At 69.4% G+C, this 114,941-nt stretch carries 104 protein-coding genes, 3 tRNA genes and 3 pseudogenes (2 of these 110 only partly in view); 53 read left to right on the top strand and 57 right to left on the bottom strand.

Going from position 1 to position 114,941, the window contains the following annotated elements; translation table 11 throughout:
- A protein-coding gene (locus ASG05_RS10360) for a LacI family DNA-binding transcriptional regulator (RefSeq protein WP_056260332.1) crosses the window boundary here: on the bottom strand, positions 1-547 show its 5' portion. Its footprint begins 503 nt before the window's first position; the window shows 547 of its 1,050 coding nt (coding positions 1-547); its start codon is at positions 545-547; the stop codon falls past the left edge of the window.
- 330 nt (positions 548-877) lie between these two features.
- Between ASG05_RS10360 and ASG05_RS10355 the strand changes: the two genes are divergently transcribed.
- The 6 genes from ASG05_RS10355 to ASG05_RS10330 all read left to right on the top strand — a co-directional run bounded on the left by ASG05_RS10355 (position 878) and on the right by ASG05_RS10330 (position 7,188).
- A complete protein-coding gene (locus ASG05_RS10355; RefSeq protein ID WP_056260330.1) occupies positions 878-2,110 on the top strand; it encodes an ABC transporter substrate-binding protein in 1,233 nt (410 codons plus the stop codon).
- Positions 2,111-2,219: 109 nt separating this feature from the next.
- On the top strand, positions 2,220-3,095 hold the full coding sequence (locus ASG05_RS10350) for a carbohydrate ABC transporter permease (RefSeq protein ID WP_235491495.1): 876 nt from the start codon (positions 2,220-2,222) through the stop codon (positions 3,093-3,095).
- Positions 3,088-3,969 carry a carbohydrate ABC transporter permease gene (locus ASG05_RS10345; protein WP_082486626.1) on the top strand — a complete coding sequence of 294 codons (882 nt, stop codon included), beginning with the start codon at positions 3,088-3,090 and terminating at the stop codon, positions 3,967-3,969. The genes ASG05_RS10350 and ASG05_RS10345 overlap by 8 nt, the downstream gene beginning before the upstream one ends.
- Positions 3,970-3,986: 17 nt before the next feature.
- Positions 3,987-4,766, top strand: a complete 780-nt coding sequence (locus ASG05_RS10340) for a ThuA domain-containing protein (RefSeq protein ID WP_056260329.1) — start codon at positions 3,987-3,989, stop codon at positions 4,764-4,766.
- A gap of 86 nt (positions 4,767-4,852) precedes the next feature.
- Entirely contained in the window at positions 4,853-6,016 is a 1,164-nt protein-coding gene (locus tag ASG05_RS10335; RefSeq protein WP_082486714.1) for a Gfo/Idh/MocA family protein, read from the top strand.
- A complete protein-coding gene (locus tag ASG05_RS10330; RefSeq protein WP_255354552.1) occupies positions 6,013-7,188 on the top strand; it encodes a Gfo/Idh/MocA family protein in 1,176 nt (391 codons plus the stop codon). The genes ASG05_RS10335 and ASG05_RS10330 overlap by 4 nt, the downstream gene beginning before the upstream one ends.
- A 157-nt stretch (positions 7,189-7,345) precedes the next feature.
- On the opposite strand, the gene ASG05_RS10325 is transcribed toward ASG05_RS10330, so the two are convergent.
- Entirely contained in the window at positions 7,346-7,726 is a 381-nt protein-coding gene (locus ASG05_RS10325) for a hypothetical protein (RefSeq protein ID WP_056260327.1), read from the bottom strand.
- A gap of 177 nt (positions 7,727-7,903) precedes the next feature.
- Between ASG05_RS10325 and ASG05_RS10320 the strand changes: the two genes are divergently transcribed.
- Positions 7,904-8,113 carry a hypothetical protein gene (locus tag ASG05_RS10320; protein WP_056260324.1) on the top strand — a complete coding sequence of 70 codons (210 nt, stop codon included), beginning with the start codon at positions 7,904-7,906 and terminating at the stop codon, positions 8,111-8,113.
- Here ASG05_RS10320 and ASG05_RS10315 read toward each other — a convergent pair.
- Positions 8,110-8,298, bottom strand: coding sequence for a hypothetical protein (locus ASG05_RS10315; RefSeq protein WP_056260323.1), 189 nt, complete (start codon positions 8,296-8,298; stop codon positions 8,110-8,112). The two genes, ASG05_RS10320 and ASG05_RS10315, sit on opposite strands and share 4 nt — an antisense overlap.
- A gap of 276 nt (positions 8,299-8,574) precedes the next feature.
- On the opposite strand from ASG05_RS10315, the gene ASG05_RS10310 reads away from it, so the two are divergent.
- Positions 8,575-9,513: an NmrA family NAD(P)-binding protein gene (locus tag ASG05_RS10310; protein WP_056260320.1), complete on the top strand. Its 939-nt coding sequence runs from the start codon at positions 8,575-8,577 to the stop codon at positions 9,511-9,513.
- A 145-nt stretch (positions 9,514-9,658) separates the two neighbouring features.
- On the opposite strand, the gene ASG05_RS10305 is transcribed toward ASG05_RS10310, so the two are convergent.
- The 5 genes from ASG05_RS10305 to ASG05_RS10285 form a co-directional block, all read right to left on the bottom strand.
- Positions 9,659-10,369 (bottom strand): GntR family transcriptional regulator, encoded by a 711-nt coding sequence (locus ASG05_RS10305; protein WP_082486713.1) that lies wholly within the window; start codon positions 10,367-10,369, stop codon positions 9,659-9,661.
- A gap of 28 nt (positions 10,370-10,397) precedes the next feature.
- On the bottom strand, positions 10,398-11,210 hold the full coding sequence (locus ASG05_RS10300; protein ID WP_235491460.1) for an aspartate/glutamate racemase family protein: 813 nt from the start codon (positions 11,208-11,210) through the stop codon (positions 10,398-10,400).
- Complete coding sequence (locus ASG05_RS10295; RefSeq protein WP_056260317.1) at positions 11,207-12,220, bottom strand: ornithine cyclodeaminase family protein; 1,014 nt, start codon at positions 12,218-12,220, stop codon at positions 11,207-11,209. The genes ASG05_RS10300 and ASG05_RS10295 overlap by 4 nt, the downstream gene beginning before the upstream one ends.
- Complete coding sequence (locus ASG05_RS10290; protein WP_056260315.1) at positions 12,217-13,128, bottom strand: ABC transporter substrate-binding protein; 912 nt, start codon at positions 13,126-13,128, stop codon at positions 12,217-12,219. Before ASG05_RS10290 ends, ASG05_RS10295 begins: the two co-directional genes overlap by 4 nt.
- Positions 13,129-13,194: 66 nt before the next feature.
- Positions 13,195-14,658, bottom strand: a complete 1,464-nt coding sequence (locus ASG05_RS10285; protein ID WP_235491459.1) for an MFS transporter — start codon at positions 14,656-14,658, stop codon at positions 13,195-13,197.
- A gap of 370 nt (positions 14,659-15,028) precedes the next feature.
- Here ASG05_RS10285 and ASG05_RS10280 point away from each other — a divergent pair, with 370 nt between their 5' ends.
- Positions 15,029-16,021 carry a helix-turn-helix domain-containing protein gene (locus ASG05_RS10280; protein WP_056260312.1) on the top strand — a complete coding sequence of 331 codons (993 nt, stop codon included), beginning with the start codon at positions 15,029-15,031 and terminating at the stop codon, positions 16,019-16,021.
- Positions 16,022-16,069: 48 nt separating this feature from the next.
- Here the strand turns inward: ASG05_RS10280 and ASG05_RS10275 are convergent, their stop codons facing one another.
- Positions 16,070-17,071, bottom strand: coding sequence for a chlorophyllase (locus ASG05_RS10275; RefSeq protein ID WP_056260311.1), 1,002 nt, complete (start codon positions 17,069-17,071; stop codon positions 16,070-16,072).
- Positions 17,072-17,204: 133 nt separating this feature from the next.
- On the opposite strand from ASG05_RS10275, the gene ASG05_RS10270 reads away from it, so the two are divergent.
- From ASG05_RS10270 to aqpZ, 6 genes are all read left to right on the top strand, one after another.
- Positions 17,205-17,831 carry a TetR/AcrR family transcriptional regulator gene (locus ASG05_RS10270; protein ID WP_056260310.1) on the top strand — a complete coding sequence of 209 codons (627 nt, stop codon included), beginning with the start codon at positions 17,205-17,207 and terminating at the stop codon, positions 17,829-17,831.
- Between the two features lie 27 nt (positions 17,832-17,858).
- Positions 17,859-18,344 carry a tetratricopeptide repeat protein gene (locus ASG05_RS10265; protein WP_056260307.1) on the top strand — a complete coding sequence of 162 codons (486 nt, stop codon included), beginning with the start codon at positions 17,859-17,861 and terminating at the stop codon, positions 18,342-18,344.
- 33 nt (positions 18,345-18,377) lie between these two features.
- The gene (locus tag ASG05_RS10260) at positions 18,378-19,082 is read left to right on the top strand and encodes a hypothetical protein (protein ID WP_056260306.1); all 705 of its coding nucleotides are present in this window, start codon (positions 18,378-18,380) and stop codon (positions 19,080-19,082) included.
- Positions 19,082-20,938 carry a sodium:proton antiporter gene (locus ASG05_RS10255; protein ID WP_056260304.1) on the top strand — a complete coding sequence of 619 codons (1,857 nt, stop codon included), beginning with the start codon at positions 19,082-19,084 and terminating at the stop codon, positions 20,936-20,938. The genes ASG05_RS10260 and ASG05_RS10255 overlap by 1 nt, the downstream gene beginning before the upstream one ends.
- Before the next feature lie 190 nt (positions 20,939-21,128).
- Positions 21,129-21,527, top strand: a complete 399-nt coding sequence (locus ASG05_RS10250; protein WP_056260301.1) for a phage holin family protein — start codon at positions 21,129-21,131, stop codon at positions 21,525-21,527.
- Between the two features lie 48 nt (positions 21,528-21,575).
- Complete coding sequence (gene aqpZ, locus ASG05_RS10245) at positions 21,576-22,358, top strand: aquaporin Z (RefSeq protein WP_082486624.1); 783 nt, start codon at positions 21,576-21,578, stop codon at positions 22,356-22,358.
- Positions 22,359-22,445: 87 nt separating this feature from the next.
- On the opposite strand, the gene ASG05_RS10240 is transcribed toward aqpZ, so the two are convergent.
- Positions 22,446-23,363, bottom strand: coding sequence for an NAD(P)-dependent oxidoreductase (locus tag ASG05_RS10240; protein WP_056260299.1), 918 nt, complete (start codon positions 23,361-23,363; stop codon positions 22,446-22,448).
- A gap of 61 nt (positions 23,364-23,424) precedes the next feature.
- Here ASG05_RS10240 and ASG05_RS10235 point away from each other — a divergent pair, with 61 nt between their 5' ends.
- Positions 23,425-24,069: a ScbR family autoregulator-binding transcription factor gene (locus ASG05_RS10235; RefSeq protein ID WP_162240649.1), complete on the top strand. Its 645-nt coding sequence runs from the start codon at positions 23,425-23,427 to the stop codon at positions 24,067-24,069.
- Positions 24,070-24,080: 11 nt separating this feature from the next.
- Here ASG05_RS10235 and ASG05_RS10230 read toward each other — a convergent pair whose 3' ends face one another.
- The 7 genes from ASG05_RS10230 to ASG05_RS10200 form a co-directional block, all read right to left on the bottom strand.
- Positions 24,081-24,992 carry a ScbA/BarX family gamma-butyrolactone biosynthesis protein gene (locus ASG05_RS10230; RefSeq protein WP_200936796.1) on the bottom strand — a complete coding sequence of 304 codons (912 nt, stop codon included), beginning with the start codon at positions 24,990-24,992 and terminating at the stop codon, positions 24,081-24,083.
- Positions 24,993-25,236: 244 nt separating this feature from the next.
- Positions 25,237-27,369, bottom strand: a complete 2,133-nt coding sequence (locus ASG05_RS15920; protein ID WP_157490170.1) for an ABC transporter ATP-binding protein/permease — start codon at positions 27,367-27,369, stop codon at positions 25,237-25,239.
- Between the two features lie 32 nt (positions 27,370-27,401).
- Complete coding sequence (locus tag ASG05_RS10220) at positions 27,402-28,724, bottom strand: peptidoglycan-binding protein (protein ID WP_056260293.1); 1,323 nt, start codon at positions 28,722-28,724, stop codon at positions 27,402-27,404.
- Entirely contained in the window at positions 28,721-29,587 is an 867-nt protein-coding gene (locus ASG05_RS10215) for a hypothetical protein (RefSeq protein WP_056260292.1), read from the bottom strand. Before ASG05_RS10215 ends, ASG05_RS10220 begins: the two co-directional genes overlap by 4 nt.
- 77 nt (positions 29,588-29,664) lie before the next feature.
- Positions 29,665-30,006, bottom strand: a complete 342-nt coding sequence (locus ASG05_RS10210) for a hypothetical protein (protein WP_056260290.1) — start codon at positions 30,004-30,006, stop codon at positions 29,665-29,667.
- Positions 30,007-30,364: 358 nt separating this feature from the next.
- Positions 30,365-31,474, bottom strand: a complete 1,110-nt coding sequence (locus ASG05_RS16360; protein ID WP_157490169.1) for an HPP family protein — start codon at positions 31,472-31,474, stop codon at positions 30,365-30,367.
- A 147-nt stretch (positions 31,475-31,621) separates the two neighbouring features.
- Complete coding sequence (locus tag ASG05_RS10200; RefSeq protein WP_056260286.1) at positions 31,622-32,359, bottom strand: FadR/GntR family transcriptional regulator; 738 nt, start codon at positions 32,357-32,359, stop codon at positions 31,622-31,624.
- A gap of 185 nt (positions 32,360-32,544) precedes the next feature.
- Here ASG05_RS10200 and ASG05_RS10195 point away from each other — a divergent pair, with 185 nt between their 5' ends.
- The 7 genes from ASG05_RS10195 (at position 32,545) to ASG05_RS10165 (ending at position 39,393) form a co-directional block, all read left to right on the top strand.
- Positions 32,545-33,939 carry an MFS transporter gene (locus tag ASG05_RS10195; RefSeq protein ID WP_056260284.1) on the top strand — a complete coding sequence of 465 codons (1,395 nt, stop codon included), beginning with the start codon at positions 32,545-32,547 and terminating at the stop codon, positions 33,937-33,939.
- A 121-nt stretch (positions 33,940-34,060) separates the two neighbouring features.
- The gene (locus tag ASG05_RS10190; protein ID WP_056260282.1) at positions 34,061-35,797 is read left to right on the top strand and encodes a dihydroxyacetone kinase family protein; all 1,737 of its coding nucleotides are present in this window, start codon (positions 34,061-34,063) and stop codon (positions 35,795-35,797) included.
- A 35-nt stretch (positions 35,798-35,832) separates the two neighbouring features.
- The gene (locus ASG05_RS10185) at positions 35,833-36,321 is read left to right on the top strand and encodes a ribose-5-phosphate isomerase (RefSeq protein ID WP_056260280.1); all 489 of its coding nucleotides are present in this window, start codon (positions 35,833-35,835) and stop codon (positions 36,319-36,321) included.
- Positions 36,318-37,205, top strand: a complete 888-nt coding sequence (locus tag ASG05_RS10180) for a triose-phosphate isomerase family protein (protein WP_235491458.1) — start codon at positions 36,318-36,320, stop codon at positions 37,203-37,205. Before ASG05_RS10185 ends, ASG05_RS10180 begins: the two co-directional genes overlap by 4 nt.
- Positions 37,202-38,011 carry a sugar phosphate isomerase/epimerase gene (locus ASG05_RS10175; protein ID WP_056260279.1) on the top strand — a complete coding sequence of 270 codons (810 nt, stop codon included), beginning with the start codon at positions 37,202-37,204 and terminating at the stop codon, positions 38,009-38,011. Before ASG05_RS10180 ends, ASG05_RS10175 begins: the two co-directional genes overlap by 4 nt.
- Positions 38,004-38,924, top strand: a complete 921-nt coding sequence (locus ASG05_RS10170) for a phosphogluconate dehydrogenase C-terminal domain-containing protein (protein WP_082486620.1) — start codon at positions 38,004-38,006, stop codon at positions 38,922-38,924. The genes ASG05_RS10175 and ASG05_RS10170 overlap by 8 nt, the downstream gene beginning before the upstream one ends.
- Positions 38,925-39,081: 157 nt before the next feature.
- Complete coding sequence (locus tag ASG05_RS10165) at positions 39,082-39,393, top strand: Dabb family protein (RefSeq protein WP_056260276.1); 312 nt, start codon at positions 39,082-39,084, stop codon at positions 39,391-39,393.
- 63 nt (positions 39,394-39,456) lie between these two features.
- Here the strand turns inward: ASG05_RS10165 and ASG05_RS16735 are convergent, their stop codons facing one another.
- Together ASG05_RS16735 and ASG05_RS17050 are read right to left on the bottom strand one after the other, a co-directional pair.
- Positions 39,457-40,212 carry a hypothetical protein gene (locus tag ASG05_RS16735; RefSeq protein WP_056260274.1) on the bottom strand — a complete coding sequence of 252 codons (756 nt, stop codon included), beginning with the start codon at positions 40,210-40,212 and terminating at the stop codon, positions 39,457-39,459.
- Between the two features lie 171 nt (positions 40,213-40,383).
- Positions 40,384-40,467, bottom strand: a pseudogene (locus ASG05_RS17050) (DUF2510 domain-containing protein); the annotation flags it as partial.
- A 259-nt stretch (positions 40,468-40,726) separates the two neighbouring features.
- On the opposite strand from ASG05_RS17050, the gene ASG05_RS10155 reads away from it, so the two are divergent.
- Together ASG05_RS10155 and ASG05_RS16350 are read left to right on the top strand one after the other, a co-directional pair.
- Entirely contained in the window at positions 40,727-41,158 is a 432-nt protein-coding gene (locus tag ASG05_RS10155) for a hypothetical protein (RefSeq protein ID WP_056260272.1), read from the top strand.
- 305 nt (positions 41,159-41,463) lie between these two features.
- Positions 41,464-42,486, top strand: coding sequence for a hypothetical protein (locus ASG05_RS16350; RefSeq protein WP_157490167.1), 1,023 nt, complete (start codon positions 41,464-41,466; stop codon positions 42,484-42,486).
- A 332-nt stretch (positions 42,487-42,818) separates the two neighbouring features.
- Here ASG05_RS16350 and ASG05_RS10150 read toward each other — a convergent pair whose 3' ends face one another.
- The 3 genes from ASG05_RS10150 to ASG05_RS10140 all read right to left on the bottom strand — a co-directional run bounded on the left by ASG05_RS10150 (position 42,819) and on the right by ASG05_RS10140 (position 45,492).
- Complete coding sequence (locus ASG05_RS10150; protein WP_056260270.1) at positions 42,819-43,874, bottom strand: zinc-binding dehydrogenase; 1,056 nt, start codon at positions 43,872-43,874, stop codon at positions 42,819-42,821.
- Positions 43,875-43,941: 67 nt separating this feature from the next.
- Positions 43,942-45,183, bottom strand: coding sequence for an MFS transporter (locus ASG05_RS10145; RefSeq protein ID WP_157490166.1), 1,242 nt, complete (start codon positions 45,181-45,183; stop codon positions 43,942-43,944).
- 93 nt (positions 45,184-45,276) lie between these two features.
- Positions 45,277-45,492, bottom strand: coding sequence for a hypothetical protein (locus ASG05_RS10140; protein WP_157490165.1), 216 nt, complete (start codon positions 45,490-45,492; stop codon positions 45,277-45,279).
- Between the two features lie 306 nt (positions 45,493-45,798).
- Here ASG05_RS10140 and ASG05_RS10135 point away from each other — a divergent pair, with 306 nt between their 5' ends.
- The 3 genes from ASG05_RS10135 to ASG05_RS10125 all read left to right on the top strand — a co-directional run bounded on the left by ASG05_RS10135 (position 45,799) and on the right by ASG05_RS10125 (position 50,637).
- Positions 45,799-47,883 (top strand): hypothetical protein, encoded by a 2,085-nt coding sequence (locus tag ASG05_RS10135; RefSeq protein WP_162240648.1) that lies wholly within the window; start codon positions 45,799-45,801, stop codon positions 47,881-47,883.
- Between the two features lie 400 nt (positions 47,884-48,283).
- Positions 48,284-49,297 carry a hypothetical protein gene (locus ASG05_RS10130; protein WP_157490164.1) on the top strand — a complete coding sequence of 338 codons (1,014 nt, stop codon included), beginning with the start codon at positions 48,284-48,286 and terminating at the stop codon, positions 49,295-49,297.
- A gap of 395 nt (positions 49,298-49,692) precedes the next feature.
- Positions 49,693-50,637 (top strand): hypothetical protein, encoded by a 945-nt coding sequence (locus tag ASG05_RS10125; protein ID WP_157490163.1) that lies wholly within the window; start codon positions 49,693-49,695, stop codon positions 50,635-50,637.
- A 44-nt stretch (positions 50,638-50,681) separates the two neighbouring features.
- On the opposite strand, the pseudogene ASG05_RS15910 reads toward ASG05_RS10125, so the two are convergent.
- The 5 genes and pseudogenes from ASG05_RS15910 to ASG05_RS10105 form a co-directional block, all read right to left on the bottom strand.
- Positions 50,682-51,151 (bottom strand): annotated as a pseudogene (locus ASG05_RS15910) (DDE-type integrase/transposase/recombinase); the annotation flags it as partial.
- Between the two features lie 70 nt (positions 51,152-51,221).
- Positions 51,222-53,678: a class I SAM-dependent DNA methyltransferase gene (locus ASG05_RS15905; protein WP_162240647.1), complete on the bottom strand. Its 2,457-nt coding sequence runs from the start codon at positions 53,676-53,678 to the stop codon at positions 51,222-51,224.
- A 73-nt stretch (positions 53,679-53,751) separates the two neighbouring features.
- A complete protein-coding gene (locus ASG05_RS10115; protein ID WP_235491493.1) occupies positions 53,752-56,829 on the bottom strand; it encodes a type I restriction endonuclease subunit R in 3,078 nt (1,025 codons plus the stop codon).
- 29 nt (positions 56,830-56,858) lie between these two features.
- Entirely contained in the window at positions 56,859-58,097 is a 1,239-nt protein-coding gene (locus ASG05_RS10110; RefSeq protein WP_157490162.1) for a restriction endonuclease subunit S, read from the bottom strand.
- The gene (locus ASG05_RS10105; RefSeq protein ID WP_235491457.1) at positions 58,094-60,040 is read right to left on the bottom strand and encodes a class I SAM-dependent DNA methyltransferase; all 1,947 of its coding nucleotides are present in this window, start codon (positions 60,038-60,040) and stop codon (positions 58,094-58,096) included. Before ASG05_RS10105 ends, ASG05_RS10110 begins: the two co-directional genes overlap by 4 nt.
- 414 nt (positions 60,041-60,454) lie before the next feature.
- On the opposite strand from ASG05_RS10105, the gene ASG05_RS16345 reads away from it, so the two are divergent.
- Positions 60,455-61,405: a hypothetical protein gene (locus tag ASG05_RS16345; protein ID WP_157490161.1), complete on the top strand. Its 951-nt coding sequence runs from the start codon at positions 60,455-60,457 to the stop codon at positions 61,403-61,405.
- A gap of 71 nt (positions 61,406-61,476) precedes the next feature.
- On the opposite strand, the gene dnaB is transcribed toward ASG05_RS16345, so the two are convergent.
- The 12 genes from dnaB to ASG05_RS10045 form a co-directional block, all read right to left on the bottom strand.
- Complete coding sequence (dnaB, locus tag ASG05_RS10100) at positions 61,477-62,865, bottom strand: replicative DNA helicase (protein WP_043595340.1); 1,389 nt, start codon at positions 62,863-62,865, stop codon at positions 61,477-61,479.
- A gap of 716 nt (positions 62,866-63,581) precedes the next feature.
- Positions 63,582-63,965: a D-ribose pyranase gene (gene rbsD / locus ASG05_RS10095; protein WP_056260253.1), complete on the bottom strand. Its 384-nt coding sequence runs from the start codon at positions 63,963-63,965 to the stop codon at positions 63,582-63,584.
- Positions 63,962-65,077, bottom strand: coding sequence for a ribokinase (locus tag ASG05_RS10090; protein ID WP_082486618.1), 1,116 nt, complete (start codon positions 65,075-65,077; stop codon positions 63,962-63,964). The genes rbsD and ASG05_RS10090 overlap by 4 nt, the downstream gene beginning before the upstream one ends.
- Complete coding sequence (locus tag ASG05_RS10085; protein ID WP_056260252.1) at positions 65,074-66,024, bottom strand: substrate-binding domain-containing protein; 951 nt, start codon at positions 66,022-66,024, stop codon at positions 65,074-65,076. Before ASG05_RS10085 ends, ASG05_RS10090 begins: the two co-directional genes overlap by 4 nt.
- A 231-nt stretch (positions 66,025-66,255) precedes the next feature.
- Positions 66,256-67,227 (bottom strand): ABC transporter permease, encoded by a 972-nt coding sequence (locus ASG05_RS10080; protein WP_043595333.1) that lies wholly within the window; start codon positions 67,225-67,227, stop codon positions 66,256-66,258.
- Positions 67,228-67,258: 31 nt separating this feature from the next.
- Positions 67,259-68,776, bottom strand: coding sequence for a sugar ABC transporter ATP-binding protein (locus ASG05_RS10075; RefSeq protein ID WP_082486617.1), 1,518 nt, complete (start codon positions 68,774-68,776; stop codon positions 67,259-67,261).
- Positions 68,777-68,778: 2 nt separating this feature from the next.
- Positions 68,779-69,852 (bottom strand): LacI family DNA-binding transcriptional regulator, encoded by a 1,074-nt coding sequence (locus ASG05_RS10070; protein WP_056260250.1) that lies wholly within the window; start codon positions 69,850-69,852, stop codon positions 68,779-68,781.
- A gap of 571 nt (positions 69,853-70,423) precedes the next feature.
- Complete coding sequence (rplI, locus tag ASG05_RS10065) at positions 70,424-70,876, bottom strand: 50S ribosomal protein L9 (protein WP_056260249.1); 453 nt, start codon at positions 70,874-70,876, stop codon at positions 70,424-70,426.
- A gap of 14 nt (positions 70,877-70,890) precedes the next feature.
- Complete coding sequence (gene rpsR, locus ASG05_RS10060) at positions 70,891-71,151, bottom strand: 30S ribosomal protein S18 (protein WP_043595327.1); 261 nt, start codon at positions 71,149-71,151, stop codon at positions 70,891-70,893.
- Between the two features lie 51 nt (positions 71,152-71,202).
- The gene (locus tag ASG05_RS10055; protein WP_056260247.1) at positions 71,203-71,781 is read right to left on the bottom strand and encodes a single-stranded DNA-binding protein; all 579 of its coding nucleotides are present in this window, start codon (positions 71,779-71,781) and stop codon (positions 71,203-71,205) included.
- A gap of 4 nt (positions 71,782-71,785) precedes the next feature.
- On the bottom strand, positions 71,786-72,184 hold the full coding sequence (gene rpsF / locus ASG05_RS10050) for a 30S ribosomal protein S6 (RefSeq protein WP_056260245.1): 399 nt from the start codon (positions 72,182-72,184) through the stop codon (positions 71,786-71,788).
- 193 nt (positions 72,185-72,377) lie between these two features.
- Positions 72,378-73,817: a CCA tRNA nucleotidyltransferase gene (locus ASG05_RS10045; protein ID WP_056260243.1), complete on the bottom strand. Its 1,440-nt coding sequence runs from the start codon at positions 73,815-73,817 to the stop codon at positions 72,378-72,380.
- A gap of 164 nt (positions 73,818-73,981) precedes the next feature.
- Here ASG05_RS10045 and ASG05_RS10040 point away from each other — a divergent pair, with 164 nt between their 5' ends.
- The 6 genes from ASG05_RS10040 to ASG05_RS10015 all read left to right on the top strand — a co-directional run bounded on the left by ASG05_RS10040 (position 73,982) and on the right by ASG05_RS10015 (position 81,854).
- The gene (locus tag ASG05_RS10040) at positions 73,982-76,231 is read left to right on the top strand and encodes a DUF6049 family protein (RefSeq protein ID WP_056260241.1); all 2,250 of its coding nucleotides are present in this window, start codon (positions 73,982-73,984) and stop codon (positions 76,229-76,231) included.
- Positions 76,228-77,892 (top strand): murein biosynthesis integral membrane protein MurJ, encoded by a 1,665-nt coding sequence (gene murJ, locus ASG05_RS10035; RefSeq protein WP_235491456.1) that lies wholly within the window; start codon positions 76,228-76,230, stop codon positions 77,890-77,892. Before ASG05_RS10040 ends, murJ begins: the two co-directional genes overlap by 4 nt.
- Positions 77,893-78,026: 134 nt before the next feature.
- A complete protein-coding gene (trxB, locus tag ASG05_RS10030; protein WP_056260239.1) occupies positions 78,027-79,019 on the top strand; it encodes a thioredoxin-disulfide reductase in 993 nt (330 codons plus the stop codon).
- Positions 79,020-79,067: 48 nt separating this feature from the next.
- A complete protein-coding gene (gene trxA / locus ASG05_RS10025; RefSeq protein WP_043595317.1) occupies positions 79,068-79,394 on the top strand; it encodes a thioredoxin in 327 nt (108 codons plus the stop codon).
- Between the two features lie 115 nt (positions 79,395-79,509).
- On the top strand, positions 79,510-80,814 hold the full coding sequence (locus ASG05_RS10020; RefSeq protein WP_056260237.1) for a PLP-dependent aminotransferase family protein: 1,305 nt from the start codon (positions 79,510-79,512) through the stop codon (positions 80,812-80,814).
- Positions 80,815-80,891: 77 nt separating this feature from the next.
- On the top strand, positions 80,892-81,854 hold the full coding sequence (locus tag ASG05_RS10015; RefSeq protein ID WP_056260235.1) for a D-alanine--D-alanine ligase: 963 nt from the start codon (positions 80,892-80,894) through the stop codon (positions 81,852-81,854).
- Between the two features lie 778 nt (positions 81,855-82,632).
- Here the strand turns inward: ASG05_RS10015 and ASG05_RS10010 are convergent.
- From ASG05_RS10010 to rpmH, 8 genes are all read right to left on the bottom strand, one after another.
- Entirely contained in the window at positions 82,633-83,580 is a 948-nt protein-coding gene (locus tag ASG05_RS10010) for a ParB/RepB/Spo0J family partition protein (RefSeq protein ID WP_056260233.1), read from the bottom strand.
- Positions 83,580-84,608: a ParA family protein gene (locus tag ASG05_RS10005; RefSeq protein ID WP_082486616.1), complete on the bottom strand. Its 1,029-nt coding sequence runs from the start codon at positions 84,606-84,608 to the stop codon at positions 83,580-83,582. The genes ASG05_RS10010 and ASG05_RS10005 overlap by 1 nt, the downstream gene beginning before the upstream one ends.
- Before the next feature lie 115 nt (positions 84,609-84,723).
- Entirely contained in the window at positions 84,724-85,359 is a 636-nt protein-coding gene (rsmG, locus tag ASG05_RS10000; protein WP_056260231.1) for a 16S rRNA (guanine(527)-N(7))-methyltransferase RsmG, read from the bottom strand.
- Between the two features lie 8 nt (positions 85,360-85,367).
- Complete coding sequence (locus ASG05_RS09995) at positions 85,368-85,931, bottom strand: R3H domain-containing nucleic acid-binding protein (RefSeq protein WP_056260229.1); 564 nt, start codon at positions 85,929-85,931, stop codon at positions 85,368-85,370.
- Positions 85,928-86,884 (bottom strand): membrane protein insertase YidC, encoded by a 957-nt coding sequence (yidC, locus tag ASG05_RS09990; RefSeq protein ID WP_056260227.1) that lies wholly within the window; start codon positions 86,882-86,884, stop codon positions 85,928-85,930. Before yidC ends, ASG05_RS09995 begins: the two co-directional genes overlap by 4 nt.
- Positions 86,885-86,894: 10 nt before the next feature.
- Positions 86,895-87,257, bottom strand: a complete 363-nt coding sequence (yidD, locus tag ASG05_RS09985; RefSeq protein ID WP_056260225.1) for a membrane protein insertion efficiency factor YidD — start codon at positions 87,255-87,257, stop codon at positions 86,895-86,897.
- On the bottom strand, positions 87,254-87,589 hold the full coding sequence (rnpA, locus tag ASG05_RS09980; RefSeq protein ID WP_056260224.1) for a ribonuclease P protein component: 336 nt from the start codon (positions 87,587-87,589) through the stop codon (positions 87,254-87,256). Before rnpA ends, yidD begins: the two co-directional genes overlap by 4 nt.
- 8 nt (positions 87,590-87,597) lie before the next feature.
- The gene (rpmH, locus tag ASG05_RS09975; protein ID WP_043595303.1) at positions 87,598-87,735 is read right to left on the bottom strand and encodes a 50S ribosomal protein L34; all 138 of its coding nucleotides are present in this window, start codon (positions 87,733-87,735) and stop codon (positions 87,598-87,600) included.
- A 390-nt stretch (positions 87,736-88,125) separates the two neighbouring features.
- On the opposite strand from rpmH, the gene dnaA reads away from it, so the two are divergent.
- The 10 genes and pseudogenes from dnaA to ASG05_RS09925 all read left to right on the top strand — a co-directional run bounded on the left by dnaA (position 88,126) and on the right by ASG05_RS09925 (position 99,572).
- Complete coding sequence (gene dnaA / locus ASG05_RS09970) at positions 88,126-89,541, top strand: chromosomal replication initiator protein DnaA (RefSeq protein WP_056260221.1); 1,416 nt, start codon at positions 88,126-88,128, stop codon at positions 89,539-89,541.
- Between the two features lie 497 nt (positions 89,542-90,038).
- Positions 90,039-91,139 (top strand): annotated as a pseudogene (gene dnaN, locus ASG05_RS09965) (DNA polymerase III subunit beta); the annotation flags it as partial.
- A gap of 109 nt (positions 91,140-91,248) precedes the next feature.
- Entirely contained in the window at positions 91,249-92,136 is an 888-nt protein-coding gene (gene gnd, locus ASG05_RS09960) for a phosphogluconate dehydrogenase (NAD(+)-dependent, decarboxylating) (RefSeq protein ID WP_056260219.1), read from the top strand.
- 17 nt (positions 92,137-92,153) lie between these two features.
- Complete coding sequence (gene recF / locus ASG05_RS09955; RefSeq protein ID WP_082486615.1) at positions 92,154-93,413, top strand: DNA replication/repair protein RecF; 1,260 nt, start codon at positions 92,154-92,156, stop codon at positions 93,411-93,413.
- Positions 93,410-93,964 carry a DUF721 domain-containing protein gene (locus tag ASG05_RS09950; RefSeq protein WP_082486614.1) on the top strand — a complete coding sequence of 185 codons (555 nt, stop codon included), beginning with the start codon at positions 93,410-93,412 and terminating at the stop codon, positions 93,962-93,964. The genes recF and ASG05_RS09950 overlap by 4 nt, the downstream gene beginning before the upstream one ends.
- 166 nt (positions 93,965-94,130) lie before the next feature.
- Entirely contained in the window at positions 94,131-96,104 is a 1,974-nt protein-coding gene (gene gyrB / locus ASG05_RS09945; RefSeq protein WP_056260218.1) for a DNA topoisomerase (ATP-hydrolyzing) subunit B, read from the top strand.
- A gap of 77 nt (positions 96,105-96,181) precedes the next feature.
- Positions 96,182-98,869 carry a DNA gyrase subunit A gene (gene gyrA, locus ASG05_RS09940; RefSeq protein WP_056260216.1) on the top strand — a complete coding sequence of 896 codons (2,688 nt, stop codon included), beginning with the start codon at positions 96,182-96,184 and terminating at the stop codon, positions 98,867-98,869.
- Positions 98,862-99,269 carry a DUF3566 domain-containing protein gene (locus ASG05_RS09935; protein WP_043595295.1) on the top strand — a complete coding sequence of 136 codons (408 nt, stop codon included), beginning with the start codon at positions 98,862-98,864 and terminating at the stop codon, positions 99,267-99,269. The genes gyrA and ASG05_RS09935 overlap by 8 nt, the downstream gene beginning before the upstream one ends.
- Positions 99,270-99,342: 73 nt before the next feature.
- A tRNA-Ile gene (locus tag ASG05_RS09930) sits at positions 99,343-99,416 on the top strand.
- Between the two features lie 83 nt (positions 99,417-99,499).
- Positions 99,500-99,572: transfer RNA gene (locus ASG05_RS09925), tRNA-Ala, on the top strand.
- Between the two features lie 241 nt (positions 99,573-99,813).
- Here the strand turns inward: ASG05_RS09925 and ASG05_RS09920 are convergent.
- Entirely contained in the window at positions 99,814-100,350 is a 537-nt protein-coding gene (locus ASG05_RS09920) for a hypothetical protein (RefSeq protein ID WP_056260214.1), read from the bottom strand.
- 137 nt (positions 100,351-100,487) lie between these two features.
- Here ASG05_RS09920 and ASG05_RS09915 point away from each other — a divergent pair, with 137 nt between their 5' ends.
- Positions 100,488-101,027: a peptidylprolyl isomerase gene (locus ASG05_RS09915; protein WP_056260212.1), complete on the top strand. Its 540-nt coding sequence runs from the start codon at positions 100,488-100,490 to the stop codon at positions 101,025-101,027.
- Entirely contained in the window at positions 101,028-101,879 is an 852-nt protein-coding gene (locus ASG05_RS09910; protein ID WP_056260210.1) for a rhomboid family intramembrane serine protease, read from the top strand.
- Positions 101,880-102,041: 162 nt separating this feature from the next.
- Here ASG05_RS09910 and ASG05_RS09905 read toward each other — a convergent pair whose 3' ends face one another.
- Positions 102,042-102,275: a cell division protein CrgA gene (locus ASG05_RS09905; protein WP_056260209.1), complete on the bottom strand. Its 234-nt coding sequence runs from the start codon at positions 102,273-102,275 to the stop codon at positions 102,042-102,044.
- 152 nt (positions 102,276-102,427) lie between these two features.
- Between ASG05_RS09905 and ASG05_RS09900 the strand changes: the two genes are divergently transcribed.
- Genes ASG05_RS09900 through ASG05_RS09895 form a run of 3 tightly spaced genes read left to right on the top strand, consistent with a single transcriptional unit; the run spans position 102,428 to position 104,003 of the window.
- A complete protein-coding gene (locus ASG05_RS09900; protein WP_082486613.1) occupies positions 102,428-103,204 on the top strand; it encodes a class E sortase in 777 nt (258 codons plus the stop codon).
- 2 nt (positions 103,205-103,206) lie between these two features.
- Positions 103,207-103,368, top strand: a complete 162-nt coding sequence (locus ASG05_RS16730) for a hypothetical protein (protein WP_200936794.1) — start codon at positions 103,207-103,209, stop codon at positions 103,366-103,368.
- Complete coding sequence (locus tag ASG05_RS09895; protein WP_056260207.1) at positions 103,365-104,003, top strand: aminodeoxychorismate/anthranilate synthase component II; 639 nt, start codon at positions 103,365-103,367, stop codon at positions 104,001-104,003. Before ASG05_RS16730 ends, ASG05_RS09895 begins: the two co-directional genes overlap by 4 nt.
- A gap of 96 nt (positions 104,004-104,099) precedes the next feature.
- Here the strand turns inward: ASG05_RS09895 and pknB are convergent, their stop codons facing one another.
- From pknB to ASG05_RS09860, 7 genes are all read right to left on the bottom strand, one after another.
- On the bottom strand, positions 104,100-105,806 hold the full coding sequence (pknB, locus tag ASG05_RS09890) for a Stk1 family PASTA domain-containing Ser/Thr kinase (protein WP_157490160.1): 1,707 nt from the start codon (positions 105,804-105,806) through the stop codon (positions 104,100-104,102).
- 153 nt (positions 105,807-105,959) lie between these two features.
- A complete protein-coding gene (locus tag ASG05_RS09885) occupies positions 105,960-107,741 on the bottom strand; it encodes a protein kinase (protein WP_056260205.1) in 1,782 nt (593 codons plus the stop codon).
- On the bottom strand, positions 107,738-109,213 hold the full coding sequence (locus tag ASG05_RS09880) for a penicillin-binding protein 2 (RefSeq protein WP_056260203.1): 1,476 nt from the start codon (positions 109,211-109,213) through the stop codon (positions 107,738-107,740). Before ASG05_RS09880 ends, ASG05_RS09885 begins: the two co-directional genes overlap by 4 nt.
- Complete coding sequence (locus ASG05_RS09875) at positions 109,213-110,568, bottom strand: FtsW/RodA/SpoVE family cell cycle protein (protein WP_082486612.1); 1,356 nt, start codon at positions 110,566-110,568, stop codon at positions 109,213-109,215. The genes ASG05_RS09880 and ASG05_RS09875 overlap by 1 nt, the downstream gene beginning before the upstream one ends.
- Before the next feature lie 85 nt (positions 110,569-110,653).
- Entirely contained in the window at positions 110,654-111,901 is a 1,248-nt protein-coding gene (locus ASG05_RS09870; RefSeq protein ID WP_056260200.1) for a PP2C family serine/threonine-protein phosphatase, read from the bottom strand.
- A gap of 6 nt (positions 111,902-111,907) precedes the next feature.
- Positions 111,908-112,429: an FHA domain-containing protein gene (locus ASG05_RS09865; RefSeq protein ID WP_056260199.1), complete on the bottom strand. Its 522-nt coding sequence runs from the start codon at positions 112,427-112,429 to the stop codon at positions 111,908-111,910.
- On the bottom strand, positions 112,426-113,139 hold the full coding sequence (locus ASG05_RS09860; protein WP_056260196.1) for a DUF3662 and FHA domain-containing protein: 714 nt from the start codon (positions 113,137-113,139) through the stop codon (positions 112,426-112,428). Before ASG05_RS09860 ends, ASG05_RS09865 begins: the two co-directional genes overlap by 4 nt.
- A 108-nt stretch (positions 113,140-113,247) precedes the next feature.
- Here ASG05_RS09860 and ASG05_RS09855 point away from each other — a divergent pair.
- Positions 113,248-113,331, top strand: a tRNA-Leu gene (locus tag ASG05_RS09855).
- A 139-nt stretch (positions 113,332-113,470) separates the two neighbouring features.
- Here ASG05_RS09855 and ASG05_RS09850 read toward each other — a convergent pair.
- A complete protein-coding gene (locus tag ASG05_RS09850; RefSeq protein ID WP_056260195.1) occupies positions 113,471-114,154 on the bottom strand; it encodes an SOS response-associated peptidase in 684 nt (227 codons plus the stop codon).
- Positions 114,155-114,248: 94 nt separating this feature from the next.
- Here ASG05_RS09850 and ASG05_RS09845 point away from each other — a divergent pair, with 94 nt between their 5' ends.
- The gene (locus ASG05_RS09845; protein WP_162240645.1) at positions 114,249-114,767 is read left to right on the top strand and encodes a universal stress protein; all 519 of its coding nucleotides are present in this window, start codon (positions 114,249-114,251) and stop codon (positions 114,765-114,767) included.
- A 58-nt stretch (positions 114,768-114,825) separates the two neighbouring features.
- On the top strand, positions 114,826-114,941 hold the 5' portion of the coding sequence (locus ASG05_RS09840; protein ID WP_235491455.1) for a CrcB family protein. The gene runs 277 nt beyond the window's last position; only the first 116 of its 393 coding nucleotides appear in the window; it begins with the start codon at positions 114,826-114,828; its stop codon lies beyond the right edge, outside the window.

Genomic DNA, 114,941 nt, shown 5'->3' with positions numbered 1-114,941 from the left:
AGTCCTCGAGCACGAGGCCGACGCTCTCGTGCCCCAGGGACTCGAGGTGGTCGAGCGCCTGCTCCACCCCCTCCTCGAAGTCCATGTCGACGAACGGCACGCGGTCGTTCTGCGAGGTGCGCCCCATCGACACGAAGGGCAGGCCGAGTTCGAGCAGGGCCTCGACCCGGCTGTCGTGCAGTTGCACCTCCATCACGAGCACGCCGTCGACGAGGCGCCCCGACACGAGGTCCCGGACGTCCTGGTCGGTCTCGCCGCTCGGCCAGAGCACCAGGTGGTAGCCGAGTTCGGAGGCGCGGCTGGCGGCGCTCATGAACATCCGCAGGGCGATGCCGCCGAGGCGCTCCTCGAGGGCGGGGAAGAGCAGCGCGACGATGCGGGTGCGCTTGCTGGCGAGGGCCCGGGCGACGACGTTGTTCGTGTAGCCCAGATCGGCCATCGCGTCGGTGACCCGCCGGTGGGTGGCCGGCGAGACGCTCCTCGAGCCGTTGACGACGAACGACACCGTCGCGATCGACACCCCGGCCCGCGCGGCCACCTCTCGCATGGTCGCCACGGCGCCCTCCCTTCCCTGCCGCTCAGGCTAGTGCGGCACGGCCGCCGCCCCCGACCGCCCCGGCGAGGCGGCACGACCGACGCCCCGGCCCGCCCCCGCGCAGCGGCACGGCGGCCACCCCGACCGTCCGGACGAGGAGGCGCGGCCCGGCCCCCGCGATCGCCACCGCTCCCGGCGACTTCGGTTAACCGCTTTACAAGCTAAGCGGTTAACTGCTACTTTCTCGGCAACGGAGCCGCGACGTCGCACTCCGCCTCTCGGGCCCGGCCCGGGTGGCCGACGTCGCGGGCCGCCCACCAGTCGCCAAGAGAGAGCTGAGCAATGAAGCCTGCATCGATCCGCAGAAGGTCCCTGACCGCGACCGCCCTGGTCGCCGTCGTCCCCCTCGTCCTCGCCGGGTGCACCGGTGGCGGCGGGGGCACCAGCGCCGGCGGCGAGGTCACCAAGCTGACCGTCGTCGACTACTACGGCGAGAACGACGAGAAGGTCATCACGTCGTTCCTCGAGAAGTGCGGCACCGAGAACGGCGTCGAGATCGAGCGCACGATGGTGCCCGGTGGCTCGCTGATCCAGCGCGTGCTGCAGCAGGCGTCGTCGCGCACCCTGCCCGACGTGCTGATGCTCGACAACCCCGACCTGGCCCAGATCGCCGAGACCGGCGCCCTCGCGCCCCTGTCCGACTTCGGCCTCGACGCCGACGGCTACGCCGAGGGCGTCGTCCAGTCGGGCACCTACGACGGCGAGCTGTACGGGCTCGCCCCGACCGTCAACACGATCGCGCTGTTCTACGACAAGAGCGTGCTGGCCGACGCCGGCATCGAGCCGCCCACGACGTGGGACGAGCTCGAGAGCGCCGCGAAGGCGCTGACCTCGGGCGACCGCTACGGCATGGCCGTCGACGCCAACGCCACCTACGAGGCGTCGTGGCAGTTCTTGCCCTTCATGTGGTCGAACGGCGGCGACGAGAAGGACATCGCGACCCCCGAGACCGCCGAGGCCCTGCAGCTCTGGACCGACCTGGTCGCCGACGGCTCGATGTCGAAGAGCGTCCTCAACTGGACCCAGGCCGACGTCAACGACCAGTTCATCGCCGGCAAGACCGCGATGATGGTCAACGGCCCGTGGCAGCTGCCCGCCCTCGACGCGGCCGGCGCCGACTACGGCGTCGTGACCATCCCCGTGAAGGACGCCTCCGACACGGCCGTCGCCCCGCTCGGCGGTGAGGTGTGGACCGTGCCGCAGACCGGTGACGCGGCCCGCCAGGCCGTCGCCGCGAAGGTCGTCGCCTGCCTGAACTCCGACGAGAACCAGCTCGCGATGGCCGAGCAGCGCAACACCATCCCCTCGAAGACCTCGGTCGCCGACACGTACGCCGAGCAGCAGCCCGACCAGCAGGCCTTCGTGACGCTCGTCGCGAGCGCCCGCTCGCGCACGGCCGAGCTCGGGGCCGAGTGGCCGACCGCCGCGACCGCCATCTACACCGCGATCCAGGCGGCCCTCACCGGCCAGGCCTCGCCCGAAGAAGCGCTCGACGACGCCCAGGCGAGTGAGTGACGTGACCACCGCCACCCCGCTCGCCCCCCGGCGGGCCGCCGACGACGACGCCACGGTGTCGCGTCGGCGGCCCGGCCGGGCCGGGCCCCGCTCGCCCAGGCGCCGCGCCCTGACCTGGGAGCGCGTCTCGCAGCTGCTCTTCGTCGTGCCGGCCGCCGTCTTCCTGGTGCTGTTCTTCGGCTATCCGGTCGTCAAGAACCTCGTCATGAGCTTCCAGGCGTACACGACCACCACGTTCTACACGGGCGAGGCCCCCTGGGTCGGGTTCGCGAACTACGCGAAGGTGCTCGGCTCGCAGCTCTTCGGCACCGCCCTGCTCAACACGGCGCTGTTCACGATCGGCTCGATCGTCGGACAGTTCGTCATCGGCCTGCTGTTCGCCCTGTTCTTCCGCCGGGCGTTCCCGCTGAACGGCGTGCTGCGCTCGTTGCTGCTGCTGCCCTGGCTGCTGCCGCTGATCGTCTCGAGCGCGGTCTGGAAGTGGATCCTCGACCAGGACTCCGGCGTGCTCAACCAGTTCCTCGGGTCGTTCGGCGTCCCCGCGGTGCCGTGGCTGACCAGCCCGAGCGTCGCGCTGCTGACCGTCGTGCTCGTCAACGTCTGGATCGGCATCCCGTTCAACACGACGATCCTCTACGGCGGACTGCAGGACATCCCGACCGAGCTCTACGAGGCGGCGTCGCTCGACGGCGCCACCGGGTTCAAGGGGTTCCGTCACGTGACCTGGCCGTTGCTGCGGCCGGTGGTCAGCGTCGTGCTGGTGCTCGGCGTCGTCTACACGATCAAGGTGCTCGACATCATCCTCGGGTTGACCAACGGCGGGCCCGCGAACGCGACGCAGACCATCGCGACGCAGTCGTACTCCCTGTCGTTCCAGCAGTTCGACTTCGGCTCGGGTGCCGCGCTCAGCAACGTGCTGATCGTCATCTCGGCCGTGTTCGCCGTCGTGTACCTGCGACTCAACCGGAAGGCCGTCGATGAGTGAGACCGCCCTGCGCGTGCCGAGCACCCGGGCCGTGGCCCGCGGCGCCCGGTCACGTCGACCCCGGGCCGAGGGCCCGAAGAAGTACCTGCTCACCGCCGTCGGCGTGCTGTTGCTCGCCGTCATGCTGTTCCCCGTCTACTGGATGGTGAACATCTCGCTGCAGCCGGCGGGCTCGGCCATCGAGGCCGACTGGTTCCCGTTCCAGGCGCAGTTCGGCGGCTACGCGCAGGCGTTCGCCGACCAGGGCCGCAACCTGGTCACGAGCCTCGTGATCGCACTCGGCAGCGTCGTCCTCAGCCTCGTGATCGCGACCCCCGCCTCCTACGCCCTGGCGCAGTTCAAGGTGAGGGGCGTCGGGGCGGTGCTCTTCGCGATCTTGATCTCGCAGATGATCCCGGGCATCGTCGTCGCGAACGCGCTGTACGCGGCGTACAACGACCTCGGCCTGCTGAACTCGATCCCCGGGCTGATCCTCGCCGACTCGACCGCCGGGGTGCCGTTCGCCATCTTGATCATGCGGGCGTTCATGCTGAACATCCCCACCTCGATCGTCGAGGCGGCGAAGGTCGACGGGGCCGGCAACTTCCGGGCCTTCCGCAGCATCGTGCTGCCGATCAGCCGCAACGCCATGATCACGGCCGGGCTCTTCACGTTCCTGTTCACCTGGAGCGATTTCCTGATGGCGCTGACCCTGACCACCACGACCGACATCCGGCCGATCACGCTGGGCATCTACCAGTACATCGGCACCTACACCGCCGACTGGTCGACCGTCATGGCCGCCGCGGTGCTCGCCTCGCTGCCGGCCATCGTGCTGCTGCTCGCGGCACAGAAGTTCATCGCCGCCGGTGCCACCGGCGGAGCGGTCAAATGACACACGAGAGGACCACCATGACCACCACACCGTTGCGCGTCACCGTCTGGGGCGAGAACGTCCACGAGAAGGTCGAGCAGCACGTCGCCGACCGGTACCCCGACGGCATGCACGGCGCGATCGCGGCCGGCATCGCCGAGAACCTGCCCGACGCCGTCGTCCGCACCGCCACCATGGACGAGCCCGAGCACGGCCTCACCGAGAGCGTGCTCGAGCAGACCGACGTGCTGACCTGGTGGGGCCACGCCGCCCACGCCGACGTCGACGACGAGGTCGTCGAGCGGGTGCACCGCCACGTGCTCGCCGGCATGGGCCTCGTCGTGCTGCACTCGGGCCACTGGTCGAAGATCTTCACCAAGCTGATGGGCACGACCTGCACCCTGCGCTGGCGCAGCGAGCACGACCGAGAGCTGGTGTGGACGGTCAACCCGCAGCACCCGATCACCCGCGGCGTGCCGAACCCGATCGTCATCCCCGAGCAAGAGATGTACGGCGAGTACTTCGACGTGCCGACGCCCGACGAGCTCATCTTCATCTCGGGCTTCACCGGCGGCGAGGTGTTCCGCAGCGGCATGACCTACCGCCGCGGCTTCGGCAAGATCTTCTTCTTCTCACCCGGCGACCAGGACTTCCCGGTGTACTTCCACCCCGACGTCCGCCGCGTGATCTCGAACGGCGCCGAGTGGGCCCGCCCCGAGCGCGAGCGCGCCACGCCCACCCTGCTGCGCTACGACCTCGGCGAGTACTTCGACGGCAAGGACTACTCGGGCCCGATCGACGAACCGGTCGAGGCGTGACCGCCCCCGAGCCGGCGAGCGCCGGCGCGTCGGCGAGCGCCGGCACCCCCGGCGGCTTCCGCCGAGTCGAGGGCCGAGGAGGCGCGCTGCGGGTCGTGCAGGTCGGCGCCGGTGAGATGGGCCGAGCCTGGTTGCGCACCGTGGCCGAGTCGGCCGACGTCGAGCTGGTCGGCATCGTCGACCTCGACCTCGACGCCGCCCGGGCCGGAGCCGTCGCGGCGGGCCTGCCCGACCTGCCCGTCGACCGCGACCTGGCGCAGCTGGTCGAGCGCACCTCCCCGGATGCCGTGCTCGACGTGACCGTCCCGGTCGCGCACCACCCCGTCACGATGCAGGCGCTGCGCCTCGGCCTGCCCGTGCTCGGCGAGAAGCCGGCCGCCCAGACCGTCGCCGAGGCCCTGTCGCTGACGGCGGCGGCCGAGGTGACGGGCGAGCTGTTCATGGTGTCGCAGTCGCGGCGCTACAACGACCAGCTCGTCGCGCTGCGGGCGCACGCCGGGCTGCTCGGCGACGTCGGCATGGTGTCGACGTCGTTCGCCCGGGCACCGCACTTTGGCGGGTTCCGCGAGCAGATGGACGACGTGTTGCTGCTCGACATGGCGATCCACGCCTTCGACTCGGCGCGGTACCTGATCGGTCGCGACCCCGTCTCGGTCTGGTGCGACTCGTGGAACCCGTCGTGGTCCTGGTACCGCGGCGACGCGGCCGCGAGCGTCGTGGTCGAGTTCGAGGGCGGCATCCGGTACCGCTACGACGGGTCGTGGTGCAGCCCCGGGGCCGAGACCTCGTGGAACGGCGCCTGGCGCGTCTCGGGCTCGGGCGGCACGGCCCTCTGGTCGGGCGACGACGAGCCCACCAGCGACCTCGACGGCACGCCGGGGGTCGCCGAACCGCAACCGACCGTCGGCGTCGAGATCGCCGGGTCGTTGGCGGCGTTCACGCGGGCGCTGCGGTCGGGCGAGCGGCCCGACGGCGAGGTCCACGGCAACGTGATGAGCCTGGTGATGGTCGAGGCGGCGATCGCCTCGACGCGCAGCGGCCAGCGCGTGATGGTCGACGAGGTGCTCGAGAACGCGCACCGCGAGGCCGTCGCGGCCGAGCGCGACCCCGAGGTGCGGGCACGCCTCGAGTCGTGGCGGTCCGTGCGGGGTGCCCTGCAGGGCGACCCGGCGGCGGACGGTGGTGGCGTCGGCGGGCCGGCGCGCGCCTCCTCGGCGGCGGACGGCGTCGACCTGCAGGAGGCGCGGTGACCGGAGCGGGCGAGCTGCGGTTCGCCCTCGTCGGACACGGTTTCATGGGTGCGGCGCACTCGCAGGCCCTGCGGGTCGCCCCGGCCTTCGTCGACCTGCCGCTCGCTCCGGTGATGGCGACCCTGGTCGGCCGCGACGTGGCCGCCACCCGGGCCGCCGCCACCCGGTGGGGCTGGCGGTCGACCGCCGCGGACTGGCACGACGTGCTCGACGACCCCGACATCGACGTGGTCGACATCTGCTCTCCCGGGTCGACCCACGTCGAGATCGCGGTGGCGGCGCTCGAGGCCGGCAAGCACGTGCTCTGCGAGAAGCCGTTGGCCAACACGGTGGCCGAGGCCGAGCGCATGGCCGACGCCGCGGCGAGCGCCGCCGAGCGTGGCGTCTTCGCGATGGTCGGCTTCTCGTACCGTCGCGTGCCCGCGGTGACGCTCGCGCGCGACGTGGTGCGGTCGGGGCGCCTCGGCGAGGTGCGCCAGGTGAGGGCGCAGTACCTGCAGGACTGGCTGGTCGACGCCGACGACCCGATGACCTGGCGGCTCGACAAGTCGGTCGCGGGGTCGGGTGCGCTCGGCGACATCGGGGCCCACGCGGTCGACGCGGCGCAGTTCGTGACGGGCCTCGGCGTGACCGAGGTGTCGGGCACGCTGCACACGTTCGTGACCGAGCGGCCGCTGGTCGACGAGTCGGTGGCGACCTCGGGCCTCGGCGGCGTCGCGGGCTCGGAGCGCGGCGCGGTGACCGTCGACGACGCCGCCTGGTTCACGGCCCGCATGGACGGAGGCGCGATCGCGTCGGTCGAGGCGTCCCGGTTCGCGACCGGCCGGAAGAACGCCTTCCGGCTCGAGGTCTCGGGCTCGCTCGGAGCCGTGGCGTTCGACCTCGAACGCCCGAACGAACTCGAGCTGCTCGAGGTCGACGGCCCCGACTCGGGCTTCCGCCGCGTGCTGGTGACCGAGCCCGAGCACCCCTACGTCGGAGCGTGGTGGCCCGCGGGTCACGGCCTCGGCTGGGAGCACGCGTTCACCCACCAGCTGAGCGACCTCGTGGCGGACCTGGCCGCGGGCCGGCAGCCGAGGCCGTCGTTCGCCGACGGACTGCAGGTGCAACGGGTGCTGGACGCGGTCGAGCGGTCGTCCGGGGCCGGGTCGGTCTGGACGCCGGTCGGCTGAGCCGCCGGTCGGCCGGACGCGCACGCCGCACGCTGCAGGCCGCACGCCGCACGCTGCAGGCCGCAGGCCGCCACGATGTAAACACGCCGCCACACTTAAACGTGGCGGCGTGTTTAGTTCGTGGCGGGGTGACGCGAGCAGGCGCTCCCGCCGCCGGCTAGTCGCGCCGGCGGCTCGCCACGAGCGCGACGACGAGCCCCGAGATGACGGCGGCCCCCACGGCGTTCGTGACGCGGGTGCGGTGACGGTAGCGGCGGTGCGCGTCGTCGGTGGCCTCGCGGGCGGCGGTGGCGACGGTCTCGGCGGCGTCGCGGACGGTCCGTTCGGCGCGGTCGGCGAGGTCCTCGGCCCGGTCCACGAAGTCGTGCGCGGACGAGCCGGCGCGGTCGGTCACGTCGCGGACCGCCGTCTCGGCCCGGTCGGCGAGGTCGCGCAGAGCGCCCCGGGCGTCGGGCGGCAGGACGTCGGCGGTCTCGATCAGCTCGCGGGCCCGGCGTGCGGCACGGGTGACGAAGTCGTCGGGGTCGGTGGTGCTCATGGGGTCGTCTCCGATCGCCCGCGCGCGCCGCGGGTCCCCGCCATCGTGCTCCTTCGCGGCGTGCCCCGGTGCCGACGCCGGGACGCGAGGAGGCGCGGGTCGCCTCCCCCGCGCCTCCTCGCCCTCGGCGCGTCGTCTGCTGGGCCGCGCCGCCCCGCCGTCCGGCACACTGGGCGGGTGCTCAGCAGCGTCGGTGCCCTCTCGGTGGCGTTCCTCGTGTGGTCGATCGTCGTGCTCGCCCGCTCCCGGCACCGGAGCGGGCACGCGGGTGCCACTGCCCCCGACGTCGCGAAGAAGCGGCGCGGCGCCTGGATCGTCGTCGTGTTGTCCACCCTGACGCTCGCGGCGACCTTCGTCGTCGGGACGGTCGTCGTGCCGACGCTCTAGGACCAGCTCGAGGTGGCGGTCACCACCATGACGACCGCACCGATGCTGGTCAGGGCGACGACGCCGAGCCAGCGGCCACTCATGACGGGTGCTCCACCCTGCCGGCGCAGGCGGAGGGCGAGCGCGAACCCGGCCACGAAGAGCACGGCTCCGACGACGAGCAGGACGACACCGGCGGTTCCCATCCCCCGACCCTAGCGACGCCCGACCCTGCCCCGCCCCGCGGGACGAGCACAGCACCACGAAGTGGACACCGCACCATCCCTTGTCGTGGTGCGGTGTCCACTTCGTGGCGTCGTGCGACCCGCACCCCCGCACCTGCACCCGCACCCGCACCCGCCGCACCCGCCACCCGCGCACACACACCCACCCGCGCACACACACCCGCACCCGCACCCGCACCCGCACCGCCGCCGAGCGCGCAGACTGGCCTCCGACCCCCGACGGAACGAGCCCCTCCCATGACCACCACCGTCCTCCTCGCCGGCGCGACCGGCGACCTCGGGCAGCGCATCGCCCGCGAACTGCTGTCCCGCCGCGACGCCCCCGACGACGTGCGCCTGCGCGTCCTGACCCGCCCCGGAAGCACCGGCGCGACCACGCTGTTCGGTGACGACGACCGGGTCGAGGTGACCCGCGCCTCCTACGCGGACGTGCCGGCCCTGACCGAGGCCGCGCGCGGGGCCGACATGGTGGTGTCGGCCGTCAGCGGCGTCCGTCCGGTGATCGTCGACGCGCAGCGGGCGCTGCTGACGGCGGCCGTGGCGGCGGGCGTGCCGCGGTTCGTGCCGTCGGACTACTCGGCCGACTACCGCAGCATCCCGCCGGGCAGCAACCGCAACTTCGAGCTGCGGCGCGAGTTCGCGGGAGTGCTCGACGCGGCGCCGATCCGGGCGACGTCGGTGCTCAACGGCATGTTCACCGACCTGCTGACCGGGGACGCGCCCATGGTGCTCTTCGACCGGAAGCGCGTGCTGTTCTGGTCGTCGGCCGACCAGGTGCTCGACTTCACGACCAAAGACGACGTCGCCCACGTCGTCGCCAGGGTCGCACTCGACCCCGAGGCGCCGCGCGTGGTCGAGGTCGCCGGCGACCGGGTGACCGCCCGCCAGGTCGCCCGCACGATGAGCGAGCTCACGGGCACGCCGTTCAAGCCGCAGTGGGCCGGCACGACCGGCACGCTCTCGGCGATGGCGGCGGTCATGCGTCGCACCTCGAAGGACGACGACGACACCTTCCCCGCGTGGCAGGGCATGCAGTACTTCGTCAACATGTTCAGCGGTGACGCGCAGTTGCGTCACGTCGACGGCGCCCGCTACGCGCCCGCCCGCTGGACGACCGTGCGCGACGTGCTCGCGACGCGCGTCGGCGCCGCGGCGGCGACCGCCACGGCCGTCTGACCGGGGGACGAGGAGGCGCGGTGTCCGTTCGTCGGTCGACGCGCCTCCTCGCCTCGTCCTGCTCTCGGTGACGAGGCCGAGGGTCGACCTGACGACCGCAGGAGGCGCGGGTCGGTGACGGACGCCGGCCCGCCTCGAGCGCGCGTCAGGGCCGACCGAGCCGGCGGCTCCCGGTGTCGCCGCCGATGTCGCCCTCGGCGGTCGTCGCCTGCGTCAGCAGGCTCAGGGACGGTGCCCGCCCCTTCTCGATGTGGGTGAAGGCGATGGACTCGGCAAGCCGCTCGTTGCCGGCGCCGATGGCCTCGAGCATCTCGTGGTGCTCGTCGGACTGCTGGCGCTGGTCACGGGCCGAGGTCAGGTAGAAGAGCCACGTCATCCGACCGGTGACCGCCCTCATCAGAGAGTTCAACAGGGCACTGCCGCCGATCCGGACGATGACCTCGTGCACGACCGTGGACGTCTCGGCGACCTCGAGCCAGTCGTTGCCGTCGAGCGCCCGGTGCTCGTCGGCGATCGCCTTCCGCAGGGGTTCGAGCGAGGCACCCCCCGCCGCCGCGCGGGCCGCCAGCCGGGCGGCAAGGGTCTCGAGGCTCAGGCGGGCGTCGAACAGTTCGGTGATGTCCGCCTCGGTCCACTCGACGACGCGGGACGACCGACGGGGCAGGGTGCGGACGAAGCCCTCGTTCTCGAGCTGTGGCAACGCCTCGCGGATGGGCAGGCGCGACACGTTCAGCTCGGCCGCGAGGGTCGCCTCGACCAGCCGGGCACCCTGGGTGTAGTCGCCGAGGATGATCCGCCGTCGGAGCGTCCGGTAGGTCTGCTCGGCGAGCGAGGACTCGGGGGTGACGGCGGTCATGACGTGGTCCGTTCGGAGGGGGATCACCTCATTCAACACGAGCCGCCGCCCGGGGCGGACCGGGCCAGCTGCGCGCCTTGGCCAGCGGTGTGGCGTAGCTGTCGATCTTGCTCGTCGTCAGGCCCTGCCGCGCGAGCGTCTCGACGAGCGAGGCGGCGGCCGCGACACCGTCGACCACCGGGACGGGGAGGCGCGCCCCGACGTGCTCCTCGAGTCCGGCCATGCCCGCGCAGCCGAGGCAGACCACCTCTGCACCCCGGGCGACGGCACGGAGGCCCGCCGCGACGAAGGCCTCGGCGGTGGCCGCGGGATCCGCCTCGAGCTCGAGGACGCCGAGGCCGGTGTCCTCGACGGCGACGCAGTGCTGCATCAGCCCTGCCGTGGTGAGGCTGTCGGTGATCTGGCCGACCGCGCGACGCACCGTCGTCACCACGCCGAACCGCCGTCCGAGCAGCATGGCGACGTGCGCCGCGGCCTCGGTGATGTCGACCACGGGGATGTCGAGCAGCTCACGCGCGCCCTCGCGACCGTGTTCGCCGAACCCGGCGAGGACGACCCCGTCGACGTCGCTCGGCAGGCTGCCCAGGGTGTCGAGCACGGCCGCCGCGCTGACGAAGCTGTCGTACCACCCCTCGGCCGAGGCCACGCCCCAGCTCGGCGTGATGCCGACGACCGTCGTGCCGGGCGCGACGGCGAGACGTGCCCGGGCGACGGCCGATTCGGTCATCGACTCGGTCGTGTTGCAGTTGACGACGGCGATGCGGAGCCCGCCGGCACCGCCCGTCACGCCGGTACCGCCCGTCATGCCGGCACTGCCCGTCACGCCGGCACCGCCCGTCACGCCGGCACCGCCACGGGCGCGAGGTGACGTTCGTCGCCCACCCCGCGGGCCCGGGCGAGGTCGATGACGGCAGCAGCCACCGCCAGGTCCTGCGCCGCGAGGCCGACCGAGTCGAACACGGTCACCTCGTGCGCGGACACCCGCCCGGGTGCTATGCCCGCGACGACCTCGCCGAGCTCACGGAGGCGCGTGTCGGTCGGCAGGGCCCCCTCACGGAGGGCTTCGAGCAGGTCGCCGGACTTGGCCCGGGCCGTCGCGGCGCCGTCGACCACGAGGGTGCCCAGGGCCATGGCCTCGCCGTCCAGCTCGCGATGGGTCGGCCTCGGGCGGGCCCCGACGGCGTTGACGTGCTGCCCCTCGTGCAGCCAGGCACCTCGGACGACGGGGTCCACCGAGGGCGTCAGGGTGCAGAGCACGTCGGAGGACTCGACGACGGTGCGGACGTCGTCCACCACCGTCACCGCGAGCCCCGGGGCGAGGTCGCCCACGGCGTCGACGAAGCGGTCGACGGTCGACGACGAGCGGGACCACACCACGACGTGGTCCAGCTGCGGGGCGACGCGGGCCGCCCGCAGCGCGCGGACGTGCGCGACGGCCAGGTTCCCGGCCCCCACCAGTCCGAGCACCCGCGAGTCGGGGCGTGCGAGGTGCCGGGTGGCGACGGCCGACGCGGCGGCCGTCCTGACCCGCGTGATCATGGCCCCGTCGAGCACGGCCACGCACTCACCGGTCTCGACGGACGAGACGACGATCGTGGAGCGCTGGGAGGGCAGACCCCGGGCGGTGTTGCCGGGGACGTCGGCCATCAGCTTGACGGCGGCCAGCCCGAGACGATCCGAGCGCACGGCCATGGGCAGGAACACCGTGTCGTCCGACCCGGCCAACGTCACCGGGGCCGGCTGAGTCATGGCCCCCGTGCCGAGGTCGGCGTGCACCGCCTCGACGGCGGCGAACACGTCGACCCCGGACAGCAGGTCGGTGATCTCGGTCGAGGCGAGGACGAGCGTCACGACACGGCGCCCGCCGTGCGGACTGCGTGGCCGCCGGTGAGCTCGTCCAGGGTGGGGGCGCGTCCGACCAGGCCGCCGTCGACGAGGATGCGCATCCAGCGGTCCGAGGCGTCGGCGTCGATCTCGGTCGTGTCCCACACGCCTCCCTCGGCCATCTGCTCGACGGCCGAGCGGAGCAGCGCGGCGTCCTTCTCGGGCCAGCGGGCGGCGAGGACGGTGGCGATCTCGGCGTCGGCGTCGCCCGCCGTGATCTTCCGCATGCCCTGCTCGACGGCGCCGACGAAGCGCTCGACCTTGTCGGCGAGCTCGTCGACCCGGTCGGTGCGCACGTAGTAGACGCTGTTCGGCATGACGCCACCCTCGGCGAGGTGGCTGAAGACGATCGTGCCGTGGCCGGCCGCGACCAGCTCGGACGCCGACAGCAGGTCGAGCACGATGGCGTCGCCGAGACCGCCCCGGTAGAGCTCGATCATCATGGCGGTCGACAGGTCACGCACCCAGCGGGTGGCCGCCGGGTCGAGACCGGCCTCGCGGATGAGGCCCGCCGTGAACTCGTACGGTGCGCTGCCGCCGGCCCCCGGGGCGAGGGCGACCTTCCCGGCGAGCCAGTCGAGACCGACCGGCCCCGTGGCGTCCCGGGCGACGATCGTCATGGGGAACCGGTGGTTCAGCTGCCCCACGACCGTGACGCGACGGTCCATGCCGGCGTACATGCCGGGCACCCACAGACCACCCAACGCCACGTCGGCCGCGCCCGACTCGAGGTCGTCGAGCACTCCGGTCCACGGGTCGCGCGCAGTGGCGGTGACCTCGAGGCCGGCGGCGGCGAAGAGTCCGCCCACGTCGGCGACGTATTCGGGCAGGTAGTTCAGGCCGTTCGCCGTGGCGGTGACGTTGAGCTGGTCCATGGGGTTCCTCCTGGGGTGGTGGTGTTCGGTGCTGGTGGTGTCGGCGACCCGCGACACCGTCGGGGGTCAGTCGGTCGCGCGGGTCGCGGCCGGGGTCGGTGCGGGGGTCGAGGCCATCAGGGCGTTCTCGTTGACGTCCTCGAGCGAGCGCCCCCGGGTCTCGGGAGCGAAGCGGGCGGCGACCACCAGGACGGCGTACATGGCGGCGGCGAGACCGAAGACCCCGGCGAAGGCGTACGAGCCGTAGAGGGCCACGGCGAGGAACGGCATGATCGCTCCGGCGATGTTGCCGATTCCGTTGACGATCGAGGCCCCGGAGGCGCGGATCGCGGTCGGGAAGACCTCTGCGGTCCACGTCGCGAGGGTCGTGTTCGTGACCATGGTGAAGTACTGGAACAGGGCACCGAGCACCAGGATGGCCCCGGTGCCGTTGCCGAGCGCCGCGAAGGCGAGGGCGGTGACGCAGCCGAGCACACCGGCGGTGGTGACCGCGGTCCGGCGGCCGACCCGGCCCGCGATGAGGGCGGCTGTGGTGGCGCCGAGGAGCGAACCGATGTTCATGATCATCGTGTACAGCAGGCTCTGGGTGACGGAGTAACCGCGCTCGACCAGCAGCGTGGGCATCAGGAAGTTCAGGGTCACCTGCGATCCGAAGGCCATCCACGACGCGACCCCGAGGGCGACGGTGCGGCGCAGGACGAACCGGTGGAACACGGCGGCGGGGTTGGCGTGGACGGGCATGGGCGGCAGGTCGTCCGGCGACAGCTGCACGGGCGGCTTCGCGTCCGTCGGGCGCAGCGAGTTCGACGCGAGGATCGCGAGCGAGCGGTTGGCCTCGTCGACGCGGCCCTTCGAGAGCAGGAACCGCGGGGTCTCGGGCAGCCGCCGCCGGTAGAGGACGACCAACAGGGCGGGCACGGCCAGGATGACGAAGGTCCAGCGCCAGACGACGTCGGGGCCGCCGAGGCTGATCTCGAGCGGGCCGAGCAGCAGCAGGAACAGTCCGTACGAGATGAAGTTGCCCAGGCCGCCCGCACCGACGTTGATCATGCCGATGGCCGTGCCCCGGAACTTCGTGGCCACCATCTCGGACAACATGACGATGCCGATCATGAACTCGCCACCGATGCCGATCCCCACGATCAGCCGGCTGACGAGCAGCCACTCGTAGTTCATGGCGACCGCGCTGAGCAGCCCACCCAGCGTGTAGATGAGCAGGTTCAGGCTGAGCGAGAAGCGTCGACCGTACTTGTCGGCCAGGTACCCGGCGAGCAGTCGACCGATGAGGCCGCCGATGACGGTCGCCGTGTTGATGCCGGTGAGCTGGACGTCACCGATCTGCAGGGAGTCCTTCAGGTGGCTGCCCATGGCGCCGACCGAGTTCTGTTCCAGGGTGTTGAAGAACTCCCCGGCGAGGATCAGCAGGAAGATCCAGAACTGGGCCCGGGTGAACCCGATCGAGTCGAGGACGGAGGCGACGGACGCGCCGGACGAAGACGGGGGTGCGGTGGTGCGGGATACAGCAGTCATGAGCGACTCCACGGCAGGTGAGGGTTGAGTGGCGACTGGCGACGAGGTCAGTTGCACGAAGTCCTCACTTTGTATCCCGGAATCGATTTCGGACAGGTTACGTCGACAATACGCTTTGTTTCAGGCCCGGCATGACAGGGGATTCACCTCGGCGCTGCTGCTGGATCGCAATCATCGGTATCCCAGATTCGCGACCTCGTCCGTTTCGCCGTCTCCTTCGACTCGATGCGGGCGACGTCGTGGTCGACGTCGTGGTCGACCGGGGCCGGCGCGGACGCCCACGAGAAAACGGTGGCCCCTCCCCCCGACGGGTGGGGCCACCGTTCGTCGCCGAGATGGCGACGGCCCCGGCGCTCGGTGGTGTCGGCCCATGAGCGTGGACGACCCGGAGGTGTTCGCGGCACATCGCGTGGCGACGTGCCGTGGCGTCGACGACGCGCGACGGGTGCTCGGCGAGGCCTTCCTGCCCGTGGAGTTCCCGACCGCGGGCACCTCGGGCCGACTCGGCCTCGAGCTGAACGCGCTGAGCACGGGCCGGTTGACCCTGGGCTACATGCGGTTCGACCGGGCCGTCCGCATCCGGACGTCCGAGCCGGACAACTACCACGTCGACATCCCGACGGCCGGTCGGGCCGCCCTGTGCGCCGCCGGCGGGCGCCCGGTCGAGGCCACGCGGCGGTCGGCCGCCGTCTTCATGCCGGGCCGACCGGTCGACCTCGACTGCGGCGACGGCTTCGCGCAGGTCGCCCTGATGATCCCCTGCGCCGAGGTGCAGCGAGAGATCGAGAGCCTGCTCGAGTCGACCTCACTGGCTCCCGTCGAGTTCGACCCCGAGCTCGACCTGACGGCGGGCGGGCAGCTCGTGCTGCAGGCGGTGCGTGTCGTGGACGAGGCGTCCCGGCACGTGGACGCGGTGCTGCAGCACCCGCTGGCCGTGCGGCACCTCGAGCGGTCGCTCGTGCAGGCCCTGCTCTTCTCGCAGGGGCACAACCACTCCGAGGCGCTGCGGGCGCCCGTGCCGGCGGCGGGTGCCGGGGCCGTCTCGCAGGCGGTCGACCTGCTGCGCGACGACCCCGCCCGCGACTGGAGCGTCGCCGACCTCGCAGCGGCGACCGCCACGAGCGTCCGCAGCCTGCAAGAGGGGTTCCGGGCGTCGCTCGACACGACCCCGACGGCCTACCTGCGCCGGCTGCGGCTCGAGCGGGTGCGTGACGACCTCGTGGCGGCGGCACCGGGCGGGGCGAACGTCACCGCCGTCTCGGCCCGGTGGGGCTTCACCCACCACGGCCGTTTCGCCGCGGCCTACGCGGCACGCTTCGGCGAGCGCCCGTCCGACACGCTGCGCGCCTCGACCGGCCGCTGACGCGGACGGCCCCGGGAGGCGCGGGTCACCCCCTCGAGGCGCCCGTCGTCAGCGCCGCGACCGGTCCGGACGAGAGCCGTCGACGCGATGGAGCGTCGCCGCCTCCTTCGACTCGACGCGGGCGACGTCGGGGTCGACCGAGGCCGCCGCGGACGCCCAGGCTCCCGGGCGGGTGCCCAGCGCCTCCTGCAGGAAGGCCGTCGTCGTGCGCCGGACGGCGTCGACGCGCGCGGGGCTCTCGTCGGTGGTGCTCGCCGAGCCGTAGGCGTGGATGCCGCCGAGGCTGTGCTCGCCGCCGACCAGCGTGACGAGGTGGCGCGAGCCCGGGCTCAGGTGGTGGACGTCGGTGAACCAGTCCGGGCCGCGGGTCGACAGGGCCGACTGATCGTGGTCGCCGGCGACGACGATCGACGGCACGGTCAGCTCGGCGAAGTCGGGGCTCATGAAGGAGAAGTGCTCGGCGGCGAACGGGGTCAGGTCGTCTCCGCCGAGACCCGTCGTGGCGAGCAGGACGCCGGCCGTCACCCGGTCGTCGCGACGACTCGCCCCCGGCCGGCCGTCTGGGCCCACGACGCGGGCACCGAGCAGCATTCCGACCGTCTGCCCTCCCCACGAGTGGCCCGCGGCCGCGATGCGCCCGAAGTCGACCCGCCCGGCGAGACCCGGCAGGGCCGCGACGAGGGCGTCGAGTTCGTCGAGCACGCGCTCGAGGTCGTCGACCCGGGTCTGCCAGATCGTCGGGGTGCGCGAGTCGTCGGGTGCCAGGCCGAGCGTGGCCGAGTCGAGGAAGGTCGGCTGGACGACGACGAAGCCGTTCGCGGTCCAGTGGTCGACGAGCGGGTCGTAGTCGGTCATGGACTGCGCGTAGCCGTGGGCGAAGACGATGACCGGCAGGTCGGTGCCCGTGGCGGGGGCGGAGACGCGCACCTGCAGGTCGTCGCCGCGGGCGGGCGCGGGCAGCACGACGGGGCGGACGCTGTGGGTCGGGACGGGTGCGGTGTCGGGCGCGGTCGCAGTGCTCGTGGCGGTGGCGGATGGGACGGTCGGCATGTCGGCCTCTCGGATCGGTGGAACGACGCCCGAAACGGAGCGTCGTTCCGTCACGATACGGAACGACGATCCGTTCCGCAAGGCCATGTGGAACGATGTTTCGTTTCGAGTGCCGCCGTGGGATGATCGCGGGGTGACCGCCTCCGACCCCGCGCCTCCCCCGGCTCTTTCGGCTCTTCCGGCTCCGTCGACCGCGCGACCCCGCCGTCGCGACGTCGAGCGCAACCAGCAGGCCTTGCTCGACGCGGCCGGTGCCGTGTTCGCGACCTCAGGGGTGGACGCCCCGGTGCGCGAGGTGGCCGCGGCCGCCGGCGTGGGGGTCGCGACGCTGTACCGGCACTTCGCGACGCGGTCCGACCTCGTCGTGGCCGTCTACCGGCACCAGATCGACGCCTGTGCCGAAGCCGGGCCCGAGCTGCTGGCCTCGGCGCCGTCGCCGTTCGACGCGGTGCTCGACTGGGTGCACCTCTTCGTGGACTTCCTCGACACGAAGCACGGGCTCGGTCGGGTGTGGGACGGCGACGCGGCCGAGTTCTCGTCGCTGCACGGCCTGTTCGTCGACCGCCTGGTGCCCGTGTTGTCCGACCTGATGGAGGCGGCACGCGCGTCGGGCGAGATCGTCGCGCCCGCGACGGCGTACCAGTTGCTGCGCGCGATCGGCGACCTCGTGGCGTTCAGCCCGCGCGACCCCGACTACGACGCGCGCCGGATGATCACGCTGCTCGTGACCGGGCTGCGCCAGGAGCAACCGCAGGCCTAGGCACGGCCTCCCCGCTACCGTGGCCGGATGGACACCGACGAGTGGGAAGACCGCGTCGCCGCCCTCTGGGCCGACGAGACCGTCGACGACGAGCAGCGCATCGAGCGGATGACGGCGCTGGCCGCCGCCGCCCCGCACCCCGCGCTGGGCGAGTTCGAGCTCGGCGGCGCCCACGACTCGGGCGGCCGCGAGGCCGAGGCCCACGTGCACTACGCCGCCGCGGCCGAGGCGGGCCTCGACGCCGCCGACCCCGACCGGGCCGCCCGCTTGGTGGTGCAGCACGCCTCGACCCTGCGCAACCTCGGCCGCGTCGACGAGGCGATCACGATGTTGCGCGACGCCCCCGCGCACCCCGCCACCGGAGCCGCCCCGAGGGTCTTCCTCGCGCTCGCCCTGCACAGCGCCGGCCGCCCCGCCGAGGCCCTGCGGGTGGCGCTCGAGGCCGTCGAGCCGACCCTGCCGCGCTACCACCGGTCGGTCCGCGCCTACGCGGCGGCCCTCACCGAGGGCTGAAACGGAGGGGGCGTGCGTCCCTAGAATCGCAGCATGCCTTTCGACGAGTGGTACGACGACGCGACGCGGGAGGCCGCGACGGCCCGCGTGCTGCAGCGGCGGATGACCAACCCCACCGACCGCAACGTCCTGACGGTCGTCGCGGAAGAGTTCAGCGTCCCGCGCCAGACCCTCAGCGACTGGGTCGACGAGGCGTCGCCCGAGTCCCCGAAGGCGCCGCGGAAGCCCCGCCCCAAGTTCTCCCAGGTCGTCAAGACCAGCAAGGAGGCGCGGGTCGAGTCCCCGACGGACGACGAACCCGCCGAGGCACCGCAGTCCGCCGCACCTCCGGAGCCGGCGAACGAACCCGAGCCCGCGAGCGAACCGGAACCCGCGAGCGAACCCGAGCACGACCCCTGGGCGGAGTCCGACCCTGCCCCGGAGCCCGAGCCGGCACCCGAACCCGCTTACGAGTCGGCACCCGAGAGCGAACCCGAGCCGCAGCCCGAGCCCGCACCCGCTCCCGCCCCCGCTCCCGTGCCGATCGACGCACCCGAGCCGGCACCCGCACCCGCACCCGCAGCACCAGAACCTGCCGCTCCCGCTCCCGTGCCGATCGACGCGCCCGAGCCCGCGCCCGCACCCGCCGCACCGGCACCCCCCACCACCCGCGTCGCAGCCCTCGAGGCCGAGGTCGCCGCCCTCCGTGCCGACAACCGGGCCCTGATCCAAGCGATGCGCGTCCTGCTCGACGTCTGATGGAGATCGCCGAGCTGCTCGTCCTGCTCGTCACGGGCTTCGTGGTGATCGCGGCGGCGACGGTCGTCGGCCCGCGGCTCGGCGTGGCCGCTCCCCTGCTGCTCGTGGCCGTCGGGGTCGCGGCGAGCTTCTTGCCGGTGTTCGCGTCGGTCGAGATCGACCCCGAGCTGATCCTCGCGGGCGTGCTGCCGCCGCTGCTCTACTCGTCGGCGGTCTCGATGCCGGCGATGAACTTCCGGCGCGAGTTCGGGGCGATCAGCGGCCTGTCGGTGGTGCTGGTCGTGGCGACGGCGCTGGTGCTCGGCGTGTTCTTCCAGCTCGTCCTGCCCGACCTGGGGTTCGCCTGGGGCGTCGCGCTCGGTGCCGTGATCAGCCCGACCGACGCGGTCGCGACGTCGATCGTCAAGCAGACGTCGGTGTCGAAGCGGGTCGTCGCCATGCTCGACGGCGAGAGCCTGCTCAACGACGCGACCGCGCTGGTGCTGTTGCGCACCGCGATCGTGGCGACCGCCGCCTCCTTCTCGTTCTGGGGCGCGCTCGGCACGTTCGCCTACTCGGTCGTCGTCGCGCTGGTGATCGGGCTGGTCGTCGGCGCGGCCAACCTGGCCGTCCGGCGGAGGGTGACCGACTCGACGGTCAACACGGTGATCTCGTTCGCGGTGCCGTTCGTCGCGTCGCTGCCGGCGAGCGCCGTGGGTGCGTCGGGCCTGGTCGCGGCGGTGGTCGCCGGCCTGGTGACGGGGTTCCGGGCACCGCGCGAGCTGTCGCCGCAGAACCGGCTGTCCGACTCGCAGAACTGGCGGACGGTCGAGCTGGTGCTCGAGGGCGCGGTCTTCCTCACCATGGGGTTGCAGATCAGGTCGATCATCATCGACGTGCAAAAGGACCACGCCGGGGTGCTGCCGGCCCTGCTGATCGCGGTCGGCGCGCTGGTGCTGACGATCGTCGTGCGGGCGGCGTACGTCGCGCCGCTGCTGCGGGTGCTGTCGGCGCGCGCCCGCCACGCCGAGGCGATGCAGCCGCGGGTGCAGAGCATGAAGGAGCAGATCCAGGCCGAGGGCGCCGGCGGTTCGTTCGCCGAGCTCAACCGGCGGGGTCGAGGAGCCCCCCAGCAGCTCGAGGCCGGCGTCGCCGACGACACGACCCGAGGAGGCGCGGCTGACGACGACGAGCAGGTCGCGCCGGTCGACGGGTCGCCTCGCACCCCGCGCCGCGGGTCCCGCCGCGGTTCGCAAGGTGACCACACCCCGCGCACCCGGGCCCCGCGCACCCGCACCGCGCGCACCCCCTCGCAGCGCACGCTCGACCAGTTCACGAGGCGCGTGACGCAGGGCCTGGCCGACATCGAGTACTTCCTGCGGCAGCCGCTCGGCTGGCGCGACGGCACGGCGGTCGTCTGGGCGGGCATGCGCGGGGCGGTGACGGTCGCGGCGGCGCAGACCCTGCCAGAGGACACCCCGCAGCGCCCGGTGCTGGTGTTGATCGCGTTCGCGGTGGCGGCGCTGTCGCTGCTGCTGCAGGGCGGCACGATCGGCCCGCTGCTGCGGCGCCTCTCGCCGCCCGTCGACGAGGCCGCGGAGCACGCGCAGAACGAGTCCGAGCGCACCAAGATCTTCGAGCTGATGCGGAAGAGCGCCGACGCGGTGCCCGGCCCCGACCCCCGCACGGCGGACCGCTCGAAAGAGGGCTTCGACGCCTCGATGGCCCACACCCTGGCGATGCTCGCGGCTCAACGCGAGGCCCTGCTCGACGCCCGCGACAACGGCCTGTTCGACGCCGACGTCCTCGCGGACGCCCTCGCCAACCTCGACGCCTCCGAGATCGCCATCGAGCTCCGCGGCCGCCTCGCCGACTGACCCGCGGCGCCTGACGCCTCGCGCTGTCCCCCGACTGGCCGATTCGCGAGTGCCCGGCGCGCGATGGCTGGACGCCGGCTGGGGGTCGGTGACGACGGGGGTGCCCGCCGCGTCCGAATGGTGTGTCCGCATCGCGGCACAGCGATCCCCGGCCACCGCCCCGAGTGGCCTCAGCGAGAGAAGGACCACCATGAGCACAGCCGACGAGAAGCAGGGCGAGGCCGGATTCGCCGGTCGGTTCCGCGACCAGCTGGGCACCCGGGCCATCGAGCCCTTCGTCAAGGCCGTCCGTGCCGAGCTGAGTTCCGCACGCGACGAGATCGCCGGCCGCGCCCGCGACGCGCGATCGGGCGTCGTGATGCTCGCCGTCGGGGCAGTCCTCGCGATCGTGACCGTGATCCTCCTGGCCGGCACCGCCGTCGCCCTGCTCGCCCTGGCCGTGCCCCTCTGGGCCGCCGCCCTGATCGTCTTCGCCGTCTTCGCCGTCGTCACCGCGGTGCTCGTCGCCGCGGGCCTCCGCGGCGTCAAGCGAGGCGTGCCGCCGGTCCCCGTCGACACGGTGAAGAACCTCACCTCGTCCGACGACTAGCCCGTCTCCCCGACACTCACGACACCCACCACACACGAGAGAACCGCCATGCCCCGCACCCCCTCCGCCAGCCGGACCACCAAAGAACAGCGCACCCACCACGCCGAGACGTACACGCCGCTCGCGCGCTACGCCTCCGAGGCGTTCGGTGCGTTCCTCCTCGTGCTCGGCGGCGTCGGCACGGCCGTCTTCGCCTCGTCCTTCCCCGACGAGGGCAACGTGCTCGGCGTGGGCTTCCTCGGCGTGGCCTTCGCGTTCGGGCTGAGCGTCATGGCGGGCATCTACGCCGTCGGCCACATCTCGGGCGGCCACTTCAACCCGGCCGTGACGGTCGGCTTCGCCCTGGCCGGTCGCACCCCGTGGTCGAGCGTGCCCGGTTACGTCGTCGCGCAGCTCGTCGGTGCCGCCGCCGGGTCGAGCGTCGTCGCACTCGTCGCCGCCGACGGCCCCGCCGGCTACCTCGCGGCGGCCCGTGACTCGGGCTTCGCGTCGAACGGCTTCGGCGCCTCGTCGCCCGGTGGGTTCGGCCTCGGAGCCGTGCTCGTCACCGAGATCGTGCTGACCGCCGTCTTCGTCGGAGTCATCCTCTCGGTGACCGCGAAGAACGAGTACAAGGCGCTGGCGCCGCTCGCGATCGGACTCACGCTGACGCTGATCCACCTGATCAGCATCCCGGTGAGCAACACGTCGGTGAACCCGGCCCGCTCGTTCGCGGCAGCCCTCTACGGCGGCCCCGACGCCCTCGCGCAGCTCTGGGTCTTCTTCGTGGCACCCCTGGTCGGCGCCGCCGTCGCCGGCCTCGCGCACCGCGCCCTCCGCCGCCGCGGCTGACCCGTCGGGTCGCACCGCCACCGCGACGACCGCAGGAGGCGCGGGTCACGTGACCCGCGCCTCCTGCGGTCCCTTGGTCCCCCGGCCTCAGGCCCGGGCGAGGCGGCGGTAGTGCTCGACGTCCCGCGGGGTGAACGCGAGGGCCTCGGGCGGCGTGAGGCCGGCCGCGTCCCAGGCGTCGGCGGGCGCGAGATGGTAGTCGCGGGACACGCTGCGCACGAGCTCTCGGCCCTCGGGTGCCAGGGCGGCCTCCGCCTCGGCCAGCGTCAGGCTCGCGGTGGGCATCGCGTCGACGAGCCCGTGACGGACGAGCAGGGCGAGCAGGTCCGACACGCTCGTCGGCCGGGGCAGGGCGGCGATCACGCTCGGCGGCGAGCCCGGGGGGCTGGCGTCCGCCCGCCGCGACAGCGCGGCGACGAGGGCCCCCAGGTCGTCGACATGGACGACGGACTTGAGCGCCCGCCCCTGGTCGATCGTCGCGCCGAGCTCGAGGGTCGCTCGCCGGATCGTCGGCACCACCCACCGGTCGCCGGCGCCCACGACCAGGGCGGGACGCACCGAGAGGCCGCCGGCCGCCTCGACCACCTGCTCGGCGAGCCGCCTGCTGGCGCTCAGCACGGACACGGGCCCCTGGGGCGTCCCTGCGCCCCGGTGCGGGCCGGCACCCAGGACGGCCGCGGTGCTGAGGTAGACCAGGCGGGACACCCCTCTCGAGGTCGCGCCGTCGACCACGTCGCGCGTGCCACGGACGTTCACCTCGGTGCAGAGGTCGGTGTCGTAGCCGACGTACGAGGCGGCGTGGACGACGGTCGCGACGCCGTCGAGGGCCCGTCCGAGCGCCCGAGGGTCGCGCAGGTCGCCGACCACCGTCCTGCCGACGGGCGGGACGCCGACCGCGCTGCGGACCAGCACGGTCGTCCGGGCACGCTCGTCCGGGGTGAGCGACCGCAGCACGCCGCTGCCGACGAACCCGGTCGCCCCGGTCAGTAGAATGCCGTTGTCCACGTCGTCCTCCTGGCTACGAGATCGAGCCGGTGCGGGTAGACCGTGGCCACGAAGGAGCGCAATGGCCAGGCAGGCTCGGGCAATAGCCACTCGCGAGGCGATCGTCCAGGGCGCCGGCATCGTGTTCGGCGAGGTCAGCTACGCGACCGCCACCCTGCAGGACGTCATCGCCCACGCGGGCGTGACGCAGGGCGCGCTCTACTTCCACTTCGACTCCAAGCTCGACCTGGCCCACGAGGTCATCCGCCAGCAGCACGAGTTGTCGATGCGTGCCGCCGGGCGCTTCGCCGGCGACGACCTGCCGAGCCTCGACGCCCTGATCCTGCTGTCGGGTGAACTCGCCCGACAGATCCGCAGCGAGCCGGTCGTGCAGGGCGGGTTGCGGCTCACGACCGAGTCGGGGCAGCTGTTCCCCGACCACTCGCGCGGGCCGTACCTCGACTGGATCGAGAGCACCGAGCACTTCCTGCGGGGGGCCGCCGCCCAGGGGCAGCTCAAGGCCGACCTCGACCTCCACGCCATGGCCCGGTACGTCATCTCGGCCTTCACGGGGGTGCAGGTCGTGTCGAGGTCGCTGACCGGCTGGGCCGACTTCGTCGACCGCCTCGAAGAGATGTGGCTGCTGCAGCTGCCCCTCGTCCTCGACGCACCGCCCGAGGGCGAGATCGAGCGCCTCGCCGCGCTCGCCCGCTCGGCCGGCGAGTAGGGCCCCGGCCGTCACCGCAGGCGCAGCTCGGCCGCGAGCCGGTCGTCCTGGTGCACGGCCAGCAGCACGTCGTCGGGCGGGCCCGCCCCGTCGCCCGGGACGTGGCTGACGAGGACGGGCCGGTCCAGCTCGAGGTACGACAGGAAGGTCCCCTCGAAGGACGACGACGAGAGGCCCGACTCCCCACGGACGGCGTCCACCGCCTGCCGGGCGGCCTCGATCACGAGCATCCCCGGCACGTGGTCCAGGGGGTGGTCGAAGAAGACCGGGTGCTCGAGGTCCATGTCCACGAGCCAGGTCGGTCGGGTGCCGGACGCGACGGGCACGAGACGCACCCCGCGACGCATCGGCGAGCTCGGGGCCAGGGCGTCCGAGCGCACCGCCGTGGGGCGCATCCGGGCGTAGAGGCGACTGTCGAGAACCTGCAGGTCGCCCGTGCCGCGAGCGACGACGACTCCCTCGTGCACGAAGGTCAGGTGCGCCCGGAACGACGTCACCCCGCGTGAACCGGATCGGACGCCGTCGATGCCGACGCGGATGTCGATCTCGGTGGGCACCAGCGCGTGACCGCCTCCGGCCCCCGTCAGCTCGACCGACAGGCCGCGCATCGAGAACGCGTGGTCGAGGGGCACGTCGTAGTAGCGGTGCGCCGTCAGGATCACGGCCTGGCGCAGCGTCTCGGCCGCGAGGACGAGGTCGCCGCCGCGGCGTTCCGGGCTGAAGAAGTGGTGACGGCGGGGCCACTGGGCGTGGACGGTGTAGTCGTCCGGCCCCAGGACGCCCGAACCCGTCAGGTACACCTCGGACATCGCGACCCGATGCACCAGTCGTCGGTCGATCGGCTCCACGTCCATGGTCGCGGCCCGGCCCAGGGCCCCGCCCACCGCCTGGCCCACGGCCCCGCCCACCGTCACGTCCGCCACGTCCGCGGCCACCCCCGCGTGCACTGGACTTCCCGGCATCTCTATCCCCCACGTCTCCGCATCGAGCGACACAGCCCCCACGGCTCGAAACAAACATTGTCGTGGGTATCATATGGTTCGAGGAAGAAGGAGCCTGCGGTGCCAGCCGTGCCGCGGGCCTCCAGTTCGGGGGCCGACGCCCGGGCGGACGGGGACGGTCGATCGCGATGCGCGGTCGCCGGTCCGCCCGGGCGATCGGGGACGCTCAGCCGCGGATCGCGGTGGCCGGGTTCGCCCGGGCGGCGACGAGCGCGGGGTAGGTGGCCGACAGCACCCCGGTGACGCATCCGGCCACCAGCCCCACCCCCACGATGCGGATGTCGAGCGTGGGCGTCCACCGCTGCACCGCGCAGACGACGAGCACGCCGCAGAGACCCACGACGCCGCCGGCGACGCCGCCGGCCGCCCCGACGATCAGGCCCTCGAGCGTGAAGATCCGCCAGATCGACGACCGGCTCGCCCCGATGGCCCGTCGCAGGGCGATCTCGGAGGCGCGGGTCTGCACCGAGAGGTACATCGCGGTCGCGGCGCTGAGCGAGGCCAGGGCGAGCAGCACCCACGAGATGAGGGCGATGAGCGTGCCGAGGTCGGTCGCCACCCCGGTCTGCAGCGACCTGAGGTCGGCGACCGTCTCGATCCGCACCGACGACGGGTCGCCCGGTGCGACGGCGAGCGGGATGGCGTCGGCGAGCGGGGCGGGGTAGCCCGAGACGGTCCGCACGACGAGGTGCGGGTCCTCGAGCCGCATCTCGCCCGCGGCGGCCCGCGAGAGGACGACGGAGTCCGAGAGCAGCGGGTCCCGTCCCGTCGTGTCGAGCACCCCGACGACGTCGATCGGCGTCCCGTGCAGCCAGACGACGCTGCCGGGCCCCGCTCCGGCGAGGCCCAGCTCGGCCGCGGCGTCCTCTCCGACCACGGCGACGGCACCACCCCACGTGTTGTCGAGCAGCGTCGCGGCGGTGCGCGGGGCGGTGGTGGCCCCCTGCGTCCTCAGGTAGTCGGCGTCCGCCACGCGCAGCTCGCCGGTGAACGCGTCGCGCGACCCCGAGGCGTCGGGCAGCAGCGTCAGGCCCGCCTCGCCCGCGGGAATGCTCGCGACCGACCCGACGAACTCGACCCCGTCGAGGGCCTCGACGTCGGCGATCGCCCCGCCCGGGCTCGTCCGGTCGTAGAAGCCGTCGGCGGCGGCCTCGGCGCTCGAGGTGCGGACGACGACCTCGTCGAGGCTCGCCGCGGTCAGCCGGGCCGCCACCTGCGTCGCCGCGCTCTGGCTGATGCCGAGCGAGCAGACCAGCCCGCCCGTGCCCAGCAAGAACGCCACGAGCAGCAGGGCTGTCCGCCCGGGGCGGCCGCTGTGGCTCGACACCGCGTCGAACACCTCGTCGACGAGGCGCCGCCAGTGGGCGCCGCGTGACGTCCCGGGACGAGGAGGCGCGGTGCCGGCGCCCGAGGCACCCGACGTCCCGGCGCGGTCGCCTCCGCCGTCGTGGTCGCCGTCACCGTCACCGTCGCCGTCGCCGTCGACACCGAGACCGGCGAGGCCGAGACCGCCGAGGTGACCCGCGCCTCCGAGGTGGCCCGCGCCTCCGGGGCCGACCTCGTCGACGCCGACCTCGTCCGGGCCGCTGCCGTCGTCGAGGACGCCGTCGACGAGCTGCAGCCGCCGGCCCGCCGCCGCCGCGACCGTGGTGTCGTGGGTGATGACCACGACCGTGACCCCGGTCGCGTTCAGGGCCGTGAGGTGGTCGATGATGTTCTGCGAGTTGACGGTGTCGAGGGCGCCGGTGGGCTCGTCCGCCAGCAGCAGCGAGGGGCGGGTGGCCATGGCCCGGGCGATGGCCACGCGCTGTCGTTCTCCGCCCGAGAGGTTGAGGGCGTCCTCACCGGCGCGGTGCCGCAGGCCCAGCTCGTCGAGTGCCGAGGTGACGGCGGTCCGGCGTTCGGCGAGCGACGCGCCCCGGATCTTCAGCCCGAGGGCGGCGTTGCTGGCGGCCGACTCGTCGAGCAGGACGTGCGAGTCCTGGAAGACGAACCCGATGACGTCGGACCGCAGCGCGTTCCGCTCGCGTTCGCGCAGGGTGCGCACGTCGACGCCGTTCAAGCGGTGGGTGCCGCTGGTGGCGACGTCGAGCAGCCCGAGGATGTTCAGCAGGGTCGACTTGCCGGCACCCGACGGCCCGACGATGGCGACGAACTCGCCGGGCCGCACCGTCAGCGTCACCGACGACAGCGCGGTCGTGCTGCCCGTCCCGGAGCCGAACGACCTGCCGACCCCGGCGAGCTCGAGGACGGGGACGTCGTCCGGGCCGGGGGTGGTCGCGACACGACCGGTGGTCACGACTCGACCGGTGGTCACGACTCGACCGGTGGTCACGACTCGACCGCCAGGCGCTGGCCGATCGGCAGCCGCTCGGTCTCGGCGATCGAGGCCCAGCCGTCCGCCTGGGCGAGCACGGTCACGTCGACCTCGACCGGTGGTGCGGGGCTGCCCCTCTGGTCGGCGTCGTCCGGGGCGGCGTCGCCCGAGGTGGCGTCGCCCGAGGCGGCGAGGACGACGAAGGTGCGGGTGCCCTCTTGGCGCAGGGCGACGAGTGGGATCGCCGGGCCGGCCTCGGCCTGGGTGGCGGGCGTCACCTGCAGCGCGGTGCCGGCGTCCGCCCCGAGGCCCTCCGGCACGGCGAGGGTGATCGGGTACCCCGACGAGGTCGTCCCGTCGCCGGCGACGAAGTCGCCCACGCTCAGCACGGTGGTCGGGATCGGCCCCGACGTGGGGCTCGACACCGTGACCGTCGTCCCGGTGGTCACGACGTCCCTCTCGACGGCCGTGATCTGGGCCGTCAGCACGGGGGCCGAGGTCTGCAGGCGGACGACGGCGACGTCGCTCGACAGGGTCGTGCCGACGCCGGCGGCGGCCAGCACGGTGGCGGACGCCGTGGGGACGCCCGCGAACTCGTGGACGGCGAGACCCTGCACGCCGGGGGCGACGTAGGGCAGGCGGTAGCCCGCGTCGGCGTAGAGCCGACCGAGTGCCCGGACCGATCCGCCGTCGAACGCCCCCGAGGCGGTCACCCCGCGGTAGCCGAGGTCGATCAGCGTCTGTTGCACGGCCTTCACGTCGTTGCCCGACATGCCGGGCAGCAGGTCACGGTAGAGCGGCACCGAGGTCGGCAGGGCGAAGAGGGGCCTGCCCGACACCTCGGCGAGGAGTCGCCCCGTGCCCACGACGTCGCCGACGGCGACGGAGGCGCTGGTCACGACGACGCGTTCGGTCGAGCCCTCGGCGCCCGAGGAGGCGGCGCCCGGGTCGGCGGCGGACGAGCCGGCAGCCGCCGCACCGGTCGTGGGGGCCTTGTCCCCACTCGTCGGGGCCGCCGTGGACGACTCCTGGACCGAGGCCTCGGTCACCGTGACGTCGAAGGTCGTCCCGCCGGTGAGTGCGGCGGGGAGCGCGTAGCCGGGCGAGACGACGCGTCGGTCGACGGTGGCCGTCACGGGCACGGTCGCGCGGGCGCCCCGCAGGGCCTCGTCGGTGGGCGAGGTCACGAAGCGTCCGGCGACGAAGGCGCCGGCGAGCAGGGCCGCGAGGACGACCAGGAAGACGACGATCCGGACGGGGTACCGCAGGCGTGGGATGCGGACGCCCCCGTCGGCCGCCGCCCCGCCGTCCCCGTCGGGGTCACCGGCGCGGGTCATCGGCCGGCGATCACGTCGTCGAAGAAGGTCTCGACTTCTTTCCGCTCCTCGGCGAACGCCTGGATCTGGGCTGCTTGTTCGTCCATGTAGGCCGCTTCGTACCGGGCCTGGGTGTCGTAGAGCGTCTGGACGGCACCCGTCGAGGAGGCGCACTCGGCCTCGGTGACGGCGGCGTCGATCTCGGACTCCTTGCCTTGGGCGGCGTACTGCGCCGAGGGCCGGCCGTCGTCGGGGTCGAGCACCAGTCCGGCCTGTTCCATGCAGGCCTCCCAGTCCGCTCGTGCTTTCTGACCGGCGTCGCTCGCGCGGGCGCGACCCTGCGCCTCCGTGCGGATGCGCCAGTCGACGTTGGGGCCCTGAGAGAAGGTGAGCTGGTCGGTCATCGAGGTCTTGGCCTTCTCCATGCAGACTGGGTACGCCTTGTTGAACTCGACGCCGAGGGGCAGGGTGTCCAGGGTCCGCGGGCCGGTGCCGGTCGCGAGGCCGACGCCGAACCGGCTGGCGTAGGGGACGCTCCAGAGGCCGTAGGTGCGGTCCTCCTCCATGACGTAGGGCGACCAGTCGAGGCGTTCGGCGACGGCGTCGTAGCCCTGCTCGGTCATGCAGTCGTCGGCGCGGACGGCGAGGGCGTGCAGGACCTTCGACACGTAGGCCGGGGACGACAGGCTGAGCTCGTCGAGCGGCAGCGACGGGATCGCGTGCTCGAAGTCGAGTCGGGCCGCGGCGCCCTGGTACCCGTCGATGTCGACCGCGGGCAGGTCGTCGGAGGTCGTCGCCGGCGGCGACGGCTCGGACGAGCAGGCGGCCAGCCCGACGGCCGCGACGATCGAGAGAAGGGCTGCGACGGTACGCGGCTTGTGCAAGGGAGTGCTCCTACGAGGATTCGGACCGGGCGGAGGGAAGGGGCTGCCAGGTGGCCCTGGCAGCCCCCGTCCGAGGACTAGCCGATGCTGCTGGTCATGTTGTCGAAGTTCCACTGCGCCAGGTTCGGGGCGCCGGTGTAGAACTTGCCGGTCTTCGCTCCGCCGTAGTCGCGGTTCTGGTACAGGACCGCGTAGTTGGCCGGCGAGGTGACCTTGATGGACGACGTCAGGTTGTCGTAGCTGTCGCCGACGTAGGACGTCCCCGTGCCGAAGTCGGTCAGGTACGTCTTGTAGTCGGCGTAGCGCCAGGTCTGGATGCCCGCCTGCGCCGGAGTGGCGGCGAGCAGAGCACCGCCGGCGAGCAGGGCCGTCGTCGCGGCGGTCGCCGCGACCTTCTTGAGAAGTGACTTCTTGAACATTGTTTCCCCTTGTTCTGTGGCGCACGGGCGGTCGCCCGTGCGTGATCACCCGTCTTCGGCGTGGAACCCCCCGCCGCCCGAATTGATCAAAAAGTAGCGCCTACTTTGTTACGGGGCAAGTCGCCCGTCGCACGTGTCCGAATCGTGATCACGCGGGCGATGTCGTCCATCCATCGGCCACTGCTCTGGGCGGGGACGATCTCCGGCACACTGTCCCGATGAGGAGAAGCCGCCCGGCCCTCGTTCCCGTCGAAGAACTCGACCCGCGCGTCCCCGCACTCTCGACCTGGCCGCATGACGGCGACCCGCGCCTCCTGCAGTCCCCCATGGCCGGGCAGAAAAGGCTCCCGGCTGGCCGCTACGAGCCACTCAGCTCGGCATCCACGGGGACTTCTGGGGTCTTGATGGCCGAAAGCCAGGTCGTGAGCCGATGGACGGCTTCGATTCCCGACAAGAGGTTCTCATCCGGGTCGTCGAAGTGAGCAATCAAATTGCGCAGCAGCCGCGTGGAATCGAGCCAGGAGATGAATTCGTCTCGCGAGAGCGACCAACCCAACTGGGACCAGTTGTCCGCATAGAGGTGTTGAAGGTTGCCGAAGGTGTACTCGTCGAGAGCCTTGCCGGACGACGCGATGGCGTCGACCAGGAGCGACCTTGCAACCCTCTTGAGTTCTCGTTCGCATCGACCGACAGCCAGGAATGGCAAAGCCAGCTCCTCGAATTCCAAGGCGAGGTCCGACGAGGTGACGATCCCGGACAGCAGTCCGCGGTAGGTGACCACCACATACCCTCGGTCGGTCACGGGGCCGACACTCGCGAAAAGATCCGAATGGAGATCCACGGGTGGTGTCGGCATCGTCACTTCGCCGACAGTGGTGGGACTCTCACCCCGCAACGTCGACTGCCCGAACGACTCCCAGGTGAAAATTCCGACCACCGCGGGGCGATCGAGTGATTCCACGACAGGCAGCTGCGAGAAGTCGTGACGCATCATCAGGGTGAGCGCGTCCGAGACGAGGGTTTCCCTGGTGACGAATCCGCGCACGGCTCCCTGATCGCGGAGACGCAGGGCGTACATAGCGGAGTCGATTCGAGACAGGGTGAGGAGATGGTCCGCTGGCTGTTCTGAAACGGCCAGCACCACCTGTTCCGGGCTGTCGCGCTCGATGAGAACTTCGAGATCAAGATGCCCACCGTCGAATGGCGGATTGGTTCGCAACCCCATCTTGGCTAGGTCGCGATAGATCGTCTGGACCCTGTTCTTGCCGCGACTCTCGTAGCCCCAGTAACCGATGAGCCGTCGAATTGTGATGGGCTCCCAGCGAACTACGACGTGTTGTTCGTCCTCTTCGCCGGACTGGTCATCGTTGCAGCGGCAGCGGCGATCTGGTGGATCGCCGGTTACGTCAATCGGCGCCGAGCTACCGCGAGAAGACAGCCAAGGAACTAACCAGATGGGCCCCCGCATCCGCCGGGGCCCATCTGCGCGATTGGTGGGAGATCGTGGCCGGAGGTAGGCCCGCGTTCATACCCGGCGCACCGCACCCTCCGTGGGCCGCGACGGACGAGCCAGGCACAGGGACGACGACGACGGTGGGGACATCGGGGGCCCGACCTAGACGACCGTCGCGCTCCGGACCCGGTCGGCGGCGGTGGCCATGTGGTCGCGCATCGCCGCGAGCGCGGCGTCGGGGTCGCGCGCCTCGATCGCCCGGAAGACGGCCCGGTGCTCTCGGTAGGCGGCCTCGGCCTGGTCCTTCTCGGTCAGCCCTCGCTCGACCCACAGCCGCAGCAGCGACCGGGTGCTCTGCAGCAGGTCCTTGAGCACGACGTTGTCGGCGCTGAGGGCGATCTGCAGGTGGAACCGGATGTCGGCCTGGAGGAACGCGTCGATGTCCTCGAGCGAGTCCGCCATCACCTCGACGAAGCCCCGCAGCTTCTCGACGTCGGCGTCGGTGGCGCGCTCGGCCGCGTAGGCCGCGGCCTGGATCTCGAGGCCGCCGCGCACCTCGATGAGTTCTCGCGTGCGTGCCGCGTTCAGCATGAGTCCCCAGCTGAGCGTGGTCGGCAGCAGTTCAGAGGTCTGGTCGCGCAGGTAGGTGCCCGAGCCCGGCCGCACCGTGACGATGCCGAGGATCTCGAGCGCAGCCAGGGCCTCGCGCACGGCCGACCGGCCGACGCCCAAGCGCTCGGCGAGCTGCCGCTCGGGCGGGAGGCGCGACCCCGGGGTCAGTTCGCCGGCGGTCAAGAGGGCCACGAGCTGCTTGACGACCTCGCTGACCGCGGTGCCGCGCGGGACCATCTCGAGCTCGAGATCGAGGCTCGTGGGGTCGCTCTCTGGGTAGGCCGGCACGGTCCGAGCTTAGTCAGCGGGGGCTCGTGGTCCTGCCGTCGCCGACGAGCTCGCCGGCCTTCCGCATCGCCCAATTGGTCAACCGGTTGACAGATTTGGACGGAAAAGGCACGATGGTCCCTGCGCGCCACCGGCATCGGTCGAAGGCGTCATCCAACAACGTCGTTAGATCCGAAGGAGTCGATGTGGACACCACAACCCGAACGTCCGCGCCACAGAGCGCGGTCGAGAAGTCCGCGATCAAGAAGGTCGCCGTCCGGCTCGTCCCGTTCGTGGCGTTGATGTTCTTCATCAACTACCTCGACCGCACCGCCATCGGCTTCGCCGCTCCGAACGGCATGGAGTCCGACCTCGCCCTGTCGGCCGCCCAGTTCGGCTTCGCCTCGGGCGTGTTCTTCATCGGCTACATCCTGCTCGAGGTGCCCTCGAACCTCGCCCTGCACAAGTTCGGCGCCCGCAAGTGGCTCGCCCGCATCATGGTGACCTGGGGCATCGTGGCGTTGCTCTTCACCTGGGTGCAGAACTTCGAGCAGCTCGTCGCGCTGCGCTTCCTGCTCGGCGTCATGGAGGCCGGGTTCTTCCCCGGCGCGATCCTCTTCCTGAGCCTCTGGGTGCCGGCCGCCCACCGCAGCAAGATCCTCGCCCTCTTCTACCTGGCGCAGCCCCTCACCACCGTCATCGGCGCCCCGCTCGCCGGCTGGCTGATCAGCCACGACGGCGTCTTCTTCGGCCTCGAGGGCTGGCGCTTCATGTTCATGGGCGTCGCCATCCCCGCGATCGTCGTCGGCATCGTGGCCTGGTTCTACCTCAAGGACAAGCCCGCCGACGCCAAGTGGCTCACGAAAGAGGAGCAGGTCTGGCTCACCCAGGCCCTGGTGAAGGAGGCCTCGACCAAGACGGGTGCCGTCTCGACCACCGGCAAGCACCCCGGCCTCGGCGTCGTCTTCAAGAACGGCCGCGTCTGGATGCTCTCCTTCATCTACTTCGGCTTCATCTACGGCCTCTACGCGCTCGCGTTCTTCCTGCCCACCATCATCGGCGGCTTCCAAGAGCAGTTCGGCACCGAGTTCACCGTCACCCAGCGCGGCTTCATCACGGCCATCCCCTACGTTCCCGCCGCCCTCGCGCTGTACTTCTGGTCGCGTGACGCCTCGCGTCGCGGCCTCAAGACCTGGCACATCGTCATCCCCGCCGTCGTCGGCGGCCTGAGCATCCCGCTCGCGCTCTACGCCCAGTCCCCCGCCCTCACCATCGCGGTGATCGCGGTCACCGCCATGGCGATCTTCGCGGCCCTGCCCAACTTCTGGACCCTGCCCACGCAGTTCCTGACCGGGGTCGCGGCGGCCGCGGGCATCGCGCTCATCAACACCGTCGGCAACCTCGCCGGCTTCAGCGCGCCCTACATCACGGGCCTCGTGACCGACGTCACCGGCGACTACAAGGCGCCGATGTTCATCGTCGGGTTCTTCATGCTGCTGTCGGCCGTGTTGATGGTCGCCCTCAGCCGGATGAAGAAGCCCGAGGGCACCCTCAGCCCCCGCGAGCAGGCCGACCTGGCCGCCACCGCCGGGCTCGACTGACCGACGGTCACACCCCACCCCCGCGGGGCCCGGACGATCACCGACCCGGGCCCCGCCCCCCTCTTCGCCCCGTCGCCGTGCCGTCGCGCCGTCGACCGGACCACCGCCTCCTGGAGTTCTCATGACACGCCTCTTCAACGATCCGGGCGACTTCGCCGACGAGATGATCGACGGCTTCGTGGCCGCCAACCAGCGCTGGGTGCGACGGGTCCACGGCGGCGTGGTCCGGGCGACCCGCTCGACCCCCGGCAGCGTCGCCCTCGTCGTCGGCGGCGGCTCCGGTCACTACCCGGCCTTCGGCGGGCTCGTCGGCCAGGGCCTCGCCCACGGCGCCGCCCTCGGCAACCTCTTCGCGTCGCCCTCGTGGCAGCAGGTGCGGTCCGTTGCCAAGTCCGCCCAGAACGGCGGGGGCGTCCTGCTCAGCTACGGCAACTACGCCGGTGACGTCCTCAACTTCGACAAGGCCCAGCAGAAGCTGATCGACGAGGGCGTCGAGACGCGCACGGTCGTCGTCACCGACGACATCTCGAGCGCGTCGATCGCCGAGAAGCACAAGCGTCGTGGCATCGCCGGCGACCTCACCGTCTTCAAGTCGGCCGCGGCCGCCGCCGAAGATGGTGCCGACCTCGACGACGTCGTCCGCGTCGCCGTCAAGGCGAACGAGCGCACTCGCAGCGTCGGCGTGGCGTTCTCGGGCTGCTCGCTGCCCGGGGCCGACGAGCCGCTCTTCACCGTGCCCGAGGGCCGCATGGCCGTCGGCATGGGCATCCACGGCGAACCGGGCATCGGCGAGACCGACGTCCCCACGGCCGACGGCCTGGCCGAGCTGCTCGTCGAGTCGCTGCTCGCGAGCGACGAACTGCCCGACGGCGTCGACGAGGCGCGCGGCGGGCGCGTCGCCGTGCTGCTCAACGGCCTCGGCTCGGTCAAGTACGAAGAGCTCTTCGTCGTCTACGCCCGGGTCGACGCCCTGCTGCGCGAGGCGGGCGTCGAGGTCGTCGAGCCCGAGGTCGGCGAGCTCGTCACGAGCTTCGACATGGCCGGCGTCTCGCTGACCCTGTTCTGGCTCGACGACGAACTCGAGCGCCTCTGGGCGGCCCCCGTCGACGCACCCGCCTACAAGAAGGGCTCCGTCGACGCCGCGCTGCGGGCGGACGACGCCGAGCAGGAGGCGCGGGTCGCGATCACGATCCCGCCCGCGACCCCCGCGTCGCAGCAGACCGCCCACCTGGTGCTGGCCGCCCTCGAGGCGGTTCGGGCCACCGTCGAGGAGAACGTCGACGAGCTCGGACGCATCGACGCCGTCGCCGGGGACGGCGACCACGGCATCGGCATGCAGCGCGGGGTCCACGCCGCCGTCGCCGCGGCTCGTGAGGCCGTGCTCGCCGGTGCGGGGGCGGGCACCGTCCTCGACCTCGCCGGCGACGCCTGGTCCGACCGTGCCGGTGGCACCTCCGGTGCCCTCTGGGGTGCGGCCCTCGCGAGCCTCGGCGCGGCCGTGGGCGACGAGGCGGCCCCCGACCGCGCCTCCGTGGCCCGAGGCGTCTCGGCCGCGACCGAGGCGATCCTCGAGTTCGGCGCCACGGTCGGCGACAAGACCATGGTCGACGTGCTCGTCCCCTTCGACGCGGCGCTCACCGCCGCGGTCGACAGCGGGGCCGACCTCGCTACGGCCTGGGCCACGGCGGCCGAGGTCGCCGTGACGGCGGCCGCGGCGACGGCCGACCTGCTGCCCAAGATGGGCCGCGCCCGGCCCCACGCCGAGAAGAGCCTCGGCACGCCCGACGCCGGCGCCACCTCGCTCGGGCTCATCACGCGAGCCGTCGGACGCGTCCTCGCGCCGCAGCCCGCCGCGTGATCCCCTCCTCAACACCCTCCACGAAAGGCACCACCATGGCTGACCAGCTGCGCATCGTCGTCGGATCGGACGACGCCGGGTACGACTACAAAGAGGTCCTCAAGAAGGACCTCGAGGCGAACGACGGGGTCGCGAGCGTCGCCGACGTCGGGGTCGCCGCCGACGGCCACACCGCCTACCCGCACGTCGCCGTCGAGGCGGCCCGCATGGTCGCCGACGGCCGCGCCGACCGGGCGATCCTGATCTGCGGCACCGGGCTCGGCGTCGCCATCGCGGCCAACAAGGTGCCCGGCATCCGGGCGGTGACCGCGCACGACACGTTCTCGGTCGAGCGCGCCGTGCTGTCGAACGACGCGCAGGTGCTCTGCATGGGCCAGCGCGTGATCGGCGTCGAGCTCATGCGCCGCCTGGCGAAGGAGTTCCTCACCTACCGCTTCGACACCTCGAGCGCCTCGGCCGAGAAGGTCGCGGCGATCTGCGGCTACGACGGCTCGGGCGAGCCCGTCGGCATCGACGCGGCGTGACCGACGTGGCGACCGCACCCGTCCGGCCCCCCTCGGCCCGCTTCACGATCGGGGTGAGCCTCAAGATGTACTTCTCGCACGCGAAGACCCTCGCGTGGAGCACCGAGGTGGCCGAGATCGCGCGGCGCCACCCCGCCCTGCGGCAGGGCGTGGTCGAGCTGTTCGTCGTGCCGACGTTCCCGTCGCTCGTCCCCGTGCAGGAGGCGCTGGCCGGCACCCCGGTCCGCCTCGGTGCCCAAGACCTCGCGACCGACGACGCCGGGGCCTTCACGGGTGAGGTCAGCGGCGCCGAGCTGGCCGAGATCGGCTGCACCCTCGCCGAGATCGGCCACGCCGAACGGCGCGCGCTCTTCCACGAGGACGATGCGGTCGTCGCGGCCAAGACGGCCGCGGCGCTGCGCCACGGCATCACCCCGCTGCTCTGCGTGGGCGAGGCCGACGAGACGTCGCCCGCCCTCGCGGCCCTCGAGGTGACGCAGCAGCTCGACCTGGCCCTGGCCGCGGCCGACGAGGCCGGGCTGGCCGGTGCACTGCTCGTCGCCTACGAGCCCCTGTGGGCGATCGGCGCCCCGGTCCCGGCGTCCGCCGGCCACATCACCGCGGTGGTCGCGGCCGTCGAGGAGCACCTCGCCGGCCTGCCCGATCGCGCGGGCAGCCGGGTGATCTACGGCGGCAGCGCCGGTCCTGGGTTGCTGACCGGTCTGGGCGGCCAGGTCCGAGGGCTGTTCCTCGGCCGCTTCGCCCACGACCCCTCCGCCGTGGAGCGCATCCTCGACGAGGCGCTGGCGCTCGCGCTCGACGAGACGCTGGCCGACGACGACGACTCGGCCGACGCGACGGCCACCGCCGACACTGCCGCGCCCCGAGACCGGGTGACCTCGTGATCGGCCTCAGCACCTACGCCTACTTCTGGCGCGGCAGCGACCTCGTCCCGGGGCCGATGACCCTCGACGACATGCTGCGCGACACGGCTGCGCAGGGCGTCCGGTTGTTCCAGATCTGCGACCACGAGGCCCTGACCGGCTACTCCGACGAGCAGCTCGCCGCGCTGCGGGGCCTGGCCGACGAGCTCGGGCTGACGCTCGAACTCGGCACCCGGGGCACCGGGCCGACCGTCTTGCGGACGTGGCTGCGACTCGCGGTGGCGCTGCGCGCCTCCCTGGTCCGCAGCATGTGGACGGCGGGCGACGACCGCCCCGACGCGGCCGAGACCGAGCGCCGGCTGCGCGAGGTGCTGCCCGAGTACGAGGAGGCGGGGGTCACCCTCGCCCTCGAGACCTACGAGCAGGTCGGGTCGACCGAGCTCGTGGCCGTCGTGCGTGCGGTCGGCAGCCCGCGGCTCGGCATCGTGCTCGACCCGGCGAACACCGTGGCGAACCTCGAGCACCCGGCCGACGTGACGGCCCGTTGCCTGCCGTTCGTCGCGAACTGGCACGTGAAGGACTTCGCGTTCTCGCGGAAGGACGGCTGGGTCGGGTTCGCCCTGACCAGCACCCCGCTCGGCGAGGGACGACTCGACTACGACGGCATCCGGGCGGCGCTCGACGAGCGCGACGGAGGCGCGACGAGCGTCAACCAGGTCGTCGAGCACTGGCTGCCCTGGCAGGGCGACCCCGAGACCACCACGCGGCTCGAAGCCGAGTGGACGACACGAACCATCTCTGAACTAAGGAGCAAGAACAATGACTGACACCCTCGACACGACCGCCCCCGAGAGCACCGTCACGTACGCCGACGGTCAGGGCTCGTCCGACGTCACCGTCGCCGTCATCGGCGCCGGCGGCAAGATGGGCCAGCGGGTCTCGAACAACCTCGCCAAGAGCGCCTACACGACCCTCTACAGCGAGGCGTCGCCCGCCGGCGTCGAGCTGATCGAGTCGCTCGGCCGCACGGTGACCGCGACCGACGTGGCCGTGGAGGACGCCGACGTGGTCATCCTGGCCGTGCCCGACGTGGTGCTCGGCAAGGTCTCCGAGCAGGTCGTCCCGGCGATGAAGAGCGGCGCCGTCATCTTGACCCTCGACCCGGCGGCCGCCTACGCGGGCCTGCTCGCCGTGCGCGAGGACATCCACTACGCGGTGGCGCACCCCTGCCACCCCAGCGTGTTCCTCGAGCGCACCACGAAAGAGGAGTGGGCCGACACGTTCGGTGGCGTGGCCGCCCCGCAGGAGGTCGTCGCGGCGCTCGAGGGCGTGGCCGACGACTCGCCCGTGCGTGAGCTGATGACGCAGGTCATCTCGACGATCTACGCACCCGTCATCGCCGTGCACTACGTGACGGTCAAGCAGCTGGCCGTGCTCGAGCCGACGCTGGTCGAGACGATGGCCTGCATGATCGGTGCGTTCTTGAAGGAGGCGCTCGAAGAGACCGTCGACGGCGTCGGGGTGCCCTACGAGGCGGCCCGCGCGATGCTCTACGGCCACACCTGGATCGCGCTGACCAACGGCCTGCGCGGCTCGAACCCGTTCAGCGACGCCTGCCACATCGCGATGGACTACGGCCGCGAGTCGATCGTCAAGGACGACTGGAAGAAGATCTTCGACGACAGCCAGCTCGACAGCGTCATCGCGCGGATGCTCAAGATCGACGCCGTCCGCCGCTAGGCCGCGTCGACCGGACGCAGGAGGCGCGGGTCGCGTGACCCGCGCCTCCTGCGTTCGCGCGTGGTGCGGTGGTCGCTCGGGCCGGCCCCTCGTGCGGTGCCCGTGTCAGGATCAGGTGACCTGCCGCGTCGAGCAGCGTCGACTGGAGGGTTCGCGGATGGCCGAGACGGACGAGATCGTGCACGTGGTGCTGGTCGAGTGGGCCGAGGGGGCGCCGGCCGACGCGTCCGAGCAGGCGTCACGCTTGTCGACCGAGCACCTGACCGGCATCGACGGCGTGCTGTCGGTGTCGAGTGGCGAGAGCGTCAGCCCCGAACAACTCGAGGCCCGCTTCGACTGGATGCTCGTGGTCCGCTTCCGCGACGCCGCCGCGCGCGACGGCTACCTCCCCCACCCGTCGCACCAGCCCGTGGCGACCTACCTCGGCGACGCGTCCGCCCGCGTCGTCGTCTTCGACGTCGCGGCCTGACGCGACGGACGACGAAAGGAGGCGCTGGTCACCCGACCAGCGCCTCCTTCGCTCCTGCCTCGACTAGAAGGCGATGTACTCGCCGTTGTCGTAGAGCACGAACGACTGCGCGGCCTCGGGCACGATGTAGGCGGTGTATCCGGTGAAGGACGAACCCGGGTACAGGGTGGGGCCGTCGTTCATCGAGGGCATCCCGTCACCGAAGACGACGTACTCGCTGTCGTAGCGGTTCCCCTCGGGGGTCGCGAGCGAGAGGTCGTACGAGGCCAGCGACGGCTCGACGCCGTCCGGGTCGATGCCCGTCATCGAGAGTTCGGCGACGACGTACTTGAAGCCTGCCGGGGCTTCGTCGTTGAACATGTTCCATTGCTCGACGAGTGCACCGGCGTTCGCGTCGACGATCTTCGCGGTCAGGCTGTACTTCTCTCCCCCGAGGAAGCCCTTGGCGACGTGGGGCTGCGGTGCCGGGTTCTCGATGGTGCCGGTCGCGACGGGTGCTTCGCTCGCCGCGGGCTCGGGCTCGGACGTCTCGGGCGCGGCTGCCTCCTCCGTCGGCTCGGCGGGTTCGCTGACCTCGGCCGTGGCCTCGGCCGTCTCGATCACGCTTGCTTCGGTGGCCGTCGTGCCGGGGCCGGCCAGCGCGGCCGACGTCGCGATGATGCCGGTGAGCAGGGCGACGCTACCGAGGGCGAGGCCCGTGATGGCGGCGTTCTTCTGCTGCTTCTTGACGAGCGCAGAGATGCCCAAGGCGACGCCTCCGAGAGCCAGGAGGAGGCCGAGCACGGGGACGAGACCGGTGAGGAAGGCAGCGATCCCCACGAAGAGGGCTGCCAGAGCCAGCTTCCGGGATCGAGCCCCCGGCGCAGCTCCGTTCGGTTGGAAGGGCGGAGCCTGCTGCGCGTCAGGACCGGGTTGAGCGGGCGGAACCTGCATGGCGTCGGGACCCGGTGCGGGCATCGCCGGCACTTCGGCGACCGTCGGAGCTGCGTCGTACCAGCGCTGTCCGTCCCAGTAGCGCGGTTCGTTGTTGGCGTGCGGGGCTGGGTACCAGCCGGCGGGCGTCTCGTGAGGCAAGGTTCGAACTTTCGGGTCAGGTCGACAAGGGCGCGCAGCGACGCCGAACGTCCGTCGGGCGTTCGTCGCGAAGACTGGTGGAGCCCGAGAGAGGATGGCTGCACCAGAAGGTCAGGAGTCGGCGATCGGAGGTTCCTCGACCGCTTCACCACTGCCTGCTCGCCACACGCTAGTGGAAAACGAATAATCCTCGCAGCCCCCGTTCGTGTCACTCCGGGTCGACCCGACGAGGCCGGCAGCGTGGCGGTAGGTTCACCCCATGAAGCTCCTCGCCGGCCTTCTCACCGCCGTACTGGTGGTGACGGTGCTCCTGGTGCTCGCGGTGCGGGCCGACCCGGACGTGCCGCTGTCGTTGTCCGGGGCCGACGCACGCATCCCGTACTGCACGACCTACGAGCCGGTGATCGTCGCCGACCTCACGACCGACACCCTGCCGACCTGCGCACCACACGGGGTCGAGATGCGGTTCCCCGACGGCTACGTCATCGATCTGCCCGACGAACCCGGCACCGGAGGCCGCTCCGACGGCGGCCACGACTACACCTACGTCGACGTCGGCGCCTTCGGCATGTACGCCGCCCGGGCCGACCACGCCTGCGAGCAGATCGAGCAGTGGGGCACGCCCGAGGCCATCCGCCGCGTCACCGAGGCCTTCGGCGACGACTACGTCTGCGTCCCCGACCGCCCCTGACCCGAGGAGGCGCGGGTCGGCCCCCCGAGACACGCGTGACATGCTTCGATTAGGGGTCGCAGGAGGTCCTTCGCCCACAGACAAGGTTGACGCGACAGCAACTCATCCGGCGTTATACCGCCAAATGTGAGGAATGACTCCAAATTCTCGGCCCCGCCATCAGCCCCACTGGTCGTAGGAGGACACCTACAAGAGGGCACGGACGTTTGCGAGTGTCGTCCGCAATGACGACGCGTCAAGATCAAAAACACGGGGTGGCAGGTAAAGCTACTTGCGCCCTTGCTAAGGCTGCAAGGAGAGGAGATATGACGATGCATAAGACTGCGAGGACGGTGCCGACGGCGTCTCGCGAGAAAGTCTTCGAGGGCGCATCGGACGTTGTAGTGCGCGGAAGTGATCACAAGGCCAGTGGCGACGTCATCGCCGCATGCGGACTGTGCCAGCAGGATCGACCCCTTCAGTTGAGCCACGTTGTTCCTAAGTGGGCGGGGCAGTGGGCAAAGCGTGAGGGTCGGCCTATCGGGAGCTACCTAACGCTCGGAGTCAAGACACAGACCAACGACTACCCGAAGCACTACCTACTTTGCACCGTCTGTGAGCAGTGGCTGGGCCGCGCCGAGCAATATCAAGCCTCGATCACAAAGGGACGCCCTCAGGACCTTGCCGATGTGCGCGTCAGCTTGCGTCGGGAGAGCGATGTCGTGGTCCTCCGCGGCGTTGAGGCACGCTTACTGTACAGAGCAGCCGCTGGGCTGATGCTCAAGTCGGCTCTCGCGCCAAGCGCCCTTTTCCGCAAGGCGACTCTAAGTCGACGTGAACTTCGTGAGCTGCGAAGAGCGATCCTCGACGATGACTACGACCGGTCACGGATGACTCTGTTTGTCACGAAGTGGGTAAACACTAGCGTTCAGGGAGCCAACCCGCGCAGCCTGCTGAACGTTGGATGGGAACGCCAGGACGGCGGCGTTCTGAACGATGTGCTGATGGGCGGGTTTTCCTGGACTTTCTTCCTGGGTCCCACAACCCGGTTTGAGAGTACGGCGTTTCCAACTTTGAGTGATGCAGACGCAGATCGTTGGTTTCTCAATGTCGGCGGGCGAGCTTGGGTGGTTCCGGTGGCTGAATGGTCCATTCATCGATACGTTGCTCACCTTATGGGTCTGGATGGCCCGGACAAACAGGAACACGACCACACGACATTAGATGTTGACATGGAGTGTCCGTGCGGAATAGGCAACGTAACCCTCAAGGACTGCTGCTTAGCACGATGGCTACCCGCGTCGCTTGCCGCATCAGGCTCTGCGGGCGATATGGAGCTAGATATGTAGCACCAATAACAGCTGCGCTGGCGGCGAGCGATGTCGTGCATGGTGCAGCGACCAGTTGACGAACTCGTTCATGGAATATCGCAATGATCCGCCGCGCGCCGCCGAAATGGGGCAAGGACTGGATGTGGCAAGGAAGCCCACCGGCGAGGCTCAACTCTTCCGACGAGCCAACGTGAGTCGTTCACTCGGAGGCGAGAAACACTGAATGCGTGCTGATGTAAACCAACAAACTTGACTCCGTGTCGCACTCGGCTGATGTCAAGCTCTTATCGGTCGTCGCAACCGTCGGCTGCATACCAGTTGCTCGTCAATGACTTGACGAGTCATGCCCGTCACCCGTTCGGCGCGACCAGCACCTTCGCGTGCTCGGTCTTGCCGCTGTCGAGCTCCTCGAGCAACCCCGGCAGGTCGTCGAGCCCGACCGTCCCCGTGATCAGCGGCCCCGCCTCGACCGAGCCGTCGGCGAGCGCGCGCATCGCGCCGACGAATTCGGAGTGCGTGTAGGCGAGGCTGCCGACGACGGTGAGCTCGCGGCTCTGCCAGTCGCCGTTCGAGACCTCGGAGGTGGTCATCGGGTAGCCGAGCAGCGCGAGCGTGCCGCCGCGGCGGACGAGCTCGGCGCTCGGCTGGAACAGTGAGGAGGCGCCGGTGCACTCGTAGAGGACGTCCGCCCCGAGTCCGCCGGTCAGCTCGAGCACCCGGGCCGTGAAGCCCGCGCCGGGAGCGTGGACGTCGGTGAAGCCGAGGCGGCGGGCGGTCTCACGCCGCGCCTCCATGGGTTCGACGACGATGACGGCTCCGGCACCGGCGTGGCGGGCGTGCTGGGCGGTGAGCAGGCCGATGGGGCCGGCGCCCTGCACGATGACGACCGAGCCGAGTCGCTGGCCGGCGCGGCGGACGGCGTGGAACGTGACGGCGGTGGGTTCGACGAGGCCGAGTTGTTCGTCACTGAGGCCGTCGAGGGCGCGTTGGACGCGGCGTTCGTGGACGGTGACGTGTTGGGCGAAGGCTCCGTGGGTGGGGGCGTCGGGCGAGATGCCGTTGGCTTCGGCGAAGGCCGTGTCGCAGTGGTCGGGGTGTCCGGCGCGGCACATGGCACAGGCGCCGCACGGCGGGCCGACGCTGGCGACGACGCGGTCCCCCACGGCGACGGTGGTCACCTGGTCGCCGGCCGCGACGACGGTGCCGGTCCACTCGTGGCCGAACACCGCAGCGGGGATAAGCCCGCCCGACGCCCACCCGTGGGTGTCCGTCGCGCAGACGCCCGTGTAGCGGATGCGCACGACGACCTGCGACCCGACCGGAGCCTCGAGGTCGGCCTCGGCGAAGGCGACCGAGCGCTCGGCGTCGACGGTGGCGAAACGGGTGCGGGTAGGCAGGTCGGTCATGCAGCCCAGGGTAGGCGTGGGCGACAGGTGTCGCCCAGTGGGCTGAGTGGAGAGTGGCAGTCAGCCGTCAGTCCGTCGTCAGCCGAGCCCGCCGCAGCGGCCCGACGAAGAGGGCCATCGCGGCAGCGAGAACGACGAGGGCCGCGCTCACCGTGAACGTGACTTCGAGGGTGGACACGGCGACACCCTGGCCGAAGAGCACGTAGGCGATGGGAGTCAAGCCGAGCGCGGAGAAGTTGACGAGTGCCATGACGCGTCCCAGGTAGTGGCGGTCCGTACGCGCCTGGATGAGACCGACGAGCAGTGCGCTTCCTGGTCCGAACGCGAAACCGGCGAGGGCGACGGCGAGCGCCGCGAGCGGAAAGGTCGGCGCGAACGGAACGAGCCCGAGGGCGGACCCGCCGAGCATGATCCAGAGGAGCGCATTGAGTGCCGGGCGTTGGACGCGCTTCTGGAAGGCGACGGTCAAGGCACCCGAGATGGCACCGAGAGCGTAGGCGCTCAGCACCAAGCTGTACGTCGCGGCCCCCCAGCCCCGCTCGTCGCTGAGGAGGACCAGTCCCACGTTGAGCGGGCCCGCCAACCCGAGGTTCAGCACCGTGACGACGATGAGTGTGCTCAGTAGAGCCCTGTCCATCGCCGCGTACCTGAGTCCGCCCGTCAGGGAGGCCCGGATCGACTCGTCGCCGGTTCGTTCGGACAGGCTCGTCGGGCCGTCCGTGACTCGACGAAGAGATCGCAGCATGAGCCACGCCAGCAAGAACAGCACCACGTTGACCACCATGGCGGTGGGTAGTCCACCGAACGCGACGACGAGGCCACCGAGAGGCGCCCCGGCGACGAGAGCGCCTCGCTCGAGGGTCTGTACGAAGCCCTGCCCGGCGGGCAGGTCACCCGGTGCGAGGAGTTGGGGCGGAAGGGCCGCGGCGGCTGGCATGTGCGCCGCGTCCAGCACGCCGAAGAGGACGGCGACCACCAGGAGAGGCCACAACTCGTCGACACCGAGCGCGAGGACGAAACCTGCGCCGGCCCCCATCAAGAGGATGCGGCCGATCTGACTGCGGAGCGCCACCGTGAGCGCTCCGAAGCGATCTGCGGCAGCACCACCGACCAGGAGGAGGACCGCCCGGGGAATCGAACCGGCAGCCAAGACGAGCGCGGTCTGCCCCGAAGACTCCAGCTGGCTCGCAGCCCAGGCCAGGGAGACGAACCAGATCTGGTCGCCGACGAGGGAGGCACCGAAGCCAGCCAGGTACCTCCTGAACGCCCGGTCGGACAGCGCGTGGCCGCGCTTAGGCCCCCCGGTCATGAGGACGGCCCCCTCTTCGGTGATCGGAGGGGCCGTCAAGGCGCTTCCTGAGGCCCTCTTCACGACCCGGTCCTGGATGGAGCGATGCGCCAGTCACTCATGGCGCCTCGACACGTCGACTGGCCCCGGCTGCGCCTCCTTCGACGGACGTTCGGGCCGTGTCGCCTGGACGATCTGCCCGATCATGAGGACGACGACGAAGAGCCCCCAGAAGACCGACCCATCGACATCGACCGCGTAGACGCAGGCGAAGCACGCGATGACGATGCAGTTGAGGACGACCATCCACTGCAGTTCATAGCGGGACACGGTCGGCCTCACCCGACCCGGTTGCACTCGTTCGCGAACATCGACGCTCCTCCTTCAGCCAGAGCCCGCCCCGCACGAGCCACGACCACCCTATGACAATGCGACATATTGGCAACAGACCAGGGGTGCTCGAAGCGCAGGCGGCGGACACGGACGCCATCGGCGAGGGATACTCAAAGCATTCCCGACAGGGCGGGCCGACCTCGGTCGCCTCCTCCCCCGGCACCGACCAGAACCGGATCACCCATGCGCGCCTCCGCCGCCTCCCGCCGTCCACCTCGCCTCCTGGCCCGTTCGCTCGCGCTGGTGGCTGCGACCGCGATCGCGGGGCTCGCCGCGGTGGTGCCGTCCCAGGCCGCCCTCGCCGCCCCGATCGGCATGACCGGTGCCGTGGTCACACCCGTCGCCGCCACGCCGGCCGACGTCCCCACGACCCTGGCGGCGACGTGCGGGTCGAGCCTCGTGAACACGGGCCGAGTGCGCTGCGGCGCGGCCGTCACGATGCGCTACGGCCAGGGCACGCAGCAGCAGCTCGTGTCGTACCAGGCCGGTGGGCGCACGTTCACGGTGCTGCCGAGTGACGACACGGCCGTGAACGCCGAGGTGCTGCGGGTCGACAACGCGACGGCGACGGGTGACCGCGAGAACATCTGGGTCGCGAACTCCCCCGCCGGCTCGCCCTTCACCGGCGTCTCGGGCGACCCGACCGGCCGGACGATGGCCGACGTGCTGAGCAGCCCGTTCGTCACCGAGGGCTCGGACAACCTGTTCGGCAACACCGGAGGCGTGACGACCAACGACGTCGAGCGGTTCAGCGTGCTGCGCGAGTCGCCGCTGACCGCTTCCGACCCGGCCGCCGTGGCGGTGTCGATCGTCGAGCGTGGCGGCAACGACGCGTTCAAGCTGGCGGCCGTGACGGCGGTCGACGGGGCCGGGGCGCCGGTGGCGTGGGGTCCGATCGTGTCGGTGCCGAGGTCGGCGTGGGGTCCGATCCTGACCGGGGTGACGTCGACCGTGTTGCAGCAGCTACCCGGCACGACCGGTTACCGCCCTCTGGACTACACGGCAGCGCAGACCATCGCGGGCGTCTCGGTCTCGCTGACCGATCTGGGCGTGCAGCCCGGGCAGCCCCTGTACGGCGTCTCGCTGGTGGGCAACGACGAGACCTCGATGACCGGTCCGTTCACGACGACGACCAACGAGACCACCGACGGAGGGCTCGACCTGGTCAGCACCGTCTTCGCGACGGCCGTGCAGCCGGTCGCCACGCCCACCGCCGTGACCGGCACGCAGGGAGCCCCGCAGACCCTCCCGGTCGTCGCCACCGGCGGGGACCCGCTGGTGCCGCTCGACCCCACGGCAACCCGTCTCGAGGCGCCCGCGGGCGCCACGGTGGACGCCGACGGAACGGTCGTGGTGGTGCCCGGTGAGGGGCGTTACGAACTCGACCGCGCCTCCGGAACCGTCACCTTCACGCCGGAGCCCGCCTTCACGGGCACGGCGACGCCGGTGCCGTACGTGGTGACCGATGCGGCCGGCGCGACCGCCACCTCGACGCTGACGCCGACGGTGACCACGGTCGCGACGCCCGACACGTCGACCGGTGTGCAGGGGGTGGCCCAGCGTCTCGCGGTGACCGACAACGATGGAGGCGCGGTGTCGGTCGACCCCGCCACCCTCCGTCTCGTCGACGCGAACGGCCAGGACGCCACGACCGTGGTGGTGCCCGGGGAGGGCACCTGGACGGTCGACGGTGAGGAGCTGGTCTTCACGCCCGAGCCCGACTTCGTCGGAACGGCGACGCCGGTGTCGTACCGGGTGGACACCCTGGCCGGTGATGCAGTCGAGTCCACGGCGACGCCGACGGTGACCGCGGCGCCCGTGATGCCGGCGCCGGTGGTGACGGTGCCCGACGTCGTGGTGACGCCGCCTGCGGGTGCGCCGGCGGTCTTCGACCTGCCCGCGGCCGTGCCCGACGTCGTGCCCGAGTCGGTGGTGTTGATCCAGCCGAACGAGGCACCCGCCACCGAGGTCACGACCGACGACGGCACGTGGCAGGTGCAGCCCACCACCGGCGAGGTCGTCTTCACGCCCTCCCCCACCCTCGTCGGAGACCCGGACCCGATCACCTTCGCCGCCGAGCGCACCGACGGCACCGCCGTGACGGGCCGCCTCGTGGTCGACTACGTCGCGGCAGCAGCCGGGCCGACGCCGACGCCGGCACCAGCGGCTGGTGCCGATGCCGCTGCCGCTGCCGCTGCCTTCAGCGGAGCACTGGCGTTCACGGGTTCGGACGCGGGTGCGACGTCAGCTGCCGCCTTCATCGGGGCCGGTGCCCTGCTCGCGGGCCTGGGCCTCATCCTCGCGGGCCGACGTCGTCTGCGGCGCTAACGAGCAGAGCATCGAACTCAGCCCATCGGGCTTCATGGCCGTGAGGGCAGACCGAGCGGACCTACGGCGGCCTGCTCAAAGTCGCACAGCGGGCAGTTGGTTGCCGAGGAGCCGTGGTCGCAGGCAGGAACAGCGGCCTGGCGTTCTCGTGGCCTGAGCGTCGAAGACTCGCCGCGGGACCGCCCCCCGAAACGACGCTTGCGTCTAATTGGAACAAACTCATGTTCTAGAGGGCAGGTGAGAACTCGTTCCGAGAACACCCGTTTGAGGGCTGGCTAGCACCCTGAGACGCCAACCGTTGTGAGAAATATCCCCCTCGCGACTGATTGTGCGGTCTGGGCGGTTGCAGGAGGTTTGACCTCACGGGGGACGCCCCTCACTGGTGATCAAAGGAGGAAGAATGCCCAAACCAAAAAACACGCTGATCATGACAAGCATCGGTCTGCTGTGCGCCGCGGCCATTGTGGGGACGTCCACGGTGGCGCATGCTGAGGCGTTACCTTCCGATGAGTCGATCGAGGCTATTGCCGCTGTCGCTCCGGACGTCCTCGACGCAGCCGCGGACGCGTTCACTTCCCCAACCAAGGCAGCTACCTTTGCCACTGACGACGTCAGGGTGAGCGTCCCCGTCGATGCTTCTGACGGAGCCTCTCTACGCACGAATGATCAAGAGCTGACGGTGTCGCTGCCATTCGCTGATCAGGCCACTGAAGCAACCGTGACCGAGTCCGGGGTGGCGACATTTGACAATAACAACTCGTCCACCACCACCCCAGTGGTTCGCGACGATGGCACCTTGCAAATTCTTACAGTAATCAACGATGCAACTGCGCCAGCTCTATACGATTACGAGCTGTCCGTACCGGCCGGTGGGACCATGGCCATTCGCGAGGATGGTGTAGTCATCCTCACTGACGCGGACGGCGGGTTCGCCGGGACCGTCGCGCCGGCGTGGGCAAAGGACGCAGCCGGCGCCCCGGTGGCCACTCATTACGAAATCAACGGGAACACACTGACCCAGGTGGTCGAGCACGGCGCAGGCACGCAGTACCCCGTCGTGGCGGATCCGTGGCTGGGAATCACATTGTTCCAAAGCTTCAGGCGGGACTCGTACCAAGGCGATTACCGCTACAGCGCCTGGGTCACCGGGCCCGGCGCAGTCGTTCTTAGCGGCGGCGGCGGGGTTGGCGGTTACCTTGCTGGCCAAGCAGTGTTCCGCGGTGCCGGTTGGGCCGAATGGAAGGCAAAATGGCCTGCGATCACGAACAAGGCCACGTTGCAGCAGCAATACAACTGCCACGTCGCGGCAGGCTCATACGGATTGCCCTTCACACAGGACTACAACCTCGAACGTTTCCGCGCGAACCGTACGGACTGGGCCGCCGGCATCGTCTCTCATCGCTGTAATTGGTGACAACTACACCCATCTCGAATGAAGGCTGAGCAAATGAGAAATTCCATCATCGGGTCTGTCATCACCGTAGTAATTGGCACGGTGGTCACCGTCGCTTTTCTCATCGCGATCGGCATGGACTACCGTCACCAAGAGGACCGTGGAGTCGAGCCGGGTTATACGCCAGATGCCCTACTCAGGGGCTTCGACGCCGGCCTATGGATCGTCGGCATCGGTCTTGTGGCCCTCATTGTGTGCAGCATCGTCGCACTTGCTCGACGTCGCGGGGGTCCCACTCCGCAGTCCACGGCATCTCACTAGCCCGACACTTCGACGCCAGTGATGCCCCGGCCTTCACGTGCCGGGGCATCGCTGCATGCCTGCTGCCGGGGCTGCTGCCGGTCTAGCCTGCGGCCGTGCCGGACGTCGTGCCCGAGTCGGTGGTGTTGATCCTGCCGAACGAGACGCCCGCTACCGAGGTCATGACAGACGACGGCCCGTTGCAGGTGCAGCCCGCCACCGGCGAGGTCGCCTTCACACCCACGACGGCCACCGCAGCCGGTCGCCTCCCCACCGCCGTCACCAGCACGCAGGGAGCCGCGCAGACCCTGCCCGTCGTGGCCACCGCGGCTGACCCGCTCGTGCCGCTCGATCCCGCGGCCACACGTCTCGAGGCGCCCGCCGGGGCAACGGTGGATGCCGACGGCACGGTCGTCGTGGTCCCCGGTGAGGGACGCTACGAGCTCGACCGCACCGCCGGAACCGTGCTCTTCACGCCCGTGTCCGCCTTCACGGGAACGGCGACGCCGGTGCCCTACGTCGTGACCGACGCGGCCGGAGCGACCGCCGCCTCCACCCTGACGCCCTCGGTGACCAAGGGCGCGAGCCTCGACACCTCGACCGGCGAGCAGGACACCCCCCAGCGTCTCGCGGTGACCGAAAACGACGGAGGCACGGTGCCGGTCTCCCCCGCCACCCTCCCTCTCGTAGACCCCGCCGGTGTCGACGCCGCCACCGTGGTGCTGCCCGGTGAGGGCACCTGGACGGTCGACGGTGAGGAGCTGGTCTTCACGCCGGAGGCAGCGTTCGTGGGCACGCATGCACAGTCTCCGCTTTCGGACGTTCACCTCGGCCCTCGCCATGTCCACATGCTTTCTACGTTGGCAGCCACCATCCCCACCGTGGCTTCGATGATTTGCTCTGACATAGTGATGTCAAGCGTCATATCCCACTCAGGACAATGGGTAGTGGACGCGAACCAGTCGCGCTGCGTGGGTAGTGGGCGCTTCCTTCTGTACATTGGCCGCACGTTAAGTCGAGCGCCAAGAGGCCGAGGTCGGGACTGCTGTCGGTCTAGTTGACTCGTCTTATTTGAGGTTTTCAAGCCGACTGAGCGGCTTGCGTAATTAATTAACTCGAACTCGATCGGGGTGAGTTGGCCGATTCTTCGTTGCCGCCTGCGGCGGCGGTAGGGCCGCTCGATCCAGGTCACGATCGCCAGCCGCGGGTCCTGCCTCGACTGCCATCGCTGTCTTTTCAGAACGTTCTTCTGCAACAGCGAGAAGAAGGACTCCATCGCCGCGTTGTCCGCGCAGGCGCCGACCCGACCCATCGACCCATCGACCCATCGATCATGAATTGCGTGAGTTGCTCGACGAATTTCCTTGACCGGAACTGAGATCCACGGTCCGAGTGCAGCGTCGTGCCGACGGGTTCACGCAGGGCGGCGGCGGCGTTGCGGAGCGCAGCGACGGCCAGGTCGGCCGTCATCCTCGAGTCGTTCGAGTAACCAACGATCCGGTTTGAGCAGACATCCTTGATCGCGCAGAGGTAGAGCTTGCCTTCATCGGTCCAATGCTCAGTTATGTCAGTCAGCCGTTACCCAACTCGACCCGGGGCCAGTCGGTCCGTGCTGGCGCCGAGGTCAATGGAGCCGAGAACCGGCCTAACCGAGAGCTAGCCCCCCGAAGTCCGAACGGAAGCCTTCGACATCGTCCTGGATCTCGCTATCGAAACCTTGCTGGTAGCTGACCATGCGGACGCTCGCACCTTCGGTACGGTTGTAGAAATAGGTCGTGTACTGCGCGTCCCGTGGAGCTGCCCTTAGCTGCACGAACTGTCCCAAACGCAGCGGTGACTCGGATTCGTCCCTTACTAGGTAAAGTTCCCCATCAACCATCTCTTCGCCGACGCTGAACTCCTTGATTTTGAAAGGTGACCGCGTTCCGACGGCAACCTCCGCCGCCTGAACGCGCCCGTCGCGTCGAAGCTTCGAGCCTCCGGCTCGAACTAGAAGAAGTTGCGTCCAAACGGTTCCGAGGATTTGCCGAAGTTCGCTGAGGTCGCCCTGGAGAGAAAGGACCTGCCGTCTCCACTCTTCTTCTGAGGTGTAGCCGGTGTGCCCGAGCCATCGGTTTCGCTTCGTATTTACCTCATTGATCTTCTTCACAAATTCCTTCGAGGTCAGCCGCTCGATACCGGTTTGAGTCAGGCCGCCAAATGCCCGTCGGATACGAGCAACCTCATCGGCGCTCCCCGCTTCGAGTGCGCTACGCAGTTCCTTCGTGACTCTTTCGATGATGACCACCCACGTGCCGAATGAGGCCCGCTCGATGCTGAGATGCTTCTCGTTCAGCGTCTGGCGGATTCCCGCTTCGACCCCGCTACGGCTTCCGGGGTCAGTCCTACTCGCGGAGAGCAAGACGGTTGCGTGAAAGGTTACGATCGCCTCCCAGGCGTGGATGTAAGCCCGTTGCTGCTCGCCAGCCGTCGACGCTGTCTCCGCGGTCCAAAGCGCTGACGCCACTGGGTAAGGCAGGTGGTCCAGCCAGCTGCTGAGCGAGTCATCGAAGGCGCCAGCGATTCGATTCACCACGTCCTCGGCGCCTTCCGGAGAAGCCCAGACGCTCTCGCGCTGGGCGGACAGCGCAGCTTCGAACGATAGAAGACGTACGTCGGCCGAGGAGAGCGCGAGCTGCGTGCCGTGGTCCGGCACAGGGACGATAAGCTCATCCGCCCAGCGCATTAGGGAGCTGGCATCCGATCGCAGCGCGTTGATGAACGTTCCCCTGCTGCTGGCTCGAATGGCCCGCCTGCGGCTTGCCGTGCCTTGTTCCGTATTGAGCCAGGCCGCTAAGAATCCAGGATCGACTATCTCACCGTCGAGCGAAAGCGACAAAACACGACCGTCTGAGCGTGTACCAGCCATCTCCGCGGCTGCCTTGCCCCCGAGAGTCGTCGGAACGTAGAGATGTCCGACCGACTCAGCTTCAGCAGAGGCTTTAAGCAACTCCGGCTCGCGCGCGATCAGACTGCTCAACCGTCGCCCAGGCCATCCCTTCGACTCGATGTCTCTAAGGAGTTCGCGCGACTCGTCCCCGAAGATGCGGCTGGGATCGAGGTCGACGGTCTCCTGCGGATCATCGATGATTGACACTCCAGAGGCCGGACCGTACCGAGACTCCAGGAAGCGAACGTCGATTGGCGTGTCGCAGTAGGTCGAGAGGCGCCAGGACAGCCGCTTACTCTCGGCGGAAACTCGTTCCAGGCGAGCATCTCGTCGAGTGAACTGGCGTACGGAGATGCTGCGGTTGCGGGGCCCGGACTTTCCAGTTCTCAGCCCCGCCTCGAGTTCCTGGAAAGCCGAGATCGGCATCGAGCGGTACCGATGCTCAGTGGTGAACTCAGTCTGGAGATCGGCGATCATTGCCTTTCCCCGACGAGCATCCGTCGCTCTGTTGGTGAAGGTGACGAGATAGAGCGGGATTGACGTATTCGGTGCAAGACCATCGGGCAACCGTGTGACCGACTCCAGCATCCCCGCCTCGACGATCTTCTGCCTTACGGATGCAGAGTCGCCTCCGGCCGATAAAGCGCCTGGGGCCACCAGCGCGGCCACTCGCCCTCCGCCGTCGGCGACCGGGCGCAGCTTCTCGAGGGCGAGCGAGATGAAGAGCCATGTGCTGTCTGAGCGCTGCGGCAGGCCGTATCCGAAAGAGCCGGATTCCCGACGGGCGTCCACCTGCGAGTAAACATCCCCCCAGGCCAGGCCCCAAGGGGCGTCGACAATAACGAGGTCGGCCTGGAAGTCTTCGAACTCGTCGTGCACCAAGGTGTTCCCCACCGCAATCGCGGCGTCGGGCACGGCCTCGAATCGCCGCCCGCTCAGGGAGACAGCTTGATCGCTAATGTCCTGACCGCGGTAGCGGACGTGCACCCCGTTTGACCTCAGTGCATCAGTGAGCAAGAAACCAGCGAAGCCTGATCCGGCGGTCGGATCCCAGACATCCAATGAAACGAGACTCGGGTCTAGCCGGCTGAGACATCCGACGGCAAGTGCTCGGGCTAAGGTCAGGCTCGTCGTGTGCTCCGACCCGATTAAATCGGGATCGACATCGGACACGGGTACATAGCTCGTATTTTGCAGAACGGCGCCAATAGCGGGGTGGTTAGAACTCCTCGTCGACGTCCTTTGCTCATTCGGCATTGGTCTGGCCCTTCAAATACTCGTAGAGCATTGCAGGCAGCGCTTTGCCGATCTCCTCAAACAGACCGTTGTCGGTGAAGAGATCGTCGATAAAAGCCGGGGTCTCGTCTCGGACCCCGAGCAGCGCCTTCGTGAACGCCTTCGGCAGGGCCGGGGATTCCGCGAACTGCTGCTCAGTATTGACTGAAGCCTGCCCCTTGAGGTCCTCATCGAGGGCGAGCTTGCCGATGATGTGGTTCATCTGGAGGTCGATCACGCCGACGCCGTACTTATCCCCGAGACGTTCGTTGATTTTTAGGATGATCTCCTCGAGCGCGCTGCGGTGCTTCTCGTGGATCGCGCCTGACCCAATGGCAATGATCGGGTCCAGTCCGGCGCCCTGCTCGAGGTGCAGCTTCACTGCTTCACCGGCGCTGATGTTGTAGCCCACGAGAGACACGTCCGAGATGTCGATCCGTTCGAGGATCGTTGCGGTCGAGAGTTGCGGAAGGATGCGGCGGAAGAAGTAGTGCCGGCGGGGCAGGTCGGTGTCCTCGAGGTTGCGGGCTTGGGAGATGAAGTCGTAGAACTTCACGAAGTTTTCTACGTCCGCTTTGAAGAGTCGAAGTTCGTCCTGCTCGGCCTTGTCGTCATCCAGCACCGCCGCGACCCATCGCTTTTGGAACCGGTCAACTGCTGGTGCGGTCGCGGCCGATACCTTCGAGTTCACGTTCAGCCCGCCGATGAGTGCGGCATCGAATGCTTGCTCGACCTCGATCATGTCGTACATCCCGGAGGAATCGAGCTTTGCCACGAGGTCGTAAACAAGGTTCGGGTCGGTCGTCGTCGTGAGAGTCGCCTTCCGGTAGTAAGGCAGGAACGCTTTCAGCACCTCTTGAGGGTCGTTGACGAAGTCAAAAACGAACGTCTTGTCCTTGCCGGGGTGGGTGCGATTCAGCCGGGACAGAGTCTGTACTGCCTGTACGCCGCCAAGTTTTTTGTCGACATACATCGCGACAAGGCGTGGTTGGTCGAACCCTGTCTGAAATTTCTCCGCCACGATCATGACGCTGTAGGTGGCTGGTTTGAACGCCTCCGCGAGGTCTGACTGGACGCCTGGGTTCTGAGTGTGCTCCGACAGTCCCTCGCCGACATCCATCGGGTCTTCAACCGTGCCCGAGAACGCGACGAGCGACCGAACACCCATCACGCCGGCATCGAGGATGTAGGCGTCGAGGTACTTCTTCCACCGGACGGCCTCAACGCGCGAACCGGTGACGACCATCGCCTTCGCCTTGCCGTCCAGCAGCGGCTGCACGAAGGTCCGGAAGTGGTCGACGACGATCTTCGCCTTCTGACTGATGTTGGTCGGGTGCAACCGCACGTACCGGACGAGCGCCTTCACCGCGGTTGACTCGTCGACCTCCCCGGCGCCGTCGTAATCACCATCCGGGTGTTGCAGCTTCCACGCCACCTTGTACGGGGTGTAGTTCTGCAACACGTCAAGGATGAAGCCCTCCTCAATCGCCTGCTGCATCGAGTACAGGTCGAATGGCTCCGGCATCGCATCCGGCCCCGCGCCCTCCTGTACTCGCCCGAACAGCTCCAGGGTCTTCGCCTTCGGGGTGGCGGTGAACGCGAAGTAGGAGATGTTCGGTGCGGACGCGGTGACCGTCATCGCCCACCGCAGGTATGCGTCTGAATCGATCGGCGCACCCTGAGCGACGGCGGCCAGCTCGTCCGGAGACAGCACCTTCGCCACCGCTCCGGCCGTCGACCCGGTCTGGGACGAGTGCGCCTCGTCTGCGATCACCGCGAACCGTCGGCCAGCCAGTTCGGGCAGGGTCTGGATTGCGGTGATCAGCGCCTCGAACGACTGGATCGTCACGATCACGATGTTCTTGCCGCCGGTGAGTGCCGCGGCAAGTTGCTTCGACTTCGACTCGCCCGCATCCTTCGTGATCGACTGCACCACGCCAGCCTGCTTCTCGAACTGTCCGATCGCATCCTGCAGCTGCTTGTCCAGCACCGTGCGGTCCGTGACGACGACCACAGTGTCGAACAACCGCTGATTCTCGTCATCGTGCAGTTGGGAGAGGCGGTGGGCGAGCCACGAAATCGAGTTCGTCTTCCCCGATCCCGCCGAATGCTGCACCAGGTAGCGGTTCCCGGCCCCCTCAGCCCGGGCCGCCTCAACGAGCCGGGTCACGGCCCTCCACTGGTGATAGCGGGGGAACAGCACCTTCTGCGTTCTTGTCTTCTTGCCGGTGTCCAGATCGACGCCAACCTCGACCTGCAGGTGCACGAACGACCCCAACAGCTGCAGCCAAGTGTCGCGCTGGAGGATCTCCTCCCAGAAGTACGCGGAGGCAGACCCATCCGGGTTCGCCGGGTTTCCTGCCCCCTCATCCGCACCCTTGTTAAACGGCAAGAACCGGGTCGCGAGTCCGGCAAGTTTGGTCGTCATCCGCACCTCGGAGTTTGACACGACAAAGTGCACCAGCGATCGCTTCGCGAACCCGAACAATCGCTCACCCGCCGACGAACGGTCGAACCTGTACTGATCAACCGCGTTCCCGATCGGCTGCGTGAAGTCAGTCTTCAACTCAACAGTCGCGACCGGAATACCGTTCACGAACAGCACCAGATCCAACGCCTTGTTCGGCTGCTTCACCGAGTAGTGCACCTGACGGACCACCCGCACCCGCATCTTGGCGTACGCGTCGATCGTTTCCGGGTTCTGCGTGGTCAACGGGCGGAACTGCGCCAACCGGAACTTCACCGCACCCCCGTGCAGCGGCACTATCGAGAAGCCCTCGTGCAGAATCCGGATAGTCCCGCCGTTCTTCAACGGGTCGAGTTCCAGGGACTTGGCAAGACGGTCCAAGATGCTTCGACGAGCGGCCTCCCGCTGATCATCGGTGTCTTGCGGGCGAACGACCTTCGCGAACTCGGTTGCCTGCGACGCCTCCAGCCAACCGAGGACATCCTCGGGAAAGAGGGCAAGGTCCCGGTCGTACCCCGCGCCGGTTGGCGAGTACAGCCAACCATTCGACGCAAGATGCTCGGCGATCTCCTCCTCCAGCACCGACTCCAAATGTGCTCCTGCAACGCCACTCACAACTTCACCCCTACGTCGATCTTCCCTGTTACCGCGGCCCCGATGAGCGCAACCCGGCGCTCGCGTGCCAGGTCGCGACCTCGTCGCGCAGCGTCTATGGCGCGATCAATTTCCCCGATGGCCTGGTCCAGGCGCGCAACAACTTCACCCTGCTCGTGCATCGGAGGAACCGAGATCCTCACCGTCAAAAAGTCTCCATAGCTGAGATTCTGCATGCTCAAGCTCGCCCCGACGCTCAACCCTCGGAGTTGCGAACGATATGCGTCTGTTCTTGTCCAGTAGTGCATGTAGGCGGCGTTGGCCGACTCGAACGTAAGCTGCCACAGCTTGTCTGAAAGGTACAACGTGGGGTGGCTCTCGACGACGAGACCGGCGCTACCTACGAGCTCAGGCGTGTTCGCGCGATTCACGATTAGCGACCCACCGCGAACAGGGGACGCCACGCGACCCAGGTCGTCCGCAACGACCCGCTTGTTCTCAGCCGGGTCAAAGAAGCCCTTGGAGACCGCCCCGGTCTTGAGGACTCCAATTTCGTCGCCCTCCGCGGGGACCGAGAACCCGTTGACGCTGACGCCAGACTGACTCTTTGGACCGAGCCGACGGATTTGGACCGAATCCCAGGTCGCCGGCAACTCTCGTGGTGCCACCGCAAGCTCTATCTCCGCAGCGCGGCGTTCTGTGAGGAGGGCAATGATTTTCTCGTTCTTCGCGATGAACGCGTCGATCTGTGCCGTCTCCCGATCCAGATAGTCCGCAATCAACTGCTGGTGTTCAAGTTGCGGCGCGACAATCGGCAGTCGCGCAACCTTTTCGGCTGTGAAGTGGGGGATCGTCGCGGTATTGACGAGCGAATCGATCTCGCCCGACCGCAGAGCGGCTTGTATGGCATAGTCGAGAAAGCGTCCGTCCGAGCGCGTCCGAACTGGTCGAACTCGGACGATCGAGTTCTGGAAACCCCAGTCATAGAGGTCTTTCCGGAGAACAGCAGAGCGACCGTAGCCAGCTCCCCCTTCGACAATTACCACGTCATCCCTGCGCAGCGTCAGCGTTCGAAGCTCGGCGTTCGTGAACCACATCTGCTGATCAGGTAATTCGATCAGGCGTCCGTTCGGTTGCACGTGCGCAGCCCGGAGGTACGGCGCCTGAGTGGAGCCGTCCGTCGGTGACGACTGGACCATCTTGCCGAGGGTGCAGGTCGCGACTCGTTTGAGTTGCACTCGGTCACCCGTGCTCACCGTTCGACCTCGGCGAGCATTGCGCGAAGTTGGTCCATGACGGTGTCGAGGTCGCGGTCGATCTCCTCTAGCGGTCGCGGCGTGACGTATTGGTAGAAGTGGCGAGTGAAAGGAATCTCCGCGCCTTCCTTGGTTTTGGATTTGTCGACCCACGCGTCCGGGCCGTAGGGGAGGACTTCGCGGGCGACGTAGGAGTCGACGTCTTCGTCCCATGGCACGTTCTCGGTGTCGCGAAGGGAGGCGTCCGGTTCAGGGTTGCCCTTGCTGTCGGCGCAGGTGTCGGCGGTGCCGTCCTGTTCGCCAAGCTCGGTGGTCACGGTCTTGAGCAACGCTACGGAGAGGGTGAAGCCTTCGGCGTTCGCGGCGTCCTTCAGCGCCTTGTGGAATGCCGTGCGGTTACTCCACACCGTGACGGTGCCGAGCCGGTCGAGCGTGGCACGCAATGCTGCGGCATCCGCCTCGTTCAGTTTCTGGATGGCCTTGGCTTCGAGGACAGTGTCGATGCGTTCACGGGTGGCGTGCCAGTTGAGTCTGAGGGGTCGCTCGACGGTGATGGTGCGGTACAGGAAGTCCTCATTGCGGAAAATCTTTGAGTGCTCCCCATCCTCGAATCCGGCGTAGAGGCCAACGATCGTCTCGATATTTTGCGGCGAGAGCTCGTTGCGCTTGGAGCCGAGGCCTTTGCGGAGCTTGGTAAACATCTCGCGGCCGTCGATGAGCTGCACCTGGCCCTTACGGTCGCCGTCCTTGCGGTTGGTGAGGATCCAAATGTAGGTGGAGATGCCGGTGTTGTAGAACATGTCCTTCGGCATTCCGATGATCGCTTCGATGAGGTCGTTGTCGAGCAGCCACTTGCGGATGCTCGACTCGCCACTGCCAGCTCCACCGGAAAAGAGCGGCGATCCGTTGAGGACAATCGCCATGCGGGAGCCGCCGTCTTCGGGCTTGCGCATCTTTGAAACCAGGTGCAGCAGGAACAGCATGGCCCCGTCGCTGACAGCGGGAGTACCGGGGCCAAAGCGTCCGTTGAAGCCGAGCTTGGTGTGCTCGTCCTCGACGTATCCTCGCTGGTCTTTCCAGTCAACACCGAACGGCGGGTTCGACAGGCCGTAGTCGAACTTCTTGCCGTCGAAGGCGTCCTCGGTCAAGGTGTCCCCGAGAGCGATGTTATCTACGTCCTGGCCTTTGATAACCATGTCGGCCTTGCAGATCGCGTACGAAGCGTCGTTGTAGTCCTGCCCGTACAGGCTGAGCTGGATGCCTGGGTTCATTCTGCGGAGGTACTCGTCCACGACGGAGAGCATCCCGCCGGTCCCGGCGGTTGGGTCATAGATGGACCGGACCACTCCACACTTCGAGAGGGCGTCATCGTCGAGGGCGAACAGCAGCTGCACCATCAGCGCGATCACCTCGCGGGGCGTGTAGTGATCGCCTGCAGTCTCATTGGATTTCTCGTTCGCGAACCGGATGAGTTCCTCGAACACGAGTCCCATCTGGATGTTGCTGACTGTGCGGGGGTGGAAGTCGGCCTGCGCGAACTTTTCCGCGACCGCGAACAACCTATTCTTCTCGGCGAGCTTGTTCAGCGCCTTGTCGAACTCGAACCGGTCGAAGATGTCCCGTACGTTTGCCGAGAACCCGGCCAGGTAAGACGACAAGTTCGCGCGGAGGTCCTGCGGATCAGCGACGAGCTTGCCGAGGTCGAACGGAGAGGTGTTGTAGAACTCGTGCCCCGACGCTTCGGTGAGCTTCGCCACCTGCAGCAGGTCGGGAAACGATGCGACCATCCCCGCGGTCTCGAGCACAACAGGCTTCGTGTCAGCCAGTACAGCGTCTAGCCGGCGAAGCACCGTGAACGGCAGAACGACCGACCCGTATTCGGAGGGCTTGAACGGGCCACGGAGGGACTCAGCGATGTTCCAGATGAAGGCGACGTGATTCACCAAAGGTGGGCACTCCTGCTCTAAGGCGACAAGGATGCGGCGCTAGCGCCGCGAACCCTCCCATCCTGGTCCACAAGAGCCGAAACGCATGAGTTGCCGACGCCCTATTCGCCGGCATGTATCCTCCCGCACCCTTTGGGATAGCTTGGACTCGTAGACGTGACACCAGCCGGTGTTGAACTCGTAGTCGAACCGAGAAACAAGAATCCCATCGGAATCCCAAGCAGCCGCCTTGGGCAATAGCCACGAGGCTGCCGCACACCCGACTTGTGTCGGCGACGGACCGAAGGGACGGCTGAGGATGCCCCAACCCGAATGCCGACCCGAAGGGGAACGTGTCGGGAGCGGGACAGCCCTGACGACTGACGCGACAACTAGATGCCATACCGCTCGCTCGCCTGGCAATATCGTCAGATGGCAGATCTCACCTCGCTCGCAGACCGCATGGACGAGATCGCCTGTGAGACCTGGGATCGTGTCGTCCGCGAAGACGGCCGTGGCGGTCGCTTCGGTGAGGTAACCATTACCGAGCTGAATGTCAGCAAGCTCCGTGACTTCGCCACCGCCCATCCGAGCATCCCACTCAGGTTTGACCAGCTCGACCCTAATAAGGAGAACGAGCGTGGACTGGACTTCGAGATCTGGATAGAGCTGGCCGACCATGGCTGGCTCGGCTACTCAATGCAGGCCAAGCGCATAAATCCCACGCCTCCACCTGAGTCCTACCTCGAGCTATCACACAAGGGCGGCCTGACGGACCCGGCTAAGCCAGAAGGCCGAACCAACCCTCGTGACCGCTTCCAGTACGAGACGCTGATTCGCCATGCGGAGTCGGTCGGCAGCAACCCCGTCCACCTCTTCTACAACGGCTGGGCCAACGGCGGCCAACCTCAACTCGGCAGTACTCCCCTGTCGGTGCCCCCGCTACAAGCTGGGCTGTTCGGCTGTGCCGCACTGAGTACCTATCAGCTCGTAGAGCTTCGAGGGCAGAAATCTCGACATCCTCGCGAGGCAAACCTCTTCACCCCGTCGATGGTTCCATGGTCGGCGCTTTTCCGCCTAGCGCCTCCCGCTGCCGGGACTCCACTCGGGTATCCGCCATCGCCTGGCAAATCCGGCTTAAGCGGTGTCCAACCCAGCGGCGGCCCGCCCCAAGTCACCCCGGGTGATGGCATCGACACTGCACAGATGGATCAGGTAGAAGCTGCGGCACGGGTAGTTATGCACGGCAACCAAACAGTGGCGATAGCGGATGCCCTACCGTCCTACCTCACTGGGGACTCGACCCGCGTGACGCTCGGCAACCTCGTCCCCGGCCAGATCCGACCTCGTCACGCACTTGTGATTCGCCAGGATGAGTCCTAGAAAGTAAGCCCATTTTCCAGAGCCCACGGAGGCATCGCCAGGGAGCACGGTCCTAACACGACTACAGGTGCCTAGCTGGGCATGTCCACGAACCGCGAGAACATGCCGTGGAACGCCACCGTGATGGTGTCGGTCGGGCCGTTGCGGTGCTTGGCGACGATGAAGTCGGCCTCGCCCTGGCGGGGGTTGTCTTTCTCGTAGGCGGACTCGCGGTGCAGCAAGATGACCATGTCGGCGTCCTGCTCGAGCGAGCCGGACTCTCGCAGGTCGCTGATCGCGGGCTTCTTGTCGGCACGCTGCTCGGGACCACGGTTCAGCTGCGACAGCGCGATCACCGGCACCTGCAGCTCTTTCGCCATCAGCTTCAGCGCACGCGAGAACTCCGACACCTCTTGCTGACGGCTCTCGACCCGCTTGCCCGACGTCATCAGCTGCAGGTAGTCGATCACCACGAGCTTCAGGTTGTGCTGCTGCTTCAGCCGGCGGCACTTCGCCCGGATCTCGACCAACGTCATATTGGGCGAGTCGTCGATGAACAACGGAGCGTCGTTGATGCGCCCCCGCACCTGCGCGATGTTCGTCCAGTCACGCGCGTCGACCGTGCCCTTGCGCATGTTCTGCAGCGGCACACTCGACTCGGCCGACATCAGACGCATCGCGATCTCGCTGCGCCCCATCTCGAGCGAGAAGAACACCGACGCCTGCCCGTGCTTGATCGACGCCGCACGCGCCAGGTCGAGCGCCAACGTCGACTTGCCGAGCGCCGGTCGCGCCGCCACGATGATCAGCTGACCCGGGTGGAACCCGTTCGTCAGGGCGTCGAGCTGCGCGAACCCCGTCGGCACACCCGTCATCTGACCGTCACGACCCTTGGCCGCCTCGATCTCGTCGATCGCGACCGTCACCGCCTCGTTCAGCGGCACGTAGTCCTCGGTCTGGACCCCACCGGCCACGTTGTAGACCTCGGCCTGCGCGTTGTTGACCAGGTCGACGACCTCGCCCTCGCTCGCGTAACCCATCTGCACGATGCGCGTGCCGGCCTCGACCAGACGACGCAACACCGCCTTCTCGGCGACGATCGACGCGTAGTACCCCGCGTTCGCCGCCGTCGGCACGACACCGGTCAGCGTGTGGAGGTACTCCGCTCCCCCGGCACGCGACAGGTCGGCCGACTTCATCAGCTCGTCGCTGACCGTGATGACGTCGGTCGGCTCACCGTGCGAGTACAGCCCCAGGATGGCGTCGTAGATGACCTCGTGCTTGGGCACGTAGAAGTCCATGCCGCGGACCGTCTCGATGACGTCGGCCACGGCGTCCTTGCTGAGCAGCATGCCCCCCAGCGCGCTCTGCTCGGCGAGCAGGTCGTGCGGCGGCACGCGGTCCATGTTGACGGGGCCACCACGGTCACGATCGCGGGCGTTCGACGCGTCTGGAGCGAGACCGAGATGGGCGATCGACATGGGTCCTCCAGCGAGAATCGGGCGGGTGCGGGGCAGCACCGAAGACGCTCAAGGCAGTTGTACGACAGACCCCCGACATCCCCGTGCCGAACCGCCGTGACCCACCCCTGACGAGCGCGGGTACACCTTATGGACACCGAGTTCTCCACAGCAAATGCACCTGTGGATAACTCTGGGGAGAACCGGTGAGCAACGCCGGTCGACCCTGGGGAGAACTGTGGATCACGCTGTGGACAACGAGATACTTCAGTTCAATTACCTGGCCTTGATCAGCATTTTCCGTTTCCCACACCTGTGTGGAAAAGATTGTCTAAACCGGGGGTTGAGACATCCGATTTGACATCCGCCTGTGCACAAAGAACTTGACAAGGAGGCGCGGCGACCGATACCGACACATCTCGCGTTCAGCTTCCCGTAACCCCCCGATGGGGGACCCGCGAAGCCCCTGGTCAGGGCCGCATCCGCCCTCCCGCACCGCGCCTCCTGCCCTTGCCCGCCCGCCCCGACCCGCCCCCACACGACGAAGAACCCGGTTTCGAACCATGCACCCGTTTGCTTCCGGGTTCATGGTTCGAAACCGGGTTCATGGACGGGCCGGCGCGGCCGGGCCGGGGGGAGGGACAGTGGGGGAACGTGGAAAAACCCCGTTCACGAAGACGAACCCCGATTGATCGGGGTTCACCTTCGTGAACGGGGTTCGAGGGGGAGCAGGCGCCTCAGAACGGGACGCCGCAGCGCAGCACGACGTTGGCGTACGGGGTCGCCTCGCCCGTCCGGACGAGGAGGCGCGCCCCACCCGACAGCCGCTTCAGCTCGTCGTGCGAGACGTAGGCTACGTCGTCGAAGCGGGACGTGATCTGCTCGCCGGCGGGGGAGTCGTGGCTCTCGTCCGCGGCCGTGCAGGCCTCGAACACCACGTCGGCCGTCAGCGCGTCGAGCACGTCGGCGAAGGCAGGCAGGCCGTGGACGACGGCGAGGTCGACCACGGGGACTCCGGCCGGCAGGGGCAGGCCGCAGTCGGCGACGACCACGAGGTCGCCGTGACCGAGACCGCTCACCGCGTGGTTCAGCTGCGCGTTGAGCAGACCGCCGCGCTTCACGAGGTCACCCCGGCAGTCGAGTCGGCATCCGCCGACCCTTCCGTCGAGGCGGCATCCGCCGCGGCAGGCAGCTCGTCGTCCAGCGTCGGGTACGACGCCTGCGTGCCCACACCCGTGACCGAGTAGGCCCCGACGCGCACGGCGTCCTGGGCGGCCTCGAGCAGCGACGACCCGGCGGCCAGCCCGGCGGCGAGGGCGCCGACGAAGGCGTCCCCTGCTCCGGACGAGTCGACCGCCGCGACGCGAGGCGACGCCACCAGCACGGTGCCGGACGCGTCAGACACGATCGCGCCGGCGGCACCGCGGGTCATGACGACCGAGGTGACCCCCTGGGCGCGCAGGGAGGCGACGACCGACTCGTCGTCGACCCGCGCCTCCTCGTCCGAGACGGCGGCCGACGCGGCCGACGCGCCAGACGCGGCAGCGCCCCACGCTGCCAACAGCAGCCGACCCTCGTGCTCGTTGACGACCAGCGGATCCGCGGCCTTCACCACGTCCGCCGGCACGTCGATCACCGGGGCGAGGTTGAACACCACGCGCCCTCCGGCGTGCTGCACCGCGGCGGCGATGCCGTCGACGGGGATCTCCCCCTGCAACACGACGACCGCAGCCTCGGACAGAGCAGCAGAGTGCCCTGCGACGAACGACGCACCGACGGCACCGTTCGCCCCGGGGACGACGACGATCGTGTTCTCGCTGTCGCCTCCGACGCTGACGACGGCCAGGCCCGTGGGCCCGGGCACGGTGTCGACGCCGCTGACGTCGACACCGCTCGAGCGGAGGTAGGGCAGGGCGTCGTCGGCGCGTCCGTCGTCGCCGACGGCACCGATCATCGCGGTGCGGGCGCCGCGACGAGCAGCCGCGACGGCCTGGTTCGCGCCCTTGCCGCCGGGGGAGAGGGTCATCGACGAGCCGATCAACGTCTCGCCGGGCAGGGGCAGGCGGTCGACGGTCACGACCTGGTCGACGTTGATCGACCCGACCACGACGACGGAGCCACCCGCGCCAGCCGCGCCAGCCGAACCGGCCGGTACCGACCCGTCCGCGCCGACCGCGCCCACGCCTCCTGCCGTGCTGGCGTCGCCTGCACCGCTCACATCAGAACCGGTCATTCGGTGAAGTCACCCACGTTCTCCTTCGTGACGGTGATGACCTCGACGGCCTGGTCCGAGGGGCCGTCGTCGCCGCTGCCACCGTCGATCGCCTTGACCGCCTGGTCGACCGCGAGGGCGCCGAGCTCGGCGGGCTGCTGCGCGATCGTGCTCGAGAGCGTACCGGCCTCGATGGCCTTGAGGCCGTCCTCGGTGCCGTCGAACGCGGCGACCTTGACGTCGGTGCCGGCGCGCGAGCCGAGGGCCTGGATCGCGCCGAGGCCCATCTCGTCGTTCTCGGCGAAGACGCCGACCGCGTCGGGGTGCGCCTGCAGCAGGTTGGTCGTCACGTCGAGCGCGGTGGCGCGGTCGAAGTTGGCGGTCTGCTGCGCGACGACGGTGATGTCGGGGTAGGCGGCGATGCCCTTGGTGAAGCCCTCACCGCGGTCGCGGCTGGCCGAGGTGCCCGCGACGCCCTGCAGCACGATGACCTCGCCCTTCTCGCCGATCGCCTCGGCGAGGGCCTTGGCGGCCTGCTCGCCGCCGGCGACGTTGTCGCTCGCGACGAACGAGGCGACGTCGGCGCCGTTGACGGCACGGTCGACGGCCACGATCGGCACGTTCGCGTCGTTCAGCGCGGCGGCGGCGGGGCCGGCGGCGTCGCTGTCGACGGCGTTCAAGATGACCGCGTCGGCCGTCGAGGCGGCCGTGGCGAGCTGGTTGGCCTGGGTGGCCGAGTCGTTCTGGGCGTCGACGATCTCGAGGTCGACGTTCTGCTTCTTCGCCTCGGCGGTGGCGCCGTCACGCAGTTCGACGAAGAACGGGTTGTTCAGGGTGCTGAGCGACAGGACCACCGTGGGGCGGTCCGCCTCTCCGGCGGGGGTGCGGTTGCAGCCGGCGGTGCCGGTCGCGACCAGGGCGGCGATCGCCGTGACGGTGGCGGCCTTGCGGAACGAGGTCAACTTCATCGTGTGTCCTTCGGGGGGTTGGGGTGGTGAGGGTGGAAAGGGAGGGGAAGATCAGGAGGCGCGGCTCGGCTCGCGCAGACACGGGCCGGTGGCCGCGGCGACGGCCGCAGGGCCGGGCCCCGCAGCTGCCGCCGCTCCGCTGAGGCGCGACGCCGCGCGTCCGGCTCGCACCGCGCCTCCTCGGCTGTCGGTGCGTGCCGCGCGGCCGCGCCCTCGACGGGGCCCGGCGGGTCAGCTGCTGCGGGTCTTGCGCCGCAGCACGTCGACGCCCACGGCCAGGGCGATGACGAGGCCGATGACGACCTGCTGCCAGAACGACGTGACGTTCAGCAGGTTGAGGCCGTTGCGGATGACCACGAGCACCAGGGCGCCGATGATGGTGCCCGAGATGCGACCGACGCCGCCGGCCAGGCTCGCGCCGCCGATGACGACCGCGGCGATGGCGTCGAGCTCGTAGCCCGAGGCCGCCTGCGGTTGGGCCGAGTCGAGGCGACCGGCGAGCAGCAGGCCGGCCAAGGCCGCGAACAGCCCGGCGAGGCCGAAGACCGTGACGACGATGCGCTTGACCGGCAGGCCCGAGAGGCGCGCGGCCTCGGCGTTGCCGCCGACCGCGTACATCGAACGGCCGATGACGGTGCGGTTGAGGATGAACGACGCGACGATCGCGGCCAGCACGAGCACGATGATCGGCACGGGCACCGGGCCGATGTTGCCGCCGAGGAAGGACACGGCCGGGGGAGTCGCGATCGGGCGACCGTCCGAGACGACCAGGGTGAGGCCGCGCGCGACGCTCAGCATGGCGAGCGTCGCGATGAACGATGGCAGCTTGCCGTACGCGCTGGCGAAGCCGTTGACCAGGCCGGCCACGAGTCCGGTGCCGAGCCCGAGGGCGAGCGCCAGGCCGCCGGGCAGCCCCGCGGTGGCGAAGAACCAGCCGGAGACCATCGCCGACAGCGCGGCGACCGAACCGACCGAGAGGTCGATGCCGCCCGCGACGATGACGAAGGTCATGCCGAACGCCAGCACGGCGACGGTCGACACCTGGATGCCGATGTTCAGCAGGTTGCGGCCGGTCAAGAAGTCCGGCGTCGCGATGAAGAGGGCCAGGCAGAGCACGACGAGCCCGACGAGGGCCCCGTTCGCGGCCAGGAAGGTCTTGATGTCGAAGGAGCGTCGCTGCGCCTTCACGGTGGTGGTGGTCATGGGGTGTCTTCCTCGGTCCGTGCTTCTCGGGTCAGTTCGTCGGGGGGACGTCGCGCGCCGCGAGCGTCATCAGCGTGTCTTGGGTGGCGTCGGCCGCGGCGACCTCGCCGGCGACGACTCCGTCGCGCATCACGAGGATGCGGTCGCTCATGCCCATCACCTCGGGTAGTTCGCTGCTGACCATCACGACCGCGCCTCCGGCGTCGGTGATGCGGTTCACCAGCTCGTAGATCTCGACCTTCGCGCCGACGTCGACGCCGCGGGTGGGCTCGTCGAGCAGCAGCACCGTCGAGCCGGCGATGATCCAGCGGCCGAACACGGCCTTCTGCTGGTTGCCGCCCGACAGCGAGCCGATCTCTTGGTCGATGTCGCGCATGCGGATCCGCAGGGTCGAGGCGACCTCGTCGGCCTTGGCGCGCTGCCCGGCGAAGTCGACCAGGCCGGCCTTCGCGCTGGACGCGAGCGTCGCGTAGCCGAGGTTGTCGTTGACGGAGGCGCCCAGCACGAGGCCCTGCGCCTTGCGGTCCTCGGGCACGTGGCCGACGCCTGCGGCGATGGCCCCGGCGACGTCGCCCTTCTTCAGGCGCTTGCCGCGCACGGTCACGCTGCCCGAGTCGTACTTGTCGACCCCGGCCACGGCCCGCACGACCTCGGTGCGGCCGGCGCCGACGAGCCCGGCGATGCCGAGCACCTCGCCCGCCCGCACGTCGAACGACACGTCGCGGAACACCGACCCGGTCAGCCCACGCACCTCGAGCACGACGGGGGAGTCGCCCTGGCTGCCGGGCGTCCGCGGGTACTGCTGCTCGATGTCGCGGCCGACCATCAGGCGGACGAGTTCGTCTTCGTCGGTCGAGGCGGGCAGCTCGGCGACGAACGCGCCGTCGCGCAGCACGGCCACGGTGTCGCCGATCTCGGCGATCTCGTCGAGGTGGTGGCTGATGAACAGCATGCCGACGCCGCGGGCCCGCAGCTGCTCGACGACGCGGAAGAGGATCTCGGTCTCGTGGCGGGTCAGCGCCGCGGTCGGCTCGTCGAGGATGAGGATGCGCGCGTCGATGCTCAACGCCTTCGCGATCTCGACCAGTTGCTGGCGGGCGATGCCGAGCTCGCCGACCTTCGAGTCGACGTCGACGTCGAGCCCGATCAGGTCGAGGGCCGCACGGGCGCGCTTCTTCAGCTCTCTGCGGTCGACGAGGCCGAATCGCGTCGGGAACCGCCCCATCATCACGTTCTCGGCGACGCTGAGCGACGCGACGAGGTTCAGCTCTTGGTGGATCGTCGCGATGCCGAGCTTCTCGGCGGCGTGCGTGTTCGGCAGGTGGACGGCCTCGCCGTCGACCAGCACGCGGCCGGAGTCGGGCTGGTACACGCCCGACATCATCTTGATCAGGGTGGACTTGCCGGCGCCGTTCTCACCGAGCAGCACCTGCACCTTGCCGGGCCGGACGTGCACGGTGACGTCGTCGATGACCCGCACGGGGCCGAACGACTTGCTCACGTTCTCGAGCGTGAGCAGGGGGCGATCGTCGTCGATCGAAGGGGGCATGGTCAGTTCCTACCGAGGGGTCGGGGTGTGGTGGGGCCGGTCGGGTCTGTCGGGCCGGCCGGGTCTGTGGGGGACGAGGAGGCGCGGGTCGTCGACTCGCGCACGATCAGTTCGCTGGGCAGCACGACCGACTCGGGGGTGAACCCGTCGATGACCTCGTGCAGCAGCTGGACGGCGATGCGGCCCATCTCCTCGACGCTGTGCGCGATGACGGTCAGGGCCGGGTCGAGCAGCGAGAACCATTCGATGTCGTCGAAGGCGATCACCGAGACGTCGGTGCCCATGCGCATGCCGAGGCGGTTGAGCATGGCGATGGCTCCGACGGCCATGAGGCTGTCCGCGGCGAGGATCGCCGTCGGCGGCTCGCCCAGCTCGAACAGCGCGTGCACCGCGGCCGAACCACTGGCCGACTGGAAGTCGCCGACGTAGACCAGGTCGGGGTCGGCGCTGAGGCCGAGCTCGGCGGCCGCGGCGGTCCACGCCTCGAGTCGCTCGCGGCCCGTCGACACGCTCTGCGGCCCGGCGACGTAGCCGACGCGCTCGTGGCCGAGGTCGACCAGGTGCTCCACGGCGGCCCGGATGCCCGGGGTGCTGTCGGTCGTCACGCTCGGCACGTCGACGCCCGGGATCGTCCGGTCGACGAACACGGTCGGCACCTCGCGGGCGAGCAGCGAGTCGATGCTGGCCGAGTCGGTGCCCTGGGGGGCGACGATGACGCCGTCGACGCGGCGCGAGATGAGGGTGTCGAGGTAGCGGTCCTGCTGGGCGCGGTTCTCGTTGGCGTTGCCGAGCAGGGTGACGTAGCCGAGCTCGAGCAGCGACTGCTCGATGGTGTGGGCGAGGTCGGCGAAGAACGGATTGCGGACGTCGGAGACGAGCAGCCCGACCGTGTCGGACCGCGTGGAGCGCAGCGCCCGGGCCTGCGCGTTCGGGCGGAAGTCGAGCTCGCGGGCGGCCTGCTCGACCTGCGAGCGGGCCTCGGGCGACGTCGCGGGGTTGCCCGACAGGACCCGGGACGCCGTCGCGGCCGAGACGCCGGCGCGCTGCGCCACGTCCCTGATCGTCACGGTGTTCATCGGGCTCTACCTCGTCGTAGTGGTGTTGCTGGTTCGTCGTGGAATCGATTCCATGGAACCGATTCCACGACAGTAGACGAGCCACCGCGCCCTGTCAACGCGAACCCGCCTCGCGCCCTCCCGCTGCCACACGCACCCCTCTGCGTCGGCCTCTGCCTCGCGTCTGCTCATGCCCCTGCTGCCCCCCGTGCCTTGCGCCCGCCCATGCCTCTGCTCGCCCCTCTGCCGATGCCGAAGCCGAAGAGCCCGGTTTCGAACGAAGAACCCGGTTGCGAACGGGCTCATCGTTCGAAACCGGGTTCATGGCGACCAGAGGACGCCCCGAGGAGGCGCGGCTCCCGCCCCAGCCGCCCCGCGCCTCCTCGTCCCCCCGGCACACCACGAGAAGAACCCCGTTCACGAAGACGAACCCCGAGAAAACGGGGTTCATCTTCGTGAACGGGGTTCATCGCGAGCCGACCCGACGGCCGGCACCGCACCCCGGCACGCAGAAGAGCGGCGGCCCCCGAGGGGACCGCCGCTCTCGCGTACAGCAGGCGCCGAGGCGCCGAGGCGCCGGAGCGCCCGGGTGCTACTTGGCCGAGACGACCGTCAGCGTGATCGTCGCGATGACGTCCTCGCGCAGGCGGAGGGTGGCTTCGTGCTCACCCGTCACCTTGATGGTCGAGGGGATCTCGACCTTGCGCTTGTCGATCGTCGCGACGCCCTGGGCGCTGACCGCGTCGGCGACGTCGGCCGGGCGGACCGAGCCGAACAGTCGGCCGTCGGCACCGGTCTTCACCGTGAGGCGGATCTTCTGGGCCTCGAGACGCTGCTTGAGGTCGTGGGCCTCTTCGATCGTCTTGAGCTCGCGGGTCTCGCGGGCCGTGCGGATCTGCGCGACCTGCTTCTCGCCGCCGCGGCTCCACGCCACGGCGAAGCCCTGGGGCACCAGGTAGTTGCGGGCGTAGCCGTTCTTGACGTCGACGACGTCACCGGCGGAACCGAGGCCGGAGACCTCGTGGGTCAGGATTACCTTCGACATGGTGGTCCTTCCGATCAGCGGCCGGAGCCGGCGTAGGGGAGGAGCGCCATCTCACGGGCGTTCTTCACGGCACGGGCGATGAGGCGCTGCTCCTGGACGGAGACGCCGGTGATGCGACGGGCGCGGATCTTTCCACGCTCCGAGATGAACTTGCGCAGGGTCGCGACGTCTTTGTAGTCGATGACACCGACGCGGATCGACTTCGCGGGAGCGGCGTTCTTGCCGCCCTTGCCGCGGAGGGGCTTGCGGCGGTCGCCGCTGCTCTTTCCAGCCATTGGTTTCTACTTTCGATGAATGAAGAAGTTCTAAAAGGGGGAACGACAGGCCTAGAAGGGCGTCTCGTCGTTGTAGGTGCCGTTGCCACCGGGGGTGTTCCAGACGTCGCCGCCCGAGGTGTTGCCACCCTGGCCGCCGGCGGGCTGACCCCACGGTTCTTGCGCCTGACCGCCGCCGACCTGAGCCGGCTGGCCACCACGGCCGCCACCGCCGCCACCGTTGCCGCCCCCGAAGGAGCCGCCACCGGCAGCGCCGTCGCGGGACGAGGAGGCGCGGGTCACCTGAGCGGTCGCGTAACGCAGCGAGGGGCCGATCTCGTCGATCTCGAGCTCCATGCTGGTGCGCTTCTCGCCCTCTTTGGTCTCGTACGAGCGCTGCTTGAGTCGGCCCTGAGCGATGACCCGGCTGCCCTTGGTGAGGCTGCTGGCCACGTGCTCGCCGAACTCGCGCCACACGCTGGCACGGAGGAAGAGCGCCTCGCCGTCCTTCCACTCGTTCGACGCGCGGTCGAACGTGCGGGGGGTCGACGCGATGGTGAAGTTCGCGACCGCGAGCCCGTTCTGCGTGTAGCGCAGCTCGGGGTCACTGGTGAGGTTGCCCACCACTGTGATGACGGTCTCGCCAGCCATCGGACTACTCGGCAGCCTTCTCGGCGGCGGGAGCAGCCGGGGCGGCGGCGGCGTTGGCGGCCTTGCGGGCGGCCTTCTCGTCGCTGACCTTCTTGGCGGCGGCGACCATGGCGATCGCCTCTTCGGCACGCAGGACCTTGGTGCGCAGCACGGCCTCGGAGAGACCCAGCTGGCGGTCGAGCTCGACCGTGGCGGCCGGGTTCGAGGTCAGGTTGACGACGGCGTAGATGCCCTCGGTCTTCTTGTTGATCTCGTAGGCCAGACGGCGGCGTCCCCAGATGTCGACGTTGTCGACGGTGCCACCGTCGTTGCGGATGACGTTGAGGAACTTGTCCAAGCTCGGGGCGACGGTGCGCTCATCGATCTCGGGGTCCAGGATGACCATCAGTTCGTACTGGTGCATGACTAACCCACCTCCTTCGGACTTGACGGTCACAGACGGTCTGTGACAGGAGGGTGTTCATGACGCTGCGTCGGCCGAGAGGCAGACGCAACCTTCCCAGCGTAGCCGAGCGCGCCTCCTGAATCAATGCCGGGCCCTCGGGCGCGAGGCCGGACACCGCCGAGGAGGCGCGGGTCGACACCCGCGAGCCCGGTTACGCCCCGGCGCCCTCGCGTGCGGCCCACCAGGCGAGCAGGCGCTCGGTGGCGACCTCGGCCCCCAGCGGCCCCTCTTCGGTGCGCAGCTCGAGCAGGAACCGGTAGGCCTCGCCGACCTCGCGGCTCGGCCCGATGCCGAGGACGCGCTGGATCTCGTCGCCGTCGAGGTCGGGCCGCAGCGAGTCGAGCTCTTCGCGCTCGCGCAACTCGGCGATGCGCTGCTCGAGGTCGTCGTAGGCGAAGCCGAGCCGGTCGGCCTTGCGGCGGTTGCGGGTGGTGACGTCGGCGCGGGTCAGCATGTGCAACCGCTCGAGCTGGTCACCGGCGTCGCGGACGTACCGGCGCACGGCCGAGTCGGTCCAGGCGCCCTCGGTGTAGCCGAAGAAGCGCAGGTGCAGCTCGATCAGGCGCGACACCGCCCCGATGGTGTCGTTGTCGAAGCGCAGCGCCTTGAGCCGCTTCTTCGCGAGCTTGGCGCCGACGACGTCGTGGTGGTGGAAGGTGACGACCCCGCCCGGCTCGAGGCGCCGGGTGGCCGGCTTGCCGCAGTCGTGCAACAGGGCGGCGAGGCGCAGCGTCAGGTCGGGGGCCTCGCCCGGGTGCCGCTCGCGCTCGTAGCCGATGGCCTGGTCGAGCACGGTGAGGCTGTGCTCGTAGACGTCCTTGTGGTGGTGGTGCTCGTCGACCTCGAGGCGCATGGCCGCGAGCTCGGGCATGACGTGGTCGGCCAGCCCGGTGTCGACCAGCAGGCGGACACCGTCTCGGGGGGTTTCTGTCTTCAACAGCTTCGACAGCTCGTCGGCGACGCGCTCGACCGAGACGATCGACAGGGTGTCGGCGCGCGAGGTCATCGCCTCGCGCACCTCGTCCGAGACGGTGAAGCCGAGCTGCGCGGTGAAGCGGGCGGCCCGCATCATGCGCAGCGGGTCGTCGCGGAACGAGTCGACGGCCGTGCCCGGGGTGGCGAGCCGGGCCTGCAGCAGGTCCTCGACGCCGCCGGAGGGGTCGACCAGCACGCGCTCGGGCAGCCGCAACGCCATCGAGTTGACGGTGAAGTCCCGGCGGACGAGGTCGCCCTCGAGGGTGTCGCCGAACTCGACGACGGGCTTGCGGGTCTCGCCGTCGTAGACGTCGCTGCGGTAGGTCGTGATCTCGACGGTCTCGCCGTCGACGCGGGCGGCGATGGTGCCGAACGCGCGCCCGACGTCCCAGTGCGCCTCGGCCAGCGGCACGACGATCGCGAGGATCTGATCGGGGTCGGCGTCGGTGGTGAAGTCGAGGTCGTTGACCGGCCGACCGACGAAGGCGTCGCGCACCGGACCACCGACGAGGGCCAGCTCGTGACCGGCCGCGGCGAACGCGGCGGCGAGCTTCTCGATGCGGGGGGTGGCGGCCAGCTCGTCCAGTCGCGTGAGGGCCCGTGCGACGCTGTCCATGACGGACAACCTTGCCACAGCCGAGGAGGCGCGGGCTGAGTCCCCCGCGCACCTCGCGGTGCGTCCCTCTCCCCCTCGCAGGCGCTTCGCCGCTGCTTCCCGGTCCGCGTTGCCTAGACTCGGCATGCTCGAGCGGCCCCTGACGCCGTCGACACCTGACGCCTATGAGACTCTTCTTCGCCGTGATCGCCGCCCTGCTGGCGGTGTTCGTCGTGTCGGCGGGGTCGCCCGCGACGTCGGCCCGGGCGGCGTCCGCTCCCACCGGCGACGGGGTCACGATGACCGTCGAGCCGGCCTCGGACGGCGTCCTGCGGGCAGGCGACGACCTCACCCTCGGCGTGACCGTCACGAACGGCGGCGACTCCGACCTCGCGGCGAGCACGGCCAGGGTCTACCTCGACCGCGAACCGTTCACCACCCGGTCCAAGCTCGCCTCGTGGCTCGACCCCGACGACGTCTCGGGCGACGACTACCTCGGCCGCCAGCTCGTGCAGGTCGACGTGCCGGCGGTCGCCGCCGGGTCCTCCGTCGCGCTCGACACGGTCGTCGTGTCGGCCGACCGCCTCGGCCTCGCCGGCCGGACCTTCGGCGCACGGGCCCTCGGCGCCCGCGTGCTCGACGCGTCGGGCGAGCAGGTGGCCCAGACCCGCAGCAGCGTGGTCTGGTACCCGGCCGACAGCTTCCAGCCGACCCGCGTCGCGGTCGCGGTGCCGATCACGACGCCCGAGAGCGAGACCGGCGTCCTCGACGCCTCGGCCCTCGCCGCCTACACCTCCGAGGGCGGGGTGCTCCGACGCGAGCTCGACGCCGTGACGGGCACCGGGGCGACCCTCGGCGTCGACCCGATGATCGTGGCGTCGATCCGCCTGCTCGGCACCGAGGCGCCGCAGTCGGCCCTCGACTGGCTCGCCGAGCTCGAGGCGCTGCCGAACGACATGTTCCCCCTGGCGTACGCGGACGCCGACCTCGCCGGGCTGCGCCAGGCCGGCGCCTCGACCGTGCCGACCGTCACCTCGCTCGACACGCTGGTCGACCCCAGCCGCTTCGAGGGCATGGCGGCACCCACCGAGACCGCCACCGACGCGCCGACCGACGAGACGCCCGCCGCCGACGACGGCTCGGGCACCGGCGTCGCCGGGTCGGACCCGACCGCCCTGCCGACCGACGGGTCCACCGGCGAGCCGACCGACGAGCCGACCCCGTCCGAGACGCCGGGTGACGGCGTGACCCTGCCGACCACCGAGCAGCTGCTCGAGTTCCCGTGGACCCAGCAGGGCGTCGTCTGGCCCAGCGGGTCGTCCGTCGTGTCGGACGACCTGACCGCCTTCGCGGCGGGCTCGTACACGTCGACCATCGTCTCGAGCGGCAACGTCGACGTCGAGGGCGACTCGACCGAGAACGCGGCGGTCACGATCGACGGTGTCCCGGCCGTCGTCTCGGACGACCCGCTGTCCACCCTGCTGACCCAGGCGGCCGAGGCGACCACCCTCGCCGAGTGGCAGTCCACGATGGCCCGGGCGTCCGCGACGATCGCCACCGTCGCCTACGAGCGGCCGAGCGACGCCCGCACCCTGCTGACGACGCTCGAGCGCGAGTGGCCGTCGACGGGGCAGTTCCTCACCCGCACGCTGCAGGCGGTCGACGCCCTGCCGTGGGTGAGCGGTGCCACGGTGACCGACGCGCTGGCGAGCACCCCCTCGACGGCGACCGTCGTCGACAGCCCCGAGAGCGACGCCCGCCTCGCCCGGCTGCGCGACCTGGTGTCCGCCGACCAGAAGGTCGTCGACTTCTCGACCGCCCTGGCCGAGCCGCAGCTGGTGACCGAGACGGCCCGCCTGCGCACCATGGCCCTCGCCTCGCACGCCTGGCGCGACAACGTCGACGGCTTCCCCGCCGAGGTCGCCTCCGCCGTCGCCGAGGCGACCGCGACCTCCGGTCTCGTGGCGGTCGTCCAGGGGTCGCCGATCTCGATCCTCGGCGACCGGTCGGCCCTGCCGCTCTACCTCGAGAACCGCACCGACTCCGTCGCGACGGTCATGCTGGCCGTCACGCCGTCGAACTCGATCCTGTCGATCGAGCGCAGCCCCATCGAGGTGACGATCCAGCCGCAGTCGCAGACGCGCGTCAGCGTTCCGGTGCAGTCCGTGGCCAACGGCACCGTCTCGGTGCAGCTGCAGCTCGTCAGCCTCTCGGGCATCGCCATCGCGACTCCCGTCGAGCTCCCGCTGTCGGTTCAGGCCGGGTGGGAGACCGCCATCACCTGGATCTTCGGCGTCGCCTTCGCCGCACTGTTCGTCGGCGGCCTCTACCGCACCTTCCGCAAGCGCCGGAAGGCGCGCGACGAGGCGAGGGCCTCCGAGCCCGGGCCGTCATCCGATGCGGCCGCCGCGCCGCCCGTCCAGGAGTCCATGTGAGCAACCAGGGCGGTCTCGGTCGCGCCAGCATCCTCCTCGCGTCCGGGACGATGGTCTCGCGCGTCCTCGGCTTCGTGAAGGCGGCCGTGCTGGCCGCGGCGATCGGGCAGTCGGCGAGCCGGGCGGCGGACTCGTTCGCCCTCGCGAACCAGCTGCCGAACAACATCTACGCGCTGATCGCGGGCGGTCTGCTCAGCGCGGTGCTCGTGCCCCAGATCGTCCGGGCGGCGACCTCGGACGACGGCGGGCAGCGGTTCGTCAACAAGATCGTCACCCTCGGCACGATCGTCTTCGCGGTCGTCGGCCTCGTCGGCACGCTGCTCGCCCCCGTGCTCGTCCGGCTCTACGCCCAGCAGAGCACCGACGGCGGGGCAGGGTTCACCTCGGACCAGCTCGCCCTGGCCACGGCGTTCGCCTACTGGTGCCTGCCGCAGATCTTCTTCTACGCGATGTACTCGCTGCTCAGCGAGGTGCTGAACGCCCGGCAGGTCTTCGGGCCGTTCACCTGGGCTCCGGTGCTCAACAACGTCGTGGCGATCGTCGGCCTGGTCGTCTTCATGGTGCTGTTCGGCGGCGCCGTCGAGAACTCGGTGGTCGACGTCTGGACGCCCGACCGCATCCTCGTGATCGCGGCCACGGCCACCCTGGGCGTCCTGGCACAGGCGGCCTTCCTGCTGCTCTTCTGGCGGCGGGCCGGCCTGGGGTTCCGACCCGACTTCCGCTGGCGGGGAGTCGGCCTCGGCGCCACCGGCAAGGCCGCGGGCTGGCTCTTCGGCATGGTGCTCGTGACCCAGCTGGCGGGCCTCGTGCAGAGCCGCGTCGCGACCCTCGGCAGCGAGGTGGGTGCCTCGAACGCCGTGCTGGCGAACGCCTGGCTGCTCTTCATGCTGCCGCACGGCATCATCGCCGTGTCGATCGGCACCGCCTACTTCACCCGCATGAGCGGGCACGCCTCGCGCGGCGACCTGCGCGCCGTGCGCGTCGACATGTCGCAGTCGCTGCGGGCCATCGGCATGTTCATGGTGTTCGCGGCCGTCGCGATGTGCGTCGTCGCCTACCCGTTCGCCCGGTTCTTCGAGGTCGACTTCGCCGGGTCGACCCGCACGGCCCAGGTCATCCTCGGCTACATGCCGGGTCTCGTCCTGTTCAGCGTGCTCTTCATCGTCCAGCGGGTCTTCTACTCGATGCACGACCAGCGCACCCCGTTCTTCCTGCAGCTGGTCCAGTCGGGCATCTTCGTGGCCGGCGTCGCGATCTCGGCGGCCGTCGTGCCGCCCGAGCGCATCGCGATGGCCATCGCCATCACCACCTCGATCGCCGGGTCGAGCCAGGCCGTCGTCGCCCTCTGGGTGGTCAAACGGCGACTCGGCGGCATCGACGGTCGGTGGGTGCTGCGCCGCTACGTGCAGTTCTTCGTCTTCTCGCTCGTCGCAGGCGTCGTCGGGCTCGTCGTCGTGACCGCACTGGGGGGTTTCTCGGCAGACGGCTTCGCGCAGTCGGGCCGCGTGCCGGGCGTGCTGACGGTCGTGGTCGCCGGGGCCGTCATGGGGCTGGTCTACGGTGCGTTGCTCTGGTTCACGCGGATACCCGAGTTGCGGGTGCTGACCACGCCGGTGACCTCGCGCCTCGCACCCACCGTCTCGCGCCTCCTGCGCCGCTGATCCCGGCTGCCAGGCCGGCGGGAATGCGCCGTCGGTAGGATGCGTTCCACCAGACGATCGAGGGATCCGACCGTGCGAGCCACCACTCGCCCGTCGTCTTCCCGCTCGTGAAGTCCATCCCCAGGAAGGTGCCCATGCGCCAGGTCATCATCATCGGCTCCGGCCCCGCCGGCTACACGGCCGGCATCTACGCCGCCCGCGCCGGTCTGCGCCCCCTCATCGTCGCGAGCTCGGTCGAGGCCGGCGGCGAGCTCATGAAGACCACCGAGGTCGAGAACTTCCCCGGGTTCCCCGACGGCATCCAGGGCCCCGAGCTCATGTTCAAGATGCAAGAGCAAGCCGAGAAGTTCGGTGCCGAGGTGCTGCTCGACGACGTCACCGCGGTCGACCTGACCGGCGACGTCAAGAAGGTCACCCTGGGCAACGGCACGGTGGAAGAGAGCCTGACGGTGATCTTCGCCACGGGCAGCGCCTACCGCAAGCTCGGCCTCGCCGACGAAGAGCGCCTGAGCGGCCGCGGCGTCAGCTGGTGCGCCACGTGCGACGGCTTCTTCTTCAAGGAGAAGGCGATCGCCGTCGTCGGCGGCGGCGACTCGGCGATGGAAGAAGCGACGTTCCTGACCCGCTTCGCCTCGAAGGTCTACGTGATCCACCGCTCGAGCAGCCTGCGCGCGTCCAAGATCATGCAAGACAGGGCGCACGCCAACGACAAGATCGAGTTCCTGTTCGACAAGCAGGTCACGGCGATCCTCGGTGGCGAGAAGGCCACCGGCGTCACCCTGACCGACACGGTCGACGGCAGCACGAGCGATCTCGACCTCGACGGCCTCTTCATCGCCATCGGCAACGACCCGCGCGTGCACCTCGTGCACGGCCAGGTCGACCTGACCTCGGACGGCACCATCGCCGTGCAGGGCCGCAGCTCGAAGACCAACCTCACCGGCGTCTTCGCCGCGGGTGACGTCATCGACGCGACCTACCGACAGGCCGCCACCGCCGCGGCCTCGGGCACCGTCGCGGCGCTCGACGTCGAGCACTACCTGGCCTCGCTCGACCAGACCTTCCTGGCCGAGCAGACCGTCGGATCGGCCGAGGGCGTCGAGACGTCCGAGTCCGTGGTCGCCTGACCCGCGCCTCCTGAAGCCAACCCAGATCACCCTGACGAAAGGAACACCATGAGCAGCGCCAAAGCAGTGACCGACGCGTCCTTCGAGGCCGACGTCCTCAACTCCGACAAGACGATCCTGGTCGACTTCTGGGCCGAGTGGTGCGGCCCGTGCCGCGCCGTCTCGCCCATCCTCGACCAGATCGCCGCCGAGCACGGCGACAAGATCGAGATCGTCAAGCTCAACGTCGACGACAACCCCCAGACCGCCATGAAGTACCAGATCACCTCGATCCCGGCCATGAAGGTCTACCGCGGCGGCGAGGTCGTCAAGACCGTCATCGGCGCCAAGCCCAAGCCGGCCCTCGAGGCCGACCTGGCGGAGTTCATCGCGTAGTCGACGCCGACACCACGACGAGAGCCCGCCCAGCACACGCTGGGCGGGCTCTCGTCGTCCCCGGCCCGGACGGGCATAGTCTTGACCGCAGCACTCTGACAGAACAGGGACATCGATGAGCGACAAGGGCACCAACCTCGACCCGTGGTACGACTCGTACGCCGACCGTACGGCCGGCCTCAGCGCCTCCGAGGTCCGAGCCCTCTTCGCCGTGGCCTCGCGGCCCGAGGTCGTCTCGCTGGCGGGCGGCATGCCTTACGTCTCGGCCCTGCCCCGTGAGCTCGTCACCGGTGCCATCGACCGCGTCATGGCCGACGGGGGAGCGATGGCGATGCAGTACGGCAGCGGCCAGGGCACCCCGGCCATCCGAGAGCACATCATGCAGATCATGGCCATGGAGGGCATCCGCGGCAGCGCCGACGACGTCGTCGTGACGACCGGCTCGCAGCAGGCCCTCGACCTGGTCACCCGCCTGTTCGTGAACCCCGGCGACGTCGTGCTGGCCGAGTCGCCGAGCTATGTCGGGGCCCTCGGGGTCTTCAAGGCCTACCAGGCCGACGTGGTCCACGTCGCGATGGACGAGCACGGCCTCGTCCCCGAGGCGCTGCGCGAGGCCATCGCGGGCGTCACGGCCCGCGGCGGCCGCATCAAGTTCCTCTACACGATCCCGAACTTCCACAACCCGGCCGGCGTGACGCTCACCTGGGCCCGACGCGTCGAGATCCTCGAGATCTGCCGCTCGGCCGGCATCCTCGTCCTCGAGGACAACCCCTACGGGCTGCTCTACTTCGACCAGCCCGCGCCGCAGGCGATGCGCTCGATCGACGACGAGGGCGTCATCTACCTCGGCTCGTTCTCGAAGACGCTCGCACCGGGCTTCCGGGTGGGGTGGGCGCTGGCCCCGCACGCCATCCGCGAGAAGCTCATCCTGGCCAACGAGTCGGCCACGCTGTCGCCCAACTCGTTCGGGCAGTTCGTCATTACCGAGTACCTCGACCAGGCCGACTGGCGCGGTCAGATCGAGACCTTCCGGGGCCTCTACCGCGAGCGACGCGACGCCATGATCTCGGCGCTCGGCGAGTACCTGCCCTCGCTCAGCTGGAACGTCCCCGACGGCGGCTTCTTCGTCTGGGTCGGGCTGCCCCCTGAGCTCGACTCCAAGGCGATGCTGCCCCGTGCCGTCAAGGAGCTCGTCGCCTACACGCCCGGCACGGCCTTCTTCGCCGACGGCCAGGGCCGCCAGAACATCCGACTCTCGTTCTGCTACCCGACCCCCGAGTCGATCCGCACCGGCGTCGCCCGACTCGCCGCCGTCGTCAACGGCGAGCTCGACCTGCTGCGCACGTTCTCCGGCGCCAGCCTCTCGAACCCGGCCGCACGCCCGCAGAGCGTCGTCGTCCCGCCGCCGAACACCAACTGACCAGCACTTTCCACGCATCGCGGTCGATCGACGCCAGCCCTGGGCTCGGCGCCGTGACACCAGAGGAGGGCCCCACCATGGCATCGAGCCCGCTGCACACCGTCACCGTCCTCGCCGGCGGCATCTCGCACGAACGCGACGTGTCGTTGAGATCCGGGAGGCGCGTGGTCGACAGTCTCACGACCCACGGCATCGAGGTCGAGCTCCGCGACCCGGACGCCTCGTTGCTCGGACACCTGATCACGTCCCGCCCCGACGTGGTCTGGCCCGCCCTGCACGGCGCCAGCGGAGAGGACGGCGCCCTGCGCGGATTGCTCGAAGCGCTCGACGTGCCCTTCGTCGGCAGCACGGCGGCCGCAGCACGACTGGCATGGGACAAGCCGACGGCCAAAGAACTGGCCCGGCGGGCCGGAGTGTCCACACCTCGCGGCATCACCCTCTCGCACGACGCGTTCCGTGAGCTCGGAGCCGTGGGAGTGCTCGCTGCCATCGCCGACGAGCACCCGGTACCCGTGGTCGTGAAACCTGCACGAGGCGGGTCGGCGCAGGGCGTGACGGTGGTCGACGACGCCGGATCGCTGCCGAGGGCCATGGTCGACGCCTACACGTACTGCGACGACGTCATCGTCGAGCAGAAGATCACCGGTACCGAGATCGCCGTCGGGGTGATCGACACCGGCGACGGGCCCCTCGCCCTGCCGGCCGTCGAGATCGTCCCCCGCCAGGGGTTCTACGGATTCGAGGCGCGGTACAACGCGGGGGAGACCACCTTCTACACCCCCGCTCGCCTCGACCCGTCGGCTGCCGACGCCGCCGCCCGGGCCGCCGTGGCCGTCCACGTGGCGCTGGGCCTCCGCCACCTGTCTCGGGTCGACCTCATCGTCGACGCCGCCGGCACCCCGTGGTTCCTCGAGGTCAACGTGTTGCCCGGACTCACCGAGACGTCGCTCGTCCCCATGGCCCTCGAGTCCGCCGGCTACGAACTCGGCATGTTCTACGCGGCCCTGGCCGAGAAGGCGGTCAGCGACCACGAGCGCTGATCTCGTGCACCGGCAGGTGTTTCACGTGAAACGTCTGCCGGCGCCGAGTGGTCCCGCTTCGTGCCGCCGCAATGCTCGCGAAGAGTGACCAGCAACAGAGCCCAGCAGCAGAGGCCTCGTGAATGCGTGTCATGGACGGCACGTGTGGGGCTGCAGATTGAGGCGACGTGTCTGTGGGGCCCTGGCGGTCGTCATCGATGACCAGGCGTTGACCCTGGCTCGAGTGAGCGACCGATAGGACCGTGATCGTCCGGTCCATGGGAGGTGATCTCGCATGGGCGGGACCTGACCACCGGAGTCACGCAGCGAGTCATACCGAGAAGTCGGGTCCTGAGACCGTGAGCGAAGACGTGGCGTGGAGACTTCCGCGCCTGCGCCGTCTTCCGGCATCTTCGGGGACGACAACGACATCGACCTGCTGATCGCCTACTTTCCTGAGTGATCTGGGTATCCGCGGTGCGGTGGTGGAGGTGGACAGGCGGCGTGGCTCGATCATCGAGGCCGCTTCAGGCGTGAGCTGGTACGAGGCAGCTTCCGCAGAACAGTTCGCATGGCGAGATCTGCGCGGCGTCGACCGGTCTGCCGCCGCCTCGCGACGGGGGAGCGGTCTGCACAATCCCGCTGCAATTGGTCACCCCCCCTCGACCCCCGGTTGGTTTCACGTGAAACATGAGGTGGTATCCGATGACGTCGGCCTCGGCGTCGATCACCATGTCACTCTGGATGGCTCACGGGCGCACCATGTTTCACGTGAAACCGAAGGCTTTCCCAGCGGTGGTCAGCCCTCTTGCTCGTGACCGAGCTGGCCGAGGATGCGATTCAGGTCTTGCATGGAGGCGAAGTCGATCGTGATCGACCCCTTGCGAGCACCCAGTGACACCTTGACCCGGGTCTCGAAGCGGTCGCCAAGACTCTCGGCCACCTCATCGAGGTGAGCCTGGTGCTTGCCGGGGGTCGCCGTGCGGGTCGACTTCGGTTTCGCGCTGCCACCGGCAGCGATCGCTTCGGCCGCACGGACGCTCAGGTCTTCGTTGACGATGCGATCGGCGAGACGTGCCATGAGGACGGGGTCACCCGTGCTGAGAATGGCGCGGGCATGCCCAGCCGTCAAGACACCGGACGCCACACGTCGCTGAACCGCGGCCGGCAGGCGAAGCAGCCGGAGGGTGTTGGTGATCTGGGGACGACTGCGACCGATGCGCGTCGCCAACTCGTCCTGCGTGATGCCGAAGTCGGCGAGAAGTTGCTGATAGGCGGACGCTTCTTCGAGCGGGTTGAGCTCAGCCCGGTGCAGGTTCTCGAGCAGGGCGTCGCGCAACATGGCATCGTCGGCGGTGTCTTTGACGATCGCGGGGATCGTCGCCAGGCCCAACTCTTTGGTGGCTCGCAGCCGGCGCTCACCCATGACGAGTTCGTACTGCGCGGCGCCCTTGCCGGCCTTCTTCACCGGCCGGACCACGATGGGCTGCAGGACCCCCACCTCGCGGATGGACGTCACGAGTTCGGCGAGCTCTTCGGCGCGGAACTCGGCGCGGGGTTGCTGCGCGTTCGGCGTGATGTCGAGCGGGTTGAGGTTCGCCAGACGGGCACCAGGAACGGCGATGAGCTCGTCGGCCGTCTGCTGGGCGGTCGGGAAGAACACGTCCACGGGACGATCCTGACTCTCGTCCGAGACCGGGATGAGGGCTCCGATGCCGCGACCGAGGCCGGTTCTCTTGGTTGCCATTACTGGGGTGCTCCTCGACGTGCTAGTTCGGCGGCCGCCTCGAGGTACGAGATCGACCCGGGGGAGTTGGTGTCGTAGCTGATCACGGTCTGGCCGTAACCGGGTGCCTCACTGATGCGCACCGACCGCGGGATGAGCGTGTTGAGTGCCTCATCAGGGAAATGCTCGCGAACGTCGGCGACGACCTGCTGCGCCAAGTTCGTCCGGCCGTCGTACATGGTCAACAGGATGCTCGACACCTTGAGCTGGGGGTTCAGGTGCTTCTCGATCAGTTGGATGTTGCGCAGCAGTTGACTCAGGCCCTCGAGCGCGTAGTACTCGCACTGGATCGGGATGAGCACCTCGCTCGCCGCGACGAAGGCGTTGATGGTCAACAGCCCGAGCGACGGAGGGCAGTCGATGAAGACGTAGTCGTACCGTTCTCCGGCCTTCTCGGTCTCGGCCAGGTACTCGGACAAGGCTCGGCTCAGACGCTGTTCGCGGGCCACCAACGACACCAGCTCGATCTCGGCGCCGGCCAAGTGGATCGTGGCCGGGATGCAGAAGAGGGTGTCGAACTCAGGACTCTTCTGGACGACGTCGGCCACGGCGCCGTCGTTGACCACGACGTCGTAGACACTGGGCGTCTCGGCACGATGCTCGACTCCCAGGGCCGTCGAGGCGTTACCCTGCGGATCGAGGTCGATGACGAGCACCCGGGCACCGCTGCGCGCGAGGGCAGCCGAGAGGTTGACCGTGGTGGTGGTCTTGCCGACACCACCCTTCTGGTTCGACACGGTGATCACCCGAGTCTTCGCCGGGGCGGGCAGGGGCTCACGTGAGAGAGCCTGCTTCCGGCGGTTCAGATCGGCGAGCTCTCGAGCCAGGGGAGTGCTTCTGTCGTCGTCAGCCGAGGAACTCACTGAGGGATCTCCGTATCGCCATGTTTCACGTGAAACGATCAGCCCGGAGGAGTGACCACGCCGGCCGGGAGGCGGGTGGGTGGTCGTCGGGGATCGAAGGCCGAGTCTATCGTGAGCACACGACATCGCCGCGGGACACGACGGGGTGAGCCTTGACGCCCTCGTACCGTTCAAGTCCGTCGCCGGACTGGTGCGTCACACCGAATTGCCTGATGAAACGGCAATTGACTCGTGGCAAGGACTAGTCCAGCGTGGCGATGAAGACGCGGGTGGTCTCGTCCACGAGACCCACGCCCAGTTCGCGGGCCTCGACGTCGATGAGGTGGTGGCGTGCGATGACCTTGCGCGCCGCAGCGATCTCGTCGTCGACGCGAGCGCCCTTCATCAGCAACAGCTGCCCGCCGGTCTTGACCAGAGGGGCGGTGAGGGGGATCAACTTCGAGAGGGCGGAGACGGCCCGGGCCGTCGCCTGGTCGAGCCACCCGTCGAGCTGCACGTCTTCGGCGCGGGCCCGGACGACCTCGACGTTGTCGAGCCCCATCCGCTCGGCTTCAGCCGTCAGCCAGTCGACCCGCCGCTCCATGGGCTCGATGAGGACGAGCGTGGAGTCCGGCCGTGCCGCAGCGAGGACGAGGCCCGGCAGGCCGGCACCCGATCCGATGTCGCCGACGCGGCCGGCGACGAGCAGGGGAGCCAACAGGCCACAGTTGACGACGTGGCGCGTCCACAGGCGCGGGAGTTCGAGCGGGCCGATCAGGCCCAGCTCTTCGCCGTGCTGTGCGAGGTCGGCGACGTACCGCCGGACCACGTCGATGCGATCACCGAAGATCTCGGTGGCGACGGCCGGCTCGGCCTCGAGGGTCGACGTGTCGGTCATGCGTCGGCTCAGGGACGCGTGATGACGGTGTGCCGGTCGCGGCCCTCGCCCTCGGACTCCGAGGTGAAGCCGCGGGCGGCGACGACGTCGTGGACGAGCTTGCGCTCGTACGACGACATCGGGGGCAGGGAGGCCGACGTGGCACCGTCTTCGAGCTTGGCGACGGCGTGGTCGACCAGGCGCTCGAGTTCGGTCTCACGGGTCGCACGCGACCCACCGATGTCGAGGATCAGGCGGGAGAACTCGCCCGTCTTCGTCTGGACGGCGATCCGGGTCAGCTCTTGCAAGGCGTTCACGGTGTCGGGCTTGGAGAGCAGGCGGAGCTTCTGCTCGCCGCTCGAGTCGACCGAGATGTACGAACGGCCTCCGCGCACTTCGATGTCGATGTCGCCGTCGAAGTCGCAGATGTCGAGCAGCTCTTCGATGTAGTCGGCCGCGATGTCGCCCTCGTCGAGGACGTCGGCCTCGCCGTCGGAGCCGACCCGCGCCTCCTGGGTGTCGGTCGAGGCGGCGTCGTCGCCGTTCTCGGCGGCGGGCTCGACGATGTCGGTCGTGGAGTCGTCAGTGGTCATTTCTTGGGGCCGTTCTGCTTCTTGGCGCGGTTCTTGCCGACGGGCTGCGTCCGCTGGGTCGTCTTGGGCATGGCGGGTGCCGACTCGATCTCGGTCACGGTGATGGTGGGCAAGCCCTTGCGCTGCTGCTTGCGGGCCAGGCGCTCCTCGCGGGCGAGCGCCGCCTCGCTGCCGGGGGTGGGCATGTTCCGGATGACCAGGAACTGCTGCACCATCGTCCAGACGTTCGAGGTGAGCCAGTAGAACATGACGCCCAAGGGGAACGAGAGACCCGAGAAGATGAAGACGAGGGGGAGGAAGTACAAGAGCATGCGCTGCTGCTTGAACATGGGGCTCGCCTTGGTCTCGGGCGACATGTTCTTCGAGACGATCTGCAGCTGGGTGATGAACTGCGAGGCGGTCATGATGACGACCATGGCACCGGCCATCAGCCGCACCTCCCACGTCGTGGCACCGAGGAAGGTCTCTTTCAGGGGGGCGCCGAAGAGCGCCGACTCACCGAACGAGTTCGAGAGGGCGGCGTTCAGCAGGCCGATGCCCACCTTCTCTTGCTGGGCGTTGTGCAGCACCGTGTAGAGGCTGAAGAAGATCGGCATCTGGATCAACAGGGGCAGGCACGAGCTGAGCGGGTTGGTGCCCGTGTCCTTGTAGAGCGCCATCGTCTCGCGCGACATCGCCTCGCGGCTGAACTGGTCTCGCTTGCCCTTGTACTTGTCCTGGATCTTCTTCAGCCGGGGCGCGATCTCCATCATGCGGCGCTGGCTCTTGATCTGCCGGACGAAGATCGGGATGAGGCAGGCGCGCACCACGAGGACGAGTCCGACGATCGACAGCACCCAGGTGCTGCCGGCCGCGGTGTCCATGCCGAACGCCGTGAGGACGTTGTGGAAGCCGACGAGGATCGCCTCGACGACCCATCTCAGGGGCCAGAGGATGGTGCCGATGAAGTCCATGGTGTTCGGGTCAGCCCTTTCCGTGGCTCTGAGCGACGATCCGGCCGGATCCGACGAGGTCGGCCGTGGCGGTGGTGGATCGCGGTGTCACGAAGCCGGACTTCGTGACGTGGTACTTCTGTGTACGGGGTTCGGGGACGTCGTCGACGCCTCCCGCTGCCCAGGGGTGGCACCGGGCGATGCGCCAGCTGCCCATCGCCACGCCGCGCACGACGCCGTGCAGCTGGATGGCCTCGAGGGCGTACCTCGAACACGACGGGTAGTAGCGGCAGACGTCACCGTAGAGCGGGGAGACGACGGCGCGGTAGACGCGGAGGAGGAGCACGCACGCGTTGCGGGGTAGCAACCCCACGAACTGCACCGCTCTCGTCACGCTCTCACGCCCCTGTCGACCACCTCGGAGATGTCCGTGAGCAGGGTAGACCACGCAACGTCAGGGCTGCCTGGCAAGGCTCTGATCACGACGTCGACCCCCGGGGGGAGCGTCGGCAGCAGTTCGTGGCAGACGCCCTTGAGCCGACGACGGACCGTGTTGCGGACGACCGCGTTGCCGACGGTCTTGGCCACGATGAAGCCGAACCGGACCATGCCGTCGTCACGACGACGCACGTAGACGACCGAGTGCGCCGTGCCCGACTTGCGGCCACGGCGCACGGTGGTTCGGTAGTCGTCTGCGCGGACGATCCGGTTGGCCCTGGCCAACACGGGAGTGGCTACGCCGAGAGCTCGGTGCGGCCCTTGCCACGACGGGCGGCGAGGATGGCGCGGCCGGCGCGGGTGCGCATGCGAGCACGGAAGCCGTGCTTCTTGGCGCGGCGACGGTTGTTCGGCTGGAACGTTCTCTTGCTCATGGGGGTCCTCCAGGAAAGCGGACCAGGCCTGTTGCCACGATCCGAGAAGTCTTGTACAGCCAACGCGGCTGAAATCAACTGATTAAAAGTACGCGTGATCGGAGCCCTGGTCAAACGGCAGCCTCGGAGGCGGTTGTCCACACTGTTGAAAACTCCTGTTGCGGAGTCCACACCCTGGCGAACTAAGGTGGGTACTCCTCGCGGTGCATCCGCGTGACGACGGGGAACGCACAGCACTCCCGGCCCCGGACGGAGCCAGCCGATCGGTGGAGAAAGCTGTGCACAACTCGTCCCGCACTCGTACCCTTCGAACACCCGCGGGTGAACGCGACCCGCACGCGGAGGCACTCGGACCAGTCCGACGCCCGCACCGCGAGAAAGAGACTCCCAGTGGCGCACACCGTCGACCCGGTCCAGGACCTGTGGCGTTCCGTCCTCGCGACGTTGACGACCGACGACCGCATCACGCCCCAGCTGCACGGCTTCATCAGCCTGGTCGAGCCGAAGGGCGTCCTCGGCGGGACGCTCTACCTCGAGGTGCCCAACGACCTGACGCGCGGCATGCTCGAGCAACGCATCCGTGAGCCCCTGCTCGAGTCGATCGCCGGGCTCGGCGACGCGTCGGTCTCGAGCTTCGCCATCACGGTCAACCCCGACATCACCCCCGACACCCTCACCCAGCAGGTCGAGCAGTCCGAGCCGGTCCACTACATCGAGGCCCCGTTCGTGCCGGCCCCGGTCGAGTCGAGTGCCAGCGGCAAGCGCAACGACTCCCGCCTGAACCCGAAGTACAGCTTCGACAACTTCGTCATCGGCGCCTCGAACCGTTTCGCCCACGCGGCCGCGGTCGCCGTCGCCGAGGCCCCGGCCAAGGCCTACAACCCGCTCTTCGTCTACGGCGAGTCGGGGCTCGGCAAGACCCACCTGCTGCACGCCATCGGCCACTACGCCGAGACGATGTACCCGGGCATCCGCGTCCGCTACGTCAGCAGCGAGGAGTTCACGAACGACTTCATCAACTCGATCGCGAACAACCGCTCCAGCCTCTTCCAGCAGAGGTACCGAGAGATCGACATCCTGCTGATCGACGACATCCAGTTCCTCCAGGGCAAGGACAGCACCCAAGAGGCGTTCTTCCACACCTTCAACACCCTGCACGACCACGACAAGCAGCTCGTCATCACCAGCGACCTGCCGCCCAAGCACCTCACGGGCTTCGAGGACCGCATGCGGTCGCGCTTCGAGTGGGGCCTGATCACCGACGTCCAGGCCCCCGACCTCGAGACCCGCATCGCCATCCTGCGCAAGAAGGCGCAGAGCGAGAAGCTGCAGATCCGCGACGAGGTCCTCGAGTTCATCGCGACCAAGGTGTCGAGCAACATCCGCGAGCTCGAGGGCACCCTGATCAGGGTGACGGCCTTCGCGAGCCTCAACCGGACGGCCGTCGACCTCGCCCTCGTGCAGACCGTCCTGAAAGACCTGATCACGCTCGACGAGGACAACATCATCGCGCCGGTCGACATCATCAACCACACGGCGGACTACTTCAAGCTCACGGTCGACGACCTCTACGGGTCGTCCCGCTCGCAGGCGATCGCCACGGCTCGTCAGATCGCCATGTACCTCTGCCGCGAGCTCACCAGCCTCTCGCTGCCCAAGATCGGCCAGCTCTTCGGCAACCGCGACCACACGACGGTCATGTACGCCAACAAGAAGATCAGCGAGCTCATGAAGGAGCGCCGTTCGATCTACAACCAGGTGACCGAGTTGACCAGCCGCATCAAGCAGGACACCCGCTACAAGTGAGTGGTCGGCGGGCCAGGCCGGCCCGTCCGCCCCGACCGCCTCGTCCGGGCGCCGACCACGTGTCGGCGCCCGTTCGTCGTCCTCGGGGGTGCCCAGCGCCTCCTGGTGGGCCCTGGGGAGGCACGTTCCACACAGTGTGGATAACTTGTGGAAACTCGTGGATAACCGCGTCGACGCTGTTCAGGGATCCGTCGCACCTGTGGGATCCCGCTCGGAGCGAGGTGGGGACCGCGACGGTTCCTGTCATTCGGTTCCACACGCCCTCCACAAGTCACACGCGTGTAGTTCGCCTGAGCCACGGGGTTTTAAACAGGTTATCCACACTGTGCACAACGGTTAAGACTGTTAATCCTGGTTACAAGAAATTGATCGAGAGACAACCTTGTGGATCGATCCGGGGCTCGGGCCTCGGCTTTCTCCTCCCGGAAGGGCTGACCCCGATGCTGTGCCAGTATTGAGCGGCCATCCACGAGTGCGAAGTCGATAGGGGTCCCCGCGTGAAGTTCCAGGTCAACCGTGACGTCTTCAGCGATGCGGTCTCCTTCGCCGTCAAGCTGTTGCCCCAGCGCACCACCCTGCCGATCCTGAGCGGCGTGCTCATCGAGGCGGACGCCGACGGCCTGACGCTCTCGTCGTTCGACTACGAGGTCTCGGCCCAGACGAGCATTCCCGCAGAGATCGACGAGCCGGGCACGATCCTCGTCTCGGGGCGCCTCCTCGCCGACATCGCGAGCCGGCTGCCGAACGCTCCCGTCACGTTCTCGACGGACGAGAACCGGATCGCCGTCAGCTGCGGATCCGCAAACTTCTCGCTGTTGAGCATGCCCGTCGAGGAGTACCCCACCCTGCCCACGGTCGGCGACCGCTCGGGCGTCGTGCCCGGTGACTCGTTCGCCCTGGCCGTCTCGCAGGTGGCCGTCGCGGCCTCGCGCGACGACGTCACCCCGGTGATCACCGGCGTCCAGCTCGAGGTCACCGAGAACGCCCTCTCGCTCGTGGCCACCGACCGCTACCGCGTCGCCGTCCGCGGCATCGAGTTCGACCCGGGCACCGTCGCCAGCCAGACCACCACCACGGCCCTCGTCCCGGCACGCACCCTGCAAGAGGTCGGCAAGACCTTCGGCAACGCTGGCACCGTCGCCGTCTCGATCACCGGATCCGACGAGCGTGAGCTCATCGCGTTCCAGGCCGACAACAAGACCGTCACCTCGTTGCTCATCAAGGGCAACTTCCCCCCGGTGAAGCGTCTTTTCCCCGACACCGTCGAGAACTACGCCGTGATCAACACGGCCGAACTCGTCGAGTCGGTCCGCCGCGTCTCGCTCGTGCTCGAGCGCGAGGCGGCCCTCAGGTTCACGTTCACGATCGACGGCCTCACGCTCGAGGCCATCGGGAGCGAACAAGCGCAGGCGTCAGAGTCGATCGATGCGTTGTTGACGGGTGAGGACACGGTGGTCTCGTTGAAGCCGCAGTTCCTCCTCGACGGTCTCGGAGCGGTTCATTCCGAGTTCGTCCGCATCTCCTTCACCAAGACGGAGAACCCGAACAAGCCCGGTCCCGTGCTGATCACCAGTCAGTCGTCCAAGGACCAGGCCGGGNGCTGACAGCTACAAGTACCTGCTGCAGCCCAACCTCCTCCTGCGCTAAGAGCGCTCTGCACGCAACGGTGCCGCCCTCGGGCCCCACCGCAACGAACAAAGGATCCTCATGCACATCGGCCTCGTCGGTCTCGGCAAAATGGGCAACAACATGCGCGCCCGCCTGCGCGACAGCGGCATCGAGGTGACCGGTTACGACGCCAACCCCGCCGTCTCCGACGTCGCCAGCCTCGCCGAGCTCGCCAGCACCCTGCCCGCACCCCGCATCGTCTGGGTCATGGTGCCCGCGGGCGACATCACCGCCGGCGTCATCGAAGAGCTCTCGAAAGAGCTCTCCGAGGGCGACCTCGTCATCGACGGCGGCAACTCGAAGTTCACCAGCGACTTCGCCAACGAGAAGCTGCTCGGCGGCAACGGCATCAAGTACGTCGACGCCGGCGTCTCGGGCGGCGTCTGGGGCAAGGACAACGGCTACGGCCTGATGGTCGGCGGTTCGGCCGAGAACGTCGCCATGGCCCAGCCCGTCTTCGACGCACTCCGCCCCGAGGGCCCCCGCGAAGAGGGCTTCGTCCACGCGGGCGACACCGGTGCGGGCCACTACGCGAAGATGGTCCACAACGGCATCGAGTACGCGATCATGCAGGCCTACGGCGAGGGCTACGAGCTGCTCGAAGCCCGCAGCGACCTCATCAAAGACGTCACCGGCACCTTCAAGGCCTGGCAGCGCGGCACCGTCGTGCGCTCGTGGTTGCTCGAGCTCATGGTGCTGGCCCTCGAGGCCGACCCGAAGCTGGCCGAGATCTCGGGCTACGTCGAAGACAGCGGCGAGGGTCGCTGGACGCTCGAAGAGGCGATCAACCACGCCGTACCCATGCCCGCGATCAGCGCTTCGATCTTCGCGCGCTTCGTCTCGCGCCAGGGCGAGGGTTCGCCGACCATGAAGGCGGTCGCCGCCCTTCGCAACCAGTTCGGCGGCCACGCCGTCAAGAAGGCCTAGCGCCTCCACCGGCCCGCGTGCGAGTACTGCATCTCAGCCTGACCGACTTCCGCAACTACACGTCTGCCGAAGTCAGCCTCGCGCGCGGGCCGAACCTCTTCGTCGGCAGCAACGGCCAGGGCAAGACCAACCTGGTCGAGTCGCTCGGGTACCTCTCGAGCCTCGGATCCCACCGGGTCTCGTCGGATGCGGCCCTGATCCGTCAGGGCCGCGACTCGGCGGTCGTCCGGGCACGACTGCTCGCCGACGACCGCGAGCTGCTCGCAGAGGTGCAGATCAACCGGTCCTCCCCGAACCGCGCACAGGTCAACCGGGGCGCGATCAAGCCCCGCGAGCTGCCGCGCTACTTCACCAGCGTCCTGTTCGCCCCCGAGGACCTGGCGCTCGTCCGCGGAGAACCGTCCGGTCGACGGCGGTTCCTCGACGAACTGCTGGTGGCCCGCTCACCCCGCTTCGCCGGCGTCCAGACGGACTACGAGCGGGTGCTCAAGCAGCGCAACACGCTCTTGAAGTCGGCCCGCGCCTCCGGGGTGAAGGCGGCCCAGCTCGGCACCCTCGACATCTGGGACGAACGCCTCGTCGCCCTCGGCAGCGAACTCGTCGTCGCCCGTGACCGGCTCGCGGCCGACCTGGCCCCCGAGGTCGCCCGGGCCTACGCAGCGGTGGCCGGGGCCGACCACGCCGCGCGGCTCTCGACCGTGCTGAGCATCCGGGGCGCGACCCCCGACGACGAGACCACGGCGGCCGAGGGGCCGACCGAGACGATCCCCGCGGACGACGTGCCCGAGGTGTTCCGCCAGGCGCTGGCGCGCGTCCGCCCGACCGAGCTCGAGCGCGGGCTGACCCTCGTCGGTCCGCACCGTGACGACCTCTTCCTCTCGCTCAACGGACTGCCGGCCCGCGGGTACGCCAGCCACGGCGAGTCGTGGTCGTTCGCCCTCGCCCTCAAGCTGGCCTCGGCCGCGGTCGTCCGGGTCGACTCGCCGACCGGCGACCCGGTCATCGTGCTCGACGACGTCTTCGCCGAACTCGACGGCTCCCGTCGTGAACGCCTCGCCGACGCCGTGGCCGACTACGAGCAGGTGCTCATCACCGCCGCTGTCGAGGCCGACGTGCCGCCGCGCCTCAAGGCCCACACGGTCCGCATCGCGCGAGGCACGATCGTGGAGGAGGCGGACGAGGCCGGCGACGTCGTCGTCGACGAGACCAGCCGGCCCGACGACGAGGACGGCGGCGGCGAGCCGCCGACCGAGGCCGACCCCGAGGAGGCGCGGTGAGCGCCGACGACGCACCGCGACCTCCGGCGTCCACGCCACCCGCGCCTCCTGAAGCCGAGGCGCAGCCCGACAGCGAGGCCCAGCGGGTCTACCTGCGGTTCCGGCGGGTGTTCGGCGACCCGAACTCGCGCTCGCGCGACGCCCGGAAGCGCAAGTCGATCAAGCTCGGCTCGCCGAGCCAGCCCTTCGGCACGGGGCGTGAGCCGCGGGGCATCGCCGACGTGCTCTCGGCCGTCACGAGCGAGCTGGGCTGGAACAGCCCGCTGGCCCAGTCCGAGCTGATGACCGCCTGGCCCGACATGGTCGGCGCCGAGCTGGCCGCGCACTCGGATCCGGTCTCGATCGACGACGGCACCCTGACCGTGCAGTGCGACTCGACGGCCTGGGCGACGCAGCTGCGGCTGATGCGCACGCAGGTCACCACGAGCATCGTTCGGAGGTACCCGGACGCGGGCATCCAGTCGGTGCGTTTCTTGGCACCCAACGCCCCGACCTGGAAACGCGGCCCCAGATCGGTTCCAGGGCGGGGCCCTCGCGATACTTACGGTTGACCGGGGTGAATCGTCCAAGTGCGGTGGGAAAATCCGTCTGAGGGCGGATTTCGCCCCGTGACGGACGGGCCTGCGGTAGACTCGGAAGGTCGTCCGAAGGCCGCTGAGAGAGCGGTCGCGACCGGTCGGCGCACACACGTCCCGTCCGGCAGGAGCCCCCACGCACATGTCAGCTGATCCCACCGACGCCCAGCCCGACGACACCTACGGCGCCAGTGCGATCCAGGTCCTCGAGGGTCTCGAGGCCGTGCGCAAGCGCCCTGGCATGTACATCGGTTCGACGGGCCCCCGAGGCCTGCACCACCTGGTCTACGAGATCGTCGACAACTCGGTCGACGAGGCCCTGGCCGGCCACTGCGACCACATCGAGATCACGATGCGCGAAGACGGCGGCGTGCGCGTCGTCGACAACGGCCGTGGCATCCCCGTCGACGTGCACCCGGTCGAGGGCCGGTCCACCGTCGAGGTCGTCCTGACCGTGCTGCACGCCGGCGGCAAGTTCGGCGGCGGCGGCTACGCGGTGTCGGGTGGTCTGCACGGGGTCGGCAGCTCGGTGGTCAACGCACTCTCGAGCGAGCTCGACGTCGAGGTCCGCCGGCAGGGCAACGTCTACCGCCAGAGCTTCACCGACGGCGTCCCCGTGGCGCCGCTGGCCAAGGGCGAAGAAGACGGCACCACCGGCACGACCATCACGTTCTGGCCCAACGCCGAGATCTTCGAGAGCGTCGAGTTCGACTACGAGACGCTCCGTACCCGGTTCCAGCAGATGGCGTTCTTGAACAAGGGCCTGCGCATCGAGCTGAGCGACGAGCGCGTGCAAGAAGACGACGCCGAGCCCCGCCACGACGTCTTCCACTACGAGAAGGGCCTCGTCGACTACGTCGAGTACCTGAACACGACCAAGAAGGTCGAGACGGTCCACGACGACATCATCGCCTTCGAGCAAGAAGACACCGAGAAGAAGATCTCGCTCGAGGTCGCCATGCAGTGGAACACCTCGTACCAAGAGAGCGTCCACACCTACGCCAACACGATCAACACGCACGAGGGCGGCACCCACGAAGAGGGCTTCCGCGCCGCGCTGACCACGCTGATCAACCGCTACGCGCGCGAGAAGAACCTGCTCAAGGAGAAGGACGACAACCTCTCGGGCGACGACGTCCGCGAGGGGCTGACGGCGGTCATCTCGATCAAGCTCGGCGAGCCGCAGTTCGAGGGGCAGACCAAGACCAAGCTCGGCAACACCGAGGCCAAGTCGTTCGTGCAGAAGGTCGCCGGCTCGCAGCTGAACGACTGGTTCGACCGCAACCCGAAGCAGGCCGCCGAGATCGTCCGCAAGGGCATCCTGGCGTCGCAGGCCCGGCTGGCCGCCCGCAAGGCGCGCGAGCAGACCCGCCGCAAGGGCGTGCTCGAGTCGAACGGCATGCCCGGCAAGCTCAAGGACTGCCAGAGCAAAGACCCCTCGCGCAGCGAGATCTTCATCGTCGAGGGCGACTCGGCCGGTGGTTCGGCCGTCCAGGGGCGCAACCCCGAGACCCAGGCCATCCTGCCGCTGCGGGGCAAGATCCTCAACGTCGAGAAGGCCCGTCTCGACCGTGCCCTCGGCAACAACGAGGTGCAGGCCATGATCAAGGCCTTCGGCGCCGACATCGGCGAGGACTTCGACCCCGACAAGGCGAGGTACCACAAGATCGTCCTGATGGCCGACGCCGACGTCGACGGGCAGCACATCACGACGCTGCTGCTGACCCTGCTGTTCCGGTACATGCGTCCGCTGATCGACCTCGGCTACGTCTACCTCGCCCAGCCGCCGCTCTACAAGCTCAAGTGGAGCAACGCCGCCCACGAGTACGTCTACAGCGACGCCGAACGTGACGCAGTGCTCGTGTCGGGTCGTGCCGCCGGCAAGCGCATCCCGAAGGAGAACGCGATCCAGCGCTACAAGGGCCTCGGCGAGATGGATTACAAAGAGCTGTGGGAGACCACGATGGACCCCGACACCCGCACGCTGCTGCAGGTGACGCTCGAGGACGCCGTGGCCGCCGACACCATCTTCGACACCCTGATGGGCGAGAACGTCGAGTCGCGCCGCAACTTCATCCAGCAGAACGCGAAAGACGTCCGCTTCCTCGACATCTGATGCGCGCCTCCGGCTGATCCGGAGCACGCCCGCGCCCCGACGAGCACCACGGGGCAGACCACGACAAACGGAGAATCATGGCCGACGAGCCGACAGACACCCCCGAGGGCACCGACGCCGAGGCGGCCCAGACCTTCGCCGAGGCACCGAAGCGCGACAGCATCGAGCAGGTCGACCTGCAGCTCGAGATGCAGCGCTCGTACCTCGACTACGCGATGAGCGTCATCGTCGGCCGGGCCCTGCCCGAGGTGCGCGACGGCCTCAAGCCCGTGCACCGCCGAGTCATCTACGCGATGTACGACGGCGGCTACCGCCCCGACCGTGCGTTCTCGAAGTGCTCGCGCGTCGTCGGCGACGTCATGGGCCAGTTCCACCCGCACGGCGACACGGCCATCTACGACGCACTGGTGCGTCTCGTCCAGCCGTGGAGCCTGCGCTACCCGCTCGCGCTCGGCCAGGGCAACTTCGGCTCGCCCGGCAACGACGGCGCCGCCGCTCCTCGGTACACCGAGACGAAGATGGCCCCGCTCGCGCTCGAGATGGTGCGCGACATCGACGAGGACACCGTCGACTTCCAGGACAACTACGACGGTCGCACGCGCGAGCCGGCGATCCTGCCCAGCAGGTTCCCGAACCTGCTGGTCAACGGTTCGGTCGGCATCGCCGTCGGCATGGCGACGAACATCCCGCCGCACAACCTGCGCGAGGTGGCCTCTGGTGCCCAGTGGTACCTCGAGAACCCCACCGCCACGCGCGAAGAGCTGCTCGAGGCGCTCATGCAGCGCGTCAAGGGCCCCGACTTCCCGACCGGCGCGCAGATCCTCGGCGTCCGCGGCATCCAGGACGCCTACCGCACGGGCCGCGGCTCGATCACGATGCGCGCGGTCGTCAACGTCGAAGAGCTCCAGGGCCGCACCTGCCTCGTCGTCACCGAACTGCCGTACCAGGTCAACCCCGACAACCTCGCGATCAAGATCGCCGAGCTCGTCAAAGACGGCCGCATCGGCGGCATCGCCGACATCCGCGACGAGACCTCCGGTCGTACCGGCCAGCGACTCGTCATCGTGCTCAAGCGCGACGCCGTCGCCAAGGTCGTGCTGAACAACCTCTACAAGCACACCAGCCTGCAAGAGAACTTCGGCGCCAACATGCTCGCGATCGTCGACGGCGTGCCCCGCACCCTCGCGCTCGACGGCTTCATCTCGGCATGGGTCGACCACCAGATCGAAGTCATCGTCCGCCGGACCCAGTTCCGCCTGAAGAAGGCCGAAGCCGACGCGCACATCCTGCGCGGCTACCTCAAGGCGCTCGACGCCCTCGACGAGGTCATCGCGCTCATCCGCCGGTCGCCGACCGTCGAGGAGGCGCGCGCGGGCCTCATGGACCTCCTCGAGGTCGACGAGATCCAGGCCTCGGCCATCCTGAACCTGCAGCTGCGTCGCCTGGCCGCCCTCGAGCGTCAGAAGATCCAGGACGACGCCGACAAGCTCGAGCGCGAGATCGCCGACTACCAGGACATCCTGGCCAAGCCCGAGCGTCAGCGCACGATCGTCAGCGACGAGCTCGCCGAGATCACCGACAAGTTCGGCGACGACCGCCGCACCGAGATCATGTTCGGCTTCGACGGCGACATGAGCGTCGAAGACCTCATCCCCGAAGAAGAGATGGTCGTCACCATCACGCGTGGCGGCTACGTCAAGCGCACGCGCAGCGACAACTACCGCAGCCAGCACCGCGGTGGCAAGGGCGTTCGCGGCGCCCAGCTGCGGGCCGACGACGTCGTGGACCACTTCTTCGTCACCACGACGCACCACTGGCTGTTGTTCCTCACGAACAAGGGGCGGGTCTACCGCGCCAAGACGTACGAGCTGCAAGAGGCCGGACGTGACGCCAAGGGTCAGCACGTGGCCAACCTGCTCGCCCTGCAGCCCGACGAGCAGATCTCGCAGGTGCTCGACATCCGCGACTACGAGGTCGCCGACTACCTCGTGCTCGCCACCCGTGGCGGCCTCATCAAGAAGACCGCGCTGACCGAGTACGACACGAACCGCACCGGCGGCATCATCGCCATCAACCTGCGCGACGACGACGAGCTCGTCTCCGCTCTGCTGGTCGACGAGCACGACGACCTGCTGCTCGTCTCACGACACGGCATGTCGCTGCGCTTCACGGCCACGAACGACTCGCTGCGGCCCATGGGGCGCTCGACGTCGGGCGTGAAGGGCATGACCTTCCGCGACGACGACACTCTGCTCAGCGCCTCCGTCGTCGGCGAAGAGGGTTACGTGTTCGTCGTCACCGAGGGCGGCTACGCCAAGCGCACGGCCGCCGACCAGTACCGCGTCCAGAACCGCGGTGGCCTCGGCATCAAGGTCGCGAAGCTCGCGGAGGCGCGGGGCGACCTCGCCGGCGCGCTGATCGTCGGCGAGGACGACGAGGTGCTCGTGGTCCTGTCCGGAGGCAAGGTGGTCCGGTCGGCCGTCTCCGAGGTGCCCGCCAAGGGCCGCGACACCATGGGCGTGGTCTTCGCCCGCTTCGCGAGCGACGACCGCATCATCGCCGTCGCCCGCAACAGCGAGCGCAACCTCGCGGCCGAGGTCGACGAGAGTGCGGACGCCGTGGCCGAGGCCGTAGTGTCTGTCGAGGCCGTCGACTCCCTCGACGCCGACAACGAGATCCCCACGACCGACGCCACGTCGGTCGAAGCCGAGTCGACCGACGACGAGGCCACCGGAACCGCCGGAGAGGAAACGAACAATGAGTAGTGTCGCCGAGAGACTGCAGAAGAAGGCGAAACGACCGTCCGGCACCAAGCAGGTCCGCCTGAAGCTCGTCTACATCGACTTCTGGTCCGTCGTGAAGCTGGCGTTCCTGATCTCGGTCGCGATCGGCATCATCACCGTCGTCGCCACCTTCCTGATCTGGGCCATCCTCAACCAGACCGGCATCTTCGACGACCTCGACGCCCTCCTGCGAGACATCCTCGGCGACTCGAGCTTCTCCATCCAAGACACCTTCAACGTCGGCCAGATCATGCTCTTCTCGATCGTGGTCGCCATCCTCAACGTGGTCGTCGGCACGGTCCTCGGGGCCATCGTCGCCGTCCTCTACAACCTGAGCGTCCGCATCACCGGTGGTCTGCTCGTCGGATTCACCAACAACTGATCCACCGCTCGAGTCGGCGCGACCCGCCGATTCGAGTTCGCCGTCGTGGTGCTGTAGGCTTTACGACGGTCCGGGGGCTATAGCTCAGGCGGTTAGAGCGCTTCGCTGATAACGAAGAGGTCATAGGTTCAAGTCCTATTAGCCCCACGCAGTTCCGGTCTCGTCTCCACCTCGGCTCACGCCGACGGCGAAGGCCAGATCGTGCTCGTTCCCCCGGCGACCGGGGGGCCGGGGCCTTAGCTCAGTTGGTAGAGCGCCTGCTTTGCAAGCAGGATGTCGGGAGTTCGATTCTCCCAGGCTCCACGAAAGAATTGCTTTGCCCCTGCTTGCCGACTTCGTCGGCTTCGCGGGGGCAATTTTTCGTCGTGCTGGTTCGGGGGCCCTCCGGGCCCGTGTCGGCTTCGCCGACGAGGAGTGCGACGTTGCGTCGAGACGATGTCGGGGTCGGCGCAAGGGCTGGGGGCTCGGGCCAGCTGTTGCGGGGGCGGGGACGACGAAGGGCCCGCCTCGGGGGAGGCGGGCCCTTCGTGGGGGTGCGGAGCGACTAGGCCTTGGTGTCGGCGTCGTCGTCGGCGACCCAGAGCTCGTCGTCGGCACGCAGCGTCTGCATGGCCGCGAAGACCAGGGCGCCGAGGGCGATGACGCCGACGCCGATCAGCAGGACCCCACCGACTCCGGGGCCCGACTTCTGCTGGTGGGGCACGTACTTCGACGCGGCCTTCTTGCCCTGCTTCTTCGCGTTCTTGACGGCCTTCTTGACCCGCGGGTCGTTCGCGAGGTCGATGTTGCCGAGCGCCGACGAGAACGCGGGGTAGACGTCGTGCTTGAGGCGGTCCTGGGCGACCGAGGCGTAGTGCGAGCCGGTCGACAGGCCCTGCGAGACGACGGGACGGACGTTCGAGTCCACCGCGTGCTTGATCTGCGGGACGACCTTCTTGTTCGCGACCTTCACGGCGTCGTCGCGGTACCCGCCGATCACCTTGCCCGCGTGGTCGATCACGCCGCGCTGTTCACCCCACACCGCCGCAGCGTGCTTCTTGAACTTCTTCAGTTCTTTCTTCTGCTTGCGTGACAGGGCCATGAACGTTCCTCCAACGAGTAGGCAGTGGAGCCAGAGTTGCTGGCCCGTCCCAGTGTGGCACGGAGCTTCCTGACAGGTCACGGCACGGTACCTGAGGACTCGCTGGCGCGTCGAGGTCGCTGTGGAAGAATGACGGCATGTCATCGCACACCGCTGTCGCCACCCTCACGACCAATCACGGCACCATCAAGGTGAACCTCTTCGGCGACCACGCCCCGAAGACCGTCGCCAACTTCGTCGGCCTCGCCACCGGCACCAAAGAGTGGACCCACCCCGCCACGGGCAAGGTCAGCACCGACAAGCTGTACGACGGTGTCGTCTTCCACCGCATCATCAAGGACTTCATGCTGCAGGGCGGCGACCCCCTCGGCCAGGGCGTCGGCGGACCCGGCTACCAGTTCGACGACGAGATCCACCCCGAGCTGAACTTCAACGCTCCCTACATCTTCGCGATGGCCAACGCCGGCTCGCGCGGCGGCAAGGGCACCAACGGCTCGCAGTTCTTCATCACGACGGTCCCGACCCCGTGGCTGCAGGGCAAGCACACCATCTTCGGCGAGGTCGCCGACGACGAGTCGAAGAAGGTCGTCGACGCCATCGAGGCCGTCAAGACCGACGCGCGCGACAAGCCGCTCGACGACGTGGTGCTCCAGAGCGTCACCATCGACGAGGTCTAGGTGACCGATCCGCACGACCGGGCGAACTACTGCTACCGGCACCCCGACCGGCAGAGCTTCGTGCTGTGCCAACGGTGCGGTCGCACCATCTGCGGTGAGTGCCAGACGCCCGCCGCCGTGGGAGTCCACTGCCCCGAGTGCGTGAAGGAGGCGCGGGGCAACGCTCCGCGCCTCCAACCGCAGGTCGTCACCCGCGTCCGCAGCGCCTCCCGACGTGGGGCGCCGGTGGTCACGTACGCCATCATCGGCGTGACGGTCGCGGTGTTCCTGTTGCAGCTCGTGACGGGTGGGGCCGGCAACGGCCTCGTCACGCAGAGCCTGGCGTTCTACGCCCCGCTCGAGATCAGCCAGCCGTGGCGGGCCGTGACGACGATGTTCGTCCACGGCAGTTTCTTCCACATCCTGTTCAACATGTACTCGCTGTACATCTTCGGGGCCGAACTCGAACGCCAGCTCGGCCGGGGGCGCTTCGCCGCCCTGTACCTCATCTCGGGCATCGGCGGGTCGGCCGCCGTGGCCCTGTTGGCACCCGGCAGCCTCGTGGTCGGTGCCTCGGGCGCCATCTTCGGTCTGATGGCGGCGTTCTTCGTCATCGCCCGCAGCCTCGGCGGCCGCAGCATCCAGCTGCTCGTGCTCGTGGGCATCAACCTGGCGATCGGGTTCATCATCCCGGGCATCGCGTGGCAGGCCCACCTCGGGGGCATCGTCGTCGGTGGGGCCATCGCGTTCGTGTTCTCGAAGACGCGTCACCGGTCGAAGCACGCGGTGCAGATCGCCGTGCTCGTCGCGATCGGGGTGATCGTGCTCGCCGCGCTGCTGGCGCGATCGGCCCAGCTGGTCGGCCTGATCTGACGGCTCGACCCCACGAACGACGAGAGGCGGCTCCCCCCAGGGGGAGCCGCCTCTTCTCGTCGGCCGACGACACCTCACCCGCCTGACTTATCCACAGACAAGTTATCCACAGGTTTTCCCACAATGGGGATAGTTACAGGCGTGTAAGTTCGAAGGTGCGTTCTAGCGCCAGCGAGTGGTCATCAAGAAGCCGATGAACATGATGCCGAAGCCGACCAAGATGTTCCACGAACCGAGCGACGCCACGGGCAGCGTGCTCTGACTGACGTAGAACACCACGATCCAGGCGAGCCCGATCAGCATGAAGCCGAACATGACGGGCTTGAACCACACGGGGTTCGGCGCGTCCTCGGCGGTGCGGGCGGGCTTCGTGCTGCGGTTCGTGTCTTTGGCCATGGCGCACAGTGTACCGTGGGCCCCTTTTCGGTCCTGGGAGGCCCGTGTCGTCGAGCCGACGGCCGACGGACTTCTCCACATCCTCTCCACAAGTCCTCCACAGAGGGGCAGCCACCTTCTCGAGGGGACGGGAGCCCCTCTACAATCGACACATGACGGACCACGGGGGCGACGCTCCGCGCGCACGACGCACGAGTCGCCGGCCACGGCCCCGCGCCTCCTTCGTCAGCGTCCTCGGTGAGCTCTTGATCACGGCCGGCGTGCTGGTGCTGCTCTTCATCGGATGGCAGCAGTGGTTCAACGACCTCGTCGTCGCGGACGAGTACAAGGACGACGCAGCCCAGCTGAGCCAGCAGTTCGCACAGTCGGCGACCGAGGCCCCTGCCCCCGACGCCGACGGGTCGTATGGCGAACCGCCTGCCGGGACGCCGCCGGCCGAGGCCGAGACCTTCGCGAACTTCTACGTGCCGCGGTTCGGCGCCGACTACGCCGTGCCGATCGCCGGCGGCACCAGCACGGTGCGCACGCTGAACAAGATCGGCATCGGTCACTACGACGAGACCCAGATGCCCGGGCAGGTCGGCAACTTCGGCATCGCCGCCCACCGCACGACCTACGGGGCGCCCTTCAACAAGATCGCCGACCTCCGAGAGGGCGACAAGATGTACGTCCAGACGCAGGACGGGTGGTTCACGTACTCGTTCCGCAACCTGCAGTACGTGCAGGCCACACAGGTCTCGGTGCTCCAGCCGGTGCCCGACGCCCCTGACGTCTCGGCGACCTCGGGTGACCGGCTCATCACGCTGACGAGCTGCAACCCCATGTTCACCGCCCAAGAACGCATCGTCGCGTACGGCGTATTCGACTCGTGGCAACCGCTGACGGCCGGCGCCCCCGCCGAGCTCGCGGCTGCCGGGATCGGAGGCTGACGATGTACTCCGCACTGTGGCGTCTGCTGCCCGGCCCCTGGTGGGTCCGGTTGCTGCTCGTGCTCGTCCTCGTGGCCGCGGTGCTGTTCGCGCTGGTCGAGTGGGTCTTCCCGTACGTCAACGAACTCCTGCCCGCCCCCGACGTCACCGTGGAGCAACCATGACGCGCATCCTCGTCCTCGACAACTACGACAGCTTCGTCTACACGCTGAACGGGTACCTCCAGCAGCTGGGGGCCGAGACCGACGTCGTCCGCAACGACGCGTTCGACGCGGCCGAGACCGCCGACCGCATCGCCGAGTACGACGGCGTGCTGCTGTCTCCCGGCCCGGGGACGCCCGCAGCGGCCGGCGTCTCGATCGACGTCGTGCACGCGGCCGTGGCGGCGGACAAGCCGCTGCTGGGCGTCTGCCTCGGTCACCAGGCCATCGCCGAGGCCCTGGGGGCCACGGTCACCCACGCCGACGAGCTGATGCACGGCAAGACGTCGAAGGTCGAGCACGACGACAGCGCGTTCTACGACCGCGTCCCCCAGCCGTTCACCGCCACGCGGTACCACTCGCTGGCGGTCGTGGACGACACGGTCCCCGAGACGCTCGAGGTCACCTCACGGACCGTCGGCGGGGTCATCATGGGCCTGCGACACCGGTCCTCGCCGCTGTACGGCGTGCAGTTCCACCCCGAGTCCGTGCTCACCCAGGGCGGTTACCAGATGATCGGCAACTGGCTGTCGGTCGCGGGCCTGCCCGGCGCTGCCGAGACGGCCACGGGGCTCGACCCACTCGTCGACCTCGGCTGACGGCTCGGTCGGTCGGCCCGGTGTCGGTCGGCCCGGTGTCGGTCGGCCCGGTCGGTCGACGCCGCGACGACCGACCCGGAGATCGTGTCGGCGCCCTCAGCCGGTGCAGATGCGGAGGGTCACCGCGGACCCCTGTGCGACGTCGCCGGGCGGCACGCTCATGCCGGACACGGTCTCGCCGGTACAGCCGGGGTCGGACTGCGGGGTGACCGTCAGGCCGAGCTGGTCGCGGAGGGTCGTGATCGCCTCTTCGGACGGCTGTCGCGTGACGTCGGGCAGTTGTACGAGGCCGTTCGAGACCACCAGGTCGACGCTCGAACCGCGGGCCACCTGGGCCGCCGCCTCGGGGTCGCTCGACAGGACGGAACCCGCGGGCACCGTGGGCGAGTAGTCGGTCTTCTGCTGGCCCCGCTCGAGACCCGCGTCGGTGATCGCCTGCCACGCGGCGTCGACCGTCTGGTCGGTGACGGTGGGCATCGAGGTGAGCTCGGGCCCCGACGAGACCGTCACCGTGACGGCGAACTCTTTGGGCACGGAGGTACCGGGCTGGGGGTCGGTCGAGATGATGTCGCCGGCGTCGATCGTCTGACTGGTCGAATCGGCCCGCACGGCCGTGAGGCCGAGGTCGTCGAGGCGGGCGGACCCCGTCTCGAAGCTGACGCCGACGAGGTCGGGGATGCGCGACGACTGCGCGTTGTCGACCGTGGGCGGGGTCAGGTTGACCACCCAGAACACGACGGCGACGATGACGACGGCCACGAGGACGATGCCCGCCCAGATCCACGCCACCGGAGGTCGTGTCTGGGTGCGCTGCGGCCGCCCCGTGTCGTCGGACCGGAGCTCTTTCAGTGCGGCCTCGGAGCCGGCGCTCGCATGGGGGTTGACCCCGAAGAGCGTGGAGCCGGCGTCGACGGCGTGCGGACGGCGTGCCGGGGCACGCCCGGCGGCGGCGGCCTCGAGGTCGTCACGGAACTCCGCGGCGCTCTGGAGGCGGTCGAAGCGGTCTTTGGCGAGGGCGTGCAGCACGACGGCGTCGAGGGCGGGGCTGACGGCCCGCTGCACCGTGCTCGGAGGGACCGGGGGCTCGCTGACGTGGCGGTAGGCGACCGCGACGGCGGAGTCGCCGGTGAAGGGAGGCCGACCCGTGAGCAGCTCGAAGAGCATGACGCCGGTCGAGTAGAGGTCGGTGCGGGCGTCGACCGTCTCGCCGCGGGCCTGCTCGGGGCTGAAGTACTGCGCCGTGCCGAGGATCGCGGTGGTCTGGGCGACCGTGGCCGCCGAGTCGCTGATGGCCCGGGCGATGCCGAAGTCCATCACCTTGACCTGACCCGAGTTGGTCAGCATGACGTTGCCGGGCTTGATGTCGCGGTGGACCACGCCGGCCCGGTGCGAGTACTCGAGTGCCGTGAGCACGCCCGCGGTGATGCGGACGGCTTCGTCGGGGTCGATCGGACCCTCGGCCACGATGTCCTTGAGCAGGCGCCCCTCGACGTACTCCATGACGATGAACGGGACGACCACGTCGAGCCCCCGCTTGTCGCGGACGACCTCTTCGCCGGCGTCGAACACGCGGACGATGGTCGGGTGCGCCATGCGAGCGGCGGCCTGGGCCTCTTGGCGGAAGCGGGAGCGGAAGGCGGGGTCGGTGGCGAGGCTGGGCTTCATCAACTTGACGGCGATCTTGCGACCGAGTCGGGCGTCGGTTCCGACGTGGACGTCGGCCATGCCACCGCGGCCGATCAGGTCACCGATCTGGTACCGGTTGGCGAGGAGATGGATGCTCTCTCTCACACCTTCAGCCACGCCTGTTCTCCCAACGACCCACCCCCTGCCCGACGACACGGTAGGAGCCAGTGTACCGGGGAGGACTCCCCCGGACTGGGTACGGAGGTCAGCCGGGCGGATGATTGTCAGGGCTTCGTGACCCGGGCCGGGAGGGCCCGGGTCACGACGCGGTCACTGGTCGTCGGGCCCGCCGGTCGGGCTCGGCGTCGGGGTGGTCGGAGCCGCGGTCACGGTCACCGTCACGCCGGGAGAGGGCTCCGAGGCGATCTGGCCGCAGTTCGCCACGTAGCTGACCGTCAGGTTGCCGGCCGCCGAGGCCGTCACCGAGAGCGAGGTCGCGTTGGCGCCGAGACCGCCGGCCGACTGGCCCGAGGTGTCGGTGCCGCCCGTGATCGTGTACGAGTAACCGGTCAACGAGTAGCCGGTGGGGCAGCCCGTGTAGGCGGGCCAGCTGATGGTGGCCGTGTCACCGGCCTCGATCTCGCCCGGGCTCGCCGTGGGGGTCGACGGCTGCGCCGGCGTCGGGGCGGCTCGGTAGACGTAGATCGTCACGGACGACCCCTTCTCGAGCACGCCCGTGGGGTCGATGCTCGCCACCGTGTCGACCTGGTCCGGGCTGGGGGCGCTCGAGCCGGCGTCCGTCGAGTCGACCTGGAGACCGAGGTCTTCGAGGGCCGCACGGGCTGCGGCCTCGGTGAGGCCGACGTAGTCGCCGGAGGAGACGGTGACCGTCGTGGGCGTGGGCGACGGGGTCACGGTCGTGCGGCTGGGCGAGGGCGTCGAACTGGACGTCGTCGGCACCGGGGCCGGGTCGTCGGTGTTGCCCACGGCGAAGACGATGCCCACCACGAGGGCGATGACCGCCAACACGGCGAGGACGATCAACGGCCAGAACCAGGGACTGCGCTTCTTCGTCTCGTCGAGGTCGTCGTCACCGCCGCGGAGGGCGTCGGGGTCGGCCGAGCCGGCCACGTAGCCCGCGGCCGCACCACCGGCGGCGCTCTGGGCGCGCGTGGCGAGGGGGTCGAAGAGCTGGGTCGTGGCGTCCTGGGCGTTGAAGGCCTGGGTCGGGGCGTCGACCGGCGTGTTGGCGGCGGCACCGATCGCCGGGACGGCGACGGTCGCCGCGGCGACGTCACCACGGCGCAGGGCGCGGGCCGCCTGGGCGAGGGCCGACGCCGTGGCCGGACGCTCGCCGGGCTTCTTGGCGATGCACGACAGGACGAGACGGCGCACGGGCTCGGACACCGTCGACGGGAGGTCGGGCGGCTGCTCGTTGATCTGGGCCATGGCGATGGCGACCTGGGACTCGCCGGTGAAGGGGCGACGCCCGGCCAGGGCCTCGTAGGCGACGATGCCCAGCGAGTAGATGTCGGTGCTGGGCGACGCCGGGTGGCCGCTGGCCTGTTCGGGCGACAGGTACTGCACGGTGCCCATGACCTGGCCCGTGGCCGTCAGCGGCACCTGGTCGGCGATGCGTGCGATGCCGAAGTCGGTGATCTTCACCCGGCCGTCGGGGGTGACGAGCAGGTTGCCGGGCTTGATGTCGCGGTGCACGAGACCCGCGGCGTGGGCGGCCTGGAGGGCCGACGCGGTCTGCGCGACGATGTCGAGGACCTTGTCGGTGGGCAGGACGCGATCGCGCTCGAGAACGGTCGACATGGCCTCGCCCGGGACGAGCTCCATCACGAGGTAGGCGCTGCCCTCTTCTTCGCCGTAGTCGAAGACGTTGGCGATGCCCTCGTGGTTGACGAGGGCGGCGTGGCGCGCCTCGGCGCGGAAGCGCTCGAGGAACCCGGGGTCGCCGAGGTACTCGTCCTTGAGGATCTTGATGGCGACCGTGCGGCCGATGACGAGGTCGGTGGCTTCCCACACCTCGCCCATGCCGCCGATGGCGACTCGGGTCGACAGCTGGTAACGCCCACCGAAGGTGACTCCGCCGGATGGTCTCATTTGTTCAGCACCGCCTCTAGTACTTTCTTCGCGATCGGTGACGCGACACTGTTGCCGAATGCGGACTGCCCTTGCCCGCCGCCGTTCTCGACGACGACGGCGATCGCCACCTCGGGGTCGGCCGCGGGCGCGAACCCGGTGAACCAGAGGGTGTACGGATCGCCGGGGCCGTTCTCGGCCGTCCCTGTCTTGCCGGCGACGTCGACGCCGTCAATTCTTGCATTGCTCGCCGCACCGTTCGCGACGTCCTGCACCATCATGTCGGTCATCGTGGCCGCAGTCTGGGAGCTGATGGGCTTGCCGTACTCGGACGGCGAGAAGTCCTCGACCGGGCTGAGGTCGGGGTTGAGGACGCTCTCGATCAGCGTCGGGTCCATCTCGGTGCCGCCGTTGGCGATGGCGGCCGAGACCATGGCCATCTGCAGGGGGGTCACCCGGTCGGAGCCCTGCCCGAACGACTGCAGCATCAGGGTCGCGTCGTTGATCGCCTGCCCCTTCGAGTCCTCGATGGGGAACTGGCTCGGCGTGACGGCCTGGGGGATGCCGATCGAGTCGTCGCCGAAGCCGAACTTCTGAGCCTGCTCCTGCAGGGCCTCGGCCCCGAGTGCCTGGCCGAGCTGGGCCATGGGGATGTTGCACGACAGCCGCAGCGCCGTGGCGATGGTCGCCGTCTCGCCGCCGCCGCAGCTGCCACCCTCGGCGTTGTTGATGTCGGTCGTGGTGCCGGGCAACGTCAGAGTCGACGGGTTGGGGAACTCGCTGTCGGGCGTGTAGTCGCCGCTCTCGAGGGCCGCCGCGGTCGTGATCAGCTTGAACGTCGAACCGGGTGCGTAGAGGTCGCCCTGGATGGCACGGTTCTGCAGCGGCGCCGAGGGGTCGGCGATCAAGGAGTCGTAGGCGTCGGTGACGGTCTGGCGGTCGTGGCTGGCCAGTGGGTTCGGGTCGTAGCTGGGCTTCGACACCATGGCGAGGATCTTGCCGGTCTTCGGGTCCATCGCGACGACCGCGCCCGAGTTCGAGCCGAGGGCGTCGTAGGCGGCCTGCTGCACCGTGGGGTCGAGCGTCAGGTTGACGGTCGCGCCCTCGGGGTCCTGCCCGGTCAGCAACGAGTTCACCTGGTCGAAGAACTGCGAGTTCGCGTTGCCCGTGAGGTAGCGGTTCATGGCGTCCTCGATGCCGCGCGCACCCTGGCCGAGCGTGTAGTAGCCGGTCACGGGCGCGTACAGGTCGGGCTGCGAGTAGGTGCGCTGGAACTCGTACTGGTCGTCGACCGGGGTGGACTGCGCGACCGCCTGCCCGCCGACGAGGATGGGCCCGCGCTGTGCCGAGTAGCTCTCGAGCAGCGCACGGGAGTTGCGGGCGTCGGCGTTCAGGGCGTCCGCCTGGAACGCCGTGATGTAGGTCGTCGAGAGGAAGAGCGCGACGAACATGGCGAGCACCACGTAGCTCACGCGTCGGAGTTCTTTGTTCATCAGCCGATCACCAGCCTCGGTTGGTCGCGGACGGAGTCGGACAGTCGCAGCAGCAAGGCGACGATGATCCAGTTGGCCACGAGCGAGGAGCCGCCCGCGGCGAGGAAGGGCGCCGTCAGGCCGGTGAGCGGGATGACCCGCGTCACGCCGCCCATGACCACGAAGACCTGCAGGGCCACGACGAACGCGACGCCGACGCCGAGCATGCGACCGAAGTCGTCCTGCCCCACGAAGCCGATGCGGAAGCCGCGCGAGACCAGCAGCAGGTAGAGCGCGAGGATGGCGAAGAGGCCGGCGAGGCCGAGTTCTTCGCCGAGCGACGCGAAGATGTAGTCGCTCTCGGCGAGGGGCGTCGTCTCGGGTCGGCCCTGGCCGAGCCCGGTGCCGATCAAGCCGCCGTTGGCCAGGCCGAAGAGCCCTTGGACGAGTTGGAAGGACCCGCCGACGGCGTCGTACTCGGACTGGGCGAAGGGGTTCAGCCAGGCGGCGAAGCGACCCTGCACGTAGCCGAGGAAGGTGCTCGCGACGAGTGCACCGCCGACGAAGAGCCCGAGGCCGAGGATGATCCAGCTCGCGCGCCCGGTGCCGACGTAGATCATGACGAGGAAGAGCCCGAAGTACAGCAGCGACGTGCCGAGGTCGCGCTGGAAGATCAGCACGCCCATGGCCACGAGCCACACGATCAGGATCGGCCCGAGGTCTCGCGGCCGGGGGAAGCGCATGCCGAGGATCTTCGGCCCCATGAGCGACAGGTTGTCACGGGCGGTGACCAGGTAGCCGGCGAAGAAGATCGCCAACGTGATCTTCGCGATCTCGCCCGGCTGGAACGAGAACGGTCCGATGTCGATCCAGACACGGGCGTTGAGGCCTTCACGGCCGATGCCGGGCAGCAGCGGCAGCAGCAGCAGCACGATCGAGACGAACATGGCGATGTAGCGGTACCGCGAGAGCACGCGGTAGTTGCGGATGACCAGCAGCACGGCGAGGGCGATGACCATCGCCAAGACCGTCCAGACCATCTGCTTGATGCCGAGCGCCGCCCAGCCCTCGCGACCCTCGGCCAGGTCGAGGCGGTAGATCATGGCGATGCCGATGCCGTTCAGGGTGACCGCGATCGGCATGACGAAGGGGTCGGCCTCCCGGGCCACGACGCGCAGCACGACGTGGAAGATCAGGGCGAGCCCGAGCACCATCGACCCCGCGATCAGCACGGTGGGGTCGACCTCGCCGGTCGCGCCGAGCTGCACGAGCACCATCGCCCCGGCCGCGACGCCGCAGGCGATCAGCAGCATGAGCAGCTCGAGGTTGCGCAGCCGCGCGGGTTCGCGCAGGCGCAACGAGATCGCCTGCGTCATGTTCGTGGGACGCGAGGCCTTCGCGGACGACGCGCGCGCGCCTCCTGGTCGACCGATGACCTCGGTGGCGTCGCCGCCCGGTGCGTCAGGGGTTGCTGGCATCGGCCAACCTCTCGACGATCGCCCGGGCGTCCGCGAGGGAGCCGGCGTTGATGGTGTCCTCGACGGTCGTCTGCGTGTAGTTCGGCAGGTCGTCGACCTGGACGTCGGTCGTCTCGTAGACGCTCGACAGGGTGATCGGCCCGAGGCTCTGCTGTACGCCCTTGTAGATGACGACGGTGCCGCGTTCTTCGCCGACGTAGTAGTGGTCCTGCGTCCACTGGTAGGTGAGCACGAGGCCCGCGACGAGCGCGGCGACCGCCACGATCAGGGCCGTCAGCCAGGTGATGCGGCGTCGGCGCCGACGGCGTTTGTCTTCGGCGATGAGCTCGGCGAGGTACTCGTCGCTCTCGGGCTCGAAGTGGCTGTCCTCCGGCGTCGTGGCGACCTTGAGCGGGTGCAGCAGGATCGTCGGCAGGCGCAGCTGCTTGCGTCCGGCGTCGCTGTCGAAGCTGAGGGGAGCGGAGGCCGAACCGACCGTGACGGGCTCGTCGAGGGCCGAGTCACCGGACTCGTCGACGTCGACGATGACGACGGTGACGTTGTCGGGTGCGCCGTGGTCGAGGGTCTCCTTCACCAGGCGCTTGGCCGTCTGCTCGGCGTCGAGGCCCATGGCCAGCGCCTTCTTGATGCGTTCTTCGGCGAGGTAGCTGCTGAGGCCGTCCGAGCAGATCAACCAGCGGTCGCCGGGCTGCGTGCCGAGGGTCGCCGTGTCGATCTCGGGGGCCGCGTCGACGTCGCCCAGCACGCGCATGAGCACGCTGCGCCTCGGGTGCACGGCGGCCTCTTCGGGCGTGATGCGGCCGCTGTCGACCAGGCGCTGCACGAAGGTGTGGTCGGCGGTGATCTGGCTGAGCTCGCCCTCGCGGTACAGATAGATGCGCGAGTCGCCGATGTGGGCGATGGCCATGCTGTCGCCGACGCGCAGCATCGCGCTGACGGTCGTGCCCATGCCGGTGAGTTCTTGGTGTTCGAACACGGTCTCGGCCAGCAGCTGGTTGGCCGCGATGAGCGACGACTGCAGGGCGAACTCGGCGTCGCCGGGCGAGGTGTAGACGCGGTCGGTCTCGCGGATCCGTCGGATCGCGATGGCCGAGGCCACGTCGCCGCCCGCGTGCCCGCCCATGCCGTCGGCCACCACGAAGAGCTGCGTGCCGGCGTACCCGCTGTCTTGGTTGTTGGAGCGGATCTTGCCCACGTTGGACAGAGCGGCACTCTTGGCGTGAGTCGTCATGAGTGCCTACCGTCGGAGCTCGAAGCTCGTCTGCCCGATCGTCACGGTCGCGCCGGTGGGCACGGGGGTGGGGACCGACACGCGCTCACCCGCGAGGAACGTGCCGTTGGTGGAGTCGAGGTCTTGGACGACCCAGCGGCCGTTCCAGAGCATGAGGCGCGCGTGGTGGGTCGAGGTGTAGTCGTCGCGGATCACGAGGTTGCTCTCTTGCGACCGGCCGATGGTGAGCGGACCGTCGCCGAGCGGCATCTCGAGGCCCGCCTTGGCGCCCTTCGTGATGACGAGGCGCGTCGCGCGGCCGTCACCCTGCGGGGCCGACGCCGGCGCGGCGGGCGCCGGACGGGGAGAGGGCGCAGGAGGCGCGGTGGCGGTCGAACTCGCCTTGCCGGGTGTCGCGTCGGCGGGCATCTTGCGCGCCCGCTGCCCGAAGAGGTCGCTCCTCAGCGCGAAGACGATCACGAAGACGAACAGCCACAGGACGGCCAGGAAGCCGAAGTGGAGCACGAGCAGGGTCAGGGCTGAGGTCATCGTCGGCCACCCGTCGGGTCGGGCCCGTCGAAGGGGTCGGGCGTCGATGACTGGGGGAGCACGCGGAACACGATACGCGTACGACCGATCTGGATCACCGAATCGGGCTGCAGGGGGGCCTTCGTCAACGGGTTGCCGTTCAGCTTCGAGCCGTTCGTCGAGGCGAGGTCGCGGACCTGGGCGCGCGAGCCGTCCCAGAGGATCTCGACGTGCTGGCGCGAGGTGCCCGTGTCTTGCACCGTGATGTCGGCGTCGCTGCCGCGGCCGATGATGGTGCGCGCGCCGCTGAGTTCGCGGCGCTTGCCGTCGATCTCGACGAAGGGCTTCCACTGCACCTCGCCACGCAGGTTGCGCGAGTCGACCGACATGATGCCGACGCTGAGCGAGTCGTCTTCTCGGAGGCGGATGCCGAGCGGGCCGGCGAACTGGTACCCCTGCGCCGTGGCGTGCCGCTGGGTGAGCTGCGTCAGCTCGTCGATCAGGGCCGGACCGATGCCGGACATCTTCTCGTAGTCGATCGGGGCGAGGCGCACCTGGAGCTCGTTGGGCACGAGGATGCGGTCACGCGAGACGACCGCCGCCTTGGTGTCGAGCTCACGACGCAGGGCGTTCGTGATCTCGAGGGGTTGCACGCCCGAACGGAACGTCTTGGCGAAGGCGCCGTTGACGGCGCGCTCCAGCCCGCGTTCGAAGTTGTCGAGCAGTCCCATGGGTCTCCAGGTTCGGGGTCTCTGGTCGCCCGATCTTAGCCCGAACGAGTGAAAGGTCCTCACCCGTGCTCTTCCGCTCGTCCGGCGCGTGCTAAAGTCTACGAGTTCGCGCGAGTGGCGGAATTGGCAGACGCGCTGGCTTCAGGTGCCAGTGCTCGAAAGGGCGTGGGGGTTCAAGTCCCCCCTCGCGCACGAACGTGAAGGCTCACCTCCGGGTGGGCCTTTTCACTTCCCCCGACGAGGTGAGGCGGGGGGCCGAGCGTCCGCGGGGAGGCGACCCGCGCCTCCTCGGTCGACGGGTCTCGGGCTCGCGACGGCCGGGCGGCGGGCGTCAGCCCAGGGGGTCGATCAGGTGGGGGCCGTTGTTGCGGACGTTGTTGGCGTCGCGGCTGACCTCGTGCTGGACGAGGTCGTGGGCGACCTCGAACGAGTCCCGGTCGAGCAGCGCCAGCAACTCGTCGCCGTCGAGGCCGTCGCCGAGCCAGTCGTCGTACGAGTCGGGCGTGAGGCAGGCCGGCATGCGGTCGTGCACCTCGCCCGGCGCCACGTGGGCGTCGCGCGTGATGATCGTGGTCGACAGCACCCAGCGGTCGGGGTCGTCCTCGGCCTTGGTCGGATCCGGCCAGGCGCCCACGAGGCCGGCCATGGCGAGGCCGGCGTCGGGCTGGTGCACGTAGTGCGGTTGCTTGCCTGTCTCGGTGACGACCCACTCGTAGTAGCCCTGGGCGGGCACGATGCAGCGACTCGTGGCGAAGGCCCGGCGGAACATGCCGCTCGTCGCGACGGTCTCGATGCGGGCGTTGATCGGTTGCGGCCGCTTCTTCAGGTCGGGGTACCACGAGGGCACGAAACCCCAGCGGGCACCGGGCAGCTGCCGTTCGCCGTGGCGCTCGCGGACGACCGGCACGACCGTCGTCGGGGCGACGTTGAAGTCGTCGGGCAGGGGCCCCAGGCCGTCGAGCAGGCTCGGCAGCAGATCGGACGTGGCCCGGGCAACGACGTAGCGACCGCACATGCCGCCAGTCTGCTCTTCCGCGCGGGGGTGCGGCGGTGGTTCACTGTGGCCGTGTCGCCGCGCGAGGTGGCGGCCCGGTGAGAGGGTGGTGACCATGTCCGACGAACGCATCGAGAGTCACGGCTTCGTCGTCGCGGGCGTCGTGTCGAACTCGGGCGAGGCCGTCGTGGCGACCGCCGCCGACCTCGCCGCCCGCTTCGGCACCGGTCTGCTCTGCGTCACGGTCGAGCCCGACCGGCTCGCCTTCGCCGAGGGCATCGACGGCACCGTCCTGTCGTACCCGCTCGACCCCGACGACTACGGCGAGACGCTGTCCTTCGACGTCGACCTGGAGGCGCGGCTGCGGCCGATCGCCTCGGCTCGCGGCGTCGAGCTGCGCACCCTGGTCGTCGCGGGCGAGCCGGCCCAGTGCCTCTCGCACCTGGCGGAGCAGCTCGACGCCCCCCTGATCGTCGTGGGCAGCCGGGAGGCCGGCCTGCGGGGCAGCGTCCGCGAGTTCTTCGCCGGGTCGGTCGCCCTCCACCTCAGCCACCGGCAGCGGCGCCCCGTGGTCGTCGTGCCGCTCGCCCCCGTGCCCCGCAGCCAGGCGCTGCCGTGGGAGGACGAGCTGTGACGCGAGTGCGCCGGTGACGGGGGCTGCGCGCCCGCGTGCCCCGCACCTCCGTCCGTCCTTGATCGCCCTCGTCGCGCTGGGCGGGGCGCTGGGCACGGTCGCCCGCGTCGGCGTCACCCTGGTCGTGCCGGCGTGGGGGGCCTTCGACACGGCGATCTTCGCGATCAACGTGGT

Origin of the sequence: Frigoribacterium sp. Leaf186, from assembly GCF_001423905.1 — a bacterium.
Lineage (GTDB): Bacteria > Actinomycetota > Actinomycetes > Actinomycetales > Microbacteriaceae > Frigoribacterium.
Note: the sequence above shows the minus strand (reverse complement) of the source record. Positions and strands in the feature narration are given on the sequence as shown.

Bases quoted from the DNA above. Each gene is read 5' to 3' on its own strand.
- ASG05_RS10355 (WP_056260330.1), top strand. From the start codon at position 878: ATGAAGCCTGCATCGATCCGCAGAAGGTCCCTGACCGCGACCGCCCTG.
- ASG05_RS10345 (WP_082486626.1), top strand. From the start codon at position 3,088: ATGAGTGAGACCGCCCTGCGCGTGCCGAGCACCCGGGCCGTGGCCCGC.
- ASG05_RS10340 (WP_056260329.1), top strand. From the start codon at position 3,987: ATGACCACCACACCGTTGCGCGTCACCGTCTGGGGCGAGAACGTCCAC.
- ASG05_RS10325 (WP_056260327.1), bottom strand. From the start codon at position 7,726: ATGAGCACCACCGACCCCGACGACTTCGTCACCCGTGCCGCACGCCGG.
- ASG05_RS10315 (WP_056260323.1), bottom strand. From the start codon at position 8,298: ATGGGAACCGCCGGTGTCGTCCTGCTCGTCGTCGGAGCCGTGCTCTTC.
- ASG05_RS10310 (WP_056260320.1), top strand. From the start codon at position 8,575: ATGACCACCACCGTCCTCCTCGCCGGCGCGACCGGCGACCTCGGGCAG.
- ASG05_RS10305 (WP_082486713.1), bottom strand. From the start codon at position 10,369: ATGACCGCCGTCACCCCCGAGTCCTCGCTCGCCGAGCAGACCTACCGG.
- ASG05_RS10290 (WP_056260315.1), bottom strand. From the start codon at position 13,128: ATGGACCAGCTCAACGTCACCGCCACGGCGAACGGCCTGAACTACCTG.
- ASG05_RS10285 (WP_235491459.1), bottom strand. From the start codon at position 14,658: ATGACTGCTGTATCCCGCACCACCGCACCCCCGTCTTCGTCCGGCGCG.
- ASG05_RS10280 (WP_056260312.1), top strand. From the start codon at position 15,029: ATGAGCGTGGACGACCCGGAGGTGTTCGCGGCACATCGCGTGGCGACG.
- ASG05_RS10275 (WP_056260311.1), bottom strand. From the start codon at position 17,071: ATGCCGACCGTCCCATCCGCCACCGCCACGAGCACTGCGACCGCGCCC.
- ASG05_RS10265 (WP_056260307.1), top strand. From the start codon at position 17,859: ATGGACACCGACGAGTGGGAAGACCGCGTCGCCGCCCTCTGGGCCGAC.
- ASG05_RS10260 (WP_056260306.1), top strand. From the start codon at position 18,378: ATGCCTTTCGACGAGTGGTACGACGACGCGACGCGGGAGGCCGCGACG.
- ASG05_RS10255 (WP_056260304.1), top strand. From the start codon at position 19,082: ATGGAGATCGCCGAGCTGCTCGTCCTGCTCGTCACGGGCTTCGTGGTG.
- ASG05_RS10250 (WP_056260301.1), top strand. From the start codon at position 21,129: ATGAGCACAGCCGACGAGAAGCAGGGCGAGGCCGGATTCGCCGGTCGG.
- aqpZ (WP_082486624.1), top strand. From the start codon at position 21,576: ATGCCCCGCACCCCCTCCGCCAGCCGGACCACCAAAGAACAGCGCACC.
- ASG05_RS10235 (WP_162240649.1), top strand. From the start codon at position 23,425: ATGGCCAGGCAGGCTCGGGCAATAGCCACTCGCGAGGCGATCGTCCAG.
- ASG05_RS10220 (WP_056260293.1), bottom strand. From the start codon at position 28,724: ATGACCCGCGCCGGTGACCCCGACGGGGACGGCGGGGCGGCGGCCGAC.
- ASG05_RS10210 (WP_056260290.1), bottom strand. From the start codon at position 30,006: ATGTTCAAGAAGTCACTTCTCAAGAAGGTCGCGGCGACCGCCGCGACG.
- ASG05_RS16360 (WP_157490169.1), bottom strand. From the start codon at position 31,474: ATGCGGGGGCCCATCTGGTTAGTTCCTTGGCTGTCTTCTCGCGGTAGC.
- ASG05_RS10190 (WP_056260282.1), top strand. From the start codon at position 34,061: ATGACACGCCTCTTCAACGATCCGGGCGACTTCGCCGACGAGATGATC.
- ASG05_RS10185 (WP_056260280.1), top strand. From the start codon at position 35,833: ATGGCTGACCAGCTGCGCATCGTCGTCGGATCGGACGACGCCGGGTAC.
- ASG05_RS10170 (WP_082486620.1), top strand. From the start codon at position 38,004: ATGACTGACACCCTCGACACGACCGCCCCCGAGAGCACCGTCACGTAC.
- ASG05_RS10165 (WP_056260276.1), top strand. From the start codon at position 39,082: ATGGCCGAGACGGACGAGATCGTGCACGTGGTGCTGGTCGAGTGGGCC.
- ASG05_RS10155 (WP_056260272.1), top strand. From the start codon at position 40,727: ATGAAGCTCCTCGCCGGCCTTCTCACCGCCGTACTGGTGGTGACGGTG.
- ASG05_RS16350 (WP_157490167.1), top strand. From the start codon at position 41,464: ATGACGATGCATAAGACTGCGAGGACGGTGCCGACGGCGTCTCGCGAG.
- ASG05_RS10150 (WP_056260270.1), bottom strand. From the start codon at position 43,874: ATGACCGACCTGCCTACCCGCACCCGTTTCGCCACCGTCGACGCCGAG.
- ASG05_RS10145 (WP_157490166.1), bottom strand. From the start codon at position 45,183: ATGACCGGGGGGCCTAAGCGCGGCCACGCGCTGTCCGACCGGGCGTTC.
- ASG05_RS10130 (WP_157490164.1), top strand. From the start codon at position 48,284: ATGCCCAAACCAAAAAACACGCTGATCATGACAAGCATCGGTCTGCTG.
- ASG05_RS16345 (WP_157490161.1), top strand. From the start codon at position 60,455: ATGGCAGATCTCACCTCGCTCGCAGACCGCATGGACGAGATCGCCTGT.
- dnaB (WP_043595340.1), bottom strand. From the start codon at position 62,865: ATGTCGATCGCCCATCTCGGTCTCGCTCCAGACGCGTCGAACGCCCGC.
- ASG05_RS10090 (WP_082486618.1), bottom strand. From the start codon at position 65,077: ATGACCGGTTCTGATGTGAGCGGTGCAGGCGACGCCAGCACGGCAGGA.
- ASG05_RS10085 (WP_056260252.1), bottom strand. From the start codon at position 66,024: ATGAAGTTGACCTCGTTCCGCAAGGCCGCCACCGTCACGGCGATCGCC.
- ASG05_RS10080 (WP_043595333.1), bottom strand. From the start codon at position 67,227: ATGACCACCACCACCGTGAAGGCGCAGCGACGCTCCTTCGACATCAAG.
- ASG05_RS10075 (WP_082486617.1), bottom strand. From the start codon at position 68,776: ATGCCCCCTTCGATCGACGACGATCGCCCCCTGCTCACGCTCGAGAAC.
- ASG05_RS10070 (WP_056260250.1), bottom strand. From the start codon at position 69,852: ATGAACACCGTGACGATCAGGGACGTGGCGCAGCGCGCCGGCGTCTCG.
- rplI (WP_056260249.1), bottom strand. From the start codon at position 70,876: ATGTCGAAGGTAATCCTGACCCACGAGGTCTCCGGCCTCGGTTCCGCC.
- rpsR (WP_043595327.1), bottom strand. From the start codon at position 71,151: ATGGCTGGAAAGAGCAGCGGCGACCGCCGCAAGCCCCTCCGCGGCAAG.
- ASG05_RS10055 (WP_056260247.1), bottom strand. From the start codon at position 71,781: ATGGCTGGCGAGACCGTCATCACAGTGGTGGGCAACCTCACCAGTGAC.
- rpsF (WP_056260245.1), bottom strand. From the start codon at position 72,184: ATGCACCAGTACGAACTGATGGTCATCCTGGACCCCGAGATCGATGAG.
- ASG05_RS10045 (WP_056260243.1), bottom strand. From the start codon at position 73,817: ATGGACAGCGTCGCACGGGCCCTCACGCGACTGGACGAGCTGGCCGCC.
- ASG05_RS10040 (WP_056260241.1), top strand. From the start codon at position 73,982: ATGAGACTCTTCTTCGCCGTGATCGCCGCCCTGCTGGCGGTGTTCGTC.
- trxB (WP_056260239.1), top strand. From the start codon at position 78,027: ATGCGCCAGGTCATCATCATCGGCTCCGGCCCCGCCGGCTACACGGCC.
- trxA (WP_043595317.1), top strand. From the start codon at position 79,068: ATGAGCAGCGCCAAAGCAGTGACCGACGCGTCCTTCGAGGCCGACGTC.
- ASG05_RS10020 (WP_056260237.1), top strand. From the start codon at position 79,510: ATGAGCGACAAGGGCACCAACCTCGACCCGTGGTACGACTCGTACGCC.
- ASG05_RS10015 (WP_056260235.1), top strand. From the start codon at position 80,892: ATGGCATCGAGCCCGCTGCACACCGTCACCGTCCTCGCCGGCGGCATC.
- ASG05_RS10010 (WP_056260233.1), bottom strand. From the start codon at position 83,580: ATGGCAACCAAGAGAACCGGCCTCGGTCGCGGCATCGGAGCCCTCATC.
- ASG05_RS10005 (WP_082486616.1), bottom strand. From the start codon at position 84,608: ATGTCGTGTGCTCACGATAGACTCGGCCTTCGATCCCCGACGACCACC.
- rsmG (WP_056260231.1), bottom strand. From the start codon at position 85,359: ATGACCGACACGTCGACCCTCGAGGCCGAGCCGGCCGTCGCCACCGAG.
- ASG05_RS09995 (WP_056260229.1), bottom strand. From the start codon at position 85,931: ATGACCACTGACGACTCCACGACCGACATCGTCGAGCCCGCCGCCGAG.
- yidC (WP_056260227.1), bottom strand. From the start codon at position 86,884: ATGGACTTCATCGGCACCATCCTCTGGCCCCTGAGATGGGTCGTCGAG.
- rpmH (WP_043595303.1), bottom strand. From the start codon at position 87,735: ATGAGCAAGAGAACGTTCCAGCCGAACAACCGTCGCCGCGCCAAGAAG.
- gnd (WP_056260219.1), top strand. From the start codon at position 91,249: ATGCACATCGGCCTCGTCGGTCTCGGCAAAATGGGCAACAACATGCGC.
- gyrB (WP_056260218.1), top strand. From the start codon at position 94,131: ATGTCAGCTGATCCCACCGACGCCCAGCCCGACGACACCTACGGCGCC.
- gyrA (WP_056260216.1), top strand. From the start codon at position 96,182: ATGGCCGACGAGCCGACAGACACCCCCGAGGGCACCGACGCCGAGGCG.
- ASG05_RS09935 (WP_043595295.1), top strand. From the start codon at position 98,862: ATGAGTAGTGTCGCCGAGAGACTGCAGAAGAAGGCGAAACGACCGTCC.
- ASG05_RS09920 (WP_056260214.1), bottom strand. From the start codon at position 100,350: ATGGCCCTGTCACGCAAGCAGAAGAAAGAACTGAAGAAGTTCAAGAAG.
- ASG05_RS09915 (WP_056260212.1), top strand. From the start codon at position 100,488: ATGTCATCGCACACCGCTGTCGCCACCCTCACGACCAATCACGGCACC.
- ASG05_RS09905 (WP_056260209.1), bottom strand. From the start codon at position 102,275: ATGGCCAAAGACACGAACCGCAGCACGAAGCCCGCCCGCACCGCCGAG.
- ASG05_RS09900 (WP_082486613.1), top strand. From the start codon at position 102,428: ATGACGGACCACGGGGGCGACGCTCCGCGCGCACGACGCACGAGTCGC.
- ASG05_RS16730 (WP_200936794.1), top strand. From the start codon at position 103,207: ATGTACTCCGCACTGTGGCGTCTGCTGCCCGGCCCCTGGTGGGTCCGG.
- ASG05_RS09895 (WP_056260207.1), top strand. From the start codon at position 103,365: ATGACGCGCATCCTCGTCCTCGACAACTACGACAGCTTCGTCTACACG.
- ASG05_RS09885 (WP_056260205.1), bottom strand. From the start codon at position 107,741: ATGAGACCATCCGGCGGAGTCACCTTCGGTGGGCGTTACCAGCTGTCG.
- ASG05_RS09880 (WP_056260203.1), bottom strand. From the start codon at position 109,213: ATGAACAAAGAACTCCGACGCGTGAGCTACGTGGTGCTCGCCATGTTC.
- ASG05_RS09875 (WP_082486612.1), bottom strand. From the start codon at position 110,568: ATGACGCAGGCGATCTCGTTGCGCCTGCGCGAACCCGCGCGGCTGCGC.
- ASG05_RS09870 (WP_056260200.1), bottom strand. From the start codon at position 111,901: ATGACGACTCACGCCAAGAGTGCCGCTCTGTCCAACGTGGGCAAGATC.
- ASG05_RS09865 (WP_056260199.1), bottom strand. From the start codon at position 112,429: ATGACCTCAGCCCTGACCCTGCTCGTGCTCCACTTCGGCTTCCTGGCC.
- ASG05_RS09860 (WP_056260196.1), bottom strand. From the start codon at position 113,139: ATGGGACTGCTCGACAACTTCGAACGCGGGCTGGAGCGCGCCGTCAAC.
- ASG05_RS09850 (WP_056260195.1), bottom strand. From the start codon at position 114,154: ATGTGCGGTCGCTACGTCGTTGCCCGGGCCACGTCCGATCTGCTGCCG.
- ASG05_RS09845 (WP_162240645.1), top strand. From the start codon at position 114,249: ATGTCCGACGAACGCATCGAGAGTCACGGCTTCGTCGTCGCGGGCGTC.